The 97,054-nt window shown below is 58.7% G+C and carries 98 protein-coding genes and 1 tRNA gene (1 of these 99 cut by a window edge); 51 read left to right on the top strand and 48 right to left on the bottom strand.

The genetic code is table 11. The annotated features are described in order from the left end of the window. Positions 1-284: 284 nt before the first annotated feature. A tRNA-Leu gene (locus BUB72_RS12845) sits at positions 285-370 on the bottom strand. Between the two features lie 179 nt (positions 371-549). Here BUB72_RS12845 and BUB72_RS12840 point away from each other — a divergent pair. After that, positions 550-1,539 (top strand): complex I NDUFA9 subunit family protein, encoded by a 990-nt coding sequence (locus BUB72_RS12840; protein ID WP_073144361.1) that lies wholly within the window; start codon positions 550-552, stop codon positions 1,537-1,539. Here BUB72_RS12840 and BUB72_RS12835 read toward each other — a convergent pair. Next, entirely contained in the window at positions 1,530-2,333 is an 804-nt protein-coding gene (locus tag BUB72_RS12835; RefSeq protein WP_073144359.1) for an undecaprenyl-diphosphate phosphatase, read from the bottom strand. The genes BUB72_RS12840 and BUB72_RS12835 overlap by 10 nt on opposite strands. Before the next feature lie 210 nt (positions 2,334-2,543). Here BUB72_RS12835 and BUB72_RS12830 point away from each other — a divergent pair, with 210 nt between their 5' ends. From BUB72_RS12830 to gltB, 3 genes are all read left to right on the top strand, one after another. Then, positions 2,544-3,977 (top strand): NAD(P)-dependent oxidoreductase, encoded by a 1,434-nt coding sequence (locus tag BUB72_RS12830; RefSeq protein WP_073144431.1) that lies wholly within the window; start codon positions 2,544-2,546, stop codon positions 3,975-3,977. Between the two features lie 3 nt (positions 3,978-3,980). Then, on the top strand, positions 3,981-4,781 hold the full coding sequence (locus BUB72_RS12825; RefSeq protein WP_073144357.1) for an alpha/beta fold hydrolase: 801 nt from the start codon (positions 3,981-3,983) through the stop codon (positions 4,779-4,781). Positions 4,782-4,919: 138 nt separating this feature from the next. Continuing rightward, complete coding sequence (gltB, locus tag BUB72_RS12820) at positions 4,920-9,458, top strand: glutamate synthase large subunit (protein ID WP_073144355.1); 4,539 nt, start codon at positions 4,920-4,922, stop codon at positions 9,456-9,458. A 62-nt stretch (positions 9,459-9,520) separates the two neighbouring features. Here gltB and BUB72_RS12815 read toward each other — a convergent pair whose 3' ends face one another. The 9 genes from BUB72_RS12815 to BUB72_RS12775 form a co-directional block, all read right to left on the bottom strand. Further along, positions 9,521-9,994: a hypothetical protein gene (locus BUB72_RS12815; RefSeq protein ID WP_073144353.1), complete on the bottom strand. Its 474-nt coding sequence runs from the start codon at positions 9,992-9,994 to the stop codon at positions 9,521-9,523. Between the two features lie 9 nt (positions 9,995-10,003). Continuing rightward, complete coding sequence (locus BUB72_RS12810) at positions 10,004-10,486, bottom strand: RNA pyrophosphohydrolase (protein ID WP_073144351.1); 483 nt, start codon at positions 10,484-10,486, stop codon at positions 10,004-10,006. A gap of 36 nt (positions 10,487-10,522) precedes the next feature. Continuing rightward, positions 10,523-11,866 (bottom strand): S41 family peptidase, encoded by a 1,344-nt coding sequence (locus tag BUB72_RS12805; protein ID WP_073144348.1) that lies wholly within the window; start codon positions 11,864-11,866, stop codon positions 10,523-10,525. 7 nt (positions 11,867-11,873) lie between these two features. Beyond that, on the bottom strand, positions 11,874-13,001 hold the full coding sequence (locus BUB72_RS12800; protein ID WP_073144346.1) for a murein hydrolase activator EnvC family protein: 1,128 nt from the start codon (positions 12,999-13,001) through the stop codon (positions 11,874-11,876). Continuing rightward, positions 12,998-14,518, bottom strand: a complete 1,521-nt coding sequence (gpmI, locus tag BUB72_RS12795) for a 2,3-bisphosphoglycerate-independent phosphoglycerate mutase (protein WP_073144343.1) — start codon at positions 14,516-14,518, stop codon at positions 12,998-13,000. Before gpmI ends, BUB72_RS12800 begins: the two co-directional genes overlap by 4 nt. 70 nt (positions 14,519-14,588) lie before the next feature. After that, entirely contained in the window at positions 14,589-15,458 is an 870-nt protein-coding gene (locus tag BUB72_RS12790) for a glycosyltransferase family 2 protein (protein ID WP_073144341.1), read from the bottom strand. Next, complete coding sequence (locus BUB72_RS12785) at positions 15,458-16,033, bottom strand: acyltransferase (protein ID WP_245814823.1); 576 nt, start codon at positions 16,031-16,033, stop codon at positions 15,458-15,460. The genes BUB72_RS12790 and BUB72_RS12785 overlap by 1 nt, the downstream gene beginning before the upstream one ends. Before the next feature lie 3 nt (positions 16,034-16,036). Beyond that, positions 16,037-16,828, bottom strand: a complete 792-nt coding sequence (locus BUB72_RS12780; protein WP_073144339.1) for a CpsD/CapB family tyrosine-protein kinase — start codon at positions 16,826-16,828, stop codon at positions 16,037-16,039. 9 nt (positions 16,829-16,837) lie between these two features. Next, on the bottom strand, positions 16,838-17,983 hold the full coding sequence (locus BUB72_RS12775) for a GumC domain-containing protein (protein ID WP_073144338.1): 1,146 nt from the start codon (positions 17,981-17,983) through the stop codon (positions 16,838-16,840). Positions 17,984-18,133: 150 nt separating this feature from the next. On the opposite strand from BUB72_RS12775, the gene BUB72_RS12770 reads away from it, so the two are divergent. From BUB72_RS12770 to BUB72_RS12750, 5 genes are read left to right on the top strand one after another with little or no spacing between them, the layout of a single operon-like run. After that, a complete protein-coding gene (locus BUB72_RS12770) occupies positions 18,134-18,820 on the top strand; it encodes a sugar transferase (RefSeq protein ID WP_083588657.1) in 687 nt (228 codons plus the stop codon). A gap of 17 nt (positions 18,821-18,837) precedes the next feature. Further along, a complete protein-coding gene (locus tag BUB72_RS12765) occupies positions 18,838-19,431 on the top strand; it encodes a polysaccharide biosynthesis/export family protein (protein WP_217653856.1) in 594 nt (197 codons plus the stop codon). Beyond that, positions 19,428-20,744, top strand: a complete 1,317-nt coding sequence (locus tag BUB72_RS12760) for a hypothetical protein (protein ID WP_073144336.1) — start codon at positions 19,428-19,430, stop codon at positions 20,742-20,744. The genes BUB72_RS12765 and BUB72_RS12760 overlap by 4 nt, the downstream gene beginning before the upstream one ends. A gap of 2 nt (positions 20,745-20,746) precedes the next feature. Further along, positions 20,747-21,178, top strand: coding sequence for a glycosyltransferase family protein (locus tag BUB72_RS12755; protein WP_073144334.1), 432 nt, complete (start codon positions 20,747-20,749; stop codon positions 21,176-21,178). After that, positions 21,175-21,639, top strand: coding sequence for a glycosyltransferase (locus BUB72_RS12750; protein ID WP_073144332.1), 465 nt, complete (start codon positions 21,175-21,177; stop codon positions 21,637-21,639). Before BUB72_RS12755 ends, BUB72_RS12750 begins: the two co-directional genes overlap by 4 nt. 2 nt (positions 21,640-21,641) lie before the next feature. Here the strand turns inward: BUB72_RS12750 and BUB72_RS12745 are convergent, their stop codons facing one another. Both BUB72_RS12745 and BUB72_RS12740 read right to left on the bottom strand, forming a co-directional pair. Next, complete coding sequence (locus BUB72_RS12745) at positions 21,642-22,553, bottom strand: glycosyltransferase family 2 protein (protein WP_073144330.1); 912 nt, start codon at positions 22,551-22,553, stop codon at positions 21,642-21,644. Further along, the gene (locus BUB72_RS12740; RefSeq protein ID WP_073144328.1) at positions 22,550-23,848 is read right to left on the bottom strand and encodes an O-antigen ligase family protein; all 1,299 of its coding nucleotides are present in this window, start codon (positions 23,846-23,848) and stop codon (positions 22,550-22,552) included. The genes BUB72_RS12745 and BUB72_RS12740 overlap by 4 nt, the downstream gene beginning before the upstream one ends. A gap of 318 nt (positions 23,849-24,166) precedes the next feature. On the opposite strand from BUB72_RS12740, the gene BUB72_RS12735 reads away from it, so the two are divergent. Then, positions 24,167-24,598: an acyltransferase gene (locus tag BUB72_RS12735; RefSeq protein WP_073144326.1), complete on the top strand. Its 432-nt coding sequence runs from the start codon at positions 24,167-24,169 to the stop codon at positions 24,596-24,598. Between the two features lie 196 nt (positions 24,599-24,794). Continuing rightward, the gene (locus tag BUB72_RS12730; RefSeq protein WP_139250674.1) at positions 24,795-27,026 is read left to right on the top strand and encodes a hypothetical protein; all 2,232 of its coding nucleotides are present in this window, start codon (positions 24,795-24,797) and stop codon (positions 27,024-27,026) included. Here the strand turns inward: BUB72_RS12730 and BUB72_RS12725 are convergent. Then, positions 27,023-27,916 carry a hypothetical protein gene (locus tag BUB72_RS12725; protein ID WP_073144322.1) on the bottom strand — a complete coding sequence of 298 codons (894 nt, stop codon included), beginning with the start codon at positions 27,914-27,916 and terminating at the stop codon, positions 27,023-27,025. The two genes, BUB72_RS12730 and BUB72_RS12725, sit on opposite strands and share 4 nt — an antisense overlap. After that, the gene (locus tag BUB72_RS12720) at positions 27,913-29,220 is read right to left on the bottom strand and encodes an oligosaccharide flippase family protein (RefSeq protein WP_073144319.1); all 1,308 of its coding nucleotides are present in this window, start codon (positions 29,218-29,220) and stop codon (positions 27,913-27,915) included. The genes BUB72_RS12725 and BUB72_RS12720 overlap by 4 nt, the downstream gene beginning before the upstream one ends. Before the next feature lie 180 nt (positions 29,221-29,400). Between BUB72_RS12720 and BUB72_RS12715 the strand changes: the two genes are divergently transcribed. Then, complete coding sequence (locus BUB72_RS12715) at positions 29,401-30,540, top strand: Coenzyme F420 hydrogenase/dehydrogenase, beta subunit C-terminal domain (protein WP_083588654.1); 1,140 nt, start codon at positions 29,401-29,403, stop codon at positions 30,538-30,540. Then, on the top strand, positions 30,534-31,763 hold the full coding sequence (locus BUB72_RS12710; RefSeq protein ID WP_073144315.1) for a polysaccharide pyruvyl transferase family protein: 1,230 nt from the start codon (positions 30,534-30,536) through the stop codon (positions 31,761-31,763). The genes BUB72_RS12715 and BUB72_RS12710 overlap by 7 nt, the downstream gene beginning before the upstream one ends. A 4-nt stretch (positions 31,764-31,767) precedes the next feature. Here BUB72_RS12710 and BUB72_RS12705 read toward each other — a convergent pair whose 3' ends face one another. From BUB72_RS12705 to BUB72_RS12685, 5 genes are all read right to left on the bottom strand, one after another. Further along, positions 31,768-32,028, bottom strand: a complete 261-nt coding sequence (locus BUB72_RS12705) for a spike base protein, RCAP_Rcc01079 family (RefSeq protein WP_073144313.1) — start codon at positions 32,026-32,028, stop codon at positions 31,768-31,770. Between the two features lie 88 nt (positions 32,029-32,116). Next, entirely contained in the window at positions 32,117-32,587 is a 471-nt protein-coding gene (rlmH, locus tag BUB72_RS12700; protein WP_073144311.1) for a 23S rRNA (pseudouridine(1915)-N(3))-methyltransferase RlmH, read from the bottom strand. An 11-nt stretch (positions 32,588-32,598) separates the two neighbouring features. Next, positions 32,599-32,994: a ribosome silencing factor gene (gene rsfS, locus BUB72_RS12695; RefSeq protein WP_073144309.1), complete on the bottom strand. Its 396-nt coding sequence runs from the start codon at positions 32,992-32,994 to the stop codon at positions 32,599-32,601. Positions 32,995-33,194: 200 nt separating this feature from the next. Next, positions 33,195-33,737 carry an isopentenyl-diphosphate Delta-isomerase gene (idi, locus tag BUB72_RS12690; RefSeq protein WP_073144307.1) on the bottom strand — a complete coding sequence of 181 codons (543 nt, stop codon included), beginning with the start codon at positions 33,735-33,737 and terminating at the stop codon, positions 33,195-33,197. 5 nt (positions 33,738-33,742) lie between these two features. After that, positions 33,743-34,495, bottom strand: a complete 753-nt coding sequence (locus BUB72_RS12685; RefSeq protein ID WP_073144305.1) for an SDR family NAD(P)-dependent oxidoreductase — start codon at positions 34,493-34,495, stop codon at positions 33,743-33,745. A gap of 172 nt (positions 34,496-34,667) precedes the next feature. Here BUB72_RS12685 and BUB72_RS12680 point away from each other — a divergent pair, with 172 nt between their 5' ends. After that, positions 34,668-35,087, top strand: a complete 420-nt coding sequence (locus tag BUB72_RS12680) for a c-type cytochrome (RefSeq protein ID WP_073144303.1) — start codon at positions 34,668-34,670, stop codon at positions 35,085-35,087. A 54-nt stretch (positions 35,088-35,141) separates the two neighbouring features. Here BUB72_RS12680 and BUB72_RS12675 read toward each other — a convergent pair whose 3' ends face one another. Next, on the bottom strand, positions 35,142-35,669 hold the full coding sequence (locus BUB72_RS12675) for a hypothetical protein (RefSeq protein ID WP_073144301.1): 528 nt from the start codon (positions 35,667-35,669) through the stop codon (positions 35,142-35,144). Positions 35,670-35,735: 66 nt separating this feature from the next. Between BUB72_RS12675 and BUB72_RS12670 the strand changes: the two genes are divergently transcribed. Then, the gene (locus BUB72_RS12670) at positions 35,736-36,266 is read left to right on the top strand and encodes a DUF2975 domain-containing protein (RefSeq protein ID WP_073144299.1); all 531 of its coding nucleotides are present in this window, start codon (positions 35,736-35,738) and stop codon (positions 36,264-36,266) included. Further along, the gene (locus BUB72_RS12665; protein WP_073144297.1) at positions 36,266-36,484 is read left to right on the top strand and encodes a helix-turn-helix domain-containing protein; all 219 of its coding nucleotides are present in this window, start codon (positions 36,266-36,268) and stop codon (positions 36,482-36,484) included. The genes BUB72_RS12670 and BUB72_RS12665 overlap by 1 nt, the downstream gene beginning before the upstream one ends. On the opposite strand, the gene BUB72_RS12660 is transcribed toward BUB72_RS12665, so the two are convergent. Together BUB72_RS12660 and BUB72_RS12655 are read right to left on the bottom strand one after the other, a co-directional pair. Continuing rightward, positions 36,465-37,847 (bottom strand): amidase, encoded by a 1,383-nt coding sequence (locus BUB72_RS12660; protein WP_073144295.1) that lies wholly within the window; start codon positions 37,845-37,847, stop codon positions 36,465-36,467. The two genes, BUB72_RS12665 and BUB72_RS12660, sit on opposite strands and share 20 nt — an antisense overlap. Then, positions 37,834-39,261 carry a mechanosensitive ion channel family protein gene (locus tag BUB72_RS12655; RefSeq protein ID WP_083588652.1) on the bottom strand — a complete coding sequence of 476 codons (1,428 nt, stop codon included), beginning with the start codon at positions 39,259-39,261 and terminating at the stop codon, positions 37,834-37,836. The genes BUB72_RS12660 and BUB72_RS12655 overlap by 14 nt, the downstream gene beginning before the upstream one ends. Positions 39,262-39,497: 236 nt before the next feature. Here BUB72_RS12655 and leuC point away from each other — a divergent pair, with 236 nt between their 5' ends. Next, positions 39,498-40,904, top strand: a complete 1,407-nt coding sequence (gene leuC, locus BUB72_RS12650; RefSeq protein WP_073144293.1) for a 3-isopropylmalate dehydratase large subunit — start codon at positions 39,498-39,500, stop codon at positions 40,902-40,904. 112 nt (positions 40,905-41,016) lie between these two features. On the opposite strand, the gene BUB72_RS12645 is transcribed toward leuC, so the two are convergent. Beyond that, positions 41,017-42,228: a TsoY family (seleno)protein gene (locus BUB72_RS12645; protein WP_073144291.1), complete on the bottom strand. Its 1,212-nt coding sequence runs from the start codon at positions 42,226-42,228 to the stop codon at positions 41,017-41,019. A gap of 157 nt (positions 42,229-42,385) precedes the next feature. Between BUB72_RS12645 and leuD the strand changes: the two genes are divergently transcribed. Further along, positions 42,386-42,991 (top strand): 3-isopropylmalate dehydratase small subunit, encoded by a 606-nt coding sequence (leuD, locus tag BUB72_RS12640; RefSeq protein WP_073144289.1) that lies wholly within the window; start codon positions 42,386-42,388, stop codon positions 42,989-42,991. A 55-nt stretch (positions 42,992-43,046) separates the two neighbouring features. Here leuD and BUB72_RS12635 read toward each other — a convergent pair whose 3' ends face one another. Next, positions 43,047-44,066 (bottom strand): alpha/beta hydrolase family protein, encoded by a 1,020-nt coding sequence (locus BUB72_RS12635; protein WP_175549160.1) that lies wholly within the window; start codon positions 44,064-44,066, stop codon positions 43,047-43,049. A gap of 133 nt (positions 44,067-44,199) precedes the next feature. Between BUB72_RS12635 and BUB72_RS12630 the strand changes: the two genes are divergently transcribed. From BUB72_RS12630 to BUB72_RS19105, 3 genes are all read left to right on the top strand, one after another. Further along, positions 44,200-45,216: a helix-turn-helix domain-containing protein gene (locus BUB72_RS12630; protein WP_073144287.1), complete on the top strand. Its 1,017-nt coding sequence runs from the start codon at positions 44,200-44,202 to the stop codon at positions 45,214-45,216. A 205-nt stretch (positions 45,217-45,421) separates the two neighbouring features. Continuing rightward, positions 45,422-46,351: a hypothetical protein gene (locus tag BUB72_RS12625; RefSeq protein ID WP_245814822.1), complete on the top strand. Its 930-nt coding sequence runs from the start codon at positions 45,422-45,424 to the stop codon at positions 46,349-46,351. Between the two features lie 50 nt (positions 46,352-46,401). Continuing rightward, positions 46,402-47,322 (top strand): endonuclease/exonuclease/phosphatase family protein, encoded by a 921-nt coding sequence (locus BUB72_RS19105; RefSeq protein WP_073144284.1) that lies wholly within the window; start codon positions 46,402-46,404, stop codon positions 47,320-47,322. Here the strand turns inward: BUB72_RS19105 and BUB72_RS12615 are convergent. Then, positions 47,221-48,165, bottom strand: coding sequence for a Rossmann-fold NAD(P)-binding domain-containing protein (locus BUB72_RS12615; RefSeq protein ID WP_073144282.1), 945 nt, complete (start codon positions 48,163-48,165; stop codon positions 47,221-47,223). The genes BUB72_RS19105 and BUB72_RS12615 overlap by 102 nt on opposite strands. A 93-nt stretch (positions 48,166-48,258) precedes the next feature. On the opposite strand from BUB72_RS12615, the gene BUB72_RS12610 reads away from it, so the two are divergent. The 7 genes from BUB72_RS12610 (at position 48,259) to BUB72_RS12580 (ending at position 54,309) form a co-directional block, all read left to right on the top strand. Next, a complete protein-coding gene (locus BUB72_RS12610) occupies positions 48,259-49,185 on the top strand; it encodes a LysR family transcriptional regulator (protein WP_073144280.1) in 927 nt (308 codons plus the stop codon). 67 nt (positions 49,186-49,252) lie between these two features. Then, the gene (gene leuB, locus BUB72_RS12605) at positions 49,253-50,359 is read left to right on the top strand and encodes a 3-isopropylmalate dehydrogenase (RefSeq protein WP_073144278.1); all 1,107 of its coding nucleotides are present in this window, start codon (positions 49,253-49,255) and stop codon (positions 50,357-50,359) included. A gap of 10 nt (positions 50,360-50,369) precedes the next feature. Beyond that, a complete protein-coding gene (locus BUB72_RS12600) occupies positions 50,370-51,320 on the top strand; it encodes a DMT family transporter (protein ID WP_073144276.1) in 951 nt (316 codons plus the stop codon). Between the two features lie 87 nt (positions 51,321-51,407). After that, positions 51,408-52,094 (top strand): cupin domain-containing protein, encoded by a 687-nt coding sequence (locus BUB72_RS12595; protein WP_073144416.1) that lies wholly within the window; start codon positions 51,408-51,410, stop codon positions 52,092-52,094. A gap of 8 nt (positions 52,095-52,102) precedes the next feature. After that, positions 52,103-52,471, top strand: a complete 369-nt coding sequence (locus BUB72_RS12590; protein WP_073144274.1) for a hypothetical protein — start codon at positions 52,103-52,105, stop codon at positions 52,469-52,471. Between the two features lie 51 nt (positions 52,472-52,522). Then, positions 52,523-53,584, top strand: coding sequence for a glycosyltransferase family 4 protein (locus BUB72_RS12585; protein WP_073144271.1), 1,062 nt, complete (start codon positions 52,523-52,525; stop codon positions 53,582-53,584). Next, positions 53,581-54,309, top strand: coding sequence for a glycosyltransferase family 25 protein (locus BUB72_RS12580; RefSeq protein ID WP_073144269.1), 729 nt, complete (start codon positions 53,581-53,583; stop codon positions 54,307-54,309). Before BUB72_RS12585 ends, BUB72_RS12580 begins: the two co-directional genes overlap by 4 nt. Here BUB72_RS12580 and BUB72_RS19245 read toward each other — a convergent pair. Further along, the gene (locus BUB72_RS19245) at positions 54,306-56,984 is read right to left on the bottom strand and encodes an FkbM family methyltransferase (protein ID WP_073144267.1); all 2,679 of its coding nucleotides are present in this window, start codon (positions 56,982-56,984) and stop codon (positions 54,306-54,308) included. The two genes, BUB72_RS12580 and BUB72_RS19245, sit on opposite strands and share 4 nt — an antisense overlap. A gap of 151 nt (positions 56,985-57,135) precedes the next feature. Here BUB72_RS19245 and BUB72_RS12570 point away from each other — a divergent pair, with 151 nt between their 5' ends. Further along, positions 57,136-58,158, top strand: coding sequence for an aspartate-semialdehyde dehydrogenase (locus tag BUB72_RS12570; protein ID WP_073144265.1), 1,023 nt, complete (start codon positions 57,136-57,138; stop codon positions 58,156-58,158). A gap of 66 nt (positions 58,159-58,224) precedes the next feature. Next, entirely contained in the window at positions 58,225-59,874 is a 1,650-nt protein-coding gene (locus BUB72_RS12565) for a DUF4139 domain-containing protein (protein WP_073144263.1), read from the top strand. A gap of 1 nt (position 59,875) precedes the next feature. On the opposite strand, the gene BUB72_RS12560 is transcribed toward BUB72_RS12565, so the two are convergent. Genes BUB72_RS12560 through BUB72_RS12550 form a run of 3 tightly spaced genes read right to left on the bottom strand, consistent with a single transcriptional unit; the run spans position 59,876 to position 61,840 of the window. Next, complete coding sequence (locus tag BUB72_RS12560; protein WP_073144261.1) at positions 59,876-60,187, bottom strand: P-II family nitrogen regulator; 312 nt, start codon at positions 60,185-60,187, stop codon at positions 59,876-59,878. Positions 60,188-60,190: 3 nt separating this feature from the next. Next, positions 60,191-61,168, bottom strand: a complete 978-nt coding sequence (locus tag BUB72_RS12555) for a sodium-dependent bicarbonate transport family permease (RefSeq protein ID WP_073144259.1) — start codon at positions 61,166-61,168, stop codon at positions 60,191-60,193. Positions 61,169-61,192: 24 nt separating this feature from the next. Beyond that, the gene (locus BUB72_RS12550) at positions 61,193-61,840 is read right to left on the bottom strand and encodes a carbonic anhydrase (protein WP_073144257.1); all 648 of its coding nucleotides are present in this window, start codon (positions 61,838-61,840) and stop codon (positions 61,193-61,195) included. A gap of 145 nt (positions 61,841-61,985) precedes the next feature. Here BUB72_RS12550 and BUB72_RS12545 point away from each other — a divergent pair, with 145 nt between their 5' ends. The 3 genes from BUB72_RS12545 to BUB72_RS12535 all read left to right on the top strand — a co-directional run bounded on the left by BUB72_RS12545 (position 61,986) and on the right by BUB72_RS12535 (position 64,668). Next, entirely contained in the window at positions 61,986-62,366 is a 381-nt protein-coding gene (locus tag BUB72_RS12545) for a hypothetical protein (protein ID WP_083588649.1), read from the top strand. A gap of 80 nt (positions 62,367-62,446) precedes the next feature. Continuing rightward, positions 62,447-63,844 carry a leucyl aminopeptidase family protein gene (locus tag BUB72_RS12540; protein WP_073144253.1) on the top strand — a complete coding sequence of 466 codons (1,398 nt, stop codon included), beginning with the start codon at positions 62,447-62,449 and terminating at the stop codon, positions 63,842-63,844. Continuing rightward, complete coding sequence (locus BUB72_RS12535) at positions 63,841-64,668, top strand: C40 family peptidase (protein WP_073144251.1); 828 nt, start codon at positions 63,841-63,843, stop codon at positions 64,666-64,668. The genes BUB72_RS12540 and BUB72_RS12535 overlap by 4 nt, the downstream gene beginning before the upstream one ends. On the opposite strand, the gene BUB72_RS12530 is transcribed toward BUB72_RS12535, so the two are convergent. Further along, positions 64,665-65,006 (bottom strand): DUF2794 domain-containing protein, encoded by a 342-nt coding sequence (locus BUB72_RS12530; protein WP_073144249.1) that lies wholly within the window; start codon positions 65,004-65,006, stop codon positions 64,665-64,667. The two genes, BUB72_RS12535 and BUB72_RS12530, sit on opposite strands and share 4 nt — an antisense overlap. A gap of 320 nt (positions 65,007-65,326) precedes the next feature. Beyond that, positions 65,327-66,133: a DUF4198 domain-containing protein gene (locus BUB72_RS12525; RefSeq protein WP_073144247.1), complete on the bottom strand. Its 807-nt coding sequence runs from the start codon at positions 66,131-66,133 to the stop codon at positions 65,327-65,329. Here BUB72_RS12525 and BUB72_RS12520 point away from each other — a divergent pair. The 5 genes from BUB72_RS12520 (at position 66,132) to BUB72_RS12500 (ending at position 69,851) form a co-directional block, all read left to right on the top strand. Continuing rightward, the gene (locus tag BUB72_RS12520) at positions 66,132-67,283 is read left to right on the top strand and encodes a HupE/UreJ family protein (RefSeq protein ID WP_245814820.1); all 1,152 of its coding nucleotides are present in this window, start codon (positions 66,132-66,134) and stop codon (positions 67,281-67,283) included. The two genes, BUB72_RS12525 and BUB72_RS12520, sit on opposite strands and share 2 nt — an antisense overlap. Positions 67,284-67,305: 22 nt before the next feature. Beyond that, positions 67,306-68,289 (top strand): phosphatase domain-containing protein, encoded by a 984-nt coding sequence (locus tag BUB72_RS12515; protein WP_073144245.1) that lies wholly within the window; start codon positions 67,306-67,308, stop codon positions 68,287-68,289. Between the two features lie 9 nt (positions 68,290-68,298). Then, positions 68,299-69,237 (top strand): DMT family transporter, encoded by a 939-nt coding sequence (locus BUB72_RS12510; RefSeq protein WP_073144243.1) that lies wholly within the window; start codon positions 68,299-68,301, stop codon positions 69,235-69,237. A gap of 1 nt (position 69,238) precedes the next feature. Beyond that, positions 69,239-69,574: a DUF1294 domain-containing protein gene (locus BUB72_RS12505; RefSeq protein ID WP_073144241.1), complete on the top strand. Its 336-nt coding sequence runs from the start codon at positions 69,239-69,241 to the stop codon at positions 69,572-69,574. 88 nt (positions 69,575-69,662) lie between these two features. Continuing rightward, on the top strand, positions 69,663-69,851 hold the full coding sequence (locus tag BUB72_RS12500) for a hypothetical protein (protein WP_073144239.1): 189 nt from the start codon (positions 69,663-69,665) through the stop codon (positions 69,849-69,851). On the opposite strand, the gene BUB72_RS12495 is transcribed toward BUB72_RS12500, so the two are convergent. Beyond that, entirely contained in the window at positions 69,848-70,717 is an 870-nt protein-coding gene (locus BUB72_RS12495; RefSeq protein ID WP_073144237.1) for a branched-chain amino acid aminotransferase, read from the bottom strand. The two genes, BUB72_RS12500 and BUB72_RS12495, sit on opposite strands and share 4 nt — an antisense overlap. A 150-nt stretch (positions 70,718-70,867) precedes the next feature. Between BUB72_RS12495 and BUB72_RS12490 the strand changes: the two genes are divergently transcribed. Genes BUB72_RS12490 through dxs form a run of 6 tightly spaced genes read left to right on the top strand, consistent with a single transcriptional unit; the run spans position 70,868 to position 76,081 of the window. Further along, positions 70,868-71,380, top strand: coding sequence for a MarR family winged helix-turn-helix transcriptional regulator (locus BUB72_RS12490; RefSeq protein ID WP_073144235.1), 513 nt, complete (start codon positions 70,868-70,870; stop codon positions 71,378-71,380). Positions 71,381-71,386: 6 nt separating this feature from the next. Then, positions 71,387-72,088: a response regulator gene (locus BUB72_RS12485; protein ID WP_073144412.1), complete on the top strand. Its 702-nt coding sequence runs from the start codon at positions 71,387-71,389 to the stop codon at positions 72,086-72,088. 9 nt (positions 72,089-72,097) lie between these two features. Continuing rightward, positions 72,098-73,039, top strand: coding sequence for a histone deacetylase family protein (locus BUB72_RS12480; protein WP_073144233.1), 942 nt, complete (start codon positions 72,098-72,100; stop codon positions 73,037-73,039). Continuing rightward, positions 73,032-73,274, top strand: a complete 243-nt coding sequence (locus tag BUB72_RS12475) for an exodeoxyribonuclease VII small subunit (protein ID WP_073144231.1) — start codon at positions 73,032-73,034, stop codon at positions 73,272-73,274. Before BUB72_RS12480 ends, BUB72_RS12475 begins: the two co-directional genes overlap by 8 nt. 5 nt (positions 73,275-73,279) lie before the next feature. Further along, the gene (locus BUB72_RS12470; protein WP_073144228.1) at positions 73,280-74,140 is read left to right on the top strand and encodes a polyprenyl synthetase family protein; all 861 of its coding nucleotides are present in this window, start codon (positions 73,280-73,282) and stop codon (positions 74,138-74,140) included. A gap of 12 nt (positions 74,141-74,152) precedes the next feature. Continuing rightward, positions 74,153-76,081 carry a 1-deoxy-D-xylulose-5-phosphate synthase gene (gene dxs / locus BUB72_RS12465; protein ID WP_073144226.1) on the top strand — a complete coding sequence of 643 codons (1,929 nt, stop codon included), beginning with the start codon at positions 74,153-74,155 and terminating at the stop codon, positions 76,079-76,081. Positions 76,082-76,166: 85 nt separating this feature from the next. Here the strand turns inward: dxs and BUB72_RS12460 are convergent, their stop codons facing one another. From BUB72_RS12460 to hslO, 8 genes are all read right to left on the bottom strand, one after another. Beyond that, complete coding sequence (locus tag BUB72_RS12460; RefSeq protein WP_073144224.1) at positions 76,167-76,829, bottom strand: DUF2711 family protein; 663 nt, start codon at positions 76,827-76,829, stop codon at positions 76,167-76,169. 79 nt (positions 76,830-76,908) lie between these two features. After that, positions 76,909-78,096 (bottom strand): class I SAM-dependent RNA methyltransferase, encoded by a 1,188-nt coding sequence (locus tag BUB72_RS12455; protein ID WP_073144222.1) that lies wholly within the window; start codon positions 78,094-78,096, stop codon positions 76,909-76,911. 6 nt (positions 78,097-78,102) lie between these two features. Beyond that, the gene (locus tag BUB72_RS12450) at positions 78,103-79,974 is read right to left on the bottom strand and encodes an ABC transporter ATP-binding protein (protein WP_073144220.1); all 1,872 of its coding nucleotides are present in this window, start codon (positions 79,972-79,974) and stop codon (positions 78,103-78,105) included. Next, entirely contained in the window at positions 79,971-81,812 is a 1,842-nt protein-coding gene (locus BUB72_RS12445; protein WP_073144218.1) for an ABC transporter ATP-binding protein, read from the bottom strand. The genes BUB72_RS12450 and BUB72_RS12445 overlap by 4 nt, the downstream gene beginning before the upstream one ends. A gap of 38 nt (positions 81,813-81,850) precedes the next feature. Next, a complete protein-coding gene (locus BUB72_RS12440; RefSeq protein WP_073144216.1) occupies positions 81,851-82,435 on the bottom strand; it encodes a LysE family translocator in 585 nt (194 codons plus the stop codon). Continuing rightward, positions 82,432-83,577 (bottom strand): CCA tRNA nucleotidyltransferase, encoded by a 1,146-nt coding sequence (locus BUB72_RS12435; RefSeq protein WP_175549159.1) that lies wholly within the window; start codon positions 83,575-83,577, stop codon positions 82,432-82,434. The genes BUB72_RS12440 and BUB72_RS12435 overlap by 4 nt, the downstream gene beginning before the upstream one ends. Next, entirely contained in the window at positions 83,574-84,173 is a 600-nt protein-coding gene (locus tag BUB72_RS12430; RefSeq protein ID WP_073144213.1) for a CoA pyrophosphatase, read from the bottom strand. The genes BUB72_RS12435 and BUB72_RS12430 overlap by 4 nt, the downstream gene beginning before the upstream one ends. Then, positions 84,160-85,158, bottom strand: a complete 999-nt coding sequence (hslO, locus tag BUB72_RS12425) for an Hsp33 family molecular chaperone HslO (protein WP_073144211.1) — start codon at positions 85,156-85,158, stop codon at positions 84,160-84,162. The genes BUB72_RS12430 and hslO overlap by 14 nt, the downstream gene beginning before the upstream one ends. Before the next feature lie 100 nt (positions 85,159-85,258). Between hslO and BUB72_RS12420 the strand changes: the two genes are divergently transcribed. Next, the gene (locus tag BUB72_RS12420) at positions 85,259-85,699 is read left to right on the top strand and encodes an NUDIX hydrolase (RefSeq protein WP_073144209.1); all 441 of its coding nucleotides are present in this window, start codon (positions 85,259-85,261) and stop codon (positions 85,697-85,699) included. A 15-nt stretch (positions 85,700-85,714) separates the two neighbouring features. On the opposite strand, the gene BUB72_RS12415 is transcribed toward BUB72_RS12420, so the two are convergent. After that, positions 85,715-87,031 (bottom strand): PP2C family protein-serine/threonine phosphatase, encoded by a 1,317-nt coding sequence (locus BUB72_RS12415; protein WP_083588648.1) that lies wholly within the window; start codon positions 87,029-87,031, stop codon positions 85,715-85,717. Positions 87,032-87,166: 135 nt separating this feature from the next. Between BUB72_RS12415 and BUB72_RS12410 the strand changes: the two genes are divergently transcribed. Next, a complete protein-coding gene (locus BUB72_RS12410) occupies positions 87,167-87,469 on the top strand; it encodes an Hpt domain-containing protein (protein WP_073144207.1) in 303 nt (100 codons plus the stop codon). Here the strand turns inward: BUB72_RS12410 and ilvA are convergent. Both ilvA and BUB72_RS12400 read right to left on the bottom strand, forming a co-directional pair. Further along, positions 87,466-88,713, bottom strand: coding sequence for a threonine ammonia-lyase IlvA (gene ilvA, locus BUB72_RS12405; protein ID WP_073144205.1), 1,248 nt, complete (start codon positions 88,711-88,713; stop codon positions 87,466-87,468). The two genes, BUB72_RS12410 and ilvA, sit on opposite strands and share 4 nt — an antisense overlap. Further along, positions 88,710-89,468 carry a hypothetical protein gene (locus BUB72_RS12400; RefSeq protein ID WP_073144203.1) on the bottom strand — a complete coding sequence of 253 codons (759 nt, stop codon included), beginning with the start codon at positions 89,466-89,468 and terminating at the stop codon, positions 88,710-88,712. The genes ilvA and BUB72_RS12400 overlap by 4 nt, the downstream gene beginning before the upstream one ends. Before the next feature lie 146 nt (positions 89,469-89,614). Here BUB72_RS12400 and BUB72_RS12395 point away from each other — a divergent pair, with 146 nt between their 5' ends. Next, positions 89,615-90,841: an argininosuccinate synthase gene (locus BUB72_RS12395; protein ID WP_073144201.1), complete on the top strand. Its 1,227-nt coding sequence runs from the start codon at positions 89,615-89,617 to the stop codon at positions 90,839-90,841. A gap of 54 nt (positions 90,842-90,895) precedes the next feature. On the opposite strand, the gene BUB72_RS12390 is transcribed toward BUB72_RS12395, so the two are convergent. The 3 genes from BUB72_RS12390 to BUB72_RS12380 form a co-directional block, all read right to left on the bottom strand. After that, positions 90,896-91,312, bottom strand: coding sequence for a DUF7282 domain-containing protein (locus BUB72_RS12390; protein WP_073144199.1), 417 nt, complete (start codon positions 91,310-91,312; stop codon positions 90,896-90,898). 235 nt (positions 91,313-91,547) lie between these two features. Continuing rightward, the gene (locus tag BUB72_RS12385) at positions 91,548-92,249 is read right to left on the bottom strand and encodes a sulfotransferase-like domain-containing protein (protein ID WP_073144197.1); all 702 of its coding nucleotides are present in this window, start codon (positions 92,247-92,249) and stop codon (positions 91,548-91,550) included. Further along, positions 92,246-93,154: a D-amino acid aminotransferase gene (locus tag BUB72_RS12380; RefSeq protein WP_073144195.1), complete on the bottom strand. Its 909-nt coding sequence runs from the start codon at positions 93,152-93,154 to the stop codon at positions 92,246-92,248. The genes BUB72_RS12385 and BUB72_RS12380 overlap by 4 nt, the downstream gene beginning before the upstream one ends. Positions 93,155-93,284: 130 nt before the next feature. On the opposite strand from BUB72_RS12380, the gene BUB72_RS12375 reads away from it, so the two are divergent. The 3 genes from BUB72_RS12375 (at position 93,285) to msrA (ending at position 96,186) form a co-directional block, all read left to right on the top strand. After that, complete coding sequence (locus BUB72_RS12375; RefSeq protein WP_073144193.1) at positions 93,285-94,349, top strand: YjgN family protein; 1,065 nt, start codon at positions 93,285-93,287, stop codon at positions 94,347-94,349. Next, positions 94,350-95,411, top strand: coding sequence for a M48 family metallopeptidase (locus tag BUB72_RS12370; protein ID WP_073144191.1), 1,062 nt, complete (start codon positions 94,350-94,352; stop codon positions 95,409-95,411). A gap of 199 nt (positions 95,412-95,610) precedes the next feature. Next, positions 95,611-96,186: a peptide-methionine (S)-S-oxide reductase MsrA gene (msrA, locus tag BUB72_RS12365; protein ID WP_083588664.1), complete on the top strand. Its 576-nt coding sequence runs from the start codon at positions 95,611-95,613 to the stop codon at positions 96,184-96,186. Positions 96,187-96,195: 9 nt separating this feature from the next. Here the strand turns inward: msrA and BUB72_RS12360 are convergent, their stop codons facing one another. After that, on the bottom strand, positions 96,196-96,483 hold the full coding sequence (locus BUB72_RS12360) for a YggT family protein (RefSeq protein WP_073144186.1): 288 nt from the start codon (positions 96,481-96,483) through the stop codon (positions 96,196-96,198). Positions 96,484-96,610: 127 nt separating this feature from the next. On the opposite strand from BUB72_RS12360, the gene BUB72_RS12355 reads away from it, so the two are divergent. After that, on the top strand, positions 96,611-97,054 hold the 5' portion of the coding sequence (locus BUB72_RS12355; RefSeq protein WP_073144184.1) for an acyl-CoA thioesterase. Its footprint extends 84 nt past the window's final position; the window shows 444 of its 528 coding nt (coding positions 1-444); its start codon is at positions 96,611-96,613; its stop codon lies off the right edge, out of view.

Below are 97,054 nucleotides of genomic sequence, written 5' to 3'. Positions count from 1 at the left end.
ACAGCGTCCCGCTTAAACTCATCCGTAAACCGAATTCCTTTGTTCATATCCATCTCTCCTTGGTTCCAAAATTACCAAGCAAAGCGTCTACAAATTTAGGGGCACCTCAGTTAGGGCCATGTGGGGTATCACCTCCGCAACAAGTCTCTCGTACCCCAAAAATGTACCCCAAAAAGGTGGGGTATTGGATGGAATACAGTGTTCAACTATGTTCAAGTTGATATCTCAGAACGACAAAAAACTCAATCATAATGAGCTCTTACGGTCATCTATGTTGGGAAAATTGGTGCCCAGGAGAGGACTCGAACCTCCACGTCCATACGGACACCAGCACCTGAAGCTGGCGCGTCTACCATTCCGCCACCTGGGCACAGGTATTGGTGGGCGGTGATTAGTTCCGCACATGTCAGGTGTCAACGGGATTCGGTGGTTCAAACGAATGTTTGTGGCGAATTATCTCGATGTGTGGGGCCGGAAGGGTGAAAAGCGCCTTGTCTGGCGAAAACTGGCTGGGTAAACCCAATGCAGCCAGCCTTGAAGGGAAATACCATGTCGAAGCTTGTCACAATTTACGGCGGATCAGGTTTTGTCGGGCGCTACGTTGCCCGCCGCATGGCCAAAGAGGGCTGGCGGGTCCGTGTGGCCGTGCGCCGCCCGAATGAAGCGATCTTCGTGAAACCTTACGGCGTTGTGGGTCAGGTTGAACCTGTCCTGTGCAACATTCGCAACGACGAGTCCGTGCGCGCAGTGATGCAGGGCGCGGATGCAATTGTGAACTGCGTGGGCATTTTGGCGCCATCGGGCAAGAACAAGTTCGACGCAGTGCAACATGAGGGTGCGGAGCGTGTCGCACGTATCGCGGCTGAGGAAGGTGTTGGCCATCTCGTCCACGTTTCTGCGATTGGTGCCGACAAAGACAGCGACAGCGTTTATGCGCAAACCAAAGCCTTGGGCGAAGAAGGTGTTCTGGAGCACTTCCCGAAGGCCATTATCTTGCGCCCTTCGATCGTGTTTGGCGCTGAGGACGAGTTCTTCAACCGCTTCGCCTCCATGTCGCGCTTTGGCCCGGTTTTGCCAGTGGTTGGTGCTGATACGAAATTTCAGCCGGTCTATGTGGATGATGTTGCCAAGGCTGCTGTTAAAGGCGTCTTGGGTGGCGCGGCCCCCGGTATTTATGAGCTGGGCGGGCCGGAAGTCGCGACGTTCCGCGAGCTGATGCACACGATGTTGGATGTCGTGCGTCGACGCCGCTTGATCGTGAACATTCCGTTTTTCGTAGCAGGTATCATGGGCAGCGTTTTCGATTTCGTGAGTGCAATCAGCGGTGGATTGATCGCAGGGCCTTTGACACGTGATCAGGTGCGCAATCTTGCCAACGACAATGTTGTTTCCGGAGATACGAAGACGCTGGCTGATTTGGGTATCGAGCCAACTGCGTTCGAAGTGATCCTGCCGAATTACCTTTGGCGTTTCCGCCCGTCGGGCCAGTATGACGCGATCAAGGAATCTGCGCAGAACCTGCGCGCAGATCACGAATAGGCGAAAACCAGCAGCCCGATCCCAAGGAAGATCCGGTAGATCACATAGGGCGTGAAGCTGACGGATTTGAGTAGTCGCATCATCAGGCTTAGTGCCAGAAGGGCTGCGAAGAAGGCGAAGACTGCCGCGATCAAACTATCTTTGGCCAGTTGCATGTTCGCGTCCGCTACGACTTCTAAGCCCAGCACTGCGCCCGACGCGATGATGGTTGGAATAGACATCAGCATCGACAGTTTAGCCGCGTCCTCTCGGGCATAGCCCAGTTGACGTGCGCCCGAGATCGTAGCGCCTGATCTGGACGTTCCCGGGATAAGCGCGATGGCTTGCCACAACCCCATGATCACCGCGTCTTTCTTCGACCAGTCCGGAGCTGTTTTTGAAGTCGATCCTTTTTGGTCGGTCCAATACAGCACCAGCCCGAAAATGAGCATTGTCCAGCCAATCAGGGCGACGGAGCGCAACATTTCGTCAAGGCCGGTGAGCTTTAACAGGAGGCCGAATATAATGACGGGAACGGTTCCTATGCCAAGGAGCAAAGCTAGCCGCGCGCCTTGGGTGTCCGCCTTGCCTTTTGCCAACCGGCCGATACCTTGAATGGCGATTCTGACATCCGCCCAAAAGAACATGATCACCGCGAATAGCGTACCGATATGGACTGCGACGTCGATGGTTTGGCCTTGATCCTCCATGCCTGTCAGGCTGGGCAGTAGGATCAAATGTCCTGAGGAGGAGACGGGCAGGAATTCGGTCAGTCCTTGGATAAGCGCGACTAGGATGAGTTGGAATAGGGACAACAGTTGCGCCTCGAATCAGTTTTCCTCAACCTAAACGCAGGGAAATAAATGAGAAGAAGATAAGTAGGTAAATATTGCTGACATAAAAACATGTTGGACGGGTACTATTTTTCGTACTTAAGTGACAAAAATGAATAATAGGTCAGTATGGGTGACTTTTCTTTCCTGAAGCACCGTTTTACAGAAGCATTTCAGATTGGGAGTATTGAAATGGCCAAGCAGCGTATGTTGCAGTTTGTGAATGTAGAGCGGGATATGCCGGAGAAGCGGCCCCCAGATCTACGCGCACATGATTTCAACGAGATTTACGCTGAGTACGCAACCGCGAAAGCCGAGGAACAGGCCGGGCGTTGCAGCCAGTGTGGCGTCCCTTACTGCCAGTCACACTGCCCGCTGCACAACAACATCCCTGACTGGCTCCGAATGACCGCCGAAGGGCGCTTGCAGGAGGCGTACGAGCTTTCTCAGGCAACGAACACCTTCCCTGAAATCTGTGGCCGGATTTGCCCGCAGGACCGCCTGTGTGAAGGCAATTGCGTCATTGAACAGTCGGGCCATGGGACTGTCACCATTGGGGCGGTCGAAAAATACATTACGGATACGGCTTGGGAAAACGGTTGGGTGAAGCCTGCCGCGCCAAAGCACGAGCGCGCGGAAAGCGTGGGCATCATCGGGGCTGGCCCCGGTGGTCTGGCTGCGGCGGATATGCTGCGCCGCCAAGGTGTGCAGGTCACGGTCTATGACCGTTATGACCGCGCTGGCGGTCTGCTTACTTACGGCATCCCCGGCTTCAAGCTGGAAAAAGACATCGTGATGAAGCGCGTTGACCAGCTTGAGCAAGGCGGCGTGACGTTCAAGATGAACTGCAATGTCGGTGAGGACATCGCGTTCTCTGAATTGCAGAAAACACATGACGCGATCCTGATCGCGACGGGCGTCTATAAGTCCCGCGAACTTCCGGCGCCGGGTGTCGGGGCGCAGGGGATCGTTCGCGCGATCGACTTCCTGACGGCCTCCAACCGTAAAAGCTTTGGCGATGCTGTCCCTGAATTTGACAGCGGCGAGTTGAATGCCGAGGGCAAGCGCGTGGTTGTTATCGGTGGTGGAGATACGGCAATGGATTGCCTGCGCACCTCGATCCGCCAAGGGGCGACTTCGGTGAAATGCCTGTATCGCCGCGACAAGGCCAACATGCCCGGCTCGCAACGCGAAGTGGCGAATGCCGAGGAAGAGGGCGTCGAGTTCGTCTGGCTTTCAGCCCCTAAAGGGTTTTCAGGCGATAGCGTCGAAGGCGTTATGGTGTCCAAGATGCGTTTGGGTGCAGCGGATGCGTCGGGCCGCCAGAGCCCTGAAATCATTGAAGGCGCTGATTATGTCGAAGACGCTGACCTTGTCATCATGGCGCTGGGCTTCGAGCCGGAAGCCCTGCCAACGCTTTGGGGTGTTCCAGAGCTTGAGGTGACCCGCTGGGGCACGGTGAAGGCAAACTTCGAGACTCATGCGACCTCACTGCCGGGAGTTTATGCCTGCGGTGACATTCAACGTGGCGCTAGCCTTGTGGTTTGGGCTATTCGTGACGGGCGCGAAGCTGCAGAGGCGATCATGGATCAAATCAACGCAGCGGCGCAGGTAGCCGCCGAGTGATCTATGAGCGATCAAAAGAAACTGCTGGAGTTCACCCTCTTGCACGACGAGCATCCGCTGCGGATCGAATCCGCATTGGGCGAGAGTTCGCGTTTGATCGTCAGTTTCACCAGCGTCGGGACGGAGCGCGACCAGTGGCCGCCGAAGGAATTTGTGGGACTGGCCTCGCAAAGGGGCCGCAACCATGTGATTTGCATCACCGATATTTCGCGCAGTTGGATGAACTCCAAGGGTATGGCAAACCTAATTGTGACCAAGATCAGCGACTATGTTCTGGAGCACGGGATTACCAAGGTTACGGCAATCGGGACCAGCATGGGCGCGTACAACGCGTTGATCTTGGGGCGGAAAATGCCATTGTCGCGGATTATCTGCTTTACGCCGCAGTATTCGGTGCATCCCGACGTTGTGCCGGAAGAAACGCGGTGGCTGTGGTTTCGCAGGCGGATTACCAGTTGGCCGTTCAAGCAGATGAGCAAACTGCCGAAGCCGCCGGTTCCGATTTACATGTTTCACGGCGACACGCCGGACGAGCAAATGCACTGGCAGCGGTTTCCGACTGCGCCGAACCTCAAGCATTATATCTTCAAGGGCGCAGACCACAATTTTGTCGGCAACCTCAAGGGTGCGAATACCCTGCGCAAGATCGTTGCCGCTGCGATAAACAACCGTCCCGACCGGCTTGGGAAAGTGGTGCTACGCGCGGGCGGATTGCGGCGCGAAGATTATGCGGATTACGCATTGGCAGAAGCGCATTTCAAGGGGCGCACAAAGCCGAAACGCCCCACGTCTCTTGGCGACTGAAGTCTGCCAAAACCACTATCTACGATGCGTCGGCAAAGCGTCGGCTTTTTGTCGGGCAACCTGACGCCGCTCAAAATCTTACAGGGTCAGGCGTGCTGACCCGTTCCATGAATAAATCCCTAATGAGGAGCCTCCACCATGACCACATATGATGACGCTTGGGTTGCCCGTGAGGAAGAGAAGCGCCGCTGGATGGCGGAGAACTCGCTGTATCGCGACGAGGACGAACATGCCTCGTGCGGTGTGGGCCTTGTCGTTGCCATCGACGGCAAGAAATCCCGCAAGGTTGTCGAGAACGGCATCAACGCGCTGAAGGCGATCTGGCACCGCGGTGCTGTGGACGCGGATGGCAAAACCGGTGACGGGGCTGGTATCCATGTGCAGATTCCGGTCGAGTTCTTCTACGACCAGATCGAACGCACGGGCCACAAGCCGAAGAAAGACCAGATGATCGCCGTCGGTCAGGTGTTCCTGCCGCGTACGGATCATGGGGCGCAGGAAACCTGCCGCACGATCATCGAGACCGAAGTCCTGCGCATGGGCTACAACATTTATGGCTGGCGGCACGTTCCTGTGAACATTACCTGCTTGGGTGAAAAGGCGAACGCGACACGGCCCGAGATTGAGCAGATCCTGATTTCCAACTCCAAAGGTGTTGAGGAAGAAGAGTTCGAGCGCGAGCTTTACGTGATCCGCCGCCGCATCGAGAAGGCGGCGTTGGCCGCGCAGGTGCCGACGCTGTATCTGGCATCGCTGTCGTGCCGGTCGATCATCTACAAGGGCATGATGCTGGCGGAGCAGGTGGCGGAGTTCTACCCCGACCTGATGGATGAACGCTTCGAGTCCGCTTTTGCCATTTATCACCAACGCTATTCGACCAACACCTTCCCGCAATGGTGGCTGGCGCAGCCGTTCCGCATGTTGGCGCATAACGGCGAGATCAACACGCTGAAGGGCAACCTGAACTGGATGAAGTCCCACGAAATCCGCATGGCGTCTGGTGCGTTCGAGGACCGTGCGGAGGATATCAAGCCAATCGTTCCGGGTGGCTCGTCTGACTCTGCGGCTTTGGATGCGGTGTTCGAGGTTCTGGTACGTGCGGGCCGCTCGGCCCCGATGGCGAAAACCATGCTGGTGCCGGAGTCCTGGTCCAAGCAAGCGGTTGAGATGCCGAAGGCGTGGCAGGACATGTATTCCTATTGCAACTCGGTGATGGAGCCTTGGGATGGCCCTGCGGCGCTTGCCATGACTGACGGGCGCTGGGTGTGTGCTGGCTTGGACCGCAACGGCTTGCGTCCCATGCGGTACGCTGTGACGGGCGACGGCCTGCTGATCGCGGGGTCCGAGACAGGGATGGTGCCGTTTGACGAGGCGACTGTGCGCGAAAAAGGCGCATTGGGTCCGGGTCAGATGATCGGTGTCCATATGGGCAAGGGCGAACTGTATCACGACGAAGAGCTGAAAGACAAAATGTCGGCGGCGCTGCCGTTCGGCGAATGGGTCGGAAAGATCACCGATCTGGAAGAGATCACGCTGGATGTGAAAGAGCAGCCGCTGTTCACCGGTGCCGAGTTGCGCAAGCGCCAGATCGCGGCGGGGTACACCATCGAGGAGCTGGAGCAGATACTTGCGCCGATGGCAGATGACGGGAAAGAAGCGATTGCGTCGATGGGGGATGACACCCCGTCTGCGGTGCTGTCCAAGAAGTACCGCCCGCTGAGCCACTTCTTCCGGCAGAACTTTAGCCAGGTCACCAACCCGCCTATCGACAGCTTGCGCGAATTCCGTGTGATGAGTCTGAAAACGCGGTTCGGGAACCTCAAGAACGTGCTGGACGAGGATTCGTCGCAGACGGAAATTCTTGTGCTTGAAAGCCCGTTCATCGGCAACGCGCAGTTCGACAAGCTTACCGAGCAGTTCAACGCCGAGATGGTCACGATAGACTGTACCTTTGACGCGGATAGCGATCAGAATGCGTTGCGCGAAGCGCTGGATCGTATTCGGGATGAGGCTGAGGACGCCGTGCGCTCTGGCGCGGGTCACATTGTTTTGGCCGATCAGGGCCAAAACGAAGACCGCGTTGGCATGCCGATGATCCTTGCGACATCTGCGGTGCATAGCTGGCTGACACGCAAAGGGTTGCGGACTTTCTGTTCGCTGAATGTGCGGTCTGCCGAATGTATCGACCCGCATTACTTTGCCGTTTTGATCGGCTGCGGGGCGACGACCGTGAACGCCTATCTTGCCGAGGATTCCCTTGCCGACCGTATCGAGCGCGGTCTGCTGGAAGGGTCGCTGACCGAAGCCGTGGCGCGGTACCGCAATGCCATCGACCAAGGTCTGCTGAAGATCATGGCGAAGATGGGTATTTCGGTGATCTCGTCCTACCGTGGTGGCCTGAACTTCGAGGCTGTCGGCCTGTCGCGTGCGATGGTTGCGGAGTTTTTCCCCGGAATGCACTCGCGGATTTCCGGTATCGGCGTGTCCGGCATTCAGAAAAAAGCGGCGGAGGTTCATTCAGCCGGATGGCGTGCCGAGGCTGCTGTGCTGCCAATTGGCGGCTTTTACAAGTCGCGCCGTTCGGGTGAGAAACATGCTTGGGAAGCGCAGACGATGCACATGCTGCAAGCGGCCTGCAACCGCGCATCCTATGACATGTGGAAGCAATACAGCCAGACGATGAAGGCGAACCCGCCCATTCACTTGCGCGATTTGCTGGATATCAAGTCGCTGGGTGAGCCGATTTCGGTGGATCAGGTGGAGTCGATCACGTCCATCCGCAAACGCTTTGTGACGCCGGGGATGTCGCTGGGCGCGCTGTCGCCGGAGGCGCATAAAACGCTGAACGTGGCGATGAACCGGATCGGCGCGAAGTCGGATTCGGGCGAAGGCGGCGAAGACCCCGCGCATTTCGTGCCGGAGCCGAATGGCGACAACCCGTCTGCGAAGATCAAGCAGGTGGCGTCCGGCCGTTTTGGGGTGACCGCCGAGTATCTGAACCATTGCGAAGAGCTGGAGATCAAGGTTGCCCAAGGGGCGAAACCGGGTGAAGGCGGGCAGTTGCCGGGGATGAAGGTCACGGATTTGATCGCGCGGTTGCGGCACTCGACCAAGGGGGTGACGCTAATCTCGCCTCCGCCGCATCACGACATCTATTCCATCGAGGACCTGGCGCAACTGATCTACGACCTCAAGCAGATCAACCCGCGCTGCAAAGTGACGGTGAAGCTGGTTGCGGCGTCCGGTGTTGGCACGATTGCGGCGGGTGTTGCGAAGGCGAAGGCCGATGTGATCCTGATTTCCGGCCATAATGGCGGGACGGGCGCGTCGCCTGCGACGTCGATCAAATACGCCGGTCTGCCGTGGGAGATGGGCCTGACAGAGGCGCATCAGGTTCTGGCGATGAACAACCTGCGCGGACGCGTGACTTTGCGCACCGATGGTGGTTTGCGCACGGGCCGTGACATTGTCATGGCGGCGATGATGGGGGCCGAGGAATACGGCATCGGCACCGCTGCGCTGATTGCGATGGGCTGTATCATGGTGCGTCAGTGCCAGTCGAATACGTGTCCTGTAGGTGTATGTACGCAGGACGAAGACCTGCGGGCCAAGTTCACGGGCAGTGCTGACAAGGTGGTGAACCTCATCACCTTCTACGCGACGGAAGTACGTGAGATTTTGGCGTCCATCGGTGCACGCTCTTTGGATGACGTGATTGGTCGCGCTGATCTGTTGACGCAGGTTTCGCGGGGCTCTGCGCATCTGGATGATCTGGACCTGAACCCGCTTTTGATCACCGTCGATGGGGCTGATCGTATCGTTTACGACCGCTCCAAAGAGCGGAACGCAGTGCCTGATACGCTGGACGCGCAGATTGTGAATGACGCGCAGCCCTTCTTTAAGGACGGCGAGAAGATGCAGTTGTCTTACGCCGTGCAAAACACGCTTCGGACCATCGGCACGCGGGCGTCGAGCCACATTGTGCAGCGGTTCGGGATGCGCAACGATTTGCAGCCTGACCACCTGACGGTGAAGCTGTCCGGCTCTGCCGGTCAGTCGCTCGGGGCGTTTGCCGCGCCGGGATTGAAGCTGGAAGTCTTTGGCGACGCCAATGACTATGTTGGCAAAGGGCTGTCGGGTGGCCGCATTGTTGTGCGCCCGTCGCAAAGCAGCCCACTGAAGGCGGATGACAACACCATCATCGGCAATACCGTGCTTTATGGTGCGACTGACGGCTACCTGTTTGCCGCGGGACGTGCGGGAGAGCGGTTTGGCGTCCGGAACTCCGGTGCGAAGGTCGTGATCGAGGGCTGCGGCACCAATGGTTGCGAATACATGACAGGTGGTGTGGCGGTGATCCTTGGATCAATCGGCGCGAATTTCGGGGCCGGTATGACGGGCGGAATGGCTTATCTATACGATCCGGACGGCCAGTCAGGCCCGCTGATGAACATGGAAACGCTGGTAACCTGCCCCGTGACCGTGGACCATTGGGAGGCCGAGCTTAAAAGTCTGATCGAGGAACATGCGCGCGAGACGGAAAGTGTAAAAGCGACCCGTATCTTGCAGGACTGGGACGTGGAGAAAGCCAACTTCGTGCAAATTTGCCCGAAAGAGATGCTGATCCATATCCCTGTGCCGCTGAGCCATGAGAAGCAGGCGGTTCCGGCCGAATAAGCGCATCACATCAACAAAAAAGGGCGGGAGATGATCCCGCCCTTTTTGCTGTGTTATGTGGACTATTTCGGAGTGCAGTCATTCCCTGCGGCGCATTGCTCGATCGCTTCGATGTATTTGTCTTCGGGGTTGGCGAAGGCAAAGGCGTAGCAAGGGTCTACGTTGAAGATCAGCTCGTCTTCGGTTTGCAGCACGTAAGCGAGGTAGTCTGTTTTCGGCGAAACGCGCGCGCACCAAGGTCCTGCGCAATTCAGGGCAAGCGTGACCGCAACATCAACCTCGTCGGTGAACCCGTTTGATGTCAGCAGCTTTCCTTTGAACTGGGTCGGGATCTTGACTGACACGGGCGGGGCGTTCACGTCGGGTACCTTTTTGACGTCGAAATCGAATTCGCCGTGGAGCACGACGAAGCTCTCTTCCGCCTCGGACACAGCATTAAACGCCGCAACGGGGTGCGTTGGAAGGCAGGACAAGGCGCTGGCGGGACCGGCGGCGAGGGCGAAAGCCGTGGCCGCTATGGTGAGATACTTATTCATGGCTTGATCTTACAGGAGCGGCCGAAAGGCTTCGATCACTTTCGCGTAAACGTCCCGCTTGAACGGCACGATATTGCCGAGCAATGTTTCAGTGTCCACCCAGCGCCATTCCGAGAATTCGGGGGTTTCGGTCTCGATATTGATGTCCGCGTCTGTGCCTTGGAACCTGAGGAGGAACCATTTTTGTTGCTGGCCGCGGAAACGGCCTTTCCAGATATTGGGAACCAGATCATGGGGCAGATCGTAAGGCACCCAGTCCTCGGTTTGACCGGCAACGCTGACCATATGCGCCGGAACACCGGTTTCTTCTTCCAGCTCGCGCAATGCCGCGTCCTGCGGGTCTTCGCCGTCATCAATGCCGCCTTGGGGCATTTGCCACGCCGCGACATCGCTGTCGATGCGCTGGGCGGCAAAGACCAGACCGTCATGATTGACGAGCATAACGCCCACGCAGGGGCGGTATGGAAGTTTGGAAATTTCTTCAGGGGTCATGATGTGTGAAGGGCGGGGAAACCCCCGCCCGTTCCTTTACTTGTCAGCGGGTGCCAAGGCGCTGAGGCCTTTCAGCACGTCAAGAGCGTAGGCCAGCTGGTAGTCTTCCTCACGCAGTTTGGCGACTTCCTCGGCTTTCTTCTGCTCTGCTTCCAACAGTTTCAGATCATCTTCCGAAATCTTGTCGTTGTTGGTCAGGGAGCCACGCAGATCGGCTTCGGACCGGCTGTTGCGCTTTGCCTCTTCCTCGGTTGCTTCTTCCTCCGGCTTGCGGGGAGGTTGCACAACGATGATATCGGGCGACACGCCAAGCGCTTGAATGGAGCGGCCCGACGGCGTGTAGTAACGCGATGTGGTCAGGCGCATGGCACCATCGCCGCGCACCGGAACGACGGTTTGAACGGAGCCTTTGCCGAAGCTCTTTTCGCCGACGACGACCGCGCGGCGGTGATCTTGCAGCGCACCTGCGACGATTTCGGACGCGGAGGCAGAGCCGCCGTTGATCAGCACCACGATGGGTTTGCCATTGGACAAATCGCCCTCGGTCGCGTTGTAGCGCTCGCTGTCACGCGGGTTGCGGCCACGGGTGGAGACGATTTCACCTTTATCAAGGAACGCGTCGGACACGGCGATCGCTTGTGTCAGCAAGCCACCGGGGTTGTTGCGCAGATCAAGCACGATGCCGTTGATCTTGTCTTCGCCGCCAGCCTCTTCGATTTGCTTGGCCAGCCCTTCCTTGAGGTTCGGGAAAGTTTGGCGGTTGAACGTGGTCACGCGCAGCACGACCGAGTCGCCTTCAAGGCGGGTCCGCACGGCGGTCAGCTTGATCGTATCGCGCACGATGGACACCTCGAAGGGCTCGTCCACACCTTCGCGCACGACCGTCAGAATGATTTCAGACCCGACCGGCCCGCGCATCATTTCGACGGCTTCTTCCAAAGTGAGGCCCAACAGGCTGGTGCCATCAACGGTTGTAATGAAGTCGCCGGATTCCATGCCCGCCTCGTCGGCGGGGGTGCCGTCCATGGGTGAGACGACTTTGACGTAGCCGTCTTCCTGCGTGACCTCGATCCCGAGCCCGCCGAATTCGCCCGAGGTTTGCGTGCGCATGTCGTCGAAGTCTTTGGGTGGCAGGTAGGAGGAATGCGGATCAAGCGATGTGAGCATGCCGTTGATCGCGGCCTCGATCAGTTCGCCTTCATCGACGTCTTCAACATACTGGGCACGGATACGCTCGAAGATGTCGCCGAACAGGTCCAGCTGCTCATAAACAGTCGACTTCTTCTCCGCCTCTTGAGCGATCAGAGGGCCTGCGAATTGCGTGGTCACCAGAACGCTTGCGGCGGTGCCAAGCGTAGCTGCCATCAGAAATTTTTTCATGCGGACGTCATTCCTTATTGGTGGCGAACCAAGTGGCCGGATCGACCGGCTCGTCGCCTTGTCTAAGTTCTATATAAAGCGACTCTTGCTGATTGCCGCCACCACCTTTGGCTGCGGTCATCAAAAAAGCGTCAGGATTGGGGGTCAAACCGCCCATTAAGCCAACCGGAGCGCCCTGATCAAGGACCTCGCCCACCTCGCCAAAGGTTTGCCCCAAGCCAGCGAGAATCAGCAGATAGCCCTTGCTGGGCTCCAGAATGACCACGTTTCCGTAGTCCAGAAGCGGGCCGGAGTAGCGCAGGGTGGCCGGCCACGGGGTGGTCACCAAGGATTGCGCCCGTGTGGCAAGCACAAGGCCCGGGCGATTAATGCCGGATGCGTCGGTTTCGTTGAAGCCATGCAGGAGCGTGCCAGCGGCCGGGAGCGTCAGGTTGCCCTTCGCAGCCTCGAAATCAGCCGGATTGTTCAAGTCGGACGGGTTCAGGTCGGTGAGGCCGGAAGCAAAGCCTTGGAGCGTATCGCTGCTTTCGATCAAAGCGCGCATCTTGTCGGAGTCGCTTGTGAAACTTCGGGGAAGCTCCACGCGGTCGGCAATGGCTTTGGACAGGTCTGCGCGGGCGGTTTGCACTTCGGCCAGTGACTTGGTCAGCTGTGTCGCGGCGCTTTGCTGAAGGCTGCGAATGTCACGGATTTCTTCAAGCTGGCCGCGCAGGACCAATGCCTCGCTTTGCAGCGCCGGAGTTACTTCGGACAGGATCATCCCAGATCGCGCGGTCCCGATTGCCCCCGTCGGGTGCATCATCAGTAGCGGCGCGGGGGAGGTGCCGATGGTTTGCAGTATTCCAAGCAGCCGCGCCAGCCGGTCGCGTTTGGCTTCAAACACCAACGCGATGCTACGTTCTTGGATGGAGGCGCGCCGAAGCCCCTCGCGCAATGCGGACAGACCTTCCTCATAAGCGCGCACGGTTTCAGTCAGTGCGCCGACGCGGTCAGAGGCGCTTTCGGCTTCCGTCAGGCTATCGGCGGCGGCCTCAAGCATCTGGCTTGCCCGTTTCGCGGTCGTTATCGGATCGCTCTGGGCAATCGCGGGGCCGGACAGTGCCAGCATGGTTAAGGCTATAAACAGCTGCTTCATGAGCGGATCAACGACACTCCGGTCATTTCGTCCGGCTTTGGAAGCCCCATTAACTCTAGCAGCGTCGGGGCGAGGTCGGCCAAGCGACCGCTTGCCAACGATGCGCCTTCAGGCCCGCCATAGAGAACCACCGGAACGGGGTTCGTTGTGTGAGCGGTGTGAGGGCCGCCGGTGACAGGATCGACCATCGTTTCGCAGTTCCCGTGATCGGCGGTGACGATCATGGCACCGCCCACGTCGTTCAAGGCCGTAATCGCCTTGTTTAGACCCTTATCCACCGCCTCGCAGGCAGCGATAGCTGCCGCCAGATCACCGGTATGCCCGACCATATCGGGGTTGGCGAAGTTCACGACGATCAGATCGTATTGCGCTTCGATGGCGCTGACCAGATCGGCGGTGACTTCGTCCGCCGACATCTCTGGCTGCATGTCGTAGGTCGCGACCTTCGGGCTTTTGGGCATGTGCCGGTCTTCGCCGTCCTCCGGCACTTCCTTGCCGCCGTTCAGGAAGAAGGTGACATGGGGGTATTTCTCGGTCTCGGCCACGCGGAACTGGCGCAATCCATGCTGCGCGACCCAAGCCCCTAACGTGTTGGCGATCTTTTTCTTCGGGAAAACCGTCGTCATGAATGCGTTGTGATCGGAGGAATAGTCGACCATGCCGAGGCATTCCGCCAGTTTCGGGCGGGCGGAGGTATCGAACGCATCGAACTTCGGATCGGCAATCGCGGACAGGATTTCGCGGGCGCGGTCAGCGCGGAAATTGAGGCAGAAAACGCCGTCGCCGTCTTTTACGCCTTTGAAACCGTTGATGGCGGTGGGCAGGATGAATTCGTCATTCTTACCGTCTGCATAGGAGGCTTCGATCGCCGCGGTCGCGCTGGTTGCCGCGGCGCCCTTGCCAAGCATCATCGCGTTATAGGCCAGTTCGACCCGCTCCCAACGGGTGTCGCGGTCCATCGCGTAGTAGCGGCCCGATACGGTGACGATGCGCACGTCGTCCGGAAGCTCGCGCTCTAATGTCTCGATATAGCCGAGCGCAGATTTCGGGGCGACATCGCGGCCATCGGTGATGGCATGCAAAACAGTGTCTATTCCTGCGGAACTGAGCGCTTTTGCTGCTGCGATGATGTGGGTGATATGGCCGTGAACACCACCATCAGAGGCGACACCCATCAAATGCGCGGTTCCACCAGTGTCTTTGAGTTTTGATATGAACCCTTGCAGGGCTGCCTCTTGCTGGAAGGTACCTTCCTCGATGGCAAGGTCGATCTGGCCAAGGTCCATCGCCACCACACGACCCGCGCCGATATTGGTATGCCCCACTTCCGAATTGCCCATTTGCCCTTTCGGCAAGCCAACATCCGGCCCGTGGGTGATCAGGGTTGCGTTGGGGCAGGTGGCCATCAGCCGGTCGAATGTAGGGGTGTTTGCCAAGGCCGGAGCATTGGCTTCGGTATTATCCGACAACCCCCAACCGTCGAGGATACAAAGAACAACTGGTTTGGGAGTGGACATGTGCAGGCTCGCTTTGGGTCTAAACCCTTCTAAGCGGAGCAGGCTGGGGCTTCAACCACAGGCTTTCACATCACCGTGTTTCGGCGGGGCTTCGAGCAAGCACCAGCCGGATCATTTCGGCCATTCGCCAAAGCCGTATTCGCGCCAATGTCAGCAAGGCACCTGCGCGCGCGCTGGATGTTGGTATGGTCAGGATGCGTGGTGCATGGGCCAATATTGAAAGCGGCATGATCAGGGCGCGGAAGATCCACCTGATGATCGAGCGCTCGTTAGATTTGTGAATGCCATAGGTTTCAGCGGTAATTCGTTTCCATTTTGACTTCAGCTGCTCCCATGACGCGCGGCACGGGTGATTGACGATCAGATCGGGCTGATAGGACAACTGGTAACCACAGGCGGTGGCGCGGTGGCACCAATCGTAATCTTCGGACAACCCCGCGCGGAACGGCCCGACGCGTTTGAATATATCGATATTTGTGACGAGGTTTGCGGTGACGGAGAAGCCCATCTCCTCGATATAGCGGCGCTGGTTGAAGGCGAAGACCTGCTCGAAGGCCTGAATGGCATTTGGCGTGTCGTGCGTCGGCGTTGTGAGGCGCACTTTGCCGCCGGAAATATCGTGGATGGCCCCCAGTTCAAAAGCCTGAGACAGGAAATCGGGCGCGACCTGACAGTCGCTATCCGTGAAGATCAGAATGTGGCCTTTGGCGTGGCGCGTTCCGGTGTTCCGGGCAAAGGCGGCGCCTTGCCTTGGCTCATGGTGAAAGCGGACAGTCGGATGATTGGCCCGAAACGCGGCATCCAGCGTGGGTGGGCCGTTGTCGACGACAATGAATTCAACGTCCTTGCGACTGCCGCATTGATCTAGCGATGCCAAACACAAGCCCAGCCTGTCCTTGTCATTGTAATGCGGGATGATGACAGACGCTTTCGGGCACATCAGCGTTGCCCCACTTTGCGTGCCGGAACGCCTGCGAAGATTTCCCCGTCACCTACCCGCCCGCGGACCACTGAACCAGCTGCGAGAATTGCGCCCGCCCCGATATCAGCACCCGGAAGCACAATCACACCCGCGCCGATCCAAACGTCGTTGGCAATGCGCACCGTTGCTTCGTCCATGGCCTGATCCGAGACCGGAGAGCCGTCGCGGAAACGGTAGTTGGCCGCCGTGATGATGACATTGGGGCCAAGCAGTAGATCATCGCCAATTTCGATGCGGCCAAATCGCGGCCCCGCCCAAAGATAGCAGCCTGCACCAAGATGGGCGCGCGCGCCCAGCTGGATACGGTCGGGGTTGGCGAACTGGCAGGTCGGGCTGATTGCGGCACCCGCACCCATTTTGAGTGAGCGGCGGGGGATCACATGGGTCTGGTTGTAGTGATTGAGCAGTTTGAACCCGTGCAGATATGCGCGGGGATCGAGCACGGATAGCAGAAACCGAGAAATCCGGCGACGGCTGGTAAGGGGTGGCTTATGTGCCAAGCACGCGCTTGGCAGGGCAGTGTCGGATGCCACGTTTTAGCCCCCCTGCATGTCAGCAAATCGACAGGCGTTCAGGACAACACCCAAGCAAGTGGTGTTTTCGGCGATTGTTCGTTCGGCGGCGTCAATCTCGGTGGTTGTTGATTGGTCCGCACGTGCGACCAATAGCGCGCAATCCGCCAGCGATAGAGCCGCAATTGCGTCATCCATCGGGTTTAAAGGGGCAAGGTCGAAGAGAATCAGATCAGGTGCAAAATCGCGCTCGATATGATCAAGGAGTGCTGCGGTTTTGACATGGGCAAGGCGCTCCGCTGCGTCGTCCAGTTTGGTGGCATTCAGACTGAGGCCGAGATTTTCGCCGACGCGCAGGCAGGTGCTGTCAAAGTTGCGCCGATGCCCGGTAAGAACAGAGAAGCGCGGACCGGATTCTTTGAGCCCGAAGAGGTGGATCAGACTCGGGTTTCTGAGGTTTAGGTCCAGAACCATGATGCGCAGGTCTTCTTGCCGCGCAAGGCTAAGCGCCAGATTGGCAACGATTGTGGAGCTGCCGCAACCAGACGTGGGGGAGGTAATTGCGACGCGTCGATGACCCGCCGCGCGCATATGGCTCAACATGCGGGTCCGAAGCCGGTCGTAGGGTGCCGATGCGTCGGTTGGCTGGGCGGTTAGAATATGATGCCGCTGCAAAGTGATCGGGTCCAGCGTCACCTCGTTCAACCGGCTCCAGCTTTTGAGCGGGTCGGCAAGCTCCGCGGATGCAGCAAGGGTGGCCTCTGGCGTACCTTGGGCGGTTCGCAAAATTTCGCCGGTGTTTGTGAGGTGTTCCATTGGTTGCTCCTATCCGAGGCTCGGCCCTAGATCAGGAAGGGTCGCAAACGGGGTTAATCCAAGGGCGTCATGCAGGTCGCGGGGACGGCGGAGACGCGCGTCGAACCTGATCCGAAGCGCGGCTACTCCGATCGCGAGAAGCAGCGCGGCCAGCCCGATGGTAGCCAGAAGCGCAACGCGCACCTTCGCCGGATTGCGTCCGGTTAGACTGGCGTCTTTTACGACCCTGAGGTTGATCCGGTTGGCTTCATTTGCGCGCATGGCGGCCTGTAGCCGGTCGTCGGTGGCTTCAACCCGCGCTTTCGCGCTTGAGACAGCCGCGTTGAGACGACCAGTTGTGACTTGATGATCCTTGCCCGCAACAATCTGCGCGTCGATGTCTTGAATCCGCTGTTTCACAACGCGCAAGTCTTGGCCGGTTTGCCCTGCCGGACTTTGCTTAATGGCCTGATCAATGCGGGTTTTGATGAGCCGCACTTTCGGATGAAGGTCGGAATAGAGGCCGCGTGCCGTGGCCAGTTCGCCGTATAATTTTGCAACCTCCGGGTTTTCGGGAGCGGATTTGGATTCTGCCGCCCGCAGCGTTGCGCGCAGGCGGGATTCTTGATCTTGAAGTTCCTCAATCCGCAGGTCTGGAGCTTGGTTTGAATGGGACCGCAGGTCGCCCTCCGCCGTCGTCAGACGCGCGGTCGCATCCCGCAGGCTTTCGCGGAGTTTGTTGACTTTGAGGTCGGTGGATTGCTGCTGAAATCCGTTGCTGAGTTCGATGGCGCGAAGCGACAGGGTTTGGACCAGTGCAACCGCAGCCGTGGCGTCGGGCATTGTGGATTGGATCGTCAGATAAGTTGGCTTGTCGCGTGACGATTCGATGTTTGCGTCGAAGGGCGCATCTGTCGAGAGCTGCGTCGCGCTGAAATCTGCCTTCAACGCATGCGCCACGACCTGAAGATGTTGCACCTCTTCGGGGGTTCGTTGCGCCTTTGATGTCCCGCCAAGACCGACGTTGCGTTCCAGCACGATACGCGCGGACGCGGTGTATTTGGGGGGGTTAGCCTCCAGAACAGACCAACCGGTTGCGGCGAGCAAAAGTGCTGAGACGATCCCAAGCGGCAAGCAGCGTATGATCTGCCAGCGCCAATATCCCCATTCGAACATGTGTACGTCCAATCCCGACGGTGCCGTAAATATCCTTCTCATTCAGACCTTTGAAAACTTAAGACATAATTAATTCATCTCAGTTCTTCTTTGACGAGTTCCACAGGTTTGCCGAACGGAACTGAAATAGTGCGAAGGAGAAGCGGCTTGATGGATGCCCGACTGACGACTGAATTTGATAAAGCGCGGGCGTTAGGTCCAAGAAAACCTGTTGCGGTCAAGACCCGTCCGGACAGTTACCGAGTGAGTTGGAAGCGGGTGCTGGATGTTGGCTTGGTGCTTTTGACTGCGCCAATTTCTGTACCCCTGATCATGCTTGGCATGATTCTGGCCAGACTGGATGGTGGCCCTGCGTTCTATACTCAGCCGCGCGTGGGATATGGTGGTCGTGTGTTCCGGATGTTCAAGCTTCGCACCATGCGCGTGAATGCGGAGCAGCATTTGAGCGAAATCCTGATGCGTGACCCGCAAGCCGCCGTCGAGTGGCAGCAGAGCCAGAAGCTGCGCCGTGACCCGCGCATTACGTTTGCGGGAAGGTTCCTTCGGAAAACGTCGCTGGACGAATTGCCCCAGCTTTGGAATGTGATCCTAGGAGAGATGTCGCTGGTCGGACCGCGTCCAATTCTGCAAGAGCAGGTGATCCTTTATCCCGGATCCGCATATTTCAGGTTGCGGCCCGGTCTTACCGGACCTTGGCAAGTCTTTGGCCGCAATGACGAGAGTTTCTACGCGCGCGCCAAATACGATGCGATGTACGAGCGCGAGATTGGCTTGGTCAGCGACCTTTCGTTGATTGGCCGCACCTTTGGCGTTGTGCTTTGGGGGACGGGACATTGACCCTGTGCCGCTGGTTTTTGTGTTTTGCACTGATGTTGGCGGGGCCGGTAGCAGCGAAATCCTATGTCTTGCAATCCGGCGACACGCTGCGGATTGAAGTTATCGAGGACAGCAGCCTGAACCGGAACGCGTTGGTGCTGCCGGACGGCACCATCGCCTTCCCGATGATCGGCCAAGTTGCGGCGGCGGGTCTGACGTTAAGCCAAGTGCGCGAAGCGCTGACGAGTGGCCTCGCCCCCAATTTTGCCCAGCGGCCAAGCCTGCATGTGGCGGTCGCATCGGTTGCGCATAAGAAAGCATCGACGCGGGCGATGTCTGCGCCGAAAGCGTCGGAAAACCTCATCACGGTGTTTGGCATGGGTGAATTGGGCAGGCCTGGTAAACTGCAGCTTCAGCAAGGATCGTCGTTGCTTCAGTTTCTGGCGCAGGCTGGCGGGACAACGCCCTATGCGGCCACAAAGCGCGTTCAAGTGCGGCGGGCTGCGAGCGCGGATGGCATTACCAGAACCTATCGTGTGAATGTGAAGAAGTTGATGCAGGGGGGCGGAACAAGCTTCCTTCTTGCCCCCGGCGATGTGGTGATCGTGCCGGAACGGAAGCTTTTTGAATGATCAGGTTGGGCCTGATTCTGGCTGTGGTGATATCCGTGCCAGCAATGGCGCAAGATGACGGCGGTTTGCGCGCTGATCTTACGATTGGTGTCGGGGCGGTGGTTGATGACGACATTGACCTGACCGGCATGCCAGCTTCCGCCCAGCACGGGGCCGCTTCTGTGCAATTCTTGATGTCTTCAAAAACCCGAACCGAGAAGGTTGAGCTGCGGTTTGACGGCGATGTCATTGGCCACGCTCACAAGCGTTTGGAAACCGAGCTGAAATATGCCCGTAAGACCAAATCCAGCCGGTTTGCGGTCAGTGTATTTGGGCAGAAGCTTCCGGTTGGGGCTGCTTATGCGATCGGTCGCAGCTTGGATGCATCTGAGGGGTTTGATCTTGCACCGAGTCAGTCAAAATCCCGGATTTTTGGCGGGGATATCGCGCTTGTTTCGGGAATTGGACGACCAATCGGGTTTGATCTGAGTTACGGGGTGAGACGCCGGAAGAGTTTTGGGCCATCGGCAACCACAAGCACGCGTCAGTTTGCAAGGATCGAAACGGTGTTCCGGTTTAGTGAACTGACCAAGGCGCGGCTTTATCTTGGTGGCGAGCAACTCAGGACTTCTGGGTCCACAGCCGTGTTGCAACGACAAAGGGCCGCGGGTGTGGGTGTGACACACAAGCTGTCAAAAGTTACCGAAATTGAGGCCGATATTGGATGGTCGACGGTCAGACAGGCCAATGCGCGTCCGTCGATTACGAATTCCGGTCTCGAGTGGCATTTGAAGATGACACGACGTCAACGCAACGGCTCGGTCTTTGCGATCGCATCATCAGAGCAGATCAAAGCTGGCCCGCTTCGGCGTTTGCAGTTTGGCTTGGTCAATTCCGCCTCGGACAGGTCGCTCAAGCTGACGGTTGGCGTTGCCAAGCCCGCCAATACATCCCCCGATCTTACGATGTCACTTGAGTTTGCTGTCGACATGGCATCGACGCAAATCAAGACCCTAGCGTCGCGGGATTTCATCGCATCGGATGAAACGGGTGAGAGCCGCATTGCGACCAAGCTGGCCGTTGGTTTGATGCGCAAGGTCGGCGCACGCGGCGCATTAGACGTCTCTGTCGGGTATTTCAAAACGAACCGGACAAGTGTGACGCCTGAGCGGTCTGCCGGGCATTTCAGGACATCCTATCACCACGCACTGCGACGGGATTGGGGTGTGGTTGCGGGAGTAGAACGGCGGGTTCGACGTGATGCGACGACGGGCCGTGTCGGCTCGAACTCCTTATTCGTCACGTTCGAGCGCAAATTTTCAGGAGGATTGTGAAGATGGTTCGAGTTCTGGCTGTTTCATCTGGCGGCGGACATTGGCAGCAAATGCGGTTGCTGTCGCATGCGCTGGGCGACGTGGAGATTGAATATGCGTGTAGCGCGCATGTGGGCGACCTAAAGGTTCATCGCTTGCCCGATTGCAATATGCGGACGCCGGTACAACTGGTTGCGGGCGTGTTGGCGGCGTGGCGGTTGGTACGCGATGTCAGGCCTGATGTCGTCATTTCGACGGGTGCAGCACCCGGGGCGCTGGCTTTGATCATCGCCAAACTTTTTGGCCACCGGACGATCTGGATCGACTCGATTGCCAATGCCGAACAGATGTCATTGTCTGGCAGGCTTACGCGGCGGTTTTCTGATCTTTGGATGACCCAGTGGGAAGGCGTGGCGGAGGAAACGGGCGCGATTTTCGCGGGCTCGGTGCTATGATTTTCGTAACTGTCGGCACGCAACTGCCGTTTCCGCGACTGATCAAATATATGGCGCGCTGGGCGCAATCGCATAGCGAGCGTGTGGTGCTTCAGACGGGGGATGGGAGTGGCTTCAACGGGTGTGAGGCGTACCGATCCCTGCCAAGTGATCAGTTCGGTACGTTTATGACTGAGGCTCGTGTGATCGTCTCTCATGCGGGAATAGGGTCTATTTTGGCAGCCAAAGCGTTAAATAAGCCCATTGTCGTGATACCCCGTCGGGCGAAGCTTTCAGAGCACCGGAACGATCATCAACTTGCCACGGCTGCCGCGCTGGAAGGGCGCGCCGGGCTGCGGGTTGCCTGGGAGCTAGACCAACTTCCGGCGTTTCTCGATGGCCCGATCGAGCCGCCAGAGATGGCTCTGCATCCACAGTTTAACCAGCTTGTGGAGCGGATAAGTACTTTCGTTGGTGCATGATTTCAGGGATCAAGTACTGATCTGATTTTCCGGCCCGCGGGGCGCCCGTGCAGGGCCCTGACAATGGCCGGAATGGGTGTGAACTGGCGGCGCAGGGCATGCTGCATGATTTTCCCCCAGCCGAACAGATATGCAATTGGCACGCGTAATGGGTGGTGCCGTGCCATGAACATTAAGCGCCCGCGGTGCTTGAAGTAGGCTGATATCGGGGATGGGCCGCGGCTGAGCGTTGGCGATCCGATCGAAGCGCCGGCGCTGTGATAAACAACGGCGTCTTTACAGATCACCAGTGGGAGCGCCCCACGCCGTTGGGCCCAATCAACTTCTTCGTAATAGAGGAAGTACTGCTCTGGCATGAGTCCGGCTTGTTCGATGAAACTGCGTGATGCGACCATGCTGGCGCCGGAAATGAAGTCCAGATCTGATTGATCGGGATGCGGTGTCGTGACGGCGTCCTTCCCGATGTTGATGTTTTGCGTCGCCCCCGTCCACCGGTTGATCCGGCCGCCGTCGATCTGAATCTGTGGCGGCTGGCCTTGATATGCAATGCGATGGCCTAGCAACGCGAACGGGAGCGGCGTGAGCGCCAAAGCGGCAGGGGTGTGCGACGGGACGGTGCAATCGGGGTTGAGAATCCAGAACCTGTCCAGCTGGGGGTCATCCAGCAGGCAGGATAGACCCAAATTTACCCCACCAGCGAAGCCCAGATTTTTCGAGGCCTGTATCACTGAAATTTCAAATTTAGTTTGCGCCGCCCAGTTGCGGACTACCTGCACGGTGGCATCGCGAGAGGCGTTGTCGACAAGGACAATCCTCAGGTCCACGGCCTTTGCCTGAGACAGGCTTTGCAGGCAATCGAGGATGTAGGCCGCCGAATTATAGGTGACGACGATACAACCAAGGGGGGTCGTCATGCTGGCACTGCGGCAAATCGGGTGAAGCGATTTGTCGCGCGTTTCGGGCTGGGTTTTTGGGTGACTTCAGCAGGGTTGATCAACCACAATCCAGCGCCGAACAGAAAGAATACGAATGAGAAAATCGACGTCCAGATATGTACTGTGCACAAGGTGAACGTCAGTCCGACAAAGCAAATAACCCAAGCTCTGCGGATGTCGGACAGATCGGAAGGCAACGGGGAAAGAAGGACTCTCGTGAAGCCAAGAATATATGCACAGGCGAAGATGGCAAAACCCGGAAGCCCGTATCGCATGCCGAGGACAAGCCAGAAATTGTCTATGCTTCCCGAGTGCATGAATTGGGGGCGGACCCAGTCGTTCAGGCCGATGCCAAAGAGCGGGTTTTGCCAGATGTTGAGCATGCCCCACTCGAATATTATGCCGCGCCAATATGCGTTATGGGCTGAGAAAGTTGCGTAGCTGAAGAAGACCCGCACTGGCGTTCGGTTGGAAATCAAGTCCACCGTCACGTAGGCAATGAGGGCAAGTATCGCCAAGAAAAGCCAGCGTTTGCCCCAACGCGGAAAGACGAGCGCCCAGATGATCAGGAAGCTCTGCAACAGGACCGATAGGAATGCGCCGCTGGAGAGGGCGAGGAAGCTGGCGGATATGCCTAGACCCAAGCCGATCACGCGCGCCCAAAAGGGCCATGATCCTGCCATTCCGACAAAGGTCAGCGCAGTGAGTGTTGAAGCGAACAGGCCATAATGGATGGGATGCGCAAAAAGAACCTGCGCGCGTTCTAGACCCAATCGTGGCTCTATCGAGAGCGGGGCGACGGACGTGACAGCGGGGAGAGCGTTGACCAACGCAATCAACGGCGGATGGCCCGTGATGCTTTCTGCGATGGCCAGCGGAAGGGACAGGAGCACGATTGCCGCCACCACCTTCACCGTGCCGCGGAACTGTTCGGGCGTGCGGATATAGCGTCGTGCGATCAGGAAACCGCCCAGCAGCTCCAGCGTCAACGCGCCGCTATTTTCAAGCGCATGCGTTGGGGAGGTTTGCGAGAATGCGATCAGGGACCAGCACGCAAAGAGCGCGAAGAGCAGGTCGGTCGACACGCCCTTCGCGGGAGGATTGCGGATGTAGCTGATCAGAACGGGAACGAACACAATGGCCAGAAATGTGCGCAAGCCGGTCATTTGGATCGGGCCAAGGGAATAGCGCACCGGAAGGGCGACAGCGACAAGATACAGGACGACCAGCGGGGACAGCTTTGCGTTTGGGAAGTTGAGGTTTGTGCGAGACATATGCGGGCTTACTTTTCAGGCACGCACAGGATGCGCCGGATTGGCTAACGGTTGGTTAACGCAAATCTTCCCCGCCGATTAACCAATGCTTCATAGATTTTTAGATAAATTGGAGCAGGTCCTTGAAACCCTGCCCCATCACGGGGCGATCGCGTGGACGGAGAGTTACATCGCATGGAAGACATTACTTGCGACGAGCCTCCCGCCCGGTCCTGTCAAAGCGCAGGCGCACCCTCTGAATACTCGGCTCAGGGCCCGACCCCCTTGCCAGCTAAGGCAAGGCGTCGGGGTCTGAACCGGGTTCTCGGGCTTCGTCGAATGCTGGTGGGGCTCAAGCGGGCGATAAACACGCGGCTGTTCGGCATGGACATTCACCCTAGCGCCGAGTTGTCGCTTTCGGCCCGTCTGGATCGCACCTTTCCGATCGGGGTCCATATTGGCGAGACCAGCTATTTAGCGTTCGAGGCGTGCATTTTGACCCATGACCGCACGCGCGGCGTCTATTTGCACACATGGATCGGCAAGGACTGTTTTGTCGGTGCGCGGTCCTTGATTTTACCCGGGGTACGTGTCGGCGATGGGGCGATTGTCGCGGCGGGGGCGATTGTTACGAAAGATGTGCCTGCGCGCTGTCTGGTTGCCGGAAATCCGGCGCGTATCATCAGGCGGGACATCCTGACAGGCCCTTACGGCCGGTTGCATGATGCAGACCTGCGAGAGGCAGAACTTGCGCAGGCGGGGCTCACCTAGAGGTGCGACCGCTGCCACCGCGCGCACGCAACACCCCCGCGGTCTGTGCTAATGGCGGAGCGAGCGCAGGCTGACTTTGCCTGTTTAACCACATGCACGAGACGCTTCGCACCCGTAAGGGAGGCGCTTTGCCGTGCCGCGTGGTATGGCCTCTTGCCCTTCCTGCCGCGAGGTGGACGCGCGGGAAAGGCTTCGGATGACGATACTTCTTGGACTGGCAATGGGGCAGACGCGTGTGCAGGACAGCACGCCGTTTGTTGCGCAGACGCAGATTACAATTAACCCGTTTTCGCGCGACCGGACGTTGTTTGACAGCGGCGCAGCGTTTGGACGCGACAGCGCCGAGATTCCCCTGAGTGGTACGGGGACTTCCGGTGAAACGGTGCAATTGAGGTTCGTGTGTGAGGACGGGACCAGCAGCAACTGGGTGGACACAGTGGTGATCCCCGCAACTGGTGACTGGGAGGCCACCGCAACGCATCCGCGGCGGGCAAACTGGATCAGGCCGGAAGTGCGCATCAAGTCCGAACCTGCCACTCGCGCCGTTGGGGCGAACCGTTTCGGGGTCGGGCATGTGGTGGCCCTTTGGGGGCAATCGGAGGTCGTCCGCATCCGCTCGTTGGCACATGATCAGATTGCAGCGGAACAGCTACTGGCGGATGACATGGTTCAGGCCATCTGGATGGACGGCGTTCCGGTGCTGAAGCATCTTACCGATGCAGACCCGCACACAGCGGCGTTGGCGGCGATGGCGAATGTGTTTCTGGAAGAGCGCCCTAATGACAAGGTTGCCATCGTGTTTCACGCGGTGTCCGGTACCGGCTTTCGCGAATTGGTTGATGACAGCAACGCGGGACGCAGTTGGCAGGACGACGCGGCGTTGCATGCCTTCGCGACGGCGGACGGCCAGCATGTCGGGCTGCCTGCCGTGTCGTGGTTCGCTTCGCCCGGTGCGCTGGCGGAACACTACGACGACGCGCTGTTCCCGTTGTTTACGGGCAAAAAGCTGGATGGCAGCGCAGTCACCTTCCCTGCGCAAATCACCTACGGTGCAAGTGGCAGCTACACTGCCGATCACTGGTTTGGAGAGCTGTACGATCCAGCGCATACCCGCTGGGTTCCGTTCGGCCCGCATCGGTTCGACATAAGCAAAGACATGCAAAGCGCGACCGTTACGGCGCTGGGTGCGATGCAAGACAACCTGAGCAACAAGCAGGCCGCGCGTTTGGCGTGGCGCGCAATGGTTGGCAATGCCAACGCCGGAACATGGTTTTTGCCGTTGGGGCCGGAGCCGTTGGCTTACCGGAACGGAGAGCCCGATGGCATGGGAAGCTGGGTGGATCAAAGTCACCCCACCGGTGATCACGACGATGGCGCGGCGCTGTATGCAAGATTGACAGCGCACGCGATTTTGCAGTCCAGCGGGCTTACCGGATGGAGCGTGCCGGAATTCGATATGTGCAGCTGGGAGCCGTCGGGCACCTATGTCGAGGTGTGGTCCAGCGCGGGACCGGTGACGACCCTGCGGGCTACGCGCAACGAGGTGGCGCTTGGCGCAGGTTTGGCGCATTGGACGGACGTTTTTGGCTGGCAGATCAACGGGTCACCTGCCTCGCGGGCGGAGCTGGTGCAGGGTCGCGTCCGGATTTATCCTGAAACGGGGTCCTTCAGCGCGACGGATGTGATCAGCTTTGGTGAAGGTGGTGCTACGGGTGCGGTGAAGTTTCCGGAAGACCTATATGCCGAAACCTATAAGAACTTACCGATCGTGGACGTTGGGGCCGCGCGGGTCGATGGCATAAGTGTGCGTCCTTTGCCCTCGGTTGCGATTTTGGCCAACACCTTGGTTGCGACTACACCCAGCTTCGTGACAGGCCCGAGCGGCCCGCACTTCAAGGACACGGTCACACTGGGGGCAGGTGTTGGTGAGATTCAATTTGCCTTAGATCTGGCGATGTCTGTGCCGTCATCGGGGTCTCGGACACTGATGACCACAACGGGCAATTACCTGAAGCTTGAGGTGCTGCCGAGCGGCAGTTTGCGCGTTCGCGTGCGTGATGCTGACGGCGCGGTAAAAGTGAATAATATTCAAACGGCGTCTGGGGTTATCTCCGATCTTGTCAGGTCCAAGATCGTGCTGTCGGTCGACATGAACAACGGTTTTGCACGCATTTGGGTGGATGAAGTTCAGGTGATGGACGAAGCGTTCACTCCCGGCTCCGGTGTGGTGCCGGACAACCGAATTCTATTGCTTCTTGCGACTGCGAACGGGTCTTATCAGGTTGAAGGAACGATCCATCAGCTGGATGTCTGGAAAAGCGCAAGCAGTGATGGCAGCGATCCGGTCGGTGCAGGTTACAAGACTCTGGTCGGTCCACCCGCAGCCGTGAACGCAGACGCGTGGAAGTTGGGAGCTGATGCGATCTAGGGGTAGGCCGACAAGTCCAATTGCCCACCGGTGATCTGGTTCAGCCGTTGGTTGCTGCCGGTGAACATCCCGTTGAAATGCGCCTTCACATAAGCATCGACGGGGCGGGCGGTCAGGAGCGGGTGCGCAAACCCCGCCCCTGCCGCGAGGGCGCGATGCATCCAGCCCGGTTCCCGTGACAAGGCAATCGCGGGGGACGGGTTGAGCGTGGATTTTCGCGCATGGTTGATCCTTCGCAGCAACGGCGCGACGGCTTGTGGCAGCGACGCGGACACGCGATTACCAGCGGCTTTACCGAGCGTCGGGATAGGGTGACCCAGAACTGCGGAAAGCTGTGAAAGTACTTGGTCGGGTGCCTTTGCCAGATGTTCGTAAGTCATGACGTGAACTGTGCTAAACAGGCTCTGATATAGTGCAATCAGCCGGTCATAGCAAAAATGTGACGGTTCGAACCCCGGATATCCGTACCCACCGGACCCCGCAAAAAACGCCTGATGGCTCAGGGTTCCACCGCGTTGCAAATACTGCATGTAGACCGAAGGCAGCATCGTCTCCTGCGACCTGACGGTGACCAGAATGCGCGCATCCGGAGCAATATCGTGAAGCCGCCGCGCGATTGCAGCACTTTGTTTGCCGCCGTAGAACGGATGACCAGACAGGGTCTCGGACGACACGATGGGACAGGTGTTTGGGGGCTTCGATTGCTGTTGGATTTGAAGAGAGTCCCGCGCGGGTTTGGGGTCGAAATCTAGATCATGGGGCTTGATGATCAGGCGGTCGACATCACCGTGATCCAGCAGGGAAGCGAAGCCCATCTGTGGTGTGAACACGCGCCGCTGCAACCAAGTTGTGGCGGTCTTGTGATACCCGATATGAATTACCAAGCTCATGCCGTGCTGCGGATTCTTAGAGGCGATGGACCAACTGCATAGAGGGTCCATCCTATGACGCATGTGAGGGTCGCCAGACTTAGCTGATCTGACAGGATCAGCCCTGCGATGACCGACGCGACCAAAATGTCCCGTGTTGGAAAGGGCGTGGTGTGGGCAAGCAGAATGCCTATGCCCACACCTGTTATTTCAGACAGGATTGCGACACGGATCAGTGTTTCAATGCCCCCGCCCCAGCCGAATGACAGCCAGATAATTGGCAGTGCCAGCAGTCTGGGAAGGTTTGCGATTGCCGGCAAATGGGTCCTGCCAGAAGCCAAAGCCGCGGTGGCCAGTGCTGACTTGGGCAGGCGAAGGGCAGCCAAGCAAGCTAGCAACGGTATGACCGAGATCAGCCCGGCAAAACCAGCGCCAAGGAAAGGTACGAGCAAGGGTGCCAGACTTGCTACGGCGATCAAATATGACCCCCCCAGAAGCGTCGATAGACCCAACACCGGACTGCGATCTTGGCGCAGCTTGGGCAAGTAATACGCTTGGAAGCTGCGCGCGAGGATCAGGGCTGGCGTTAAGGTGAGGGCGAAGCCCATGGCCAGCAATCCCATTTCTGCCAAACCCAATCCTGCCCCTGCAACGAGCTTTTCCCCATGCAGGACCGCGAATAGCAAAATGCCGTTGCCCATCAGAGGCAGGCCGTATCGTAAGACCTGTCTGACTTGGCTTGATTGAAGGCACACCCGATACGGCCGACGAGATATCAGGTGGGAGACCGCGACGCTGGCGCAGGCCTGCACCAAGAGGAGGGACAGCATGATCTGCGGCCCCGTCTGCCATGCGGAAACGGGCCAGATGGCTGCGACGGAAAGCGTCGCGGGTATCGCCAGAACCAAACTGTGTGGCAGGTGTTTCCGGTGGCGCTGTGCGCGGTACGGGTCAAGATGTGTGAAGCCAAGAACCAACGGCACAATTGCCGCCCATCGTAGCAGAGAGGCTACCTCTGGCGCGCCCAACAGGTTGGCAAGTGGCGCTGCGCAGAACAGCACCATGACTGCACCCAACAGGCCACGCGCGATCTGAATGGAATGGAGCACGCCCTGAAATTTGCGGCTGGCGCCCTTTTTGTGGCTCACGATCAACTGCGGCAAGCCCAGTGTGGTCCCCATTTCCGCTGCTGCCGCGAGGAGAACCAACGCTACCGCAAGGCCGTAGTCTTGTGGCCCCAGAAGCCGGGCGATCAGAAGGTTACGGGCCAAAGTCGAGAGCGATGCGAGGCCATGGCCTGAGAGCAAGGTTATGATGCGGATCAAGTGGGAGCTCCGGTCTGGGTTTACGGCCCATTAACCACTCTGTTGTTTAACGGTAGGTAAATGCGTTTCTGAAATCATGAAAGCTGGCCCGACTTGCCCCACGATATCTCAAAAGTTCTGAATGGCGGCCTGTGCGCCGGATGTGGCGGTTGCGCGGCGGTTGCTCCGACGGCGGCCCGCATGGACACGACTGCGGAGGGTTTTTTACGCCCCCGATTTTCCCGCGAACTGACCTCAGATGAACTCGCCAAACTGGTGCGTGTCTGTCCGAGCGTCGCACAAGACAGTCCACCGGACGGGCGCAAGCTGGATCCGATTTGGGGGCCGTATATCTCCGCTGAAACCGGATATGCGGGAAATAAGAAACTACGCTATAATGCGGCCTCCGGTGGCGCGCTGTCCGGTTTTCTCATTTCGTTGATACAGTCGCGGCAGGTCGATGGGATAATCCATGTGGCCGCCGACCCTGCGAACCCGCTGGCAAATGTCACCACGGTATCGACGACTGTGTCTGACATCATCGGTGCTGCGGGGTCCCGCTATGCCCCGTCCAGCCCGCTGGATATCCTGAACACCCTACGTGGAGGCGCGCGCCGGTTCGCATTTGTTGGCAAGCCTTGTGACGTGTCGGCGCTGCATGCGTTGCGCCAGCAAGACCCGGAGATCGCGCGGTTGGTGCCGGTTCTGGTGTCGTTCTTTTGTGCGGGTGTTCCGTCCTTGCTGGGCGGGCAGGATATTCTGGATCGAATGAACGTAGACGCCTCGGATGTCGCGCAATTTCAACACCGTGCCGAAGGATGGCCCGGTAAGGCCACGGCAACACTGACGGATCGAACCCAGCGCAGCATCAGTTACGAGGAAAGCTGGGGGGCGCTTTTGTCTAAGCGGGTGCAGCACCGCTGCAAGATATGCGCCGACGGAAGCGGCGTGTTTGCGGATGTGGTGTTTGCGGATGCGTGGGAGGCTGACGCCAAGGGATACCCGAGCTTTGAGGATCGTCCGGGCCAAAGTTTGGTGCTCTGCCGGACAGAGCGCGGGCGATCGCTGGTTGATGAGGCCTATGCGTCCGGTCACCTGAAGCTCTCCCCTTTTGATCTTAGCGCCCTTGCCGCTGTTCAGCCTGGGCAAACCCGACGTCGGCGTGTGTTATTGGCCCGTTTAGCGGCGCTTTGGGTTCTGGGCCGCCCGATCCCGCGTTACCGTGGCATGGGTCTTTGGGCCATGGCGTGCCGCGCCTCACTGTCAGATACCGTTCGCAACTTTGGCGGGATGATGCGCCGCGTCTACAGGCGTTCGATGAAGGAAGAGGGCTCATGCTGACCGTCGGATTGCTGTTCTTTTCATCGAATTCCGACAACCTTGGGGTGGGTGCGCTGACTGTTGGCCAGATCGACATTCTGCGAGGCATTTCACGCGCTACGGGCATCGACATTGCCGTGACCGTGTTTGACTGGGTTGGTTCGCGGCCCGCTTATGTCGAAGGGCCTGACATTACGATCCGGCATCTGAGTGGCGAGGTCATGAAAGACCCCCGAAAGGTGATGGCGATGTTTCGGGAATGTGACCTTATTCTGGATATCGGCGCAGGGGATAGTTTTGCGGATATCTACGGGCCAAAGCGCCTTAACCGGATGATTTATTTGAAGTACCTAGCGCATTTGTCGCGCTGTCCGGTGGTGTTGGCACCGCAAACCTTCGGCCCGTTCACCTCTTGGCTGACCCGCCCCTTCGCGCGCGACCTGATCCGGCGCGCGGTGCTCGTGGCGACACGGGACGATCATTCAACGGCCGCGTTGCGTGCGCTGGGTGTGACGCGACCCGTAGTCACCGCAAGTGATGTGGCTTTGCGCCTTCCGCCTGAGGGTTCGGCACCCATTTGGGGCCGGCCTACGGTTGGGCTGAACGTCTCGGGGTTGTTGATGGCAGGGGGGTACACTGGTCGGAACCAGTTTCAGCTGGTGGCGGACTACCCGACTGCCATGCGCGATATGATTGGCCAGTTATTGGCGTTGCCAGAGCGACCCGAGGTGGTTTTGGTGCCGCACGTCATCAGCCCGCAAACCCCGTCGGAAGACGACTACACTGCTGCGCTGTCGTTGCAAAAAGAGTTTTCCGATGTGACCGTCGCGCCCGCCTTCAAAACACCCGGAGTGGCCAAGGCCTACATCGCCAGTTTGGACTTTTTTGCGGGCGCTCGGATGCATGCGTGCATTGCTGCATTTTCGTCAGAGGTGCCTGTTGTGCCTCTGGCCTATAGCGGAAAGTTTGAGGGGCTGTTCGGCTCGCTTGGATATGAGGCGACGGTGGATTGTCGCGCGCTGGGTCAAGATGCGCTGGTCCAGTCGGTGCTGAACGGATTTCGAAACCGTGAAGCCTTGGCGCGTCAAGCCAGAATAGCGCGCGCTGTGGGGCAAGACCGGCTGCGCGATTATACCGAGGCGCTGGCGCGTGTGATCAGTGAAGTCGCGCTGCGAAAGCGATCTGGCGACCAAATGCGAAGGGCATCCGGTCACCAATGGCGCGCGATGGACGAGCGGCTTTAGCCTGCTACCAAAGAGACAGAATGGCGGTTGCTGTAGTGCCTGTCGCCAGCACCTTGGACGCACGAATTGGCAGCGTACTTCCGGCGGGCACGCCTTCAAAGGTTACCACGTCGCCATCCACCATTTCCACGCTCAGGGCACCAGATTGCCCGATATAGAGCGCGCGGCTGACATGTGGCAGGTCACCGGTGTCGTTTGGCACGACGGTGCTGGCAGAGCGGGCGGGTGAAATCGGGGTCGTGGGGAATGCGGAAAAGCTGTCCATAATAGATGTCCTGACATGAGATGAAGTCGGGACGTGTTGTGGCAGCACAGAGTTAAGAAGCGGTGATCGCACCGACCGCAGCAACGCTTCAGACGCGGTGGTAGGGGGACCCGGACAGGATGGACGCCGCGCGATACAATTGCTCGCTCAGCATCACGCGGGCGAGCATATGCGGCCAGACCATCTTGCCAAAGGACAGGGATGTGTCGGCCTGCGCGCGCAAATCCTTGGTCAACCCGTCCGCACCACCAAGGACGAAGGCCAGATCGCTGACCCCCTGATCGCGCCAGCCCCCAAGCAGATTGGCAAAATCGGGCGAGGTCATCACTTTGCCGCGTTCATCCATCGCGCAGATCGTGGCCCCTTTCGGGATCGCACGTTCCAGCAAGACAGCTTCCGCCGCAGGGCCACCGCCCTTTTTGTCCTCCAGTTCGATGATCTGCGCAGGCCCCAACCCGAGGTTGCGGCCTGTGCGGTCAAATCTTTGGAGATAGTCGTTGATAAGGTCAAGTTCCGGACCCGCCCGCAGGCGTCCAATCGCGCAGATCGTGACCCTCATGCGTTCGCTCGTTACTCGGCTTCTGCGGCGCTGGAAGGCAACCACATCTTCTCAAGTTGGTAGAACTCACGGACTTCCGGGCGGAAGATATGGACAACCACATCGCCGGTATCAAGGAGAACCCAGTCGCCTTGCGCCTTGCCCTCCATCTTCGAGAAGCGGCCGAACTCCAACTTGATGGTATCCGTCAGCTTTTCAGCCAGCGCGGTGACCTGACGGGTCGACCGGCCGGAACAGATGACCATGTAGTCGGCAATCTCCGAACGCCCGCGGAGATCAATCTCCACCAGCTCCTCGGCTTTTTCCGCTTCCAGAAATTCTACGATCCGTGCGAGCAGCTCTTCGCTGGTGCCCGGGTCTTTTTCGGGGGCCACGTTGGCCTTCGAAGTGGCGGCATTAGCGGCCACGTTTGCATGTTGAGACAGAGCTCAAACCTCCTGTGCAAGGCGCCCAAGGATAGGCGCTTCATGGGTATAATATAGCAGTATGACGATTAAATCTCAATCCGCGCGCTTACAGGTGCGAAACAACTTGTTCAAGCCATAGCGCGGGACCTGCCTGCAATACCGTCCGTATTTTTAGGCCGAGTGCTGCAAATACACCTGAATCAGCTTTGAACAAGGCTGCCGAAAATGCGGTCTGCGTGGTCTTTCAGGTAGATTCGCAACCAAGCTGTGAACCGGTCCGGCTTCTGTTCAACCTCGATCATCAGATCGAAAACGCTGATCCAGCGGACTTCCATAACCTCGTCAGGATTGAGAGATATATTCAGGGTCTGAGGCGCTTCGACCATGAATACATCGACGACTTCATGTTCCGTCAGGCCGTTTCCAACATCAGCACGGTATTCCAGATGATCGCGGAAATCCGGCTCTAAACCGACAATACCGAGCTCCTCGTTCAACCGTCGCACCGCACAATCCAGAGGTATTTCGTCCCATTGAGGATGCGTGCAGCAGCTATTCGCCCACAGGCCCGGCGTGTGGTATTTTGTCAGCGCCCGCCGCTGGATCAGCACCTTGTCGCGATCCATCACAAAGATCGACACTGCTTTATGGCGTAGCCCTTTTTGATGAACCTGCATCTTTTCGACCGGCACCAGTGTGCCATCTACCCAAGCAGGGATCATGTTTTGATTTTCGCTGTTCATTGATGTCAGACCCTCAGCGCCGGGAGGCCTACGCCTGTGCATTCAAATCCGCCATCCACGGCAATGGTTTGCCCTGTCACAAAGCTGGCCTTGGATGAGCATAGGAACGCGATCACATTCGCAATCTCTACCTCGGTACCGTAGCGGTTCAGTGGGATAGCGTCATGATAGGCGTCAATAATTTCTTGGCTGTGAACCGCCATCGCCAGCTTGGTACGCACTGGGCCGGGCGCTATGCAGTTCGCGCGGACGCCAAATTCACCCAGCTCAACCGCCTGCTGTTGGGTCAGTTGTATAACGCCTGCCTTGGACGTGCCATAAGCGACCCGCAATGTGGAGGCCCGCAGCCCCGAGATGCTGGCGATATTCACGATGCTGCCTTGTGTTTTCTTCAGCGCAGGGGCAGCGGCTTGCGTGCACAAAAACACCCCGTCGAGATTCACTGACATGACCGCACGCCAGCGTTCGAAATCTGTTTCTGCCATTGGCCCGAAATCCGCGACGCCTGCGTTGTTGATTAAATGGTCGATGCGCCCGAACGCTTTCTCGGTTTCGGCGATCATGGTGGCAACGTCATCCGGTTTCGATACGTCGAGGTCCAAGGGCAACACATCACCAAGGTCTTTCGCGGCTTCCATCAAGGTCTCGCCGTCCCAGTCGACCATCACAACTGTGACGTCTTCCTCCAGCAAAAGCTTGGTCGTGGCCAACCCGATGCCACGGGCGGCCCCTGTAACGATAGCGACACGTTTCGACATGCGATTTTCCTCGTAAGATACTGCGTTGTCTTCGTCCTATCGCAACTGCTCAGCTTTGGCGAGATGGCGGCAAATTGCCCCGCTCACACGAAAGTTCCATTTTCAAGCGGCGCTGATATCTCTATGGTCGTACTACGGTTAAACTGAGATTCACCAAAGGGAGCTTCCGCTCATGAAATTTGTAGCAATCGCAACAATGGCCACCGCACTTCTGGCAGCGCCAGCATTTGCCGAGGGCGACGCCGCTGCAGGCGAAAAAGAATTCAAGAAATGTAAGTCGTGCCACATGATTGCCGACGGCGACAACTCCATCGTCAAAGGTGGCAAAACCGGTCCGAATCTGTTCGGCCTTCCAGGCCGCACCGCTGGTTCCGAAGACTTCAAATACGGCAAGGATCTTGCTGCTGTTGGTGAAAACGGTTTGGCATGGGACGAAGCTGAGTTCGTGGCCTATGTTGCTGACCCGAAAGCGTGGCTGAAAGAGAAGCTCGACGATTCTGGTGCTAAATCCAAGATGTCTTTCAAATTGAAAGACGCCGACGACGCAGCCAATATTTGGGCCTATCTGGTATCGGTTAGCCCTGAAAGCTGATCTTTCCGATCTAGACTCTCAAACGGCGGCCCTTTTGGGCCGCCGTTTTTCGTTTCAGCATGCGGGCAAGTCCGGCAAATCCGTTTCGCTTAACACCTTGGACCACGGTAGGTTTTGTATCACAGGGAAGAATGCTCCGTCGGATGAGGTGCGCATCGAAACCGTCACTTTCCCTTCCGGTTGTGGTCCGACTCCGGTACTGCATCCAGTCAAATCCACCGAGAACGACCCTTTGGTGGCGTCTGGATCTGCTTCCTTCCAAGTGGAAATCAGTGCCTGCTGGTCTCGGAATCTGGATAAATCGCTCCGGGCAATCTGATAGACTGTGCTTGCGTTTGTGTCCGCTCGTGCGTCCAGCACGTAACGCTCGTCTGAAGTCTTTCCCAACTCAGATTGACTTGCAGACATCGTGATGGCGGCTGATCCGGGGAGTAAGGTGATCCCCTCCGGCAGGCTCAGAGCGACGGCGATGTCGGCAGGATCAACATCTAGCGGCGACAATGCAGCAAGCCGCACCATCGCCATTGGTGAAAAGCTGCTACAAGCGCACAATCCCAAAAGTAAAAGCCAAGACAGTTTCATCGAATATTCCTTGATGGTTTAAAAATTTACTGTAAAACAATAAAAAATGATTCGAAAAGGGAAAACATGACTGGTCACATTTCTGTCGCCCGCATCGCCCATATCCTAAGTTTTCTCACCTTGGTGATTATGATCGCTGTGGTGCTGGGAGTTTCATATTTCTTTGTAGACATTGAAGCAGGTCGCGCTGTTCTGCTCAGCAACGCGCCCGAACTGGAAGGCGCACAGCCGTTGTCAGACGGAACCTTGCGAGCCATGTTGTGCGTCGGACTGTTTTCGGTGTCAGCGCAGCTATATTTGCTGTGGCAGGCGCGTAAGCTGTTCAACCTGTATGCCAGCGAGAACTATCTGTCCCGCGACTGTGCGGACACCATTCGCAACCTTGGATTGGGGCTTGTTGCCCTCCCTCTCATACGCTTTTTGCAAGAGCCGATCTGGTCTATCCTGATGACGCTTGGCTCCGACGACATTTCGGTTTCCATCGCAGTGTCATCCATCGGTATCGGTTACCTTATAGGGGGCGTGCTGATGCTGCTTATAGGATGGGCCATGCTTGAAGCGTCGCGTGTCGCCGAAGAAAACAAGAGCTTTGTGTGATGGAGATCATCGTTCGCCTTGACGTCATGTTAGCGCTTCGCAAGATGCGGTCGCGGGAACTTGCAGAGCGTGTGGGAATAACCGAGCAAAACATCTCCCTGCTTAAATCCGGCAAGGTTAAGGGCATCCGGTTCGAGACTTTGGCCAAGATATGCGAAGCCCTAGATTGCCAGCCGGGTGATTTGCTGGAAGCGGCTCCTACCGAGGTTGCCGGCTGACCCAGTCGGTCGCGGCCTCATAGGCGCGGCCCAAGGCAAGCACAGTCGCGTCGTTGCCGCGATGACCGATGAGTTGCATCCCCATTGGTGTTCCACCTGGCCCGAATCCGACCGGAACAGACAAGGCAGGCAACCCTGTGAGTGAAGCAGGCACCACCACCTCCATCCAGCGGTGATAGGTGTCCATGGGGGAGCCAGCGATCTCCTTCGGCCAGTCCCATTCCGCGGGAAAGGCGAACATCTGTGCTGATGGCAATGCCAACAGATCAACCTGCAAGTTTGCCGTGCGGCGAAACCAATCGGAGCGGATTTCGCTCGCCTTGAAAATCTCATGCGCAGACATGGACAAGCCGCGCTCGATTTCCCAAATAGCCGCTGGTTTTAGAAAGTCTCGCTGTGATGTGTCCTTGTAGATTGGTCGCAGTTTCTCGGCGACGGCCCAACTGCGCTGGGTAATCCACGAATCCCACAAAGCCGCCGCTGAAAACGGCGGCTCCAGTGTCACCACCTCGTGCCCGAGCGTCTCCAGTACCTTTAGCCCGCTTTCACAAAGCTCCAAAACGCCACTTTCCATCGGGTAGGCACCGCCCCAATCACCAAGCCAGCCAATGCGCAAACGGCCTGTACCCTCGGTGGATTGGTATGGACCGCTGGAGTGTGGATGCGCAGGATCATGAGCTGATTGCAGCCCAAGCAGCAATTCCAGATCGCCCATATGCCGCGCCATAGGGCCGTTTGTGGACAGTTGGTTGAAAAAGCTTTCAGCAGGGCCGCTATTGGCGACCAACCCGTAGGAGGGTCTGAACCCGAAGACGTTGTTCCAAGCCGCAGGGTTTCGAAGTGATCCCATCATGTCCGACCCGTCCGCAAACGCGACCATACGCGTCGCCAAGGCCGCGCCCGCCCCGCCGGACGATCCACCCGCCGAACATGAGGGGTCGTAGGGGTTCCGTGTCACACCATAGACGGGGTTGTAGCTGTGCGATCCAAGCCCGAATTCAGGCGTGTTGGTTTTTCCGATTACCACGGCACCTGCGCTTTTCAGCGCTGCAACCATTGCATTGTCCGCCGCAGGACGATGCGTTTTGAACAGCGGGGAGCCGTAGGTGGTTGTAATCCCTTTGGTCTCGGCCAGATCCTTGATCGCGATGGGCAGCCCTGCGAGCGGTTTTCCTGTCTGCGCCGTGGCTTCTGCCATCAAAACGTCGCGCTCGCGCAGGGCCACGATGGCGTTTACCCGCCCGTTACGCTCCGCAATCCGGTCCAGTGTTGCGGCCATCAACTCGGGTGCGGAGATGTCTCCGGCCCGAACCGCCGCGATTTGTGCGGTGGCGCTTTGATCCAGCAAGTCAGTCGGGGGCACTTGGCATCTCGCCGCCCAACATCTTCACCTCCCGTTGCGGGAAGGGGATGGAGATGTTGTTCTCGCTGAACGCGTCCCACAAGGCGAGGTAGACGTTTCCGCGAATGTTGGTCAGCCCTTGCGTGGGGTCGCGAATCCAGAACCGTAGGATATAGTCCACCGAGCTGTCTCCGAAGCCTACGATGTGGCACACTGGGGCTTTGAAACTTAGCACTCGATCCACGCCTTTGGCGGCGTCAATGGCCAGCTTGCGCACCTCGTGCGGGTCATCGCCATATGCGGTGCCGAAGAAAATATCCAACCGCACAAAGTCGTCCGAGTGCGACCAGTTCACCACTTGGTTGGTGATCAAATCCTCGTTCGGGATTAGGTATTCCTTCCCGTCGCGCGTGACCACCGAGGCGTAGCGTGCACCAAGCGTGTTGATCCAGCCAAAGGTCTCGCCCAAAGAAATAACGTCGCCAGGCTTGATCGACTTATCGAGCAGAATGATCACGCCGGAGACAAGGTTCGACACGACCTTTTGCAAACCAAAACCAAGGCCAACACCGATGGCACCTGACAGTACCGCAAGGCCCGTCAGGTCGATCCCGATGGCCTTTACACCGATGTAGAAAGCGATTCCGTAAAACGAGATTTGCAGCATCTTGACGATGAGCACCCGCATAGAAGGCGAGATGTCTTCGTTCGATTGAATCCGTTTTGACGTGGTGGATGTGAAGAACCGCGCGACAGCGATCAATACGCCAAGAATGACCACTGCTTGTACGACCAGCAGCAGTGATATGCGGAACTCTCCCGCTTCCAGCGCTGCGCGGTCAAGCAGGCGCGCTGCATCCGAGGTCAGGCCAAGAACATGCAGCGTCACATAGGCCCAAGCACCGTATCGTACCGTACGCCGCAAGAAGATGGACCGAATCAAACGGGTGGCGAATACCACGACAATCCATGCCGTTGCCAAGGTCGCGATGATGCCGAGAATGTAGGACCGGCTTGGCCAAGTGACCTCGCGCATGACTACCACGGCGATCCATAGGAGCATGACGAAGAAAATCGGTCTCAGCCGCTGATGCACAACCACAAGGATACGCATTCGCCACTTCGGCCAGCCTTCACGGGTCCCCATCCAGTTCCGGATGGGTGGTCCCAATAGCGCGCGCAGGATATGGGCCAGTGCCCAAAGGCCCAAGGCGATCGCAAGTTGGTAGGCGTTCCAGGGCCGCAACATCGAGGTCAGGAACATTTCCGCCTGTACGTAAAGCGACTGTCCCAGATCAACCAGATCGGTAACAGGTTGCGTTGCAAGCTCGGGGACGAACCCGGGCGCGTCACTTGGTGTGGAGGCCGGAGCTGAGGGTGTCGTGCCGTCGATCTGATTGGGAAAGGCTCTGCCTGTGCCGGTGTCGTCTGCCATGTTGCTCCCTTGTTTTGATTTTAGCCTCGCATGTGGGATGAAAACCCGCAAGCGCCAGACCTTGCGAGACTCAACGCGCAGGTGTATCTGCATGTTCCATGACGCCTGTATTTGACATCGACGACCGCGCGCGACTGCGCGAACGCTTTTACGGCGCGACGTTTTCAGTGACCGCGTACCTATAAGCGTCCGTTGTCTGTCAGCCTTTAAACTCACCAATTCGGGAGAGGACCATCATGTCCCCCAAGACGCTTTACGACAAAATCTGGAATGCCCACCTTGCCCATGAGGCCGAGGACGGCACCTGCCTGCTCTATATCGACCGCCATCTGGTTCATGAAGTGACGTCCCCGCAGGCATTCGAAGGCCTGCGCATGGCGGGACGCACCGTTCACGCACCGGACAAAACCATCGCCGTACCGGACCACAATGTGCCAACCACGCTCGACCGTGCAAACGCAAAGACCATGACCGAAGACAGCCGCGTTCAGGTCGAAGCACTCGACAAGAACGCCAAGGAATTCGGGCTGCATTACTACCCTGTGTCCGACGTTCGCCAAGGCATCGTGCATATCGTCGGCCCAGAGCAGGGCTGGACCCTTCCCGGCATGACCGTCGTTTGCGGCGATAGCCACACCGCCACCCATGGCGCGTTCGGCTCGCTCGCTCACGGTATCGGCACTTCCGAGGTCGAGCACGTTCTGGCAACGCAAACGCTGATCCAGAAAAAGTCGAAAAATATGAAGGTTGAAATCACCGGCAAGCTGAAGCCCGGTGTGACGGCTAAGGACATCACCATGTCCGTTATTGGCGAGACCGGCACCGCTGGCGGCACCGGCTACGTCATCGAATATTGCGGCGAAGCCATCCGCGACCTGTCGATGGAAGGCCGCATGACGGTCTGCAATATGGCTATCGAAGGCGGCGCCCGCGCTGGCTTGATTGCGCCAGATGAGAAGACTTATGAATACTGCATGGGCCGCCCCCACGCACCAAAGGGTGCCGAGTGGGAAGCTGCCGTGACATACTGGAAAACGCTCTTCACCGACGAAGGCGCGCATTTCGACAAGGTCATCACCCTCAAAGGTGAAGACATCGCGCCGTCCGTCACTTGGGGTACTTCCCCCGAGGACGTTCTGCCGATTACCGCCAAAGTGCCGTCGCCTTCCGACTTCAAAGGTGGCAAGGTCGAAGCTGTCCAGCGGTCCCTCGACTATATGGGCCTGACCCCCGGCACCCCGCTGTCCGAGATCAAGATCGACACGGTCTTTATCGGCTCCTGTACCAACGGCCGTATCGAGGATTTGCGCGCAGCGGCTGCAATCCTGAAGGGCAAGAAGATCAAGGACGGAATGCGGGCGATGGTCGTTCCGGGTTCCGGTCTGGTCCGTGCTCAGGCAGAAGAAGAAGGTTTGGCTCAAATATTCCAGGATGCCGGTTTTGAATGGCGTTTGGCGGGCTGCTCCATGTGTCTTGCGATGAACCCAGACCAACTGGCTCCGGGGGAGCGTTGCGCGGCTACCTCCAACCGTAACTTCGAGGGCCGCCAAGGTCGTGGCGGTCGCACCCATTTGCTGTCGCCAGCGATGGCCGCCGCCGCCGCCATTTCCGGCCATCTGACGGATGTGCGCGAGGTTATGTAGTCTCAGCGATCTGTACGTTCCGCTTAAAGTCTTGGGCGTGACGTAGAGTTTGGACAAATTAAGGCCCGATACATTTCCATGTGTCGGGCCTTATTTGTAAGTTGTGAGCGACCTAGGCAGGCAGCGCCGACATCGGCTTCGTGCCGCCCCAGAAATGCTTGGTGTTCAGCATGACCAGCAGGGCGATCGTGCCGAACTGGATCAACAGCGCGGGCGTGCTGGCCAGCCAATAAACGGTCGAGAACTTCTCGATCATACCCATGCCCACGAGGCCCTTGTTCACATAGAACTGTAGCATCACCGACATCGCTACCCCCGGGCAGATCAACGCATAGCTCCCTGCGGATACTTGGTCGCCGGACACGTACTTGCTGAAATAGCCCTGCGCCCGAAGCACCACGAGACCGAACAGTGCGAAGGCGATCTGTACCATGACGATGACTGTCAGCATGTTGAAACTATCCACGTTTTCGCCATGCGCCCCAAACTGGGCATGCAATCCGTGTACCTGTCTCATAAGTGCAATGCCGATAACGGTCAGCAGTGGAATCCCAATCAACAAAGTTGGAGCCGAGTCTTCGTTCGCCCCGTGCTCCATCATGGACCGTAGCCCCAACAGCATCGCGGACCCCGCAATCAGGACGGCAATGATGACGAAGAACGACGACAGGATCAGGCTGATCCCGACAGTCGCAAGGTTGGAACTCATCGCGGCAGGTGCAGCAAGGCCAACAGCCACCATCGCGAAGGCAAAGCCTGGTAACGCTTGTGCGAAAGAGTTGTTTTTCGAGCATTCAAACCCGCCCGACGTCAGTATGCGGCCCAGAAATTTACCATAGAGACGAAGCCCGTAAACGCCGATAGCAACAAAGGTGACCATCGCCAGCGGGAACAGGTATTCGACAATCGACCAAAGACCCGGAACGAACACCAACCCCAGAATGAATCCCCCGTTCACACCCATGGCTAGGGTGAGAGGAATTGCCATCATCTGCGATTCAGCGTTACCGGCGTGCAGCGCCGTGAAGCCTTCGGTTTTGCGAAAGCGTGCCATTTCACGCAGATTCCAAACCAGCATCTGAACCAGCAGCGCCGAAAATATAGCGATTCCTGCCCATGCGATGGAGATCATAATCTTTGTCAGCATCGTGCCTGCAACGAATGCCGCCATGATATCTTCGAACACCGGAACAGAACGGCCCGCATGCGGCACCCAGAACATCAGGTATAGAAAGAAGGTTACTGTAAGCCCTCCAGCCCCTAGGGCTGCGAGGAAATATAGCGGGCCATAGGTCGGCCGCGGACTGGTTTGCTCTGTCGACATCGACTCATCTCCTAATCATATTACGTTTATTGAATGTGTTATTTTGCCTTGTTCTGATTTGATCCAAGTCAAGCTGTTCACTGATTCAATGCAGGCCATCTTGCATAGGCGATAGAGCTTTGGCACAAGGGCGCGACCGTCTGACAAGGAGTCGACCATGGACAAGTTCGAAACACTCACCGGGATCGCCGCACCGATGCCCCTGATCAATGTCGACACCGACATGATCATTCCCAAGCAGTTCCTGAAGACCATCAAGCGCTCCGGGCTGGGTGTGAACCTGTTCGACGAAATGCGCTATGACGACGACCGCAACGAAATCGCCGACTTCGTCTTAAACAAACCGCAATACCGCGAGGCAGAGATTCTGGTCGCTGGCGACAACTTCGGCTGCGGTTCTTCGCGTGAGCATGCGCCTTGGGCGATCAAGGACTTCGGTATCCGCTGCGTTATCGCGCCCAGCTATGCTGACATCTTCTATAACAACTGTTTCAAGAACGGCATCCTTCCGATCGTTCTGCCACAAGAACAGGTCGACGTGCTGATGAAGGACGCGGAGAAGGGTGCGAACGCCCGCATGTCCATCGACCTTGAGGCACAGACTGTGACGACCTCCGATGGCGAAGTTTTCAGCTTCGAAGTGGATAACTTTAAAAAGCACTGCCTGATGAATGGTTTGGACGACATCGGCTTGACCATGGAAAAGGTCGCCAGCGTTAAGGCGTTCGAGGCGAAGGCCGGTGCCGAGCGCCCCTGGGTCTAACGCAAATTAGATGAGCAAGATGGCCAGCCCCGAACGGAGGCTGGCCATTTTCATTTTAAAGACCCAGTTGCTTGGACAGTGCTTCAATCACAGCAGCGTGGATCTGCGCGCGATCAGCGCCTTCAGGATCGGTACAAACCGGATCATCCTTCTCTTCCTTCAAAATCTCCGCACCTGCCGGTTTGCAAAGTGGTAGCAAGCTAAAGTGAAAGGCCGGAGCAATCCGAAGCACCTTGGCGTCCGGCAACAGGTCCACAAAACCACTTGCGTCGAAATCTGTGGCCACCAAACGGTCAGCCCCTTCACCCAGTGCGATCAAAACCGTGTCAGCGGTCAGGTCCGCCACGTTGGCTTGTTTGAAACCGTGGTGCAGCGCGGGATCCATGGCCGCGACATGGGTGATCCGCGCATCCTTGTATGATGCGTCCCACATATCAGCTTTCAGATCACCGAAGCTAACTCCGGCTTTCTTAAGGTCGCCACAATGGCTCGAAGCGTCCCCCTGCACGTCACATTCTGCAATCTCGCCCGCCAAATTGCCTGTAACGCCGCCCAGTGAAAGTGCCGTCCAGCCCCCATAGGAAAACCCTGCAGCCATGATGCGGCTGGTGTCGATACGGCCCGAGAATGTCGGATCGTCCATCAGCTTATCCAATGCCCGCGACATGTCCCGAGCACGGGTCCAGTGTTTCAGGCCTTCTCCCATGTCGAAATCAAATGTCGAGCTGGCGGGATGGTTCACGGAAATAACAAGTGCGCCTTGACTGGCCAAGTCTTCGGCCAACCACGCGAGCGACCGCCAGTTTCCCCCGAGGCCGTGGGATAATAGAACCACGGGCAGCTTGCCCCCTTCCGACAATGGCCCGTCTTGGCGGGCGTCTACCCCGTAGAACACGGCATTCTCTGCCGCGCGAGTTATAGTGCCGCCCTCGCTGGATGGATACCAGATGACCGACGAGACCGGCTTGCCATGATGCGCGGCCTCGTAGGTGAAGTCGGCCATGCCGATGTTTGTCTCTGCAAAAGCTACGGACGGTGCCAAGCTCAATGCTGCAAGAAGTGTGATGTGTTTCATAGTGGAGTTCCTGATATGTGATGTGACTGAAGCAGTGATGCGAGAAAATGCGGGCTTGAGCGTCCCAAAACCGGTTTTAGGTCGAGCAGAACGCGATCTAGGACTAGCAAGGGCGTCGAAAGGACCATTCTTGATGCCCGTATTGCCCATTCCCCTATTCGGAAGCCTCGTTCTGGCGTTCCTGTTCCTAAAGCTGATCGTGGATGGGCGCGGGCGTAGCTTCATCGCTGTCTTGCTGCTTCAAAGCGCCGTGCAAAGTTTGATAATTTCACTAAGCCAGCATTACGGGGTCTCTTGGGCGCTTGCGATCCAGCCGATTACAGCTGCTGCTATTCCACCCTTGGCGTGGGTGGCGTTCGAGACATCTGCGGTGCGTCGGTTCGATCCGCGCCGCCACTTGCCCCACGCTTTGGTCCCGGCTTTCATCGCGTTCTGTGTTGTCTTTGCACGCACACCGCTTGATTTCCTGATTCCGGCGGTGTTCGTCGGTTACGGTGTGGCCATTCTTATCGTGTCGTCGCGCGGCTCCGACGCATTGCCGATCACGCGGCTTTCGGCGGGCAATGTGCCTGGCTTGATCTGGCGGGTCATTGGCGTGTCCTTGATCGTGTCGGCCCTAGGGGATGCCGCGATCGTTCTGGCGCAGATTTTTGATCAAGGCGCGTGGCAACCTTGGATCGTCGCTGTGTCATCCACCGGGATGTTGCTGCTCTTGGGGGCGTTGAGTTTGTCGAGCAGTCTCTGGACGCAGACTGCGGATGACGACGAGGCTTCCGAGCCAAAAACGCAATCCGACCCTGAAGAGGATGCCAAGATCATGGCGCGCCTTGAAGCTCTTATGATGCAGCAGAAGCTCTACCTTGATCCGGATCTCACCCTCAACCAGATCGCTCGACGGTTGGTGCTTCCGGTCAAGGCAGTGTCGGGCGCCATTAACCGGACTACGGGTGAAAACGTGTCACGTTATATCAATGCGCGGCGCGTGGATGTGGCTTGCAAAGCGCTGCAACACGGGGAGAGCGTTACCTCGGCAATGCTCACGGCGGGCTTCAATACCAAGTCGAATTTCAACCGCGAGTTCCTTCGGATCAAGCACGCAGCCCCAAGCCAATGGTTGAAACTTCAGGCTGAAAACGAAGGGTATGGTTAATCTGTCGGCGTGGCCGTTCACGAGGACGCCACACATTGCTGCCATGTTTCGCCCCAGATATTGCGGATGGGCATATCCGCTTGTCTAGATGCGCGAATGGGCGATTTCGAGTGACACAAGAATACCACGGAATCTTCCAATAAAATCCCTCAGTCTTATCAGATGGTTGAAGGAGTATCTGAATCTAGGCAAAACTGAGGCGAAAATGAGGCACCTTTCGGCAGAAGCCAAAGGATCATCTTTCTGGGACAGGGTTCGGCAAAGTATCGGACCCGCTCGGGTTGAGGGGTTTATCGACGTGGTATCACGCCTGACAGGCGCGGTCGCCCGCGCAATGTTTGTCGTGCTGTTGATTTGCACGCCATCTCTATTGCTTCCGGGAGTGACGCAAGACACGACACAAATGGTCGTGCTGGTAGGACTCTTCGCGGGTTTGATTACGCTCATCGAATACGGCTCCACCTATCCTTGCCTGATAGAATTCCGCAATGCACCGCCGTTTAACCGCGTGCGCTTCCTTTCGCTTTTTGTGACGGTGTTTCTGCTTTCGATCATCTTCCGCGGCCTCTATGAGCCGACGACCCTGACCCGCTTCGTTCAGGCTGTCGGGCATCTTGTGGGCTATGTCATCGACTTCCCGTACAGTCCGGTTCGCCTGATCATGTTGCTGGTTCCTGACCAAAGCAACGTGGAGCACATGAACCTGATGCGTGCCGCCGTCGGTGTGAGCTATCTTGTGTCCTTGCTGACGCTGGCCGTGTTTCTGATTGTTCTGCGGGTAATGGGTTGGCCAAACCGCACACAGGCATTCAACTTCTGGACCAACCTGCCGACCTTTGACCCAACTATGGGTGCGGATGTCGTGACACGGTTGAACCGCGACGCGCGCTTTAACATTGCGTTAGGGTTCTTCCTGCCATTCTTGACCCCTGCCGTGGCGCGATCCGCCTCGGGGCTGTTCAATGCGTCGATGATGGATTCGCCGCAAACACTGGTTTGGATGATTTCCATATGGGCCTTCCTTCCCGCAAGCCTGTTCATGCGCGGCATCGCGATGAACCGCATCGCCGACATGATCGACGAAAAGCGGATGCGTGGCGCGCGTGCTGTGGCCGCTGGCTTGCTGCCTGCCTGACCTTCCTGCTTGTCGCAGCTTTGCCTGCGGCGGCGGATACCTACCGAATTATGACTTACCACACCGGCCTGTCTCGTGACGGGCCGGCTTTGCTTGTGCGCGATCTGATGGCAGCAAAGGCGGATGTCGAGCTAAGACCTATTGCGCATCTCGCTCCGGACATCGTGGTCTTGCAGAACGTTGATTTTGATCATGACCGGATAGCGGCTCATTTAATCCAGACCCGTTTGGCTGGCATGGGGCACGAAATGCCGTTCTCCTACACAGCGCGCCCGAACACCGGGATCGGGAGCGGTTCCGATCTGGACCGGAACGGCAAGCTGGGAGAGCCTAGGGATATGCTGGGTTACGGGCGCTTTGCGGGTCAGGGGGGAATGCTTTTGTTGTCGCGATTCCCTCTTGTCGACGGGCAAACCCGAAACTTGAGTGATGTTCTATGGCGCGACCAGGAAACGCCAGATCTGCCTGCAGGCGGGTTTTTCCCCGATGCCGTTTTGGCAGTGTTGCCACTCCATACCGTTGGCGCGTGGGATGTCGTGATCCAGACACCGAAAGGGCCGCTGCGTGTTCTGACGTCACATGCCTCGACCCCCGCTTTCGACGGTCCAGAGGATCGCAACGGATTGCGCAATGCCGCAGAGCTTCGGTTCTGGCGTCGCCATATCGAGCAGCCTGCACTTCAGCAGATGCCATTCGTCTTGCTTGGCACTTTGAACAACGACCCGTCAGGCGGTGAAGGGCATCGCGCTGCCATTCAAAGCCTGCTGAACCACGATGCCTTGCAAGACCCGCATCGGACTGACGCAAACGGAGGGATTACCGCTGAATGGGCATTTGGTCTGGCGCTTCGGGTGGATTACGTCTTGCCGTCACGTCGCCTTCGAGTACGGGCAGCAAAAGTTGAACGGACGCCGCAGAGTTCCGGAGAGTCGCGGCACTATCCGGTCTGGGTCGACGTTACCTTGCAATGATGCTGCGATGGCGTCATGCAACGGCGTTGGCACAAAATCTGGAAGAAGATCGGCGAAGCGCTTCGATTTGACACTATGCGGAGTGTTCCAAAGGTAGCGTGTTTCCAGCAGCGGTTTTGCCATTGGCCAGAATGGCTTGGCCGCCAGCAATGGCCACCATGGCATTTGACGTAAGGCTAATTGCCGCTCGGTGACCTGCTCCAATGCATGGTGAAGCTCCCGTGCGGTCAGGGTGTATCCGGGAAAGTTGATGTCGAAGAAGTCGGGCAGGTCATCAGCTTGCTCGGCCAGCATCACGGCTGCGTCGGCCAGATCATGCAAAAAGGCCCAAGAGTGCGGCGTGTCCAGATCGCCGGGGTAGTCGACGAAGCGTTTGCGGAGTTTCGCAGTGATGACTTTGTCATACCAATTCCCGCTTGCAGAAGTGTCGATGAAGTCGCCTGCACGTAGCACAATCGTTCGCACTCCCGCGTCTTTATAGGCGCGCTCCATAGTTTCGCGAATTTCACCCAAGGGGCCTGTCGGTCTGTGTTGCGTCGCTTCGTTCAGCTCTGCGGGCATATCAGCGCCGTAGTTGTAAAGGTTCCCTGGAATCAGAACTGTGGCACCGGTATCCTTGGCCGTGTCGATGATTTGCTTGGTCAGTTGTGGTACCAGTTTCGCCCAATCGGGATAGGCGGGGTTCCACGCGTTGACGATTATGTCGGCCCCCCACGCGGCATCCGGAAGTGCATCTGTTGCGCGGTCGAAGCGGATGACGTTCCAGTTTGCCCATGAAAATGCGGCAGCGGCATTGCGGCCAAAGCGACCGTTAGCGCCGAGAATGAGAACAGTTTTGGTCATCTTGAAATCTCCTGAAGCGGAATTGCCTTAACGTCACTCATTCAAATATGAAATGAAATTGCCAAAATTCGGATGTCTGATATTCATATATGAATGGAACGTATAGACAGACTCGATTGGACGTTGATCCAAGCCTTCCTCTCGGTGGTGGCCGAGGGCTCGCTATCAGGTGCAGCGCGTGCCTTGGGTGTGAGCCAGCCGACTTTGGGTCGACAGGTAAAAGCGATGGAGGAGCAGCTTGGCATTGCCTTGTTCTACCGCCAGCCAAAAGGGTTGAGCCTTACGGGCGAGGGCGAGGCGCTTCTTCCCCATGCGACGGCAATGGCAGAAGCTGCTTCGGGTTTGGCGACAGCAGCGGCGGGACATGACAACTCTTTGCAAGGGACAGTGCGCATCACCGCGAGTGACTTCACGGCGCTATACTCCCTGCCACCCGTGTTGGCCCGTTTGCGTATTGATCATCCCGATATCCAGATCGAATTGAACGCCACGGACCTAAGCGAGAACCTGTTGTTCCGCGAAGCGGATATCGCTGTCCGCATGTACCGCCCGACCCAACTTGAGGTGATTACAAAGAAAATAGGCATTCTGAAACTGGGGTTCTTTGCAGCGAAAAGCTATCTGGAGCGTCGCGGCACACCGTCCAATATCGAAGAACTAATGCAGCATGACTTGCTGGGCTACGATCGTTCCGAGCGGTTTATTCGCGGTGCCGCGAAGTTGGGGTGGCAGTTAACGCGACAAGATTTTGCATTCCGGTGTGATGCGCAACAAGTGCATTGCGAGATGATCCGCGCTGGGGCCGGTATCGGCGTAATGGCCTGCAATCTGGGCGCGCGCATGCCTGAGGTTGAGGCTGTACTTCCTCATTTTCCGGTTCCCGGATTGGAGCTGTGGTTGACCACGCACGAGGCCCTTCGGCACACCCCTCGTGTTGCGGCGGTTTGGAAGGTTTTGGAGAACGGATTGAAGCCGGATCTGTCGCAAGACAACTCTATTCCGATCATGCATTCACCCTAGCAACCTTGACCCCATAGGCCGTGCGCGATACCCCGCTGAGGACTCATTTTTTGACGGAGCGCAGTCCATGTCCAACCCTTCCATCCTGATCCTGCCGGGCGACGGCATCGGCCCTGAAGTAATGGCGCAAGTGACGCGTATCATCGACTGGTTCGGTGAAAAGCGTGATTTGAAGTTCGACGTGGAAACTGACCTTGTTGGCGGCGCTGCCTATGACAAGCATGGCGTGCCGCTGTCGGATGAAACCATGGCCCGCGCGATGGAAGTTGATGCGGTTCTGCTGGGTGCCGTTGGCGGCCCGAAATACGACAATCTCGACTTCTCGGTGAAGCCGGAACGCGGCCTTCTGCGCTTGCGCAAAGAGATGGACCTGTTCTCGAACTTGCGCCCTGCCCAGTGTTTCGATGCCTTGGCCGACTTCTCCTCGTTGAAGAAAGATATCGTGTCCGGTCTCGACATCATGATCGTCCGCGAACTGACCTCTGGCGTGTATTTCGGGGAGCCTCGCGGTATCCACAAAGAGGGCAACGAGCGCGTGGGTGTGAACACGCAACGCTACACCGAGTCCGAGATTGCGCGCGTCGCCCGTTCCGCATTCGAGCTGGCACGCAAGCGGAGCAACAAGGTTTGCTCCATGGAAAAAGCCAACGTGATGGAGTCCGGCATCCTGTGGCGCGATGTGGTTCAGGAAATCCATGACGCGGAATATCCGGATGTGGAACTGTCCCACATGTATGCCGACAACGGTGCAATGCAGCTGGTCCGTGCGCCCAAACAGTTCGACGTGATCGTTACAGACAACCTGTTCGGTGACGTGCTGTCCGACTGCGCCGCCATGTTGACCGGTAGCCTTGGCATGTTGCCGTCCGCGTCGCTGGGCCTGCCCAATGCTGAAGGTCGCCCGAAGGCACTTTACGAGCCGGTACACGGCTCCGCCCCGGACATCACGGGTCAAGGCAAAGCCAACCCGATCGCCTGTATCCTCAGCTTTGCAATGGCCCTGCGCTATTCGTTCGACGAAGGCGAAGAAGCGACCCGTCTGGAAAAGGCCGTCGAGAAGGTTCTAGCTGATGGTGTTCGCACCGCCGACCTGATGGGCCCTGACGGCGGCACACCCGTATCCACCACCGAAATGGGCGATGTCATTCTGGCCGCGCTGGACGCCAGCCTGTAGGGGATTGCTAATGACTCCGAATGCAAAAGGCGCATTGCTTGCACTGGTTGCGTTCGGAATTTTCGCGACGCATGACATCGTCATCAAAGTATTGGGCGGGACATACTCGCCCATACAGATCGTGTTCTTTTCGGTTGTCCTCAGCTTTCCGTTGGCCACGCTTTGGCTGTTACGGGACCAGACCAGCGGGACACTGATACCGCGGCACCCGTATTGGATGGTTGCGCGGACAGTTGCTGCCGTGATCACCGGATTCTCAGCGTTCTATGCGTTTTCGGTCCTGCCCTTGGCGCAAGTCTACGCCATCATATTCGCCTCGCCCTTGTTAATTACCGTCCTCGCCATCCCGATTCTGGGGGAGGAGGTTCGCCTGCGTCGTTGGCTTGCCGTATTGGTGGGCCTCTGCGGTGTCTTGGTCGTGCTGCGCCCTGGACAGACAGAGCTTGGTTTGGGCCACCTGGCGGCGCTTGCTTGCGCAGTTGGCGGGGCATTTGCCTCGGTGATCGTGCGCAAGATCGGGCGTGAAGAGCGGACGGTTGTGATCATGCTCTATCCAATGATGGCAAACTTTCTGGTGATGGGGGCATTGCTGCCAACAGTTTACGTGCCGATGCCAATCGAAGACCTTGGGCTCATTGCCATCGTCGCAGTTTTCGCATGGATCGCTGGCCGCTTCTTGATCGGAGCCTACAATACCGGCGAAGCCGTGATTGTCGCGCCAATGCAGTATAGCCAGATCCTTTGGGCGACGGTCTACGGCGCGTTGTTCTTTGATGAATGGCCTGACTTTGGAACGCTCGTAGGCTCCGCCATTATCATCGCCAGCGGCATGTATATCGTGCTGCGCGAAAGCCGGTCCACGACATCAGGAACCCCTGTTCTCAACACGCGGTCACGCCCTGAGACGGGAACATCGCCGCGTATTGGGTCCTTCATGAAGCCGTTCCAGCCGAAGAAATAGGCGGGTCAGCGCGTCACATAGCCGTGTGGCCGGATTGCCTTCGCTCGAATGCCCGTTAGCTTGGACCAAATCCCAGCGGAGGCCGACATGGACCTGAATTCAGACTTTTCACAACGCGTCGTTGTCCACACCGATCAAATAGATTGGGCCGCGTCGCCAATGCGCGGTGTCGACAGGCGCATGCTCGATCGCATCGGGGACGAGGTTGCGCGGGCCACGACGATTGTGCGCTACGCGCCCGACAGCCATTTTTCCGCCCACACCCACACAGGTGGCGAAGAATTCATCGTGCTTGAGGGCGTTTTTCAAGACGAACATGGCGACTTCCCAGTTGGGACCTATGTTCGCAATCCTCCAACCTCCAGCCACACGCCGGGGTCAAAGGATGGCTGTACAATATTTGTGAAGCTGTGGCAGTTCGATATGGACGACCGAACCGCCGTGACCACCGATATGAATGCCCTCGACTTTGAGCCGGACACTGATCGACACGGTGTGCGTTCCGCAGTCTTGTTCCGTGACGGTCGCGAAGAGGTTCGTGTTGAAGCGTGGGAGGCAGGTGCGTCTATCGAACTGGACTTGCCCGACGGCGGAGAGATTCTGGTTCTGGAAGGTTCGGCCACCGAGGGTGGCGATGACTTGGAGAAACATGATTGGCTAAGGCTGCCCATGGGCGCAACCTTGCGTGCTGACGCAGGTGACAATGGTACACGGGTCTGGATGAAGCTGGGGCATATCCCATATGCGAAAAAACCTGACTTTGCGCCAGATTAGAGCCTGATTTGTATGAATCCGACAGCTTTTTCACGCTAACGGCCCCGCAACAGATCGGGCTTGTCGCAATGTCCGCGGGCCTGATGCTGTGCTGGGGCTACGTTGCATGGCGGCTTGGTGCCAAACGGCCACTGATACTGCGGATCGTGATTGGGGTGGCCGTGTTTGCCAGCTTCGTCTGGCTGTCCCCGCAAATTTACTACCAGTATTACCGCGTCATCATCGACGGTTTGCCGGCGCAATGGGTCATTGGCTGGCCGCCGGGGCCTCGTCACATCTTACGGCTGCTCAGCTTTCAAGCGGATGCCAACCTTTCAGCGCATAGCCAAGGGTTGCTTGGATGGCTATTGCTCGGACTGGCAGCGGTCAGACGGTAGCGGCTTCGCTTACAGTTTGCACGCCGCGCTTCCCTCGCGTAGTCAAATGACATGACCCAGACGCCGCCTATTTTTGTAACCAACTTCAACAAGAACTTCACCGGCGTATCCGCGACCGCCGCAGGGGTTGTGCGCGCGCAGGCAAAGGGGCTTGATCTGCGTCTGGTAGGCCAGCCTTTGCCGGAATGTCCTAAACCGATCGACTTGAAAACTGCCCGTGCTCTGTCTCGCACTGCGCCCGATGGATACCCCTTCTCGATCTGGCATGTGCGACGCAATACCGAAATGCGCGCGGCGATCTGGACGCGCGACGTGCTCAGGCTGCCGATAAAGATCGTTTTCACCTCGGCCGCGCAGCGACGGCATTCGGCATTTCCGCGTTGGCTGATCTCGCGCATGGATGCCGTTATTGCGACGACCAAAGCCGCCGCAGAATACGTGCCACATGTTCGCGCAATCGTGCCCCATGGCGTGGATACGGATGCTTTTCATCCCACCGAAAACAGGGCCGCTGCTTGGGCCGCGACACGTTTCCCCGGCAAACGCGGGATAGCCGCCGTCGGGCGTATTAGACCCGAAAAAGGTACCGACCAGTTTGTCGAAGCAATGATCCGTGTGTTGCCATCCCATCCTGACGCTACTGCGTTGGTCATTGGCCGCGCTGGCAGGTCGCACGAGACGTTTTTGGCCGACCTCAAGGCGCGCGTGGAAGCTTCGGGACTGTCGGAACGTATCCTGTTTCCAGGTGAAATAGAGCCTAAAAACCTGTCAAAAATCCTGCGCGGCCTTAGCCTTCTGGTGCCCATGCCGCGCTACGAAGGCTACGGAATGACACCGCTAGAAGCCATGGCCTCAGGCGTGCCGTTTGTCGCAACCGATACCGGTTATTTCCGCGCGTTCTCTGCGCAGGGCGAGGCTGGTCGCGTGGTGTCGCTTGGCGATGTGTATGGCGCAGTTAACGAGATCCGGAGCTTGTTGAGCGATAAGTCGCTGCTTGAGGCAATGTCACGCCGCGCTATTCAAGTCGCGCGCGATAGCTATGGAATTCAAACCGAGGTCAATGGCATAAACGCGGTCTATCAACAGCTCTGGAACGAGGCAGCCCGCCAGTGACCGAAACCTTTATCATCCATCTGGAACGCGCCTCCGCACGCCGCCCTCATGTTGATACCATGATGCAGGAATCACCCTATCCGGCGCGCATCTGGCCTGCGTGTGACGGGGCGGCGATGGACTCGGCGGTGCGGGACCATTTCATATCCGGCCCAGCGCTGTTTCAGCCAGCCTACCCGTTTTCGCTGTCCATGGGCGAGGTTGGCTGTTTTGAAAGCCATCGCAGCGTCTGGCGCCACATGGTCGACAATGACGTAAAAGTGGCGCTCATCCTTGAAGATGACGTCGCTATCAACCCAGCTGAATTTCGCGCGGCGCTTGCTATGGCGGAATCCCATATTGCCGAATTGGGCTACATCCAGTTGCAAGTACGGGCGGTCAAACCACCGTTTTCCGTGGTGGAGCAATCCGGCCCCGTCGCGATCATCCTACCTCAGGTCATTCCCTTGCGGACTTCGGCGCAACTCGTCAGCTTGGACGCCGCCCGCTCACTGCTTTCCGCAAGCGAACAGATTGACCGGCCGGTTGACGGCTTTCTTCAGCTATTCTGGGAAACAGGCGTGCGCCCGCATTGCGTTGTGCCATCTGGGGTGTCCGATCTGACGCAGGAATCTGGTGGCAGCACGGTGTCACGCAAACGGAGTTTGTGGCAAAAACTGATCGCAGCGGCGAAGCGCTGGACCTATCGAAACCAAGTCGCAACGCTATCGCGCAAACACACTTAGGCGCTTGGTAACTCGTATAGCGAGTTGTTTCGGGTACGCGTGACCAAAACATATCCACGCGCTGCGAAGGCCTTGGTGCAGCCGGGATAATCCGCGTCAGGGTAGGGGTGCTCAATGACAATCCGGTGCGGTAGCAATGCGTCGGGTGCGGTCTCCATGAAGGGCACCAATGCTTTGTCCTCATGCCCTTCGATGTCGATTTTCAAGCCATAGATCGCCGTAATCCCGTGCTCTTCCAGCAGGGCATCAAGACGACGCACAGGCATTTCCCCGTCGGGTGTTTCTTCAACTGCAACGATTGCCAGATCATCCTTGCGGATTTGCAGGTCGCCTCGCCCTTCCTGATCGCTGACAGCGCAGTGGAACACGGTCAGATTGCCCAACCCGCTGGCCTCAGCGTTCCACGACAGGCGGTCCACCATCAGCGGGTTTGCGTCGATGGCAAGCGTGCGGCCCTGCGGCGCGCTACGGGCCATGGGTTGGGCATACAGCCCGATGTTGCAACCAAGGTCCAGGAAATTGGCATCAACCGGCGCGTCTTTTGTCAGGAAGTCCAAATCCTCGCCGTTATAGTCCGGGTTCAGAAGGAGACCGTATTCGATAAGGTTGTTCTCGCCGCGGATGCGGTAGGCGCAGTCGCGGAAGTAAATATCTAGCTTCCCACGTCCGGCAGCGAGCACTGAAGAAGTCCACCCACCACGAAACACCCCGCGTTTGAGCGGGGTTGATTTGCCCAGTGAAATCATACCGCGTTGCACCGCATTCGGGGCAAAATGACCGAACGGCAGCTTGTCATCGGCATCATCAAGATTGCGCTCTTTGCCGTTTAGGCTGCGCCAGATGCCGGAGCCAGTGCTGCGCGTGAAAGTCTTGGACGTCACGGGGATATCTCCGGTGAAAGGCTTGGTGCCTGTTTGGAATTGCAGGTCGTGCAGACGGGCGTAGATACCGGCCTTGCCGATCAATTCGTCATGCGGCCCGCTTTCCGCCAGCTTACCGTGATCAAGCACAAGAATTTGGTCCGCATCGCGAACAGTGGACAAGCGGTGGGCAATAACCAGCGTTGTGCGGCCTTTGGAAAGTCGTTCCAAAGCCTTTTGGACCACCTTTTCGGATTCGGCGTCCAAGGCGCTGGTCGCCTCGTCCAACAACAGAATCGGTGTGTCACGCAGCAGCGCACGGGCAATGGCGACGCGTTGGCGCTGCCCGCCCGACAGGTTGCTGCCTCGTGGGCCGACAGCGGTTTCCAACCCGTCGGGCAGGTCTTTCAGGAAATCGCTGACATGTGCATCGTCCAGCACCTGTTTTAGCTGCGCGTCATCGACGTCTTCACGACCCAGCAGGATATTTTCACGCAGCGTCTCATCGAACAACAATGCATCTTGCGACACGACCGAGAACAAGCCGCGCAGTTGCGACAGGGGCATGTCTTTGACGTCCACGCCTCCGATCGTGATCTTGCCGCTTGCCGGATCAACCAAACGGGTGAGGACGTTGAACACGGTGCTCTTGCCCGCCCCTGACGCCCCAACCAGCGCTGTGGTGGTGCCAGAATTCGCGGTGAAACTTAGGCCGTTCAACACGGCTTTGTCACCATAGGACAAAGAGGCATCGTCGAAGACGATGGAGGAGCCATCCAGTACGGCTTCGTCAGATGTTCGATCCGCCACGGCGGGTTTGGTATCAAACAGCCCGAAGATTCGGCTGAGGCTGGCGATCATCATTTCCCAATAGCCCAAAACTCCGCCCAAGCGGCGCATGGGTTGAAAGGCCAGTGACATGGCAGTGAAGAAGCTCATGAACTGACCAATGGTTTTCTCGCCCGCAATGATTTGCGGGCCGCCGTATAGCAAGACGCAGAAAAAGCCGAATCCCACGGCGAAATCAACCAAGGCCGGCACGGTGGCTTGCCCGATGGTAGTTTTGATCGTCGCTTTTACCCATGTATCTGACAGACCAGAGAAATTCTCGACCTGATACTCTTCCATCCGGTTCAGTTTGATCGGGGTGACGCCGTGAAATACTTCGTCCAGACGGGTGGTCCGTTTGCCAGCCACGTCGCGCAGGTAGTTCGATTTGCGTCGCACATAGCGTTGAACCAGCAGGCTGGGGATTACCAACATCGGGGCGCCAATGATCGCCACCAGCGTCCATTTCCAATCAATCGACAACGCCACGCCCAGAAGCGACAGCAGCGCAATAAGGTCGCGGCCAGCACTCACAAGGATCATGTTCCAAAGGGTTTGGATCGCAGTCACATCCCCCTGAACCCGCTCGATCATGGAGCCGGGCGAGGTGCGGGAGTGGAACGCGTTATCAAGGGTCAGCGTGTGCCGCAGCAGGTCGACCTGCACCTCTGTTGAGGCACGGAAAGACACGCCGGTCAGAATGCTCTTATGGATGATGCCGGTAATGCCGCGGATGACGAAAAGTGCGAAGATTCCAATGCCGACCCACCAGATGGCACTCGCCTGACCCTCGACGAACACAAGGTCGAACATCGGCTGCAGCATGTAGCTGAGCGCACCCAAGGTGCTGCCTTCGATGACCATGAACACGAAGGCCAGCACGAAAAGCATCCAGTGTTTGCGCAAGTACCCACGCCACAGGCGGGCGAACAGCTTGCCTCCGCTCTCGGTCGACTGGGCCAGATCTAGGTCTGTCGGGTTGCTCAAGAAAAGGCTCACATATGGCTACTTTAGCGATCTGTGTAACGCAGTTTTGCGCGGCGCGGCAAGGCTGGGGCAACATGGCCCTTTCCCATCGGGTCTCAAAAGAGTATCAGGCCCCGTCTGAAACAAGACCTATAGAAGGATCAAAGGGATCATGGGTTACAAAATCGTCGTCGTAGGCGCCACGGGCAACGTGGGTCGCGAGATGCTGAACATTCTGGATGAACGTCAGTTCCCAGTGGACACAATCGAGGTTCTGGCCTCCCGTCGCTCGATCGGCACCGAAGTTTCCTTCGGCGAGAAAACCCTGAAGACCAAAGATCTTGATACCTTCGACTTTACCGGATGGGACATCGCGCTGTTCGCGGTAGGCTCCGAAGCCACGAAGAAATATGCGCCTATTGCTGCCAAAGCTGGCTGTGTGGTGATCGATAACTCATCGTTATACCGCTACGACCCTGACGTGCCGTTGGTGGTTCCAGAAGTGAACCCCGAGGCCGTGATGGGCTATTCCAAGAAAAACATCATCGCCAACCCCAACTGCTCCACGGCGCAGATGGTAGTGGCGCTGAAGCCGTTGCACGACCGTGCGCGGATCAAGCGCGTTGTCGTCTCCACCTACCAGTCGGTGTCCGGTGCAGGCAAAGAGGCTATCGACGAACTGTGGGATCAGACCAAGTCGATCTACAACCCCGTCGACAACAAACCGCCAAGCAAGTTCACCAAGCAGATCGCGTTCAATGTGATCCCGCATATCGACGTGTTCATGGAAGACGGTTCCACCAAGGAAGAGTGGAAGATGGTCGTTGAAACCAAGAAGATCATCGACAAGAACATCAAGGTCACCGCGACCTGTGTCCGCGTTCCGGTTTTCGTGGGTCACGCCGAGTCGATCAACATCGAGTTCGAAGACCACCTGGATGAAGACGAGGCCCGCGACATCCTGCGCGAGGCCCCCGGTGTCATGGTGATCGACAAGCGCGAAGACGGTGGCTACGTGACGCCCGTCGAATGTGTCGGCGACTTTGCGACCTTCATTTCCCGCATCCGTCAGGACAGCACCATCGACAACGGCATCAACCTGTGGTGCGTCAGCGATAACCTGCGCAAGGGCGCTGCCCTGAACGCAGTGCAAATCGCTGAAACGCTGGGCACGCGGTGCCTGAAAAAAGGCTAGGCTTGCAAAGCCTTTGCTGACACGAAACATTGGGCCTCAGATCAATTGATTTGAGGCCCTTTTCATATGCTCCGTTCCCTAGCCCTATCCGCCGCCCTTCTGTCGTCCGCCGCTTACGCCGAGGACTTTCAGTTGGTTGCGCCCGTCACTTCCGTCACCGTCTATCCGCAAGGTGCGACCGTCACGCGCGTCATTGCGGTCGACCTGCCGCAAGGCAAACACCGGATACTGGTTCCCTATCAAGCTGGCAGCAGCGACGGCCCGCCGCGCGTGAACGCGCCGGACGGTTTTGCGATTGGCGCGATGGAGGTTTTGAACGATTTTCTGAGCGACCCGAAAGCGGCCTATTCCCCCGAGCAAACCGCCGCGTCAGAGCGTGTCGAAGCTGCCAAGGATGCCTTGCAGGCGTTGGAAGACGTTGTCGTGCGCGGCCAAGCTGCTGTCGAAGCGCAAGGCGCGAAGAACGCGTATCTTCGCTCGCTAACCGGTGCTTCGCTGACGGGAGCAGATGCCGAGGCCATGCGCGCAGCAAGCGACATGGTTGCGGATGAATTGGCGAAAGCATGGACGGAGCAATATGCGGCCTCAGTCGCTTTGCGCGACGACGAAAAAGCCCGCGACGAGGCCAAGAAATCCCTCGCACAGGCCGAGCTGGACTTGCGCCGCTTATCCCCGCCAACGGGCTCTGTGACCATTCTGGCCTTGTCCGTTGAGGCTGCAAACGCAGGTCCGGTCAATCTGACATTGAACACCCTGAATTATAACGCGGGCTGGCGGGCGGATTACGACCTGAACCTGACCCGCGGTGATGATGCGCGCGTCGCGATGGAGCGTAAGGTCGTCATGTATCAATCTACCGGCGAATTATGGTCGGATGTTGATTTGGTCCTGTCGACAGCGAACCCGTTTGCGCAGGTGAACCCGACCGAGCCCTATCCGTCTCAAGCGTTCATACAGGCGAAGGGCAAGGCAGGCCTTAGCTCCGTTGTTAGGTCTGCACCGCAAGCGGAGTACAGCCTTGATCTGGCCCGTGCCGATGAGGGTGCACCAGAACCGGTCCTGGCTGCTCCTCGCGCCCAAGCCGTTATTGACGGACTGTCTGTCACCTATGAATATCCCGAGCCAGTCAGTCTCGCCACTGGCGGTGGTGAGTTGATCCTTGCTCTGGACGATTTCACCTTCGACGCTCGCGAATTCAATCGCGCAGCACCTCGCTTCGACAAAACCGCGTTCTTGATGGCGGAGTTCACCAACTCCACGCAGGAGCCCTTCCTGCCCGGTCAGATGTCGGTCTCCCGTGACGGCGTGTTCGTCGGCCGCAGCGCTTTGCCGCTGATCCCTGCGGGCGACAAGGCCGAAGTGTCCTTCGGCACGCTCGAAGGCCTGCGCCTCGAGTATAAATTGCTGGACAACGACACAGGCGACCGTGGCTTCCTGACTTCCAGCAGTACTCGGATGCAGCAGATGGAGTTCTCGGTGGAAAACCTACTTGCCACGACAGAAGAGGTCCAAACCATATTCGCGCTGCCCTATGCAGAGCAGGAAGATCTCAGCATCACAACAAGTTCGCGCCCGTCACCGGATGAGAGTGATTTCGAGCAAAAGCGCGGTGTGTCTGTCTGGAACCTTGAAGTCGGTCCGGGCGAAAAGAAAACCGTCCGGGTGAACGTCGAAATGGACTGGCCCGAAGGGCAGCAGCTGTTCTGGCAGCCGTAGCCTAGAACCGCTCTGCGCGTAGAACCTGACAGTCGGTCACGGTCACGATGCCGATATGCCGCTCGACCACCGCAAAGGCCGCGTCGAGCAGTTTGTCCAGCTTGTCGGGATGCACGATGCAGATGACCTGCACCATGCCGCCCGCACGGCTCACTTGCCCCTCACGGCTCCATGGGCCGGACCGCCCCGATCCACCAAGCACCGGCAGAATGGAATAGCCCGTTACGTCAGCTGTTTGCAGGGCGTCGGTCAGACGGCTTTCCATCACGGCTTCGATGGTGATCACCACGCGTTTGGCATCATGGGTTTGCATGGGTCATCCTCCGGTTACTTTGCTGGCAATTGCGATATAGGTCGGGATGCCAAGGGTCAGGTTGAAGGGAAAGGTGATCCCCAAGGACAGCGTCAGATATATCGACGGATTGGCCTCGGGCAACGCTACGCGCATCGCCGCCGGAACTGCGATATAGCTGGCCGACGCACCCAGGGTCATGAACAGCGCAACTCCGCCGGTGGACAGCCCCAGCAGCATTCCGGCCGCAAGGCCGAAACAACTGCCGACCAATGGCATCAGCATGCCGAAAGCGAACACGCCGGGCGTCAGGTGTTTACCGCTGTTCCGCAACCCGCGACCCGCGACAAGGCCCATATCCAGCAGGAATAGACACAAAACGCCCTGAAACGGTGAGACGATGAAACTGGCGATTTTCTCTAACCCGTCTTGTCCGGTGATCGCGCCAATGACGAAGCTGCCGATCAGCAGCACGATGGAGCCATTCAGCAATATCTCCCGCCACAAATTCCCGTCCATCTGGTTACCGCCTGCCTTGCGCGACACCAGCCAAAGGGCTGAAAGGATCGCTGGCGCTTCCATGATGGCCGCAACCGCGACCATGTAGCCTTCGGGATCCAAGCCGCGTCCGGTTAGCGCACTGGTGCAGGCCACAAAGGTCACGATAGAGATCGAGCCGTAATGCCCCGCAACGGCGGCTGCATCGATGGTGCTTAGCTGCGTCATGATGTGCAGAAGTCCGAAGGCCACGAACGGGATTGTCGCTGACAAAATCCCACCGGCAATCAACGACAGGATCAACCCCGCATCAACTCCGTGCGCTGCAACCGAGGCGCCGCCCTTGAAGCCAATCGCAAACAGCAAGTAGATCGACAGCGCCTTGGCGGCGGCTTCCGGTATGGTGAGATCAGATCGCGCGAACGCGGCCAGAACGCCCAAGACAAAGAACAGGATCAAGGGGGACAGCAGGTTGTCAGCTGCCAGCGATAACACGTCGCCCATGCGGCTCCTCCGGCGGTTTGGGGTCTAAACCGGGACGAATCCGGTTTCTGGCAAGTAGTGTTCCAAACCACCTTCGCCAATGTCGGTCCAGAGACCGTGTAAGCTTAGCATGCCTTGCTCCATCTCTTGGGCGATGAACGGGAAGCCTGCGAGGTTTTCCAAGGAGACCAAAACCGCCTCTTTTTCCAACGCGCTTCGGCGCTCCGCCTCGTCCTCGATATCTTTCACGCGCTCGTAGCCGGGGCGTAAAATGTCCATCCAGCGCCCGATGAAGCTGGTCTTTTCTTCCAGCTCCGGCGCATGGCCCGAGCACATGTCGTGGCACCCGTTGACCCCGCCGCAGTTTGAATGTCCCAGCACGATGATATGGGCGACTTTCAGGGTACCCACAGCGTATTCGATAGCGGCTGATGTGCCGTGATACTCGCCATCCGGATTATACGGCGGCACGAGGTTGGCGATGTTGCGGTGGATGAAAAACTCGCCCTGCTCCGCCCCGAAAATAGAGGTGACATGCACGCGGCTGTCGCAACATGAAATCACCATGGCGCGCGGATTTTGCCCGTCGGTGGCAAGCCTGCGGTACCACGGTTCGTTCTCCGAATAAGTCGTGGCCTTCCAGCCATGGTAGCGGTTGATCAGATAGTGCGGCAGGGGTTTGGGCGTGCGCATGGGGTACCTCTGAAAGTTTCGAACACAAGTAGGTCGAATTGAGCAGAAATTCGAGGGAAATCGTGCCGTGCCGGAAAGACTTTGTTCAGTTTCGCCACCGATGTTTGCAGCGTGCTTTAAGGGGGCACGGATAATGGGGTGCGTTATGCAGGATGTTTTGAAACTCGAAATGCGTGAACCGGTTCGGGTTGATCCGGACCGTTTGGTGGAACTGTGCGTGTCCATGGGCGAAGCACGTGCCGAGGCTTTGATTACCACGGCGATGGAAGAATTGGCACGGGGAATGGTCGCGATTGAAGACGCGTATGTGGCACAAAACATGGATGTTTTGACCCGTCGCGCCGATCTTTTGGTAAAGACCGCCGAAAATATCGGAATGACGACGTTCTCGCGGGTTGCTGATGATGTCGCCGCGTGCGGACGTTTGAGAGAAGGCGTTTCGTTGGGTGCTACGTTGAACAGGCTAAGGCGTATTGCCGATCGTTCGCTCAGTGCAGTGTGGGATATGCAAAACATGCCGGGTTAGACGCGGGTCTGCGACACGCCTTTGCTTGCAGATTGCGCAGCAAGCAGTAGGCTGCCCCTGCAGCACCAAAGGCATGGACGATGTTGAACCACACAAGGCTTAAATTTGCCGACACCAACGATGACGCTGTTCGGCTTCTGGCATTCGGCGTGGATGCGCTTGATGACTGGCTGGAATCCCAACCACAAGATGTGCAGGCTTGGGTCAAGGCGCAGGGCTTTAAAGCTGCCGAAGGCACAATTTGCACAGTACCCGCCGACGGTGGTGCGATTGCCATGGCGCTTGCGGGCTTGGGCGATGCTCAGTCGCGCGCGCGCGGGCGTTTTCCGATGGCCTCCATTGCCGCCAAACTACCTGCTGGAACGTATCAGCTCGTCAGCGACCACGCGGCAGACGATCTGGAAGAACACGCATTGGGCTGGCTGTTGTCGCAATACGCGTTCGAGGCATACCGTGCGCAGCCACCGCACGGCGCGCGCCTCGTTTGCCCTGATGGGGTGAACAAAGACCGGATAGAGGCCATCGCTGCGGGAGAAACCCTTACCCGCGATTTGATCAACACACCCGCGTCGGACATGGGGCCGAATGACTTAGAAGGCGCCGCGCGGACGCTCGCGAAGATACACGGTGCGGCCATTACAGTGGTGACCGGTGACGACCTGTTGGCGGAAAACTTCCCGATGATCCACGCGGTTGGCCGCGCATCCGCGACACCGCCACGTTTGATCGACATGACTTGGGGCGATGAAGGCCCGACGCTTGCGTTGGTCGGCAAGGGCGTATGCTTTGACACTGGTGGGCTGAACATCAAACCGGCCGCGTCGATGGGCTTGATGAAGAAAGATATGGGCGGCGCTGCAACGGTGTTGGGGCTGGCCCATATGATCATGGCGCTGGGCCTAAAGCTCAAACTTCGAGTGCTGATCCCGGCAGTTGAAAACTCCATCGACGGATCGGCCTATCGCCCGCAGGATATCCTGACATCCCGCAAAGGGCTTACCGTCGAAATCAACAACACTGACGCCGAAGGGCGTCTTGTGCTTGCAGATGCGTTGGCGCTTGCGGATGAGACGCCGCCTGATTTGATGATCTGCATGGCGACCCTTACAGGTGCCGCGCGCGTGGCTGTGGGCCCCGATATCTCGCCATTTTTCACCGGCGATGCGGCCTTCGCGGATGCGCTGCGAGCAGGAGCGCGGCAGGCACGCGATCCGGTCTGGGAGCTGCCGTTCCATGACCCTTACGAGCCATTGATTGAACCGGGCATCGCCGACCTCGACAACGCCCCGAAAGGGGGCTTCGCTGGCACCATCACCGCCGCGCTGTTCCTGCGCCGTTTTGTGTCTAACTCAGCGCGATTTGCCCATTTTGACGTCTATGGCTGGCAACCCGTTGCTGCCGCGGGACGACCCAAAGGGGGTGTCGGCATGGGCGCGCGCGCCATCCTTGCAGCTTTGCCGAAAGCGATGAACCTATGAGCCATGACCCGCGCGTTACTCCGGCCAACGGACGTGTTGCCGCCAACCACCTCAAGGGGGTGGTCGACGCGCCAAGCTACACGGACGGTGATATTGCCCAATGCGGCGCGGCCTTCGCGGATATTACTGGAAAGCCCGAAGGCCGGCGCACGTCGCAACTGATCTATGGCGATTTGTTCAACGTGCTGGAGCGTCGCAACGGATTCGCGTTCGGGCAAACGGTGCATGACGGGTATTGCGGCTATGTGCGGGAAGACCTGCTCGACCGCCCCCATGATGCAAGCCATTGGGTGGCGATGCCCTGCACACATATTTACCCCGGCCCCAATATGAAGCTTATGAACAACGGCGCGCTTTACCTCGGCTCCGAGGTGCAGGTGATGGAGGAGGAGGGCACTTGGTCCCGCCTGTCCAACGGCGGCTATGTGCCAACCATGCATTTGCTGCCAATCGACCAGCGGATGAACGATCCGGTGTCAGTCGCCGACCTCTATATGGGAACACCCTATCTTTGGGGGGGGGGCACTCGGCACGGGATCGACTGCTCCGGGCTGGTACAGATCGCGTGGCGCAGTTGTGGGATGGATTGTCCGCGGGACAGCGACATGCAGGAGGCAGAGGTCGGCGCCCCGATCGAGCTGGCAGATGCTCGGCGTGGTGATCTGGTTTTCTGGAAGGGCCATGTTGCGCTTGTCTCGGGGGACGACATGATCCTGCACGCCAACGCCTATCACATGGCCGTAGCCTACGAACCGTTGTCCGACGCCATCGCGCGGATCGAGGCTGCGGGTGACGGTCCGGTAACTTCTGTAAAACGGATTTAGTCGACGGGGCGGATCAGTTTTTTCTCAAGAACGCGCAAGACCTGCCGCAGGTCGGCCCCGCGTTTGAGAATGCGCCCGTCCATGCCAATCACAGCGTAGGTCTGTTGTTTCGTCGCCAGCTTCGGGCGCTTTTCAATACGGTAGATCGGGTGTTCTGCCGCCCTCCGGAAAATCGAGAACACTGCGACGTCCTTCAGCATCGAAATGCCGTAGTCGCGCCATTCCCCCGCTGCGACCATGCGGCCATAGACCGTTAAAATATCGCCTAGCTCGCGCCGCTGAAATGCAACCTTTTCAGATTGGTTCGGGCGGAAGGGGATCGGCGCGTTTTGGTTCATGCCGGTATGGTGGGCCGCGTTTCATTTCAAATCAAGCCTTGCCTTTAAAATGCCGCGTGATGACCCAAGCATCACCACGCTACGTCCCCGATGACGCCCCACTTGATGGCGATACACGCCTTGTAGCGAGTGTAAGCTCAAGCCCGATGCGGTGTGATCAGCCCCCACCCAGATCGCCGTGTCGGGTGCTACATAAATAAAGAGCCCCCAGTCTGATATTCAGACCGGGGGTTTTCTTTTGTGCAGCGACAGCACAACCCTCGCCAGATAGGGGACGGTATTTCTTCGAACTCAAGGAAGAAGCATGGTCACTGCTTTCTCTATTCCGGAACCATAAACGTCAGCGATGCCCACACGGACACCCAAACCGGAAACTTGGTCGGATCTCCTTCGTCCAGCGGCAACAGCTGCACTGCGTCGACAAGGTATTCATGACCGGCGGTTACAGGGAACGTGCCGATACCTTCGGCATTCGTCCGGTGCAGCGTGATTTCGACCTCGCCGTCGGGGCCTTTGTCGAACAGCTCGATCTGGGCATCCGCGCGCGGTTCGCCATCCAGAAGCACCTTAACCGGAAACGAATCCATCTGGTCGGTATACGGATTGACCAGCGCGACAATTTCAGTCTTCAACCCGACTTCGCGGTCAGCCCCTTTGCCGTCACCCACAGCAACAAGACTTTTGGCATACCGCCGATAGCGTTCCATAAACCGCTCAGTCGGCAGCCCGCGGTCCGCATGGCTCTGGACTGCCCATTCGAAATCCTTGTGCTTGGCGAATTTGGTGAACTTCTCCATGCCCTTGTAGGTGAGAAGGTTGTCACCCGTTTCGTGCACGATAATGACCAGCCCCTCGGCAGGTGCGATCATTTTCAGGGCAGGGGTGTCCCCCAACCGTCCGGTGACCGGCGTGACTTGATTGCCCATCACCAGATCGAAGCGCGTAAACCGGTTCTCGTTGAAGGCGTAGGACGCGCCGCCAAACTCCTGACCAACCCGAAGTTGGGCTTGAACCTCGCCGCCTTTCGGGGTCACGTAGGCTTCGGGAGAAATCCAGAATTCATGGGCATGCGCTGTGGTGGCCCACATGGTCATCAAGGTGGCAAAACAGGTGAGGCGGGGCAACATGGCAAATCCTTCAGAAAAGTTAAAGTACATGCTGGTGCAACTGGGTGTGATGTCAATGCTAGCGTTGTTCACGATGACGTCGCTGCTTGCCGCGCACGAGATCAGGCCAGCCATCGCAGACGTGACTTTGACCGAAGACGCGCTGGAAATGAAGATCCGCATGACGGCGGAGCCGCTGATTGCGGGCATTGACCTCGAAGGACTGCAAGACACCAACGAAGCCCCCGAAGCGGCGCAATATGACGCCTTGCGTGCGTTGCCCCCTGCTGAACTGTCCGCGCAGTTTCAACAGGCTTGGCCCGACATCGCGAAAGGGGTTTCGGTGTTGGCGGGTGATGCGCCCATCGCCTTGGAATTGGTCAGCGTAGAGGTCACAGACCAGCCGGATGTCGAACTTCCCCGCGATACGACCGTTGTTCTCAGGGGTGTCTTGCCAACGGATAACAGCGACGTGCGGGCCGGATGGCAGGCGGCCAACGGGCCGATCATTGTCCGTCAGGCAGAGGGCGGCGATGACGCCTATGCGGGCTATCTGGAGAACGGCGCGCTCAGCGAGCCGCTTCCGCGAACCGGTGCTGCGACGGAATCCGCGCTGTCGGTGTTTGTCCGCTACATCGGGGTCGGTTTCGACCATATCATTCCCAAAGGGCTTGATCATATCCTGTTCGTCTTGGGCCTGTTCTTCCTGTCGCTGCATTTGCGCCCGCTGATCACGCAGGTCACAGTCTTCACCGTGGCGCACACCATCACGCTGGCACTGGCAAGCCTTGGATACGTCTCGGTCAATCCCGCAATCGTGGAGCCGCTTATAGCTGCCTCCATCGTTTACGTCGCAGTGGAAAACATCTTCACCAGTCGCATCACCTGGTGGCGGCCTATCGTGATTTTCGCGTTCGGGTTGCTGCACGGCATGGGCTTCGCCTCTGTTCTGGGGGAATTCGGCCTTGCGCCGGGTCGCTTTGTGGCGGGGCTTATCGGCTTCAACGTCGGCGTTGAAGTTGGCCAACTCACGGTTATCGCGCTGGCGTTCCTTGCGGTGGGGTACTGGTTTGGCAACAAGCCGTGGTACCGCGCGCGCATCGCGATTCCTGCGTCCGTCTTCATTGCAATCGTCGGCGGTTACTGGGCGGTCGAGCGGGTTTTCCTGTGAGGGTGCCACAGCACCTGATGTCATGAAGCAGCTGATCCATCGCCTCGCGCTGAAGGCCGAAAAGGGCGCTGACCGCCTGTTCGGGCGCACTGGCGAAGGGCGGGTGGTCGACCCCTATATCGGCTATGCGACGCCCGATGCCTTGGTCGTGCGCGGTAGGGTATTGTCGAAGATCACCCGCAACCAGCCCGCGAAGGGCCAGCGTTTGCTGACGAATATTCGCCAGATGATTTCATTGTTCGCGACGGATGAGGTCGCAGCTGTTGAGTTGCACTCCGGCTCTGCCTCGGCGACCAGCGACGAAGAAGGATATTTTACGCTTCATCTGCCACGCCCTGAAGCTGCGGGCTGGCACAACGTCACGGTTACCATCGAAGGGTATGAGGATCTCGCATCTTGCACCGCTTTGGTCCCTCGCGACGACGCGCGGTTTCTGGTGATCTCGGACATTGATGACACGATGATCGAAACCGGCGCATATGTGCTGTGGAAGAACCTCTGGACCTCGCTCACCGGCAACGTTCTGACGCGGCGGGTGTTTCCCGACGCGATTGCTTTGATGGAGCGGCTGTCGGAGGGAGCGCGGAACCCCGTGTTCTACGTCAGTTCAAGCCCATGGAATTTTCACTACTTTCTGGAACAGATATTCCTCCAAGCGGCTTTGGTGCGCGGCCCAATGTTCCTGCGTGACCTCGGCTTGAGTGACGATCAGTTTATCACCGGCACGCATGGGGACCACAAGGGTGGCAGCATCGACACCATCCTTGCCGCCAACCCGCACCTTCCTGTGATCTTGATGGGTGACACCGGCCAACACGATGCGCAGGTCTATCTGGATGCGATCAACCGGCACGCGGGGCGTGTCCATTCCGTCGTTCTGCGGGAACCCGGCCCCGGCCCTGATGCCAAGGTCAAAGCGGTCATGGACCAGATCAAGGCCACCGGAACACCGCTTTATCATGCACCGGATTTCACGGGCATGGCCCCCGAGGCAGGCCTCACCTAAGGTTCGGATATGGATGCTCCAAAACAAAATATCCCTGTTGCGATTTTCTCCAAGCTGGGGGCCGTGTTCTTCTTCATGGCGATGGCAACGCTGGTCAAGATCGCCTCCGTGCGCGTCCCACCGGGGGAGACGGTGTTCTTCCGTTCCTTCTTCGGACTGCCTATCATCTTGGGCTGGATCGCCATGCGCGGGGAGCTGCGCACAGGGCTGAAAACTGATAACCCGCAAGGCCATTTCTGGCGTGGCCTTGTCGGGGTGACGGCCATGTCTATGGGTTTCGCCGCACTGGGTCTGCTGCCGCTGTCCGAGGTTAAAGCCATCCAGTACGCCCAACCGGTTCTGGTGGTTATCTTTGCTGCCATGTTCCTTGGGGAACGGGTTCGGGCCTTTCGTCTGACTGCGGTGGCACTTGGGATGACCGGGGTGCTGATTATCATGTCGCCGCGGCTCACCGCCTTCTCCGACAGTGGGACTGATCCCTATCTGGCCATTGGCGCGATGCTCGCCTTCGGGTCCGCCGTCATGGCCGGCTTGGCCCATGTCTTTGTGCGCAAGCTCACCATGTCGGAGCCGACTTCCGCCATCGTGTTCTGGTTCGCGGTCACGGCGTCCACACTATCGCTTATGACGCTTCCCTTTGGGTGGGTGTGGCCTACAGGGCCGGAAGCGGCGGCACTCGTCGGGGCGGGGATATGTGGTGGCATCGGACAAATTTTCCTGACCTCCAGTTACCGCTATGCCGACGCCTCCGTCGTTGCCCCGTTCGAGTATTTCTCGATCCTGCTCGCGCTCGCCATCGGGTATTTCGTTTTCGCGGAGGTTCCGACTGCCGTGATGCTCATCGGGATCGCCCTGATCGTTTGCGCGGGCATCCTGATCATCTGGCGCGAAGGCAAGCTGGGTCACGAGCGCAAACAGGCTCGCAAAGCCATGACACCACAGGGGTAGGATGCCGGATTCACTGCTACCCATGGCGATTGCCGCGGCCTATCTGGCGCTGGTCAATCTGGTCACCTACATTCTGTTTGCGTTCGACAAGCGGCGCGCACGGGTGCGAGGCCGCAGGATCAGCGAGTCAAATCTGCTGTTGTGGTCCGCTGTGGGCGGCACTCCGGCGGCTAAACTGGCCCAGAAACGGCTGCGCCACAAAACAGTCAAACAGCCCTTCGCGCGCCAGCTGAATGCGATCATCTGGGTGCAAATCCTGATCGTCGTGTTTATCGCCTTTCCGCAAGTGCGGGCGCTCCTTTGGCAGGCCTTAACCTTTGTAAAAGGGTTGTTTTAGGCGAGGGTGCGTTGGTGCAGGAGAACCAGACCTCCATTTTGTGGTAATCTGTGCTAAGATATTCCGACAATCAAAAGGAGACACTTGCATGAGACACGTCCTCGACAAGCCATCCCCGTCACTCGCCAAGGCCGGGAAGCGCCACGCTTTTGCCTTGCAACTCAAAGACATGCCAAGCGCTGCAACGCTCGCGCTGCAACGCCGCAAAAAGGCCGCACCGAAAGATTCGGGACGGCCTCAGCAGTATTCCAGAATTGAGCGCGGGATCGAGGCTTAGGCCCGAACCAGCTTCTCGTAGCCTTCTGCGATGTCGCGCACGAGGGCGCCAACCTCGAAGTTGTAGTCACCGATCGACCCGACCGGTGTCACCTCGGCTGCAGAGCCGGTGAGCCAGCATTGCTCGAAGCCTTCGAGCTCTTCGGGCATGATGTGGCGCTCGTGCACTTTGATCTGGCGATCCTTCAGCATACCAATCACCGTTTGGCGCGTCAGCCCGTTCAGGATGGCGTCAGCCAGCGGGGTATGCACCTCACCGTCTTTCACAAAGAAGATGTTGGCCCCTGTCGCTTCGGCCACATAGCCGCGATAATCAAGGAACATGGCATCCGAACATCCTTTGGCTTCCGCCGCATGTTTGGACATGGTGCAGATCATGTAGAGTCCCGCCGCCTTGGCCGCCACAGGGATGGTCTCGGGGCTGGGGCGTTTCCATTTCGCAATGTCGAGCTTCGCGCCCTTCATCTTAGCGTCGCCATAGTAGTTGCCCCACTCCCAAGCCGTCACCGCCATGCGGATCGGGTTCCGAGAGGCGGCGACGCCCATGTCTTCGCCTGCACCACGGAAAGCCACAACGCGCAGGTAAGCGTTGGTCAGCTTGTTGGCATCCAGCGTGGCGCGCTTGGCGGCTTCGATTTCATCGACGGTATAGGGGATCGCCATATCCATCAGCTCGCCGGATTTCAGCAGGCGCTCGGAATGCTGCCGGCTTTTGAAAACCTTGCCGTCGTAGCAACGTTCACCCTCGAACACAGAAGAGGCGTAGTGCAGCGCGTGGGTCAGGATGTGGACGTTGGCATCGCGCCAGTCCACCAGCTTGCCATCCATCCAGATGACGCCATCGCGATCGTCATATCCACCAGCCATTGCCTTCATCCTTTTCATTTGTTGCGCGTGATAGGCCCGTTTCGGACACAATATTTCACTAAACTGGAGATTCGCTACCATTCGATACTTGGAAAGTCAACAAGGCTGACATAAACTGACCTCAAGCAGAAAGAGCGAGGGAGTTGCCGCATGTCGGATCGAGGGACGGGTCAAACACCAATCAGCGGGGAAAGTCTGCTGTTCCTCACGGATGACCAATTGCGGCGCGGGATTGAGGCTATGTTCTTTGCCTATCGCGGCTTCACCGCCGACCCTGACCGGATTTTGCAGGACTATGCCTACGGTCGCGCGCATCACCGCGCGGTCCACTTTATCAAACGCAGCCCTGGCACAACGGTGAACAATCTGCTGGATATACTGGGTGTGACCAAGCAATCCTTGAACCGCGTGTTACGGGCGTTGATCGAGGACGGTCTGGTCGAAAGCCGCGTTGGCAAACAGGATCGTCGCGAGCGTCACCTGTACCTGACCGAAACCGGACAAGAGCTTGAAAAAGAACTGTCCGAAGCGCAGCGCGGCCGGATGCGCGCCGCTTACCGTGACGCTGGGCCAGAGGCCGTCGCCGGATTTCGGCAGGTGCTGGAGCAAATCATGGACCCTGAAATGCGCAGGCATTTCCAAGCCTTCAAGGAGGGTACATAAGTGTCATTGACCCAAAACGACGCTCATCTGCTTATCGTCGATGACGATGAGCGCATCCGCAAACTGATCCAGCAATTCCTCAGCCGGAACGGGTTTTTCACCACATCTGCCCGCGATGCCGACCATGCTCGGCGTCTGTTGGAGGGCTTGGATTTCGACCTGATCGTGCTCGACGTCATGATGCCCGGAGATGACGGGATCACCTTCACACGGGAACTCCGTCAGACTCGTGACACCCCGATTTTGCTGTTGACCGCAAAGGGTGAGAGCAACGACCGGATTTCGGGGCTGGAAGCCGGTGCAGACGACTACCTGCCGAAACCGTTCGAGCCGAAAGAACTGCTGCTTCGCATCAATGCGATTCTGCGTCGGGTCCCGCAGAGCCAAGAAGTCATCGACGTGCCGAAGACGCTGACCTTGGGTGATATCCGCTATGACATCGAGCGCGGAGAGATGTGGCGCGGCGAAGACCTGATCCGCCTGACCGCCACCGAAGTGCAGTTGATGAAGATATTCGCAACCCGTCCGGGAGAGCCGGTTTCACGCGCCAAACTTGTGGAAGACCTCGGTCGCGACCGCGGTCAGGCGCAGGAACGCGCGGTTGACGTGCAAATCACCCGCCTGCGCCGCAAGATCGAAGCCGATCCGAAACAGCCCCGCTACCTGCAAACGGTGCGCGGCTCCGGCTATATGCTCGCGCCTGATTAAGGAACCGGAATGACGACTGCCCTGTTTACTCACACCGATTGCCTGAACCACGTCACACCTCCGGGTCATCCCGAACGGGTCGACCGCCTGATGGCGATCTATTCCGCATTCGACGCGATGGACCTGAGCAATGTCCTGCGGATCGACGCGCCGATGGGTACTGACACCGACATCCTTCGTGTCCACCCACGCGCGCACATTGATGCTGTGACGGATGCAGCCCCGAGCGTGGGCTCGGTCGCTTTGGATGCCGACACGCATATGTCCACGGGGTCGCTCAAAGCCGCCTATCGTGGTGTCGGGGCCATGACCAAGGCCGTCGACATGGTGCTTGGCGGCGAGGTTCAAAACGCCTTCGCCGCTATGCGCCCGCCCGGTCACCATGCCGAAAAGAAAACACCCATGGGGTTCTGCCTGTTCGGTAATATCGCTATCGCTGCCAAACACGCACTGGATGCGCACGGGCTGGAGCGCGTCGCCATCGTTGATTTCGACGTCCACCACGGCAACGGCACGCAAGATTTGCTGTGGGACGAGCCGCGCACGTTGTTCATCTCCAGCCACCAGATGCCGCTCTACCCCGGCTCTGGCGCGGCTCATGAAACGGGTGCATCCGGTAACATCATTAACATCCCGCTACAGGCGAATTCCGGCGGTGCGGAGCTTCGCAAAGCCTATGAGCGGGTGGTCATCCCCGCGCTCAACGACTTCAAACCGCAACTCCTGTTGATCTCCGCAGGCTTTGACGCGCATCGCAATGATCCGCTGGCCAACCTGAACTGGGACGAGGCTGATTTCGCTTGGGCGACGCAAGCCTTGTGCGATGTTGCCGATACGCATTGCGAAGGTCGCGTCGTCTCGACTCTGGAGGGTGGATATGATCTTGATGCCCTCGCTGCGTCCACGCGCGCGCATCTGGAAGTATTGATCAAGCGAGGCACCCATGGCTGACACAAAAGTAGACGAAATGAGCTTCGAGCAGGCCATGGCCGAGCTGGAGCAGGTTGTTGGCCAGTTGGAACGTGGCGACGTGCCCTTGGAAGACAGCATCAAGCTGTATGAGCGCGGCGCAGAGCTGAAGAAACGCTGCGAGACCAAGCTGAAAGAAGCAGAGGAAAAAGTGGCGCAGATCACCCTAGGCGGTGACGGCCAGCCAACAGGAACCACGCCAGTCGAAGGCCTGTAAATCCCGTGTTCCAAGACGCTTTAACCGACGCGCAAACCCGCGTGCAAGCAGCGCTGAACGAAGCTATGCGCCCTCTCGACGGCGTCATCGCAGACGCCATGCGCTACACCTGCACCGGTGGCAAACGGCTCAGGGCGTTCTTGGTGATGGAAGGCGCGCGCTTGCATGATGTGTCGCCCGAGGTGGCCGATCAGGCCGCTGCCGCGATTGAAATGATCCACGCCTACAGCCTCGTCCACGACGATCTGCCTTGCATGGACAATGACGATTTGCGCCGCGGCGTGCCAACTGTGCATATTCAATGGGACGAAGCGACCGCAGTCCTCACCGGCGACGCATTGCAAACACTCGCCTTCGAGCTGCTGTCGAATATGGACGCCTATGCCGAAGTGCGCCTGTCGCTGATCTCTTCCATGGCGAAAGCCGCGGGCGCGCAGGGTATGGTCTTAGGCCAAGCGCTCGACATCGCTGCCGAGACCGCAGAAACACCCTTAACGCTTAAACAAATCACCCGCCTGCAAGCCGGTAAAACCGGTGCATTGATCGAATGGTCAGGACAGGCAGGCGCGATCCTCGCCGAGGCCGATCCAGACCCGCTGCGCCAATATGCCCAAGCGCTTGGCCTTGCTTTCCAGATTGCCGATGACATCTTGGATATCGAAGGCTGCGCGGAAAAAGCAGGAAAACGCCTGCAAAAAGATGCTGACGCCGGGAAGGCGACATTCGTCTCACTCCTTGGTATGGAGGGCGCAAAGGCCCGCGCGAACGAGCTGGTCGTGCAAGCCTGCGACGCCCTTTCCCCTTACGGTGACGCGGCGGACAACCTAAAAGCAGCGGCGCGGTTCGTCGTGGATCGCGACACGTGAAGGACAACGCAGATGAGCGATAGACCGCAGACGCCCCTCCTGGATCGGGTCAAAACCCCCGCAGACATGAAGGGTATGTCCGATGCCGAGCTGTCCCAGCTCGCGTATGAGTTGCGGTTGGAAACTGTATACGCGGTCTCGCAAACTGGCGGCCATCTTGGTGCAGGCTTGGGTGTTATCGAGCTGACCGTCGCGATCCACGCCGTGTTCGAGGCTCCGAAGGATCGCCTGATCTGGGACGTGTCGCACCAATGCTATCCGCATAAAATCATCACCGGCCGTCGCGACCAGATGCGCACGATCCGTCAGAAAGACGGGCTGTCCGGTTTCACCAAACGGTCCGAGTCGCCCTATGATCCCTTCGGTGCCGCCCACTCGTCCACGTCCATTTCCGCCGCCCTTGGCATGGCCGTCGCCCGCGATCTTGGCGGCTCGCCGGAGCATGGCATCGGCGACTGCATCGCCGTAATCGGCGACGGTTCCATCAGCGCTGGCATGGCCTATGAGGCGATGAACAACGCGGGCCACCTGAAGAAACGCATGATCGTCATCCTCAACGACAACGAAATGTCCATCGCGCCGCCCACGGGGGCCATGTCCTCCTACCTGTCCCGCCTGTATGCGGGCGCGCCCTTCCAAGAATTCAAAGCCGCCGCCAAAGGTGCTGTGTCCCTGCTGCCGTCGCCGTTCCAAGAGGGTGCCCGCCGCGCCAAAGAACTGCTCAAAGCCGCAACCGTTGGCGGCACCCTGTTCGAGGAACTCGGCTTCTCCTATGTCGGCCCCATCGACGGGCACGACATGGAGCAACTGCTCGCCGTCCTGCGCACCGTCAAATCCCGCGCCGACGGTCCCGTGCTGATCCACGCGATCACCACCAAGGGAAAAGGCTACGCCCCCGCCGAAAACGCCGCCGATGGTGGTCACGCCACCGCGAAGTTTGACTTCGTGACTGGCAAGCAAAAGAAATCCCCCTCCAACGCGCCCAGCTACACCTCGGTGTTTGGCAGGGCGCTGGTGGATCACGCCGCTGAGGACTCGAAAATCGTCGCCGTCACCGCCGCCATGCCGGACGGAACGGGCCTTGGCCTGATGGCCGAACGCTACCCCTCCCGCACCTTCGACGTGGGCATCGCGGAGCAACATGCCGTCACCTTTGCGGCAGGCCTTGCGGCGGGTGGGATGAAGCCGTTCTGCGCGATCTATTCGACCTTCCTGCAACGCGGCTATGACCAAGTCGTCCACGACGTCGCCCTGCAACGCCTACCCGTCCGCTTCCCCATCGACCGCGCCGGTCTGGTCGGGGCTGATGGCGCAACCCACGCGGGCAGCTTTGACATTGCCTTCATGGCGAACCTCCCCGGCATGGTCGTGATGGCCGCCGCGGACGAGGCCGAGCTGGTCCACATGACCGCCACCGCCGTGGCCCACGATGACGGCCCCATCGCCTTCCGATACCCCCGTGGCGAGGGCGTCGGCGTCGAGATGCCGGAAAAGGGCCAAATCTTAGAGATCGGCAAATCCCGCCTGATCCAGAACGGCAACCGCGTCGCGCTCCTGTCCTTCGGCACCCGCCTGTCAGAGGTGATGAAAGCCGCCGAAAACCTCGCTGCCAAGGGGATCACCCCCACCGTGGTAGACGCCCGTTTCGCCAAGCCGCTGGACGAGGACGCAATCCTGAACCTCGCCCGCAACCACGAGGCGCTGATCACGATTGAGGAAGGTGCCGTTGGCGGCTTCGGCTCTCACGTGGCGCAGCTCCTGGCGGAAAATGGCGTGTTCGACAAAGGCCTGAAATACCGCTCCATGGTGCTGCCCGATATCTTCATCGACCAAGCCAGCCCGTCCGACATGTACGCCGCCGCCGCCATGAACGCGCCGCAAATCGAAACCAAGGTTCTAGAAACCTTAGGCATCGCCGACATAGCCACCCGCCGCGCTTAGTTGCGGGCTTTGATCAGTCGTTCGATTTCGTTCAAGCGTGCCATGACCGCAAGGCTAGAAAGAGACTAAGCCCAATTTACTGAATTCAATGCAGTCCCCAATAGACATCGGTCTGTTTGGTGCATTTGAAGCCCTCAAAGGAGTATAATGCCTTGTCAGATATTGCCTTGTCGTTGGTGCATAGAAATGAACAGCAGCTATCCCAATGCGTCGTCAGAATGGTGTTTTGGTCGACCGTGCTCAACACGCCGTGAATAGGGAGTGTCTGATCAATCTCAGTTCCTTTGATGCTTCGCTTGGACAAGTTATCGCCAAACTCATCCGCCGTTAGCAATTCTGCATGACCTGAATCTTGTAAGGTGGACACGAATGCTTTCTCAATGAATGGATCAAGTTCACCATGAAAAGGTGGTGCAACACGGCGATTTTCCATCGCTCTCCCCAGCCACGAGATAAACAGCCTATTTGGAGACCGCAGCCCCTGAAAGTATGAACGAAGCCCTACATCCAGTTCTGCGAGATTTCCAAATTTCGACGTTTGAACAAAATCCTTCCACATGATTGCCTCACAGTCGGCAAGAATTTCTCGGTTTGATGGATACGTGTTTGGGTGAAACCGTTCGGGATTGATAGTTTTTGGCAAAATGAACGGATGCAGCAGTACAAAAACGGTGTCGAATCTAGAACCGTAGTGCTGAAGTATTGAACCTTGCTGCGGGCATCCAAGATATCCTTCCAACTTGGCCATTAGCGAGCCTTTCAACTTAAAAACTCAACAGAACCACAAAGACCGAGGCTCTTATGAGTGCTCATTTTTACTGCCGCGCCTAAACCTTGCTGAACTGCGCCGCAAGTTCCACATGCGAGGACCAGCGGAATTGGTCCACCGGCTGCACCCAATCAAGGCGGTATCCGCCGTTGATCAGGATTTCGGCGTCCCGCGCGAAAGAGATAGGGTTACAAGAAACCGCCGCGATCCGTTTCACGCCGCTTTGTGCCAGTTCGATCGTTTGCGCCTCCGCCCCCGCACGCGGCGGGTCGATGATAACCGCGTCCGTCTTGCGTAGTTCTTGCGGCAACAGGGGGCGGCGGAACAGGTCGCGCACCTCGGCCTTAACCTTCTTCAGCCCCACAGCTTTGCGCCAACCGGCGTCTAACGCATCAATCAACGCGGCCTCGCCTTCCAGCGCCCACACTTCTGCCTTCTCGGCGGCAGGCAGGGTAAACGTGCCGCAACCCGCGAACAGGTCCACGACCTGCTTGGCATCGCCCAAGGCCTCCTGAACGCAGCCCAACAACGCCGCTTGCCCATGCGCGGTCGCTTGCAAAAACGCACCGGGCGGCGGCGCGACCTTACCCTTGCCGAAACTTTGCACAGGCGGCTCGCGGGTCGCCACGGCCTCCCCGTCCCAACTCAGCCGCGCCAGTTTGTGCCGCTCCGCCAATGCCGCCATCTCCAAGATGCCCTGCGGTTCCAACGGTTTTGCATCGCGAATGTCGATATCCAGACCCGCCTCCGACAAGGTCACGACAAGCCCGACAGTGCTTTTCCGCGAAGCCGCGGCAACGGTCAGTTCCTCCAACACCGGAAACGCCGCAATCAGCGCAGGGTCCAGCAGTTTACAGTCCGGCACTTCAATCAGCGCGTCAGATCCGCGCCCGAAGAACCCGACCATGGCCCCTTTTTTGGTCCGCCGCCCGTGCAACGTCGCACGGCGACGCGATTGCGCGGGCGAGGTCAGAATAGGCCGTATATCCGTCTCGATCCCCCGCGCGGACAGGCCCAGCCGGATCACATCCGTCTTCCACTCCGCAACGAAATCATCGCTGGCATGCTGCATCGCACAGCCGCCGCAGCTTTTGTAGTGGCGGCAAGGGGCCGCGACGCGGTCCGCAGAGGGCGTCACGATGCGCCCCTCCTCGACCACCTCATCGGGCAACACGCGCGGGATCGGCGCGCCCGTGTCTGGCACGCCTTCGCCTTTGTGATTCAGTCGTAAAATGGTCTGTGTCATAGGGGCTTACTCGGCTGCTTCTGCAATGCCTATAAACCCGCCGGACTGCCGCCGCCAGTAGCCCGCGTAACGTCCGTCCTGCGCCAGCAGTTCCGCATGGGTGCCGTCCTCGACGATGCGCCCCTCTTCCAGCACCACGATCCGGTCCATCCGCGCAATCGTGCTCAGGCGGTGGGCGATGGCGATCACCGTCTTGCCTTCCATCGCGCGTTCCAGCGCATGTTGGATTGAGGCTTCCACCTCGCTGTCCAGCGCACTCGTCGCCTCGTCCAGCACCAGAACCGGCGCGTTTTTCAGCAACGCTCGCGCGAGTGCTACCCGTTGACGTTGCCCGCCCGACAGCTTCACGCCCCGCTCGCCCAGATGGGCGGCGTAGCCTTTGCGCCCTTTGTGGTCCTCAAGCTCCAGAATGAAGTCGTGCGCTTCGGCCCGCTTGGCGGCGGCGATCATCTCGTTTTCTGTGGCGTCTGGGCGGCCATACATCAGGTTGTCGCGGGCGGAGCGGTTGAACATCGCGGTTTCCTGCGTCACCATCCCGATGCTCTGGCGCAAGCTTTCCTGCGTCACTTCCGACACGTTTTGCCCGTCGATGCGCACGGCACCGGTTTCGGTGTCATAGAGCCTAAGCAGCAGGCTGACCAAGGTCGACTTGCCCGCACCGGACGCGCCGACCAGCCCCAGCTTCTGGCCGGGCGGGATCAGCAAGGACACCTCGTCGATCCCCCCCGCTTCGCGGCCATAGCGGAAGGTGACGTGGTCGAACTCGACCTCCGCAGACGGCACCTGCAACGGCGTAGCGCCCTCCGCGTCCAGCAGGGCGTGCGGCGGGGTTAGCGTGCGCATCCCGTCCTCCACCTCGCCGACATTGGCATACATCGCCATCAGCGAGAAACTGACCCAGCCGGTCATTTGTGCGATGCGAATGGAAATCGCGCCCGCCGCCGCGATGTCGCCCGTTGTGGCAATCCCTGACTGCCACAACATCACCGTGCCGCCGATCAGCAGCACCGGCAAAACCCCCGCCGCCGCCATCAAGGCAAAGCGGAAACCGGTGGACAGGCGGCCAAACTCCAACGCGCGGTCGCGCAGCACGGCCATGGCGTTCAGGGCGGATTCGTCCTCGAATTGTGAATGCCCGAACAGCTTGACCGTTTTGATGTTGGTGATCGTGTCGACCACCTGCCCCGTCACCATCGTCCGCGCGCCCGCCCGCGCTGCCGCCCGTTTGCGGATGCGCGGCATGAACCACCGGATCATCAAGATGTAGCCTGCCAACCAAACCGCCAGCGCCAACGCGACCCAACCGCTGATCGTGCCCAGCAGCAGGACAGAGCCCATGATCGACGCCAACGCAAAGGCCACGACGTTGATCGCCTCCGCCGTCACTTCTGTCAGCGCGCGGGCCGTCTGCATCTGCTTTTGCGCGATGCGTCCCGCGAAGTCGTTGTCGAAGTAATCCACCGAATGGCCCAGCGTCCAGCGGTGCAGGCGGCTTTGGATCAGCGGGTAGACGTTGGGTGGCACCACGATGCCGTTGAACGCCGCACTTACCCCGAAGGACAGCGGACGCAGGATCAGGAAGAAGCCGACGAACAGCGCGATCAGCGTCCAGTTCTGTGCAAAGAACCCCTCTGGCCCCGTGGCGGAAACCGCGTCGATGACCCAGCCCAGCAGCATTGCCGTGACCGCCTCCATCGTGCCTGCCAGCGCCGAGAAGACCGAGGCCAGCACAAGCACCGGCCACGACCCCGCAAGGCACCATTTGCAAAACGCCCAGAGCGTGCGCGGCGGTGCGGTCTCGGCCTCGCGGAACGGGTCGATGCTGTCACCCAGCCATTTGAGCACTGGTTCGAACACTTTGCCGATAAATCCCGTCATTCCGCCGCATCCGTGTTGAGGAACCCGCCGGATTGACGCGCCCAGAACCCTGCATATAGCCCGCCTTTGGCCAAAAGCGCGGCATGGGTGCCTTCCTCGGCAATCTTGCCGCCGTCCAGAACTACGATCCGGTCCATATGCGCAATTGTGCTGAGGCGGTGGGCGATGGCAATGACGGTTTTCCCTTCCATGACCCCATAAAGCGTGTCCTGAATCGCCGCCTCCACCTCACTGTCCAGCGCACTCGTCGCTTCGTCCAGCACCAGTATCGGCGCATCTTTCAGGATCACCCGCGCCAGCCCAATCCGCTGTCGCTGCCCTCCCGACAGCTTGACGCCGCGCTCGCCCACATGGGCGTCGTAGCCTTTGCGCCCTTCAGGGTCGCTCAGGTCCAGAATAAACTCATGCGCTTCGGCGCGTTTGGCGGCCTCGATCATTTCGGCCTCCGACGCATCGGGGCGGCCATATAGAATGTTGTCGCGCACCGAGCGGTGCATCAAAGAGCTATCCTGACTGACCATCCCCGTCACATGCCGCAGGCTGTTTTGCGTGACTTTGGTGATGTCCTGTCCGTCAATCTCGATCCGCCCGCCTTCGGAGTCATAGAACCGCAGCAGCAGTTTCACCAAGGTTGATTTCCCCGCACCGGACCGGCCGATCAGCCCGACCTTTTCCCCCGCGCCGATGCGCAGGGACAGGTTTTCAAGCCCGCCCTTGTCGCGCCCGTAATGATGCGTCAGCGCTTTGAACTCCACCACACCGTCGCTCAACTCCAGCGGTTTGGCGTCGGCGGCGTCCACCAGCGTGATCGGTTGCGCAATCGTCTCCATGCCCTCGGACACGACACCAAGGGACCGGAAAAACGACGACAGCGCCCACATGATCCAGCCGGTCATCGCGTTCAGCCGCAGGGTCAGCGCCGTCGCCGCTGCGACCGCGCCCACCGACGCGCTGCCTTGCGCCCATAGCCAGATCGCCCAACCAACGACACCGACGATCAGCAGCCCGTTCAGCGTCACCAGCATCACGTCCATGATGGTAAATATCCGCATCTCGCGGGCAAAAGTCTGGCGGGTTTTCTCGATGGCTTCCTTGGCGAATGCCACCTCGCCCTCGTGATGCGCGAACAGCTTGACCGAGTGGATGTTGCTGTAACTGTCGACCACCCGTCCCGTCGTCATCGACCGCGCGTCAGACGACGCCTTGGACGCAGGCCCGACGCGTTTCATTGTCCACGCGACCAGCCACGCATATAGGCCCAGCCAGAACACCAGCGGGATCGCCAGTCGTGGGTCCGCGTCACTCAGCAAAATGAACGCGCCGATGATGTAGGCCAGCGAGAAGGTGATTGCGTCGAACACCTGAAAAATCGCTTCGCCCGCGGCGGGGGGCGCCTGCATGATGCGGTTGGCGATGCGTCCGGCAAAGTCGTTTTCGAACCAGCCGACCGACTGCCGCAGCACGTGTTTATGCGCGCGCCAACGGAAAAGGGTGCCGTAGTTCGGCAGGATCGCGTTGTTCAGGATGCCCACATCCGCCGCCTGTATCAGCGGGCGCACCACCAGAATGAACACGGCGACAAGGATCAGCTCCAGCCCGTATTCCTCCAGCACCTGCGCAGGTTCGCCGCTCGACATCACGTCCACGACGCGGCCCATGTAGTAGATCAACCCGACCTCGACCACGGCCACCACCAGCGACAAGACGGCGGCCCAGATGAACACCTTTTTGAACGGCTGCGAATATGACTTCAGGAACGGCCACAGCTTGCGCGGCGGGGCGTCCACCTCGTCGTAGGGCCCGTAGGGGTCCACCAGATTTTCTAGAAACCGGAACATTCACACCTCTGTCTCAGCCCCAGTATATAGGCCGAGTGTTAGAGGAAAACCATGACAGCCGAGGCCGCCAATGCAAGCGCCATAACGCTCATAAACCCGCGCCACCACACGGGCCGCGTCATCAGCACCGCCAAGAGTGACCCCGCGAAGGTCCAGAATAGGCACACAAACAGGTTGATGCCGGAGAAGGCCGAGCCAAGCCGCAATGCTTCCTGCACCGGAGGCAATCCGATGGCGTACCCTGACGAGGCCGCCATGGCGATTGCCCAGATCTTCGGGTTTACCCACTGGAACAACACCGCCTCAATAAAGGTAAACGGCCTGTCGCGCCCTTGCGCTTGCGGCCCTCTGGTGGAGCGGAACAGCTTCCACGCCATCCACAATATCCACGCCGCCGCGAGGCATTTTAGCACAAATGTCAGTGCCGGTTGCGCCAGCAACAGCGCGCCAATCCCGAACCCTGTCAGTGCCGAGGTGATGCCCACCCCGAACGCCACGCCCAGCACATGCGGCAAGGTGCGTTTGAACCCGAACCGTGCGCCGGAGGTGGTCAGCAAAATGACATTCGGGCCGGGTGAAAACAGCCCCGCAAAGACGAAGGCATAGAGCGGATCAAAACTCATCCAAGCAACTCGGCTTTGGTCAGGGTGAACCCGGAGGCGATCCAGCGCGTCTCCAACTCTTTGAGTTTGGCCCCCAAAGCTGGCCCTTCAAAATCTGGCATTAGGTCGACGGCTTTCACGGGAAACACCACCCCCGCACCTGCCGTAATCTCGCGTTGCATCCCCTCCGCCAGCGGTTGCTCGAACAGCGCCCCGCGCAGCAAGGCGACGTCCCGTGCGGTGTCCGCGCCGTGGCGGTAGGCGATCTCTGACAAACCTGTATCCGCCCCAACCAAATCCCGCAGCAATGCGATCTTCGTGGCCACGGCATTGGAAAGCCGCCATCGCTCTTTCAGGTCTTCGCCCCCCAAACACGCCGCGCGTCGCGCCATATTAGGGCCTTGCCCGTCTTCTATCTGCACCAAAATTGGAAGCGCTTTTGTATCCGCCCCCGGCATCACCCGCGCCAATATTCCAGCCTGCGCCATGGCCGCGACCGCAGGGGATGGGTCGCGCGCGTTCAGCAGTTTTGTCATCTCCGCCCCGATGCGTTCTGCCGACAGCTTTTCCAGCCCGTCCGCAGCCGCAGCACAGGCGGCAAGGCCATCGGCATCCAACCCTTTGGAAACGTCGCCATACCACGCATGAAACCGGAAAAACCGCAGGATACGCAGGTAGTCCTCCGCGATCCGCGCCTCCGCATCCCCGATAAAGCGCACACGCCGCGCGTCCAAATCGGGCAACCCGCCGACGGGGTCGGTCACCGCTCCAGTCCGGTCCGCATAAAGCGCATTCATGGTAAAATCCCGCCGTGCGGCGTCTTCCTCCATCGAGGTGGAGAACGCCACATCCGCGTGCCGCCCGTCGGTTTCCACATCGCGGCGGAAGGTGGTGATCTCATGCGGGACGCCTCCGGATACGACCGTCACCGTCCCGTGCTCGATCCCCGTTGGCACAACCTTCAGCCCCGCGTCTTCCGCCGCCGCGCTTACCGCGTCCGGCGTCGCGGCGGTGGCCATGTCGATATCCGCCACCGGTTCATCCAGCAGCGCGTTGCGCACGCAGCCGCCGACGAAATACCCCTGATGTCCGGTGGCCTCTACCGCGTCAAACACCGCTTGCGTTGCGGGGGCCAGCAGCCAATCGCCGGTGATCGTGGTCACAGCCGAACCTGATCGGCCAAAGACCGCAGCATCCGCGCCGTCGCACCCCAAATATAATATGGGCCATATGGCACCACAAAATACAGCCGCCGCTGGCCGCGCCACCGACGCCCCTCGATTGCATAGTTGTCGGGGTTCAGAACATGAACCAATGGCACGGTAAAAATTTCCGCGACCTCGCCCAGCTCCGCCACGGGGTCAAACGGTCCGTCAATCACGCCGACATGCGGCGTCACCTGAAAGCTGGTCACGGTTTCATGGGGTGACAGTGTCCCGATGAGGCGGACCTGCTTGCGATCCAGCCCGATTTCCTCTTCGGCTTCGCGCAGCGCGGCGGTCGCCAGTGTCTCGTCCCCGTCCCGCTTGCCGCCGGGAAAGGCGATCTGGCCGGGGTGGTGTTTCAAGGCCGAGGATCGTTTTGTCAGGATCAATCGCGCCCCGTCGTCTGTCGGCATCAAAGCCACCAACACCGCCGCGTCCCGCAAAACGCGGGTCTCCGGCAAAACCACATTCGGGTTCAGGTCAAAATCAGAGGTGGCCGCGCCGGGGTTTGACAGCGCGGCCTCTACTGTCTTGATCAGGTCACTTCCCGTCATCGGGGGTCTCGGCCTCGAAGCCCATCGTCTTCGGGTCCATCACGTAATGGGCCCCGCAGAACTGGCAGTCCGCCGTTAGCGAGCCGTCGTCTTTGGTCATATGCGCAAGGTCGCGGGCCGAATAGATCGACAGGCTCTGGCGCACCTTTTCCTCGGAGCATGTGCAGCCGAACTTGACCGGTTGGGCGTCGTAGACAATCGGCCCTTCTTCGTGGAACAGGCGGAACAGCAAATCCGTCGGGGCGATGCTTGGCCCGATCAGCTCCAGCGCTTCCACCGTGTCCAGCAATATGCTCGCGCGGTTCCAGTTGTCCGAGGCGTCACCGTCCAGAATGTCATCTGCCGCCAGCAAGCCGTCTTCGCCCGTCGCGTCATCCTTCGCCATCAGGGGCGAGGCTTTCGGCATATGTTGCAACATCACGCCACCCGCACGCCAGCTTTCCGCTTCGCCCCGCTCGGTGGAGCGGCCATAGGTCAGCGAGAACTTGGTCGGCAACTGTTCGGACTGCGCGAAATAGGTCTCCGCGCAGGCAGACAGGCTGCCACCGGCGAGCGGGGTGATGCCCTGATAGGGCTTCATATCGTTGCCTTGGTCGATCAGGATTGCAAAGAACCCTTTGCCAATCTGGCTGAACGGAACCGCATCAAGGTCGATTGTCTCCGCGTCGTAACTTGCATAAGCGCGGATGCGGGCGGGCTCGCCGTCCTCGGTCGGGCCGTAATAATCGGTCGCGATCAGGCGCAATGGCCCGTCGCCGCGAATTTGCAGGGACAGCTTCCAGCGCAGCTTGATCGTCTGGCCGATCAACGCCGTCAGCAAGGCGGCCTCCGCCACCATCGCCTCGACCAGAGGCGGGTAGTCATGTTGCTCCAGCACTTGGTCCAACACGCCATCCAGCCGCGCCACGCGGCCACGGATGTCGATTTTGTCCAGCTGGAAAGGCAGAACGGTGTCGTCCCACGCGATTTTTTGTCCAAGAGTCATGGGGTTTCCTTACACCTAGGGGCTTGGCATACCGTGTCTAGATAGGCGCGACAATCCATTCCCCAAGGGGTCGGCGCTTCAAGCATGGCGGAGTTGCACAATGATCAGGCGTTTTGGAGAACCCTTCCAGTCCGGGAAACCCTATCGGCTACGGCCCGGAGCCTATGCGATTTTGTGGAATGGCGAGGAGCTTCTGACCACAATTCAAGATGGTGACGATCCGGAATTCCAGCTTCCCGGTGGCGGAATTGATCCGGGCGAGCATCCAATCCCTGCCCTCCACCGCGAGGTGATGGAGGAAACCGGCTGGGCCATGGCGACCCCGCGCAAGCTCGGGGCGTTCCGGCGCTTTGTGTATATGCCCGAATACGGCTATTGGGCCGAAAAGCTGTGCAGCGTCTACATCGCTCGCCCCGTTTTGCAACGCGGCCCGCCGATCGAACCGGATCATTCGGCGGTCTGGATGTCCCCTGCGGATGCGGCGCGGCTGCTTGGCAATGAAGGCGACCGCCATTTCGTACGCCAGCTTTTTGTGCTGTGATGCCAGCGTCGGGTGTCACCGGACAGGCCCGTGATAGTCGAAAATCAACGCTGACACATCGTCGCTGAATTCGGTGGCGCCTGTGTAGCTGCGTAGTGTCGACAACATCTGGCACAGCGTTTCCTGTCCGTCCTGATCGCGCGCCGCGGTCAGGATTGCGCCAAAGCCGTCGTCATCCAGCATCTCGCCGCTCGGGGCTTCGGCTTCGGTGATCCCGTCGGAATGCAGGACTAACCTGTCCCCTGGTTTCAGTTGCGTCTCGAATGACATGTAAGGCGCGTCGGGGATCAACCCGACCGGCATCCCACCATCGCCAAGCAGCACCGGTGGATTGTCACCTCTTTGCAGCACCGGATGCGGGTGGCCCGCCTGCACCGTTTGCATGCGCCCGCTTTTCAGATCCACGATGCTCAGCGCGATGGTAAAGTAATGCTCGGTCTCCAACTCGCGCAGCAGCAGCTTGTTCAGGTCGCTGACGGTTTCGGCCGGATCACGGGCCGTGAATTCACCATTGCCGAGCCTGTGCAACGCCATGTTCTGGCTTGGGGTCAGCCCGCTTAAATACCCCGCCAGCCGCGCCGTCATCAGCGCGGATGTGACGCCATGGCCGGACACATCAAGCGAGAACAGCCCGATCTGGTGATCGTTCACGCGGAACTGCCCTACAAGGTCACCACCGACATGGCCGCTGGGTGTCAGATTCAGCGCAATGCGGCCTTCCGGAAGCTCGATATCGGTTTCGCGGACAAGGGATTGCTGGAGATGCCGCGCCTCCGACAGGTCGTGATTGAGCGCGTCGTAGAGCGTTTCGATCCGAGTCAGCGCGGCGTTGACGATCTCGTTCTTGTCGATCAGAGCGGCTTGCATCTGCAAGACCCGCTCGCCCGCTCGCAACCGCGCTCGCAATTCGCCGGAATTGACCGGCTTGGTCAGAAAGTCATCGGCACCGGAATTCAGCCCTTCGGCGATTTCGCCACTGCCGCCCTTGCTGGTGAGCAAGATGAAGTACCCGTACCCGTCCTGCCCCAACCGCCGGAATGCGCGGCAGAAATCCGGCCCGGACATTCCGGGCATCACCCAATCGCTCAGGATCAGGGACACGTCATGTTTTTCGCACAGAGCAAGCCCGTCAGCACCTGATTCCGCCTCCAGCACCTCATAGCCCCATTTACGCAGGTTGGCAGAAAGCAGTCGCCGCTGCATGCGGCTGTCATCCACCACCAGAACCTGCCGCGGCACCGCCGGATCGGTGTCGCCGCTGTCTTCCCATTCAAGGGGGTCGAACTGCTGAGCATGCGCGACCCCGTGGATCGGCGAAGTATGACGTAACATACTTGCACAAAACGCTGGAACTCTTAAGGCTCTGTGAATGTTCAAATTGGATTAATTACAATTGGAACTGTCACCATTTCTTAACCCTCAGGCCCGCAGCATGGTCGCATCAAAGACGTGTGCAGGACTTGTGGAATGTTGAACTGGTCACGAGTGGCAGAGTTGAAAGAGGATTTGGGAGAGGAGGATTTTCGCGAAATCACCACCCTGTTTCTGGAGGAGGTGGAGGAGAAGCTGGCAGAGCTATCCCGTGATCCGCCAGATGTCTTCGCCGACGACCTTCATTTCCTGAAAGGCAGTGCCGCCAATCTGGGGTTCGAGGGATTTCGCGCCATGTGCGAGCAGATGGAAAGCAGGCCGGACACCGCGCAGCTAAGTAATCTGCGCGGCCTGTACGCGCAGTCAAAAACCACGTTTCTGGAAGGGATGGACCCCTAGATCAGGAATTCTGCCAACACGTCGTCATTGGTGATGTCGCGATGCTCGAACCCGCCATCGGTCATGGACTGGAACAGGCGCGCGAAGGCATCGGGCTCCTTGGTTTCGATCCCGATCAGAACGGAGCCGAAGTTGCGCGCGGACTTCTTCAAATACTCAAAACGGGCGATGTCGTCGTCGGGGCCAAGCAGCGCCAGAAAGTCCTTCAACGCGCCAGGGCGTTGGGGCATCCGCAAAATCAGGTATTTCTTCAATCCGGCATAGCGCTGGGCGCGCTCTTTGACTTCGGGCAGGCGTTCAAAGTCGAAATTCCCGCCAGAAGTCACGCACACAACTGTCTTGCCTTTGATCTCTGTCGCCAGATCGTCAAGCGCATCAATCACTAGCGCACCGGCAGGTTCCAGCACGATCCCTTCCACGTTCAACAGACGGATCATGGTGCCGCAAATGCGGTTTTCAGGCGCCAGCAACACATGGGCCGGATCGACATGTTTGAGCACCTCGAAGGTGTGTTTCCCGATCTGGGCCACGGCGGCGCCATCCACAAACGTGTCGATATGGGGCAGTTTCACAGGCGCACCCTTGGCTAGGGCGGCGGTTAGGGACGCTCCGCCTGCAGGCTCTATGTAGCGAAACGCAATGTCAGCACCGACCTCGTTAAAATAGCGCGTGACACCCGCCGACAATCCACCGCCGCCGACAGGCAGCAGCAACATATCCGGCGTCTCCGACATTTCCGCCTCAATCTCGACAGCGACGGAGGCTTGCCCCTCGATCACGTCAGGGTCATCAAAAGGCGACAGGAAATGCGCGCCAATCTCGGCGCAATGGTCTTGCGCGGCGCGCAGGGTCTGGTCGAAATAGTCGCCTGTCAGGCGAATTTTGACGGAATCGCCCCCGAAGGCACGGGTTTTCTCGATCTTTTGCTGCGGGGTGGTGATCGGCATGAAGACCTCTCCCGTCACGCCGAAATGGCGGCAGGCAAAGGCGAAACCTTGCGCGTGGTTGCCCGCACTCGCACAGACGAAGTTGCGCTGGTCCGGATGGCTGATCCTGCGCTTCGACATGGCGTTGAACGCGCCGCGAATTTTGTAGGACCGCACGGGCGACAGGTCTTCACGCTTCAGGTAAATCCGCGCGTCATACCGCTCTGACAGGTAGTCGTTCAGTTGCAGCGGTGTCGCGTCGAACAACGCGCGCATCGCTTCGCAGGCGGCGCGGGCGGTGGTGGGGAAATCGGTCATTTTGCCACCGGCGGGATCAGGCGGAAGATGGCGACGAGCCAGCCTGTGCCGGTCAACACAATCAGCCATGTCGAGATGATACTGACGAGGTTGCCAGCGATCAGCAGGCCCGAAAGCAAGGCGGACGGCACCGACAACAGCGTCACCAGCAACGCAGCCATAATTGCCAAAATCCAAAGCCCCTTGCCGCGCGAGCCGGACCACGCTTGCATCAGGGACAGTACCTGACCCGCGGCGGCGGCGGGCAGCGCGGCACCTAATCTGAAGAACAGCCAAAGCAGCAGGCAGGCGATCACGAAGGGATAAACGGTGAACCCGACCAGCAGCGGCAGGTAGGGCAGGATGAATGATCCGAGACTGCTTATCACGAAGCCCGCCGCGCCGATTGATCCGGTGATCAGGATCAGCGTCATCAAAAACCCGCCGAACGGTGCCGCCTTCAGTGAGGCTACCACACCGCGCGGCGTGTCTGCGCCAAGGCAAAAGCGGCTCCAGATAAGGGAAACGCAGCAAATCGCGATCAGGTTGATGACCACGGACAGCATTGTGAAGGTCGCGGACAGGTTCGGCATTTGTCCCTCGGCATCCGGCTGCAAGGCCATGGCCCCGATGGGCAAGCCGACCATCAGGTAACCAAGCGCGTAGATCAGCAGGCTTGCCAACACCCAGATCAGGGCGGTGAGCCGAAGTGCTGTTCCAAAGTTGCCAAATAGTTGCGTTAGCCCATAGGTGAAGATGTCGATTGCTTGCCGCATAGTGCTCTTTGCCCGTCATTTTTTCTTTGATGCGACCCTGCGGTTAAACGCCCTTTGGGTCAATCACGGCGATGCACGCCCTTGCACCCCTGTGACATTGGCGCTATCGCCCTTGGCGACCTTTAGCCTCAGCCGGAGACGCCCCAATGTCCGCCCCCAAAAAAGTAGTTCTCGCCTATTCTGGCGGTCTTGATACCTCGATCATCCTGAAATGGCTGCAAACCGAATACGGCTGCGAGGTGGTGACGTTCACCGCCGATCTGGGGCAGGGCGAGGAGCTGGAGCCAGCCCGCAAGAAAGCCGAACTGCTGGGGATCGCGCCGGAAAACATCTACATCGAAGATGTCCGCGAAGAATTCGTGCGGGATTTCGTCTTCCCGATGTTCCGCGCCAATGCTGTTTATGAGGGGCTGTATCTGTTGGGTACGTCGATTGCCCGCCCGCTGATTTCCAAGCGTCTGGTCGAGATCGCGGCGGAAACCGGTGCCGACGCTGTGGCGCATGGCGCGACGGGCAAAGGCAACGACCAAGTGCGGTTCGAACTGGCGGCCTACGCGCTGAACCCCGACATCAAGGTGATCGCGCCTTGGCGTGAATGGGATTTGTCCTCGCGGACCCGTCTGCTGGAATTTGCCGAGCAGAACCAGATCCCGATCGCCAAGGACAAACGCGGCGAAGCGCCGTTCTCGGTCGATGCGAACCTGCTGCACACCTCCTCCGAGGGCAAGGTTTTGGAAAACCCGGCCGACGAGGCACCCGATTACGTCTACCAGCGCACGGTGAACCCCGAAGACGCGCCGAACGAGCCGGAAATCGTGGAAATCGGGTTCGAGCGCGGTGACGCGGTGTCGATCAACGGCGAGGCGATGAGCCCCGCGACGATCCTGACCAAACTGAACGAACTGGGCGGCAAGCATGGTTGCGGCCGTCTTGATCTGGTCGAAGGCCGCTTCGTCGGCATGAAGTCCCGCGGCGTCTACGAGACCCCCGGCGGCACGCTGTTGCTGGAAGCCCATCGCGGCATCGAGTCGATCACGCTGGACCGTGGCGCGGCGCATCTGAAAGACGAGCTGATGCCGAAATACGCAGAGCTGATCTATAATGGCTTCTGGTTCTCGCCAGAGCGCGAGATGCTGCAAGCGTTGATCGACAAGTCTCAGGAACATGTCACCGGCACCGTGCGGTTGAAGCTCTATAAAGGCCTGGCGCGGACTGTGGCGCGGTGGTCTGATCACTCGCTCTATTCCGAAGCCCATGTGACGTTCGAGGAAGATGCGGGCGCATATGACCAGAAAGACGCGGCTGGTTTCATCCAGCTGAACGCGCTGCGGTTGAAGTTGCTGGCAGCCCGCGACAAGCGTCTGAAGAAGTAACGACAAACGGCGCCCCTCGCGAAAGGAGCGCCGTTTGTTTTAGGCGAGGTTGATTTACTTGGCCTTGATGACCTGCATCACCAGTTTGCCGTCCGGCTTAATCGGGCCGTCTTCCTTGGCACCCAGCGTGTATTCGAAGACGCCGGTTTTCATGCCGCCTTCTTCCGCGTGGACCATCAGCATCAGCATATCGCCGGAAGCTACAGGCTCTTGCAGGATCGCGGCGACGTCTGCGTTGTCACCCATGCGCAGGGGGGCGTAGCCGACAACAGGGCCGGGCTTCATGTCGGCGTCGGTGCGGTGGACGACCAGCCAGCCATTGACGCCAGCGGTGACGGCATCGGCTGAAACGATGCCGTTCGAGACGTCCTGATCCATGGCGGTGACGCTTGGGGTCGGGGCGTGGCCATCGGCCAGCGCGGCCCCTGTGATCATCAGGGCGGCAGCGGTTGTAGCGATGAAGAATTTCATGTGTCGTAACTCCTTAAGCTCAGCTCCCCCGTTATGGGGGATGTGCTTGGAGACACGTAAATGGCAGCTAGGAAGTTTCACCGGAGTTGAAAAAAAGATGAAAATGGCAGGTAACCCATGGGTTACCTTGGACATTTTCGCGTTAACTTTCTTCGGCTGATCTGGCTGGGTTTTCCTGTTTTGCGTTTACAGGTGTTGCAACTCCGTAAACCTAATCAAATCAAAAACCCGCCATTTATGATGCGATTAGCAGTTTTCGCGCTTTCAGCGCTTCGTAGTGCGGAAGGGCTTTTTCGCACAATTCTGCCGCCTCTCCGTTCAGTTCCGGCAGCGCGCCTTCCGGCCCTGCAAAGCCTGTGGAGCGGTGAACCGCGCCGTACCAATGCGACGCCCAAACGCCGTCAAAAGGCTTTGGTCCGGCGGGCCAGTGCAGCATCGCGTCCGAGAACGGCAGGCCGATAGCGTCGCACAAAATGCGCAACGCGGTCTCGGGGTCTTCGCGGATGTCGTGGCTGTCGATCACCAAACCGCCGATCTTTTTATAGAGCGCGGTTTGCTGCGGGTAGCCGATATCTTCCAGCGTCGGGTTCTCGCGCTTGGCGGCATAGCTGGCGATGACGCGGGCGGGATGGCGGATCAGGTGGATGTTGACGCAATCCTGCGTCCAGTCCAGCGGGACACCGTCCAGCATGTGATGCGGCATGTGCTTCATGTAGCGGTGTTGCGCGGGCTCCGCCGCACAGGCGTCGGCGACGCGGGCGGGGTCGGTGTCCTGCGAGACAATGACCTCCGCGCCCATCGGGTGCTCGATCCCTGTTGCGTGCAGGTAAGCGCCATAGAAGGGTTCGTCCACCGCCTCGAAGTCGGGGCGGTTGCCGAAGCTATACATCATCGCTGTCGACAGATTACGCGGGCCGGACCACATGGCGATCTTCATTCGGTTTGGCTTTCAACCAGCTCTTTATACAACGCGCGTAGACGGGTGGTGACGGGGCCAAGCTCTCCGGTACCAATCTGGCGTCCGTCGATTTCCGACACAGGTGTTTGCGCGCCGAAAGTGCCGGTCAGGAAGGCCTCGTCGGCGGAGTAGGTGTCGACCAGCGAGAAGTTCCGCTCAAAGCAGGGGATGCCGTTGGCGTGGCACAGGTCGATGACCTTCTGGCGGGTGATCCCGTTCATGCAATAGTCACCGGTGGACGTCCAAACGGCCCCTTTCTTCACCACAAAGAAATTGCAGGCATTGGTGGTGTTCACGAAGCCATGCAGGTCCAGCATCAGGGCTTCGTCCGCGCCGGCCTTTTCGGCGGCGATGCAGGCGAGGATGCAGTTCAGCTTGCTGTGCGAGTTTAGCTTCGGGTCTTGCGTCATCGGCAAGCCGCGCAAATGCGGGACGGTGGCCAGCCGGATCGGGCGGGGCAGTTTCGGTTGTGAATGCTCCATGATGATCACGAAGGTCGGGCCGGACCGCGACAAAGCCGGATGCTGGAACGGGCGGTGCTTGACGCCGCGGGTGACCATCAGGCGCGCATGGGCGTCGGTCACCATGCCGTTGGCATCGCGGGTCTGCTCTAGCGCGGCGACGACGCCAGCGCGGTCCATACCGATATCAAGGTCGATGGCTTTCGCTGCCTCGAACAGGCGGTCGATATGTTCACCCAGAAAAGCCCATGTGCCGTTATACAGCCGCAGCCCTTCCCAAACGCCGTCGCCCAGCATGAAGCCGCTGTCATAGACAGAGACCGTGGCTTCGGCTTTGGGTTTTAGCTGGCCGTCGACATAGATCAAAATCTCGTCGTTGCGGGCGTCTTCTTCGGCTTGATGTGTGGTCTGGTGATCTGTCATGGGGCCTCCTGCATCGACATAGAGCCTGAATTTTAAGTTTGGGCCAGTGGAATTCTTAGGATTCCCAAACGACTCCGGTTTGTTTAAGAGGTTTGGAAAAAACAATTTCATTGAACAGAGGGAATTTACAATGAGTGAGAGTTTACCGCAGGGCGCGAAGCCCTTTGACTTTACCGGAAACGCCAAAGAGTGGTTCGGTATCTGGATCGTTAACCTGCTTTTGAGCATCGTGACGATTGGCATTTACTCGGCTTGGGCGAAGGTCCGGACCAAAAAGTATTTCTACAACCACACCTATGTCGAAGGGCGCAATTTTGACTACCACGCCACCGGCAAGCAAATCCTGATCGGCCGCCTGATCGTCATCGGGGCCGTGATCGTGTTCCAGATCATCACCGCAGTTCTGCCCATCTTGGGTCTGCTGCTGCTGATCGGGCTTTTGTTCATCTTCCCTTGGCTGATCGTCCGCTCGATGATCTTCAACGCGCGCATGTCCAGCTTCTCGAACGTGCGCTTCGGGTTTGTGGGCACTGTCGGGCAGGCGTTTCTGACATTCCTTGTCTACCCGATCCTGACGGCCTTGACGCTATATACGACCTTCCCGATTTTGGACCGTGCGGTGAAGCGTTTCTCGATCAACAACCACAAGCTGGGCCAAGCACGGTTCAACATGGAAGTTGGCCTTGGCCCGTTCTACAAAGCGTTCCTCGTCGCGATTGCGTGGATCATCGTTGTTGGCCTGGTTGGCGTCGTCGTCACCGGCTTCAGCTTCATGGATTTCGCAATGGCCATGGAAAACCCCGACGCGGCACCGGGCGAAGCTGCGAAGGCCATTGGCCTGTTCTACCTGCTGTTCTTCATCGCGTTCCTGCCAGCGGTGTTCATCTATCAGGCGTTGATCCGTAACGCGGTTTATAACAACACAACTCTGGAAGGCGGACATGCTTTCGCGTCCAATGTGACAGCGCCACAACTGTTGTGGCTGGCCGTGACGAACATGATCGTCGTCGTGTTCACGCTGTTCTTGATGCTGCCATGGGCGCAGGTCCGCATGGCGCGGTATCTGGCGGCGCATACCGGCTTCATTCCGGGTGGCTCTATGGATGACTTCGTGACCCAGCAGCAGGAAGCTGGCGGTGCGTTCGGGGATGCCTATACGGACCTCGAAGGCATCGACGTCGGCTTGCCGATCTAAATGATGGGGGACGCGCCGCAGCTTCGGGGCCTTCGCGGCCATGCCTATGCGGCGCGTTCCTCTTACCGCCAACCCGCACGTCTTTTGACGCGCGAAGGGGGCGAAGACCTTTGGGTCGATATCCAGAACGACGAGCGCGCGGTGCTTGCCAGCGCTTATCTGTCGGACCTGCGGGTCGACCCGCCTTTGGGCACCGCACCGCGCAAGGTGACCTTCCCCGACGGCGCCGTTTTCGAGACAACTGACCACGACGCCATCGAGGCGCTCACGGGCAAGACCCGCGGGTCGTTGTTGCATCATTACGAGAACTTTAACGCACGCCTGTTTGGTGTGGTCGCCGTGTGCCTTGCCGCGGCTTGGGTGATGTGGCGCTACGGGCTGGACATCATGGCCTCGGTCGCCATCGCCTTCACTCCGCCTGCCGTGATCGAGCAGATCGACGTTGGCACGTTGCAAACAATCGACTTTGCCATGGCGGAGCCGTCACGGCTGACGGATGCGCAGAAGGCCGACGTCAACAAGGTGTATCGCCGATTGGTCCAGTCGCTGCCGCAAGACGTGCAGGACGAGCACAGCTTCGAGTTGCTGTTCCGCGACATGCCGGGCATGGGGCCAAACGCCTTTGCGCTACCGGGTGGCACGATGGTGATGACAGATGCGTTCGTGAACGACTTTCCCGATGCGAATGTGATGGCCGGTGTTCTGGGCCACGAGATTGGGCATGTGGTCGAGCAACACGGGCTGAAACGGATTTACCGGTCGTTGAGCATGTATATCCTGATTGCTTTTCTGGCAGGCGATGTCGGGCCCATTCTGGAAGACGTAGTGCTGGAAGGGAACGTGTTGCTGTCCCTGTCGTTCAGTCGCGCGCAGGAGACCTCGGCGGACGAGTTCGGCCTGTCCCTGTCGGATGCCTCCGGCTTTGATCCGGCGGGGTTGAAGCTGTTTTTCGAGAAGCTGGACGAAGAATATGGCGACCAGGAGCCACCCCAATGGCAGTCCACCCACCCGTCCAGCGCGGAGCGGGTGAAGGCCATCGACGCCTATATCGACAGGCTTTGATCACGAAGACGTTTTTTTTGGATGGAACCAATCACGGCAAGTTTGGTTGAGTTTGACAAGTGGGCGCAGGAGATTGCCCCACAGAGAATTCAAAACGACCTTGCACGGGAGTGGCACCTTGACACATTTCAAACGCACACGCTGGTATCTGACGGGATTTGGCCTTGCCGTTTTGGCGGGCCTTTCCGTCCAAACGAATATGGCGAAAGCGGCGGAAGTTACCGTCGCCGGAGGATGCTTCTGGTGCGTGGAATCCGACTTTGAGTCCGTCGCAGGGGTAAGCGAGGCCGTGTCAGGTTTCACAGGTGGCAAAGTGGCCAGCCCGACCTACAAACAGGTAGTGGCAGGCGGCACCGGACATCTGGAGGCGGTGCAGATCGACTATGACCCGTCCAAGATTTCAGCGCGCAAACTTTACGACCTGTTCTTCCGCTCGATTGATCCCACGGATGCGGACGGGCAGTTTTGTGACCGTGGCGAGAGCTACTCCACCGCGATTTTTGTGACGAACCGACCGGACCGCGAAGCTGCCGAAGCGGCGAAAGCCGCCGCCGAGAAAGAGTTGGGGCAAAAGATCGTGACGCCCATTCTGGATGCGAAACCGTTCTTCCCTGCCGAAGAGTACCATCAGGACTACTACAAGCAGGACAAGCTGATACTGACCCGCTTCGGGCCGCAATCAAAGGCGAAGGCCTACAAGAAGTACCGCACGGCATGCGGGCGCGACCAACGGGTGAAACAGCTTTGGGGCAGTTCCGCACCGTTCATCAACTAGGCGTCGGGTTTAGTAGAACAGTGCCGCGTTGTTGGTCAGGATGATCTGCAACGCGTAAATGCCCAGCAGCGCCACAACGGGGCTTAGATCCAGCCCGCCCATTTGCGGCAAAATGCGGCGTATGGGGCCGTAAAGCGGCTCCAGCAGGCGGTTCAGCCCGTCCCAGATTTGGGCGACGATTGGCTGGCGCATGTTCAACACCCCGAAGCTGATCAGCCAACTCATGATGAAGTGGATTATGATCACCGTGCGGACCACACCAAGTAGCAACATCAGGATTTGAAAAAGGCTGGTCATTCGGGTGCTCCGGTCAAAGGTTGCGAAGTAGGTAAGCGTCGCGCGGCCCGCGCGCAAGGTGTGACGCGAAGTCTTGGTTGACGCTGCCCCCCAATAAGGCATGTGTCGGGGCAACCAAGGAGCCGACATGTACCCGATACTACGCCTGATTTTCCAGTTTGTCCGCCATCGCAACGACCCGCCGCTGGGGCCGCTGGATACCCATGTATCCCACCATATTTGCTGGCCATGGGATCTGGACCTGTGGCGCGAACTGAATAACGGGCGGACGCTGACGCTTTACGACATGGGGCGGATGCCCTTGGCGGGGCGGGTCGGCTTGATCAAAGCGCTGAAAGAGCATCGCTGGGGGCTGACCATGGCGGGCGCGTCGGTGCGCTACCGCCGTCGTGTTCGGATGTTCGACCGGATCGAGATGCGGTCCCGCGCAGTGTGCTGGGATGACAAGTTCCTGTATCTGGAGCAGTCCATGCGCGTGCGTGGCGAGGCGACATCGCATATCTTGTACCGCTCGGCGGTGACGGGCAAAGGCGGAATCGTATCCCCGCAGACGGTTATGGAAGCACTCGAT

The organism is Litoreibacter ascidiaceicola (assembly GCF_900129235.1).
Taxonomy (GTDB): domain Bacteria; phylum Pseudomonadota; class Alphaproteobacteria; order Rhodobacterales; family Rhodobacteraceae; genus Litoreibacter; species Litoreibacter ascidiaceicola.
This window is presented reverse-complemented; position numbering and strand designations above follow the sequence as displayed.

What these genes read in the sequence shown, in the direction of transcription:
- BUB72_RS12840 (WP_073144361.1), top strand. Translation starts at nt 550, where the DNA reads ATGTCGAAGCTTGTCACAATTTACGGCGGATCAGGTTTTGTCGGGCGC.
- BUB72_RS12830 (WP_073144431.1), top strand. Translation starts at nt 2,544, where the DNA reads ATGGCCAAGCAGCGTATGTTGCAGTTTGTGAATGTAGAGCGGGATATG.
- BUB72_RS12825 (WP_073144357.1), top strand. Translation starts at nt 3,981, where the DNA reads ATGAGCGATCAAAAGAAACTGCTGGAGTTCACCCTCTTGCACGACGAG.
- gltB (WP_073144355.1), top strand. Translation starts at nt 4,920, where the DNA reads ATGACCACATATGATGACGCTTGGGTTGCCCGTGAGGAAGAGAAGCGC.
- BUB72_RS12815 (WP_073144353.1), bottom strand. Translation starts at nt 9,994, where the DNA reads ATGAATAAGTATCTCACCATAGCGGCCACGGCTTTCGCCCTCGCCGCC.
- BUB72_RS12810 (WP_073144351.1), bottom strand. Translation starts at nt 10,486, where the DNA reads ATGACCCCTGAAGAAATTTCCAAACTTCCATACCGCCCCTGCGTGGGC.
- BUB72_RS12805 (WP_073144348.1), bottom strand. Translation starts at nt 11,866, where the DNA reads ATGAAAAAATTTCTGATGGCAGCTACGCTTGGCACCGCCGCAAGCGTT.
- BUB72_RS12800 (WP_073144346.1), bottom strand. Translation starts at nt 13,001, where the DNA reads ATGAAGCAGCTGTTTATAGCCTTAACCATGCTGGCACTGTCCGGCCCC.
- gpmI (WP_073144343.1), bottom strand. Translation starts at nt 14,518, where the DNA reads ATGTCCACTCCCAAACCAGTTGTTCTTTGTATCCTCGACGGTTGGGGG.
- BUB72_RS12790 (WP_073144341.1), bottom strand. Translation starts at nt 15,458, where the DNA reads ATGTGCCCGAAAGCGTCTGTCATCATCCCGCATTACAATGACAAGGAC.
- BUB72_RS12780 (WP_073144339.1), bottom strand. Translation starts at nt 16,828, where the DNA reads ATGGAACACCTCACAAACACCGGCGAAATTTTGCGAACCGCCCAAGGT.
- BUB72_RS12775 (WP_073144338.1), bottom strand. Translation starts at nt 17,983, where the DNA reads ATGTTCGAATGGGGATATTGGCGCTGGCAGATCATACGCTGCTTGCCG.
- BUB72_RS12770 (WP_083588657.1), top strand. Translation starts at nt 18,134, where the DNA reads ATGGATGCCCGACTGACGACTGAATTTGATAAAGCGCGGGCGTTAGGT.
- BUB72_RS12760 (WP_073144336.1), top strand. Translation starts at nt 19,428, where the DNA reads ATGATCAGGTTGGGCCTGATTCTGGCTGTGGTGATATCCGTGCCAGCA.
- BUB72_RS12755 (WP_073144334.1), top strand. Translation starts at nt 20,747, where the DNA reads ATGGTTCGAGTTCTGGCTGTTTCATCTGGCGGCGGACATTGGCAGCAA.
- BUB72_RS12750 (WP_073144332.1), top strand. Translation starts at nt 21,175, where the DNA reads ATGATTTTCGTAACTGTCGGCACGCAACTGCCGTTTCCGCGACTGATC.
- BUB72_RS12745 (WP_073144330.1), bottom strand. Translation starts at nt 22,553, where the DNA reads ATGACGACCCCCCTTGGTTGTATCGTCGTCACCTATAATTCGGCGGCC.
- BUB72_RS12740 (WP_073144328.1), bottom strand. Translation starts at nt 23,848, where the DNA reads ATGTCTCGCACAAACCTCAACTTCCCAAACGCAAAGCTGTCCCCGCTG.
- BUB72_RS12735 (WP_073144326.1), top strand. Translation starts at nt 24,167, where the DNA reads ATGCTGGTGGGGCTCAAGCGGGCGATAAACACGCGGCTGTTCGGCATG.
- BUB72_RS12730 (WP_139250674.1), top strand. Translation starts at nt 24,795, where the DNA reads ATGACGATACTTCTTGGACTGGCAATGGGGCAGACGCGTGTGCAGGAC.
- BUB72_RS12725 (WP_073144322.1), bottom strand. Translation starts at nt 27,916, where the DNA reads ATGAGCTTGGTAATTCATATCGGGTATCACAAGACCGCCACAACTTGG.
- BUB72_RS12715 (WP_083588654.1), top strand. Translation starts at nt 29,401, where the DNA reads ATGGACACGACTGCGGAGGGTTTTTTACGCCCCCGATTTTCCCGCGAA.
- BUB72_RS12710 (WP_073144315.1), top strand. Translation starts at nt 30,534, where the DNA reads ATGCTGACCGTCGGATTGCTGTTCTTTTCATCGAATTCCGACAACCTT.
- BUB72_RS12705 (WP_073144313.1), bottom strand. Translation starts at nt 32,028, where the DNA reads ATGGACAGCTTTTCCGCATTCCCCACGACCCCGATTTCACCCGCCCGC.
- rlmH (WP_073144311.1), bottom strand. Translation starts at nt 32,587, where the DNA reads ATGAGGGTCACGATCTGCGCGATTGGACGCCTGCGGGCGGGTCCGGAA.
- idi (WP_073144307.1), bottom strand. Translation starts at nt 33,737, where the DNA reads ATGAACAGCGAAAATCAAAACATGATCCCTGCTTGGGTAGATGGCACA.
- BUB72_RS12685 (WP_073144305.1), bottom strand. Translation starts at nt 34,495, where the DNA reads ATGTCGAAACGTGTCGCTATCGTTACAGGGGCCGCCCGTGGCATCGGG.
- BUB72_RS12680 (WP_073144303.1), top strand. Translation starts at nt 34,668, where the DNA reads ATGAAATTTGTAGCAATCGCAACAATGGCCACCGCACTTCTGGCAGCG.
- BUB72_RS12675 (WP_073144301.1), bottom strand. Translation starts at nt 35,669, where the DNA reads ATGAAACTGTCTTGGCTTTTACTTTTGGGATTGTGCGCTTGTAGCAGC.
- BUB72_RS12670 (WP_073144299.1), top strand. Translation starts at nt 35,736, where the DNA reads ATGACTGGTCACATTTCTGTCGCCCGCATCGCCCATATCCTAAGTTTT.
- BUB72_RS12665 (WP_073144297.1), top strand. Translation starts at nt 36,266, where the DNA reads ATGGAGATCATCGTTCGCCTTGACGTCATGTTAGCGCTTCGCAAGATG.
- BUB72_RS12655 (WP_083588652.1), bottom strand. Translation starts at nt 39,261, where the DNA reads ATGGCAGACGACACCGGCACAGGCAGAGCCTTTCCCAATCAGATCGAC.
- leuC (WP_073144293.1), top strand. Translation starts at nt 39,498, where the DNA reads ATGTCCCCCAAGACGCTTTACGACAAAATCTGGAATGCCCACCTTGCC.
- BUB72_RS12645 (WP_073144291.1), bottom strand. Translation starts at nt 42,228, where the DNA reads ATGTCGACAGAGCAAACCAGTCCGCGGCCGACCTATGGCCCGCTATAT.
- leuD (WP_073144289.1), top strand. Translation starts at nt 42,386, where the DNA reads ATGGACAAGTTCGAAACACTCACCGGGATCGCCGCACCGATGCCCCTG.
- BUB72_RS12635 (WP_175549160.1), bottom strand. Translation starts at nt 44,066, where the DNA reads ATGAAACACATCACACTTCTTGCAGCATTGAGCTTGGCACCGTCCGTA.
- BUB72_RS12630 (WP_073144287.1), top strand. Translation starts at nt 44,200, where the DNA reads ATGCCCGTATTGCCCATTCCCCTATTCGGAAGCCTCGTTCTGGCGTTC.
- BUB72_RS12625 (WP_245814822.1), top strand. Translation starts at nt 45,422, where the DNA reads ATGAGGCACCTTTCGGCAGAAGCCAAAGGATCATCTTTCTGGGACAGG.
- BUB72_RS19105 (WP_073144284.1), top strand. Translation starts at nt 46,402, where the DNA reads ATGACTTACCACACCGGCCTGTCTCGTGACGGGCCGGCTTTGCTTGTG.
- BUB72_RS12615 (WP_073144282.1), bottom strand. Translation starts at nt 48,165, where the DNA reads ATGACCAAAACTGTTCTCATTCTCGGCGCTAACGGTCGCTTTGGCCGC.
- BUB72_RS12610 (WP_073144280.1), top strand. Translation starts at nt 48,259, where the DNA reads ATGGAACGTATAGACAGACTCGATTGGACGTTGATCCAAGCCTTCCTC.
- leuB (WP_073144278.1), top strand. Translation starts at nt 49,253, where the DNA reads ATGTCCAACCCTTCCATCCTGATCCTGCCGGGCGACGGCATCGGCCCT.
- BUB72_RS12600 (WP_073144276.1), top strand. Translation starts at nt 50,370, where the DNA reads ATGACTCCGAATGCAAAAGGCGCATTGCTTGCACTGGTTGCGTTCGGA.
- BUB72_RS12595 (WP_073144416.1), top strand. Translation starts at nt 51,408, where the DNA reads ATGGACCTGAATTCAGACTTTTCACAACGCGTCGTTGTCCACACCGAT.
- BUB72_RS12585 (WP_073144271.1), top strand. Translation starts at nt 52,523, where the DNA reads ATGACCCAGACGCCGCCTATTTTTGTAACCAACTTCAACAAGAACTTC.
- BUB72_RS12570 (WP_073144265.1), top strand. Translation starts at nt 57,136, where the DNA reads ATGGGTTACAAAATCGTCGTCGTAGGCGCCACGGGCAACGTGGGTCGC.
- BUB72_RS12565 (WP_073144263.1), top strand. Translation starts at nt 58,225, where the DNA reads ATGCTCCGTTCCCTAGCCCTATCCGCCGCCCTTCTGTCGTCCGCCGCT.
- BUB72_RS12560 (WP_073144261.1), bottom strand. Translation starts at nt 60,187, where the DNA reads ATGCAAACCCATGATGCCAAACGCGTGGTGATCACCATCGAAGCCGTG.
- BUB72_RS12555 (WP_073144259.1), bottom strand. Translation starts at nt 61,168, where the DNA reads ATGGGCGACGTGTTATCGCTGGCAGCTGACAACCTGCTGTCCCCCTTG.
- BUB72_RS12550 (WP_073144257.1), bottom strand. Translation starts at nt 61,840, where the DNA reads ATGCGCACGCCCAAACCCCTGCCGCACTATCTGATCAACCGCTACCAT.
- BUB72_RS12545 (WP_083588649.1), top strand. Translation starts at nt 61,986, where the DNA reads ATGCAGGATGTTTTGAAACTCGAAATGCGTGAACCGGTTCGGGTTGAT.
- BUB72_RS12540 (WP_073144253.1), top strand. Translation starts at nt 62,447, where the DNA reads ATGTTGAACCACACAAGGCTTAAATTTGCCGACACCAACGATGACGCT.
- BUB72_RS12535 (WP_073144251.1), top strand. Translation starts at nt 63,841, where the DNA reads ATGAGCCATGACCCGCGCGTTACTCCGGCCAACGGACGTGTTGCCGCC.
- BUB72_RS12530 (WP_073144249.1), bottom strand. Translation starts at nt 65,006, where the DNA reads ATGAACCAAAACGCGCCGATCCCCTTCCGCCCGAACCAATCTGAAAAG.
- BUB72_RS12520 (WP_245814820.1), top strand. Translation starts at nt 66,132, where the DNA reads ATGGCAAATCCTTCAGAAAAGTTAAAGTACATGCTGGTGCAACTGGGT.
- BUB72_RS12525 (WP_073144247.1), bottom strand. Translation starts at nt 66,133, where the DNA reads ATGTTGCCCCGCCTCACCTGTTTTGCCACCTTGATGACCATGTGGGCC.
- BUB72_RS12515 (WP_073144245.1), top strand. Translation starts at nt 67,306, where the DNA reads ATGAAGCAGCTGATCCATCGCCTCGCGCTGAAGGCCGAAAAGGGCGCT.
- BUB72_RS12510 (WP_073144243.1), top strand. Translation starts at nt 68,299, where the DNA reads ATGGATGCTCCAAAACAAAATATCCCTGTTGCGATTTTCTCCAAGCTG.
- BUB72_RS12505 (WP_073144241.1), top strand. Translation starts at nt 69,239, where the DNA reads ATGCCGGATTCACTGCTACCCATGGCGATTGCCGCGGCCTATCTGGCG.
- BUB72_RS12500 (WP_073144239.1), top strand. Translation starts at nt 69,663, where the DNA reads ATGAGACACGTCCTCGACAAGCCATCCCCGTCACTCGCCAAGGCCGGG.
- BUB72_RS12495 (WP_073144237.1), bottom strand. Translation starts at nt 70,717, where the DNA reads ATGGCTGGTGGATATGACGATCGCGATGGCGTCATCTGGATGGATGGC.
- BUB72_RS12490 (WP_073144235.1), top strand. Translation starts at nt 70,868, where the DNA reads ATGTCGGATCGAGGGACGGGTCAAACACCAATCAGCGGGGAAAGTCTG.
- BUB72_RS12480 (WP_073144233.1), top strand. Translation starts at nt 72,098, where the DNA reads ATGACGACTGCCCTGTTTACTCACACCGATTGCCTGAACCACGTCACA.
- BUB72_RS12475 (WP_073144231.1), top strand. Translation starts at nt 73,032, where the DNA reads ATGGCTGACACAAAAGTAGACGAAATGAGCTTCGAGCAGGCCATGGCC.
- dxs (WP_073144226.1), top strand. Translation starts at nt 74,153, where the DNA reads ATGAGCGATAGACCGCAGACGCCCCTCCTGGATCGGGTCAAAACCCCC.
- BUB72_RS12460 (WP_073144224.1), bottom strand. Translation starts at nt 76,829, where the DNA reads ATGGCCAAGTTGGAAGGATATCTTGGATGCCCGCAGCAAGGTTCAATA.
- BUB72_RS12455 (WP_073144222.1), bottom strand. Translation starts at nt 78,096, where the DNA reads ATGACACAGACCATTTTACGACTGAATCACAAAGGCGAAGGCGTGCCA.
- BUB72_RS12450 (WP_073144220.1), bottom strand. Translation starts at nt 79,974, where the DNA reads ATGACGGGATTTATCGGCAAAGTGTTCGAACCAGTGCTCAAATGGCTG.
- BUB72_RS12445 (WP_073144218.1), bottom strand. Translation starts at nt 81,812, where the DNA reads ATGTTCCGGTTTCTAGAAAATCTGGTGGACCCCTACGGGCCCTACGAC.
- BUB72_RS12440 (WP_073144216.1), bottom strand. Translation starts at nt 82,435, where the DNA reads ATGAGTTTTGATCCGCTCTATGCCTTCGTCTTTGCGGGGCTGTTTTCA.
- BUB72_RS12430 (WP_073144213.1), bottom strand. Translation starts at nt 84,173, where the DNA reads ATGACGGGAAGTGACCTGATCAAGACAGTAGAGGCCGCGCTGTCAAAC.
- hslO (WP_073144211.1), bottom strand. Translation starts at nt 85,158, where the DNA reads ATGACTCTTGGACAAAAAATCGCGTGGGACGACACCGTTCTGCCTTTC.
- BUB72_RS12420 (WP_073144209.1), top strand. Translation starts at nt 85,259, where the DNA reads ATGATCAGGCGTTTTGGAGAACCCTTCCAGTCCGGGAAACCCTATCGG.
- BUB72_RS12415 (WP_083588648.1), bottom strand. Translation starts at nt 87,031, where the DNA reads ATGTTACGTCATACTTCGCCGATCCACGGGGTCGCGCATGCTCAGCAG.
- BUB72_RS12410 (WP_073144207.1), top strand. Translation starts at nt 87,167, where the DNA reads ATGTTGAACTGGTCACGAGTGGCAGAGTTGAAAGAGGATTTGGGAGAG.
- ilvA (WP_073144205.1), bottom strand. Translation starts at nt 88,713, where the DNA reads ATGACCGATTTCCCCACCACCGCCCGCGCCGCCTGCGAAGCGATGCGC.
- BUB72_RS12400 (WP_073144203.1), bottom strand. Translation starts at nt 89,468, where the DNA reads ATGCGGCAAGCAATCGACATCTTCACCTATGGGCTAACGCAACTATTT.
- BUB72_RS12395 (WP_073144201.1), top strand. Translation starts at nt 89,615, where the DNA reads ATGTCCGCCCCCAAAAAAGTAGTTCTCGCCTATTCTGGCGGTCTTGAT.
- BUB72_RS12390 (WP_073144199.1), bottom strand. Translation starts at nt 91,312, where the DNA reads ATGAAATTCTTCATCGCTACAACCGCTGCCGCCCTGATGATCACAGGG.
- BUB72_RS12385 (WP_073144197.1), bottom strand. Translation starts at nt 92,249, where the DNA reads ATGAAGATCGCCATGTGGTCCGGCCCGCGTAATCTGTCGACAGCGATG.
- BUB72_RS12380 (WP_073144195.1), bottom strand. Translation starts at nt 93,154, where the DNA reads ATGACAGATCACCAGACCACACATCAAGCCGAAGAAGACGCCCGCAAC.
- BUB72_RS12375 (WP_073144193.1), top strand. Translation starts at nt 93,285, where the DNA reads ATGAGTGAGAGTTTACCGCAGGGCGCGAAGCCCTTTGACTTTACCGGA.
- BUB72_RS12370 (WP_073144191.1), top strand. Translation starts at nt 94,350, where the DNA reads ATGATGGGGGACGCGCCGCAGCTTCGGGGCCTTCGCGGCCATGCCTAT.
- msrA (WP_083588664.1), top strand. Translation starts at nt 95,611, where the DNA reads ATGGCGAAAGCGGCGGAAGTTACCGTCGCCGGAGGATGCTTCTGGTGC.
- BUB72_RS12360 (WP_073144186.1), bottom strand. Translation starts at nt 96,483, where the DNA reads ATGACCAGCCTTTTTCAAATCCTGATGTTGCTACTTGGTGTGGTCCGC.